Source organism: Paenibacillus elgii NBRC 100335 (assembly GCF_004000865.1).
GTDB classification, from domain to species: Bacteria; Bacillota; Bacilli; order Paenibacillales; family NBRC-103111; genus Paenibacillus_G; species Paenibacillus_G elgii.
In genome coordinates, this window is the sequence record NZ_BIMB01000001.1 from 226,489 (window position 1) to 326,608 (window position 100,120).

The window sequence follows — 100,120 nt, forward strand, 5'->3', positions numbered from 1 at the left end:
GATTCAGCCACTTCGCTGCTGCAATTAGTGTCTGCTGGCGTAGGCGCTGCGATACAGCCTAAAGGATTGCTTAGACAAAATCCGGAACGACCGGATCTCGTAGCTATACCTATTACAGGACCAACACCTGTACGTCACCTGGAGCTAATGTACTGTGCCGATCGATTTATTAGCAGCTCTCAACAGCAATTAACGAATTGGCTGATCGACTTCTTTAAGAAAGGATTAGCGACAAAAAAATAAAGCAGGACAACGCTCTTGTAAGACATAAGAACGTTATACTGCTCTTGCTTTTTCGCCGCCTTACAGGGACCTGGCAAGACGAAAGCCGAGATCATCGATTCGAAATGTAGGATGACTGCGGCGGCGGCACGTTGCCCCGCAGCCTCTCGCCTCTTCGGCCCAGCTGCCGCCGCGGAAAATTCGATAGGAACCGTATACTTTCTCGTCGTATATATCCCAGCACCATTCCCAAACGTTTCCTAACATATCATAGAGCCCCCACGCATTCGGCCGCTTTTGACCTACCCGATGTACCATGCCCCCAGAGTTTTCATCATACCAGGCTATTTCATCAAGCTTGCCGTACCGGTAACCGCCCGTCCCTGCTTTACACGCATACTGCCATTCCGCTTCCGTAGGCAGACGGTAACCATTCGCTTCCCGATTCCAGACGACATTTTCACCGTCATCGCTTATCAAGTAACATTCCTGTAGACCCGAGTACCGGGAAAGCAAATTACAAAATAAGATCGCATCGTTCCACGAGACATCCGCAACCGGAGCCTGAGGCTCTTCATGAGGTCCGACTGTCTTATGCACGATCGAGGAATATAACGCCTTCGTAACAGGAACCGGTGCAAGCAAGAAAGAATTCACCTGAGCCGTCCATGCCGTTTTTATTCGATCATCCCTTAATTCAACTTCACCTGCGGGAATTGTCATCATGGGATACTCCGTATTACTATGCCGTTCGTTTGACACCTGTCTTCCTCCGTTCCTGTTCATTATCTGCCGGTAAACTTTTTCACGTAATCTTCGCAAATGTACCGATTATCTTCGCCATGGGCTGGCGGAATGTTCGCTACTCTAAAAAAGCTTAGCCCTACGACCATCGCTAACAGCCCATAGGCGGCGTTTTGGGAATCTTCTACAGACATTTGCCCCATCTTGTTGCCGTAATCAAAAATCTTAGCTATGCCCTGAAGATCAGCCATATAGCTCTTGGATACGACTTCCTGCAAATTGCGATCCAGCACAGCCTTTGAGAAAAACTGCAGAAAGAGCCTTGCTTGATCTTCGTACGGGATGAACATCTTTTCAATGCCATCCAGCTGCGAAACGTTAATCTTCTTTTCCGCATCTTCACCGTATGGAGGCAAAATATGCTTCAACGTGACGTCAATCATTTCACCGGCTGTCATCGTGCGTTCAATCTCGGATTGTATCTTTAGACTGTAGTAGGCCAAAAACGACTTGAAGGCTTCGATCGTCAAATGATCCTTATTTTTATAATAATAAGCGACAACTCCCTTGGAGCAGCCGGCATATTCGGCGACCTTATCCAGCGTCATGCCATCCATCCCGTGAAGGCTAATGCAGGTTAATGTGGCGTTTATGACATCGGCTCGGCGCTTTGGTTCCATTCCTAGTTTGGGCATGAATTCACCTTATCCCTTTTTATACTGACCAGACAGAATAAATAAAGTGTACCTAAGGATGGATCATATTGTCAATCACAATTCCAAAGCTTTTGACATCTTGCTGTTTTACTCCATATTCATATCTCCGGTAAAAAACTTGTGATCTATTCATGAAAAATCGACCACTAAGGAGATGTGGATAAGCTAATGCATACGGTAATCGAACCCAAAATTCTTTATTTTGGCACCTCTGTCGTGCTTATAAGTACGATCAACGAAGACGGCACGCCCAATTTGGCTCCTATGTCCTCTGCCTGGTGGCTCAATCAATCGTGTATGCTCGGTTTAAGCAGCAAGGCTCAGACCGTTCAGAATTTGATCCGTGAACGCGAGTGTGTACTGAATCTCCCGTCCATCGACTTGATTCCAGCGATTGATCGGCTGACCTTATTAACAGGTCGAAATCCGGTGCCCGAGTCCAAAGCCCTGAGGGGCTATCAGCATGAAGCGGATAAATTCGGTGTTGCAGGGCTGACCCCGCTTCCGGCACAGCTTGTTCAAGCGCCGCGCGTCAAAGAATGCCCCGTCCATCTGGAAGCCAAGCTGGTGAAGCTGCATCCGTTCGAAGAACCAAGTTCCCTTGTCGCAATCGAAGTACGCATCGAAAAAGTGCATATCGAAGAAGATCTTCTAATGGATGCAAACTCAAACTATATCGACCCTTCGAAATGGAATCCGATGATTATGAATTTCTGCGAATATTTCGGCCTTAGCGAGCAACTGTCTGCATCAAAACTAGCGCCGGTCTTCGGGCCGGGTTCTGCAAAATAAATACGGAAAAAGGAGCCCTGAGGCTCCCATGCAGCTCTGTACGTCATTCACCATGCAGATGGATGGATATCGAAGCGGAAAACACTTTCTAATAAGGCCTGGGATGAGGAGTCATTGCCATTGCTTTTGTTTGTTGAACTGTCCCGAATGGATGATTAGGCGGCGCATAAATGACGTAAATTTTGAGTGGTTTATTCCCGGTATTGATCACATTATGCCACTTTCCGGCAGGTATCATAATTGCGTAGCCATCATAGGCTTTTTCTTGAAAAGTCAATCTATCCTTGGTATCACCCATTTGAACAAGTCCTTGGCCTTCTTCAATTCGTATGAATTGATCAATATGCGGATGAACTTCTAAGCCGATGTCATCTCGAACATTGATACTCATTACGGTCACTTGAAAGTGTTTCCCTGTCCATATTGCGGTTCGGTAAGTATTATTTTGTTTTGTAACCTTATCAATATTGACTACATATGGTTTGGCTCCATGATCCTTTACTACTCGCTCATCTAAAGACTCAAATCGTCCAGCATTATCAACTGCAACAGGATAGGAGTGTAAAACTGCATTTTGATTTAAAGGATAATGATTTTGTTGATTTCTGGACCCATAGCTTGGGTAATAAACGGGAGTATTCATACCAGCGTAGTAAGGATATGAATACATTGGATTAAAATACGATTTAGGAATATGATGCACCTCTGTCATTCCCTCCATATTTTTATAATGACATCATATGCCTATATTTATAAAACGTACTTCGATTTATTTTGCTTTCCATGCTTTGTTGCTCGCCTGAGCAAAACAAACATTCTTTGCTCGATATTTGTAAACAATAATCATTACAATTAGAATCATCTTTACAAACTAAGGCACCAAAAAAAGACACCAATTCTGTTTTTGGCACCACTTTTTAATTATGAAAAAATGACAAAAACCCTTGATTCCTCAAGGGTTTTCGAGTATGGAGCCTAGGGGTTTTGTACGTTAAGGAAAGAAGGGAGAAAAGCCTTGTGGGACAAGGCTTTTTAAAATTTTATGTCTCTACGTTCGAGCGCGCCGCGGCGCTCGGAAAGAAAAAGTGTGACCAAAAATGTGACCAGTGAATTATTCTTTACTGCCAGAATTAATTGATTGTTGGGTCCTTAACTGTGTTTTAGGCAAGTATAACCCATTTATTCATTTAGCAGCATACTTACGCTTACAAATGGCTCTGATTCAATGTTAAATTTAGCAATTTTCTTTTGTAGTAAGTCAATTAGAGGGATATCCTGAGTTAATACCCTTCTTAAATCTAAACCATCCATAAGAAAAATTGATTTGTCCGGTTGTTGTTTCATTAAAGGGACTACATGCGGAGACCATCCACCGATTGAAAGAAGCAGCCCCATGGTTTGTTTGCCTGAGCGAGCAACTTTCCCGTATAATGAATCTAATTGTTTCATATCTGTTAGTTGACTTGTCCATTTCATTTCTACGAGATAATGCCATCCATCCAGTTTGAATGCTCCATCGATTTGCTCACCACCTTCATTACGTCGAAAACTTTGCATGAGCGCAATATCATATACATTAAAGAGCATATTCATTAATTGTTCTAACATTAAACCTCGCTTTTGAGGATTATCTTTCATCATAACAAGTTCGTCATACATCATTAATAGAAGTTTTGATTGATTCTGGATTTCATGTTCCATTTTCACAATTGCTACTCGTCTTTCTTCTTCCAATCTCTTACGTTCCTTTTCCTTTTCTTCTCTTAGAAGTTGCTTCTCTTTTTCTTCCATTATCTCAATTACATTTAGAACTTCTCTAGCTTTCTGAACAGTAGCTCTTGCAAGCATTTCATTATCCGTTAAGTGAAATTGATTCCAGTTAGCCGCGATTTTTATAATCGAGTTGATATTGTTTTTGTATTCAGATTTCTTTTCCAGCTCTTGAACAATTATTGCCCCCATATCTCGTTTAGTGAGTGGTTTTCCATCAACATTTCGTTTTTTCAGTAGACTCGCAAAGAACTTCTCGCTAATTCCAGCTGGTCTAAGTATTAGTTCATACATTTGGGTTTTTTTGTAGACTAAACATGCGATTATATCTATAATAAGCCTTTTAATATCAGGATTTGCGTGCATAAGCATTACTCCTATTCGGAACTAATTCAATAATTTTATCTCTACTAAACCATGTTAATTCTACTGCAAAAAATCGTACCTTAATCATAGAGTCGTTAAGTATCAAGCGTTAGTCAGAAATCCAGGGTAACTTCTTGAGCTTTTTTGATATCATCAGTCCATCTGCTGCTCACATTTTTGGCGTTACAACGTTTATAAGCATCCTTCCCCAATAATAACCTTGTCTTTTCAAGATTTTTGGGAGTGACCTTCTTATCGTTGGTTGTGTTATCTAGCCACCCCATAAAATATATTTTATCAGCTTCTTCCACATCTTTTCGATAACCCGCTATTTCATGGGGTTTGGGAGTATTCTTCCTATCAGCTTTTTGTGGAATGTTCTTATTAAACTCGGAGAAGAAATAAATGGGCTTAAATTTATTTATCGGATCATATTGCAAACCAAGAATTCGGCATAATTCAGAATACTTTTCGTGCGACAGGGTTGAATCAATAACAAATCCTTTTTTAACATCCACTTCAAAATAGAAGTTTTCAGCTTTCACACCAAACATTAATTTGTAAGGACTTTCATCAATAAAGAAAAATACATCGAAGGCAACGTTATTGTATCTAAAACCAAATCTATACCTCTTAAGGCTTAGTTGCCGCATATCATTGTATAAAGAAATGATTCCGTCTAGTTTCATATTCTATCCACCTTATTAGACTGAGAATTATAGCTTATTCACCTTCATTTTCACTACATAACGACACGATCTATATTTTTTCTATCAATCCCTTCCAATCCTCTACTTGCATAGAAAAAGAACTTTGCTCGTCTCCAAAAGTAAAGCTAGCGGAGAAAAACAATTGGATAGACAAGGGATTATCGACATATTGGTGAAGCAAGGAGGATCAAACCCTGGCTTCATCTCAGTTACTTAGAAGACAGAGTTCTTTGCGTTAATAAAGTTGGAAGGAAAGCCTTGATCGACAAGGCTTTTAGGAGTTTGATCCGGCTAAGTACGAATGCACCACTCGAACCATAATGTTGCGTATCAAAGATCTATTTAAAACAATTATAATTATTGCAACGAATGATTAAATTCATATTGAAACTTTCCTCAATCTATATAAGTAACCCATTTTAATAAGGCTACTACTTATCACAATTTAAAATAAAAACAAAAATAATAGTTATGTAACACTGGTTGACATAGCCCAATTGAGATCTTTACGCAAATTGGGTAGATTATTTGTATATAAGAATGGAGATTCTTCAGCTGACCAAAAGTCTTTTTGTCTACTTCTATATCTTTTAGACCCCTGCATAATAAAACATGCTTCGATTGCCCTAGTGATACCAACATAATGAAGATTTAATGCCTGGGTATAATCTTCTTCAGTTACCCTATCTCCTTCAGGTGGTAAGATAAACCTATACAAATCTAATAGGAACACGCAACTAAACTCTAATCCTTTCGATTTATGCAATGTCATAATGCTTATTTCATTTTCAGTTGCAGGCTTGAAACTTTTTAGTTTATCATTGTTCCTTAAAATAAGCTTCAGTTCATTACATACATCACTATCTTCATACTCAGGATAGGCAAGCTTAGCAATTTCAAAAAACAAGTGTAATTGATTCACTAACTCACCTTCGCTACAGGAAAAAATTCCCTCTAAGATGCTTAATGCACTTTCAAACCTCTTTTTATCATATTCCTCATTAAAATAAGTTTCTACAAAGTCCAATCTAGTTGTTTGCCCAACTTTATACGCGAAATAAGCAGATAATAAATCGTTAAATAAAACCCCCCAATAGGAATTACTTTTATCCAGTTCAGTATCAATGAACAATTTATTACTGGTTTTTAAGAATTGTGATGCTCTCTTTGCAGATTCATTCCCTCTACACAAAATCGCAAAGTCATTGTTATTTTTTAAGCCATACTTTGATTTTAAATGCGGCAAATTATTTTCGATTGAATTAATAACGGCCTCATCAGTTCCAGTAACATTTACTTTAAATACTCTAGGATTATCTATTAGCTCGATATTTGAGACACCCATAAGTGCTAGTGAGTAGTCAGAAATACTTTTATGGCACCTATGATTTTTGGTTATTTCTAAATGAGTAAAATTATCGTTTGACATTAACGAAAACAAATATTTTGAATACCTATTACTGAATGCATAAATTGCTTGATTTAGGTCTCCTACAGCTATTCCAATAATACCCTTATCAACTAACTTCAAAAAAATGTTATGCTGTATTTCACCACAATCTTGGTATTCATCAATGAAGATATGAGTATACTTTGCTGATAAATATAATAGACATTCTGGGACAGTATTTAAAATATAGAATGCTGTTTCGCCGCATATTTCTAAAAAAATATGACCATCTAGTAAAGATTTTTGAAGTAGAACTTCCAATTCTAGATCATTTAACCCCTTCTTTAAGTCCTTTAACTTTTCGTATTCCGGGTAATCATCTAAAGAATCCTTTACTTCTAGAGATACAAGCTTACCTAAAAGGAGCTTTGCAAATGGTGTTATGATTTCAGAAATGTAGAACTTGTCTATTGTTCCAAAGAAATGTTGACTTTTTTCGATACCTTTTTTTCTACACCGAATTTCTAATTCTTTACTTGATTTTCTAGTAAAGGAAATCGCTATAATTCCTTGATAATCCAATGATGTTTCAGTTAGTGAGCCAATCTTCTCAACAATAGTAAATGTTTTCCCGCTTCCAGGTTTAGCAGTTACGACTAAGTTCCCCTGTTTTCTTATAATCTCTTTTTGTTCTTCACTAGGTTGTATGGGTTTACCCATTTTCTTTCACAACCTTTTCAGCCAATTCTTTAATCCGCTTTAAGGGCTCTACAATTTTGTCATCCTTCAAGCAATCTAGCTTATCAAACTTATAATTCAAGAAGTTAAGCATGTTCTCTGCTTTTGCTTGCTGCATTTTCTTAACTGTATTCTGTGTAGTTCTTGTACCATAGAAATTTTTCAATTCTTTGAATAGTTTACTTTTAACTAAATCATTCTCTAAATCTTTCTCAGACAAAAATATATTATCTTTATCAACTTTTTGAATTATGTATCTTAATATTTCACTAGCTTCTTTAGGAGCTTTTGAACTTTTAGCCCATTCATTATGTTCTTTATTTTTCTTCCAATAGTCTATAAGACCTTCATTCTCTTCTACATTTAATAGTTCTTCATAAATACCCATTATTCGTGAAACACCAGCTTGATATGATAGTTCTACTTTAGGAGCATCTTTGGTTTTATTAAAAATATCATTATCAGTTCTTAAAACAAAAGGAATACCTAAAGCTAGACATATTTTTATATAAGGTTTAAAACCTACTCCATTAACTGAAATGATAGAGACATTGAGGCGATCAAGATCAATATTCATTACTTTAGACACAGCTGTATAAAAAAGCTTTTCTGAAGGCCCTTCTACAAGAAAAACAGCATTTACAAAAAATACATCTGCGGTAATTGCATCTAATCTATAACCAAAATCATTAAATTCTAAACTTAAGTTCTCACTGCACCCCCCCATTGCTACCTTCGTAAGTTTCTTTTCAAGATGTAGTTTTACAATTTTATCGGGTCGAAATTCAGCTGCTATGTGAGGCGAATGAGTAGTAATAAACACTTGTTCATCAAATTTCTCGAGTAAATAGCTTGATAGTTTCCTTTGTTGATGAGGATGTAAATGCGCTTCGGGTTCTTCTACAGCAAAAAATGTCACTTTTTCAAGAGTTTTTTTATTTTTTTGTTTAGCAACCCAAGTAGCTAAAAATATCTGATTATTTCTTCCATCCCCACCTAATGTAAGTGTTTCTCCATCTGTTGTATAAGTTAATTCGAGATTATCCAGCATACGATTAACATCTGAATTAGCATTTTTAAAGCTCAACTTCTGACTCTCATTGTGTATTGCTAATTCTCCTAGTTCAGTATCTACACTTGCCAATGATTTTTTTATATAATTTAGTTCATCCACTTTTGCATTTAATACCCTTAGATCTTCTTTAATTTCATCAATAGATTTTTCATCTGCTTTTCTTTGGTCTTCTTTCAATAAAGATTTTGCATCTTCAAGAATTTGATTTTTTTCTCGCTTCATAAAAGATCTTAAATCTCGATTGGTATTAACACATTCCATATTGAGTCGTCTTATATAAAATCGTGATTGTTTAAATTCTAACATATCTTCAGAATGTCCAGCATAAATCCCATATTCTCCACCTTTTGTGTTCTTATATTGAATAAAAACCGTACCATCCTTTAAGTCTCCTTTAAAAGTGCTAATTAAACAATCTTCAGTTACCTGAGTAATTTTCACAGTAATCTCAATCGAATTTGACCTTGTAAAAACATTATAATCGCTATCGTATAGCTCTAACTCTTTATCACTTAAACCTCGATCAAATAAAATCCTCAAAGCATATATTAAATTAGTTTTTCCAACATCATTGGCACCAATAATTAATGTCTGATTAGAAAAAGCTATTTTCTCATCATCAAAATTTCGGAATCCTTTAATTTTTATCCAATCAATTAACACGTTTATCTACCTCCTTAGTAATTAATTTTCCAAGTCTTAGACCTGCATAAAAATTATATTTACTGTTATCTCCTAGATGATTCTTTTAATTTCAACCAACTACTTTCGAAACAAGATAGTACTAATTTCATAATCTTTCGACAAATTTCCTGTAAATCCTCGTTAAAAGATATAAATATTATCAAACTGCCTCAATTGAACAAACATGATGCCAACTAAATATCACTGATTACAAAATAATAAAAAACTCGTAGGAGTTTTGAACAAGATCCAACTTTGTAGACATTTAAAAAAGCCCAAATCTGTAAATCAATGTCCCCCTAAGACGGTTCACAAACACCACCAAGATTGATGTAATATTTCCCCTTTCATGAAGCCCAGGGGGAATCTTCCTTGTACAAAAGTACCCTTGACTATGTCCTCACACCAGACGCTTCCGAGTACTTTGCAGGCCCCGGTATTACGCTCCTCTCCCTATGTGCGGTCTGAACCCTAGGCTATCGAAATTCTCTATTTTAATCCCCAGTGCACTCAATGACGCAAAGCTCAGCGGTAAATTTCAATGCCGTAACGCTTCGTATGTACGATCTGCCCCTTACAATGGCCCATAAAAGAAAAAACGTCACACATATATAGTGACGGAGCCTAGGGGATATGGATATCCTGATTTAACTTACGCCATAGAAAAAAGGCCTTTAAACACTCGGAAATCCTTGTGTTTAAAGGCTTTTTACTTTATGGAGCCTAGGGGGATCGAACCCCTGACCTCATCGCTGCCAGCGATGCGCTCTCCCAGCTGAGCTAAGGCCCCTCGCTATTCGTTTCTTTTGTCGCTCTTGTTTATTTCAGCGGCGACAAAATTGATAATAGCACAGCCCTTAGGGGCTTGTCAATCAAATGAATTAAAGTTGCATTTTTCTGAAAATAGCAAGCCACTACAGCTTAGTCGTATCCCCGCCGCCCTGATGCTTGGACAGCAGCTCGGTCAATTCTTTCATAAACATATCAATGTCTTTAAATTGACGGTACACCGAGGCAAATCGGATATAAGCGACCTCGTCTACGGGATACAGCTCGCTCATGACAATCTCCCCGATCTCGCGGCTGTCTACCTCGGCGTGGGCTGTCGTACGGATTTGCTTCTCCACCTCGGACACGATCATCTCCAGCCGTTCGACGGATACCGGACGTTTCTCACAGGCTCGGATCAAGCCACGCAGCATTTTTTCGCGGTTAAATTCCTCCCGGCTTCCGTCCTTCTTGATAACAATAAGCGGCGTCTCCTCGACCATCTCAAAGGTCGTGAACCGCTTCTGACACTTCTCGCATTCGCGGCGGCGCCGGATCGATTTATTCTCGTTGGCGGCACGCGAATCCAATACCTTCGTGCCGGAATAATCGCAATATGGACATTTCATCGATCGTTTCTTCCTCCCCCTATTTCCCAATAGCTCCCTGTCATGAAGTCCGGGCAATCGCACATAATAGGACTACCAACGACAAGGAGGTGAACAGACATGGGTGCAGGTCAATCCCGCAGCAGCAATCAATTGGTAGTGCCTCAAGCGAATGCAGCGTTGGATCAACTGAAATACGAAGTAGCGCAGGAACTGGGTATCGCCATCCCTCAGGACGGTTACTTCGGTCACATGGCTACTCGTGATACTGGTGCGATCGGTGGTCACATCACTCGTCGCCTGGTGCAAATCGCCGAACAGTCTCTTGCCGGTCAATTCAAATAATAACAGGTTTTGAAGAATACGCAAGAAGTATCGGGCTTAAGCTTCCTTCCAAGGAAGCTTGTCCGATACTTCTTTGACATATAAGGTTAAGCAGCGCGCTGCCCCCACTCTTCCCCGTACAATTTCTCGTATTTGTTATAGTAATACATTACACGCTGTATGTAATGTCTCGTTTCCCCGTAAGGAATACGGTCCGCATTCTGGAGCGTTCCGTCCCATTCGTTCTCCTGGAGCCAGCGGCTGACTTTGCCGTGCCCTGCATTATATCCCGCAAGAACCGCTATGCGATTTCCGTTAAACTGCTTAGACAACCAATTAAGATACCATGAGCCCAGCTCGATGCTGACCGCCGGGTCGTTAAGCCTGTTTCTGAATTCTTCATTAAAACGCGCCTTGTCGATAATCCAATTCGCCGTATCCGGCATCAGCTGCATCATTCCGTATGCACCCTTCTTGGACTCCGTTTCCGTCAAATAGTTGGACTCCACCCGAATGACGGCGGCCACAAGAAAAGGATCAAGATCGTATTTTGCGGCGTTTTGGCGTATTTCCTGTTCGTAACGGATCGGATACAGCATGCGCCCCACATAGGTGCTGCTTAAGAACAAAAAGATAACAAACGTCAGCAGCAGCAAGGCGAACACCCGCTTTTTCCGCCAAAAGCTCATGATAGCCCCCTTTCGTTCCAGAAAGCTTCAACCTGCTTTTCCGTTGCCTCTAGGGTGCCCGAATTATCGATGACCCAATCGGCGAGCCCTTTCTTCTCCTCGATCGGCATCTGGGACAACAGTCGTTTCTCCGCCTGCTCCGCCGTGATTCCGTCCCGTGCCATCAGTCGCTGAAGCTGCACTTCGCGCGGTACATAGACGACCATCACCTGCTCGTACATGGCTTGCTGCCCCGATTCATACAGAAGCGGTACGTCAACGACGACCAGCTTGTCCGGCTGCTCCGCCGCATAGGTCTGCATTCTCTCGCGTATTAATCCGCGAATGGGCGGGTGCAGCAGATTTTCCAGATCGCGAAGCGCCTCGCGATTGCCGAAGACCCGCTCTCCTAGCTTTTTGCGATGAAGAGAGCCGTCCGGCAGCAGCAGATCGTCTCCGAACCGCCGGATCACTTGAGCCAGAACGGGGGTTCCCGGCTCCACGACCTCTCTCGCAATCCGGTCCGCATCGATCAGCAGCGCGCCGCGCCGGACGTGCATCTCGGCCACCGTGCTTTTGCCGCACGCAATTCCCCCGGTTAATCCGATGTTCATGGTCATTCCCCTATTATATCCAAGATGATGTTGTTGTATGGTCAGAACAGTTTCATGATGCCCATCAGGATCAAGACAAATCCGGGCAAAGCGGACAGCTTGCGAATCCATTTCAGCTCCGCATAGCGCAATCCGATTTGCAGACCGATTCCCAGAAACGTGCCGCAACCCAGCGCAATGACCGCCGCCGTCAGCCACGGCGTGAAGCCGAGCAATGCGGCGCCGATCCCTGCCCCGAAGGCGTCCAGCGAGAGCGCCAGACCCAGCAGCGTCGCTTCGTAAGCCGATATGTTGCCGGAACGGTCTACATCCGCCATGGACGGCGTGCGCAGAATTTGAATGACCAGACCGAACCGTTTCAATTCAAGATAAAACACTTCTTTGGCCGTCGCCGGCTCCGGCGCGGGGATTGGCGGCTGCGGCTCGTTCGCCTGCCCCGCCTGCGATTCCTGCCGTCTTTGCTGGACCAACTGAGCCAGCGCCCACAAACCGATCCCCATCAGAATCACGGCGCCGATATCTTTCGCCACGGCCGGGTCGACAAACCGGCTCATCCAGACGCCGATCTGCATCGAAACGTAAATGATAATGCCCGACCAAGCCGCGATGATCGCGATCGAAGTGAGCGGAATTCGGATTTTGCGGAAACCGTACGTGACGCCTACCCCGAATCCGTCCAGGCTGACGGCAAACGCAAGCAGAAGCAACGAGACGACAGACAACATGACGTTCCCTCCTCACCTGTAACTGCACACCATACTATATGGCTGTTCTGGGCGGAGGGTGCGTATTTGCTGTTCCGAAGGACCCGTTAGCTTTTGAGCGTTTCCCGTTTCCCGCGTTTACTCTTCAGCGGCTGGCAGACCGGACAAAAATGGGTGCCGCGCCCCGCGAGCACCGTCTTGACGATCGCCGTACCGCAAGTCAGGCAAGCCTCGTCCTTGCGTCCGTACATTTTCAGCTGATGCTGGAACATCCCAATCTCGCCTTGACCGTTAACGTAAGACTTAATGGACGACCCGCCTGCGGCCACAGCATCTTTCAGCGTCTCCACAATCGCTTCGTGAAGCTTGGCCGTTTCCGCTGCGCTCAGCGTGTGGGCTTCCCGCTCCGGATGGATACCGGCCAGGAATAAAGCTTCATCCACATAAATATTCCCGATGCCGACGATGTATTCCTGATTAAGCAGCAACGGCTTGATCTTCGTCTTGCGCTTTCCGATCTTTACGCGGAAAGCTTCCGGCGTAAACGCCTCGTCCAGCGGCTCCAGGCCCAGCTTCTTGAGCGGCGCCTCCAGCAAATCCCGATCCTTCGGATAAACGTGCATCGTTCCGAACTGCCGCACGTCCTTGTACCTCAACTCCGTGCCGTCCGTAAAATGAAACACGACATGCGTATGCTTCTCCATCGGTTCGTCCGAGCGGTATACCCCATAGCGTCCCTCCATCCGCAGATGCGAGACGAGCGTATAACGGTCGAGCATGAACCGCAAAAATTTTCCCCGCCGCTCAACCGAGCGAATCGTTTCTCCCTCAAGCATCACGGCAAACGCCTGTATGTCGTCCGGATGCTGAATAATGCGGGGCAGCAGGACGGACACGCGCTCGATCTTCTTGTCGATCACCAGTTGATTGAGTGTACGGCGCACCGTTTCGACTTCCGGCAATTCCGGCATGATGTCTTCCCCCTCCTCCATTCCGCCCGGATGAGCCCGGCGGATTACTTCGCCTCGTACCAGTTGTCCCCGGCATCGACGTCGACCTTCAGCGGCACGTCGAGCTTCAGGGCCGACTCCATCACTTCGGCGACCATTCGTTTCATCAAGTCAATCTCTTCCCCCGGCACCTCGAACACCAGTTCGTCGTGTACCTGCAGCAGCATGCGGCTGCGCACGCCTTCTTCCTTCATCCGGTTGTCCAATTGGACCATTGCCAGCTTGATAATATCCGCGGCCGTTCCTTGAATCGGCGTATTCATCGCGGTACGCTCGGCGAACGAACGCAGATTGAAGTTCGAAGCGGTAATTTCCGGCAGATAGCGGCGGCGCTGCAGCAGCGTCGTAACGTAGCCGTCCTGACGGGCTTTTTTGACGATATCGTCCATATATTGGCGAACCCCTTGGAACACGGCAAAATATTGCTCGATAAACTTCGCCGCGTCCTTACGGGTAATGTGCAAGTTCTGCGACAACCCGTAATCGCTGATGCCGTATACGATGCCGAAGTTGACCGCTTTGGCCTGGCGCCGCATATTCGAATCGACTTCCGCTTCGGATACGCCGAACACGTCCATGGCCGTTTTCGTATGAACGTCCATGTTTTCGCGGAACGCTTCGATCAGCTTCTCGTCCTGTGAAATATGCGCCAGCACGCGCAGCTCAATCTGCGAGTAGTCGGCGGTCAGGATTTTCCACCCGGGCTCGGAAGGGAAAAACACCTTGCGGATTTTGCGGCCTTCCTCCAGCCGGATCGGAATGTTCTGCAGGTTCGGATACTGGCTGCTGAGCCGTCCGGTTGCCGCAATCGTCTGCTTGTAGTACGTATGCACCTTCCCGGTAGAAGGACGCACTTCCTTAAGCAGGCCTTCCACGTAAGTCGACTGCAGCTTCGCCAGCGTCCGGTAATGAAGAATATGACCGACCATCGGATGGTACGGCTCCAGCTTCTCCAGCACTTCGGCGTCGGTCGAATAGCCGGTTTTCGTTTTCTTGATCACCGGCAGACCGAGCTTCTCGAACAAAATTTCCCCAAGCTGCTTCGGCGAATTGATGTTAAATTCGATTCCGGCCGCATCGTAGATCGATTGCATGATGCCTTCAAGCTGGTTCCCAAGCTCCGCGCCGTAGGCTTTGAGCTCCTCCGCATCGACCTTGATCCCTTTGCGCTCCATCGAAGCCAGCACGAGCGCCAGCGGAAGCTCCAGCTCGTAAAACAACGGATGCATTTCGCTCGTTTCGAGCGCTTCCTTCAGCTTCGGCGTCAGCCGATGGACCGCAGCGGCTTTGCGGCACAAATAGGCGGTCAGCACGCCTTCCTCGGGCACCTTGAACTTCGCGCCCTTGCCGAATACTTCCTCGTCGGCCGGAAGCGGACGCAGCCCGTTGCGGGACGTCAGGCCGTCCAGCGTCAGCGACGATTCCGTCGGATCGAGCAAATAGCCGGCGAGCAGCGCATCGAAGCCGATGCCGCCCAGCTCGATCCCTCGCCAGGACAGCACGATGACGGCGCGGTGCAGATCGTAGACGGAAACCTCCCGCTTGTCTTCCGAAGCGAGCCACTCTCGTACTGCGGCGGCGTTACCTTGCTCAAGCCGTTCCACCGGCACATAGTAGCACACGGGCTCCGCACCCTCTTCTTCGCTGTAGAAGGACAAGCCGATCACCTCGGCGTTATGCGGGTTGTCGCCGGCGGCCTCCACGTGCAGCGCGCGGACATGCGGCAGCGCCGCGGTCAGCTCGGCCAGCTTGTCGTCCGTGACCAACACCGCCTGAGGCTCGGTTCCGGCATCCTCCGTCTCCGCTGCCCCGGCAGCTCCAGCTCCGGAAGCGGGCAGCCCCAGCCGCTCCATTAACGACTTAAACTCCAGCTTGCGGAACATCTCGGCAAGCTCCGATTCCTCATATCCGCGGTAAGCCAGCTCGTCCCACGAAAAATCGACCGGCACCTCCCGGAAAATCGTCGCAAGCTCCTTGCTCATCCGGGCGCTGTCGGCGTTCTCAGCGACCTTCTCTCCCAGCTTGCCTTTAATCTGCGAGGCGTGCTCCAGCACGTTCTCGACCGAGCCGTATTCGTGCAGCAGCTTAAGCGCCGTCTTCTCCCCAACGCCCGGGATGCCCGGAATGTTGTCGGACGTATCGCCCATCAGCCCTTTCAGGTCGATAATCTGATGCGGCTTCAAGCCGTACGTTTCTTCGATGTGGGCCGGATCGAACAGCTCGACCTCGCTGATTCCCTTGCGCGTCAGCGCGATGGTCACCTGCCCGCTCGCAAGCTGCAGCATGTCCTTATCCCCGGTGACGACGACGACCTCGATGCCGTCTTTCTCGTCCGCAATGCGCGTCAGCGTGCCGATGATGTCGTCGGCCTCGTAGCCGTCCAGCTCAAACTGGCGGATGCCGAACGATCCGAGCAGATCCCGGAGCAGCGGAAACTGCTCGGACAGCTCCGGCGGCGTTTTTTCGCGGCCTCCTTTGTACTCTGCGTAATCTTTATGTCGAAAAGTCGCTTTCCCTGCATCGAATGCGACCAGAAAGTGCGTCGGCTTCTGCTCCTCCAGCAGCTTGAGCAGCATGGTGGTGAACCCGTAGACGGCGTTCGTGTGCAGCCCCTTGGAATTGCTCAGCAGCGGCAGCGCAAAAAAAGCGCGGTAAGCAATGCTGTTCCCGTCGATCAAAATAAGCTTGGACATGGATACACCCCATTCAGGCAGTTTCCTACTCTATACATGATAGCATAGGACAGCATAAGAAAAAAACCTTTGGAAAGCTTTCTCGAAAAAGGGGTGTACGCCGTTTTTGCCGCATAAAATGAACTAACTTTTGATCCTTGACGGTGCCTTTCGAGCGGAAAGGAGATCGGAGGCTGGGTTCATGAAAGAGACGGTTCGTTTGAACGGAAAACGCGCGATTTTTTTCGATGTCAATCAGACGCTGGTGCAGCAGGGACTCAGCTTCGAACAATGCTTCGCAGAGGTGTGGAACGATTATTCGGCCAGATGGGCGGCGGAGGACCGCCCGAAGGCGGATGCGCTCTGGGAGCAGTATATCACCCGTTGGCAGCAGCGCAAAAAAGGCCGGACGACGTTCAAGCAGCTCGACGAGCTGCAGCAGCAATGCCTGCGGGAAGCCTTCGAGGCGCTGAGGATTCCCGCTTCCTCCGGCATCCTGCGAAGCTTCATGCAGGATATCCGCCGCTTGCAGGTATCGGCAAAGACTATGGCGCCGCAGACGGCCAATACGCTGGAGACGTTGTCCCGGACGTACCGCCTCGCCATCATCAGCAACAGCCCCCGCAGCGAAGTGCTAATGATGCTGCAGCGGTTCGGGCTGGAATCGCATTTTCCCGAAGAACGCGTCTTTACGGCGCAGAAGCCGGCGGACAAGAAGCCTGCCCCTTACCTTTTCAAGACGGCGCTCCAAACGATGCAGCTTGCGCCCAGACAGGCGCTCATGGTAGGGAATTCGTGGAAGCATGACGTATGCGGCGCCGTCAAGGCGGGTCTGGATGCCGTATGGCTTCATCCCGGAGCAGCCGGCCCGCCCGCCGAATCGGGAGACAAAAAAATTTCCCAGCAGCGGCTGGGAAAGCGTAAGGTGTATCTGATCAAGCAGTTGGAACAGCTTCACCAGCTCTTCGGTTAAATTTCAAGCGGCCCGTCGTCCTCCGGCACGCCGACCGCATCGCTGCTGAAGACGCTCCCGCGGTGCGCTTTCGACTGCTTCTTCAATTTGGCCGCCGCTTCGGAAATTTGCTCCGGCGTTACGGCGGCGGCCGCCTTGCAGACCACAAGCGACAGCGACAGTGTGACACCGTCGCTATCGATCCGGTTGCCCTGCCGGTCCTCGACATACGTCCAGTCGTCCTCGTTGTAAAACATTTTGACCCCCGCATCGAACCGCCGCAAAATTTCGCCGCACAGCTTCTCCGGTTCCTCGCTCGCCGTAATCGCAATAAAATCGTCCCCGCCGATATGGCCGACGAAATCGAACGGCAGCCCCAGCACACCCATCGCCTGCTGAATGCAGTCGGCGGTAAATTGAATAAGCTGATCGCCTTTTTGAAACCCGTACCGGTCGTTAAACCATTTGAAATAATCCAGATCGGCATAGATGACCGAGAACGGCTTCTTGTCCGTCAGCCGCTTGCTCAGCTCCCGGTAGATTTGCAGATTGCCCGGCAGTCCCGTGAGCGGATTGGCGACCTTGGCGTTTTCCATCCGGGCATTCGTGATGCACTCAAGAATGGATCTTATGGAAGACATTCCCAGCATCCGTCCTTTGGAGGTGATGATCACGAGATCGTACAAATTTTGAATGTCCCGCGAAGTCGCGAGCTGGGACACCTCCTCGACCGACATCTGCTCGTCCACGATGAGGGGCGACGTATCCATCACCTGATCGATTGGACGATTCCAGAACAGCGAATATCCGTACTGTCCGGCAAGCTGCTGGAACAAGCGGTCCCGCATAATGAGGCCGATGGGCACTCCGTCAGAAACAACTGCCACGCCGAGCGCGTTCGCATTTTTCTTAAAATACCCGGCGACCGTCGAGATGGGCGTCGAGTTCTCAAAGGACTGATACGGGATCGACAGGTCGCCGATGGCCCAAAAGCTGCCCGCCGTTTCGACAAATTTGCGGTGCAGCAAAATATAATTTTTCAGCTCCGGCTGTAATTGGGCTTGCTCCGTTCCGGGACGGCCAAGCAGAAACCCCTGTCCGAAATGCACACCCATGCGCGTAAGCTTCATCAGCTCCTCGGCCGACTCGATGCCCTCTGCAATCAGGTGAATGCCCAGCTTCTCGGCGAACGACAGCATCGTCTCGAGAATGTACTCCTTCGTTTTGTGGCGGTGAATGTCCTTGATGAGCGAGCGGTCGATTTTGATAAAATCGGGCTGCAGCTCGGCAATGGCTTGCAGCGAGGAATACCCCGCTCCGGCATCGTCGATGGCGATTCGGTACCCTTGCTGGCGGTAGTGGTCCAAAATCGATTTGGCCGCGTCAAAATCTTCGATCGAGCTCCGCTCCGTAATCTCGAACACGACATTCCCTGGCGTCAGTCCCCGCTGCTCCAGCAGCTCCAGCGTCCGGCCCGGTTCGAACTGCGGATCGTTCAAAATTTCGGCGGACAGGTTCAGAAAAAGCATTTCCTCCTTCGTCCGGGTCAATGCGCCCTGAATCGCCTTGGCCCTCGCAAGCCGGTCCAGCGGATACAATAAGCCTTCGGACTCCGCCGCCGCGAACAGCTTGAGCGGAGATTGCAGCGGGCTGCCCTCCGGTCCGCGGGTTAACGCCTCGTAGCCGAAAACGGTGCCGTCCTTCAGCGAAATAATCGGCTGATAAACGGAAGTTACGGCTTGTTGATGTAAGATGTGCTGCAGCTCGCTATGAAGCGCCAAACCGTCGATCGGTTGCTCCGTCATTTGTTCTATTGTCATGACCATCCCTGACTTTCCGTGTCTTTGGATCTACTATACCATGGGAATTTTATCCCAGTGTTAACACGGAACGTCCCGGTTTGTTAAACGATTGTAAATATTTTCGGAGAGGACCTCTCTTATTTCATGCCGATCGATTGGCGATACTCGGAAGGGGAACAGCCGACCGCCTTTTTGAACAGGATGGAGAAGTGCGGATAGCTCTGGTAGCCGACGGCCAAGGAGACGTCGATGACCTTGTAATGAGGCATTTCCAGCAGCCGCTTGGCCATTTCCATCCGTTTGCGGATGCGGTACTGCACGAACGTCTCGTTCGTCGATTTTTTGAACAAGTGACTGAAGTAAGTCGGCGCGAGGCCCATTTTCCCGGCGACCTCCTCCAGGCTGATATCCGTCGCCAGATGTTCGTCGATATACGCTTTGGCTTCTTCCCAGACGTTCTTCAGGTTGCCGCCGCGGTAGGTTTGCAGCAGCCCGGACAGCTTGAAAATCTCTTCCTCCAGAAAGGCCAGCGCCTCCTGACGGGCAGGAAAGCTTCGCCGCTCGGGAGGCGCTGGAAAGAGGAAAATGTCTCTGGCATTCAGCCGCTTCACCAACAAGCGGAGCACGTCGTTGACGGCTGCGCTCATCCGCTCGGGCGAAGCATGCGCTTCAAAATACCGGTCCTTTCCCTCGGTCCAGCAGGCGACAGCCGCGCCCGGGTCGGCGCTCCAGATCGCTTCCTCCAACGAATCGAGCCACTGCTCGTATTCCGAAATGGACGGCGCGTCGGCTAGAGCCGGTTTCAGAACGCGGTCCAGCACCGAATACAGCTCGCCGGGCGTGACCGGCTTGAGCAAGTATTCCTTGACCCCGTACGTCAGGCATTTTTGTGCATACGCAAATTCCCCGTAACCGGAGATGACGACGGCCTTGACGGAGGGCCGGGTTTCCGAGATAATTCTGCACAACTCTAACCCATCCATACGAGGCATCCGAATATCCGTGAGCACCAGATCGGGCGGCGTCTCCCGAACGAAAGCGGCGGCCTCCTCGCCGTTGGCCAAGGCGGTAACGCGAATCCTTCCCGCTCCATACCGTTCGACCATCCGGGCAAGCCCGAGCCGGATCATCGACTCGTCTTCGACGACGACAACATGCATCCTTATCCCCCCTTCGCTCCGCATCAGCACAAACCGCAATCCTTCAACCTAATGACCTGCCCGTGGAAGGCATAACCATCGTGACTTTCGTTCCCTCGTCAAGCCGGCTCTCGATGTGCAGGCCATACTGCTCGCCGAACACCATCTGAATGCGTCTGTGCACGTTAACAATACCAATTCCTCCCTTCTTGCCGGGCGCATCGTCCCCTCCGTCGACAAGACGGTTCGCCTCCAGCTTCTCTCGCACTTCCGCCAGACGGTCCTCCGGCATGCCATTCCCGTTATCCTCGACACTAACCCAGAACGTTCCGTCCCCTTCGCCCGCATCGATCCGGATGCAGTGGTAATCCTCCACGCCGCCTTCGAACGCGTGCTGAAATACGTTTTCGACGAGCGGCTGCAGCGTCAGCCGGACCATCTTGTGAAGCAGCAGCTCCGGCTTCACGGCGACGTCGATCTCAAACTCCCGCCCGACCCGGTGCTTCAGAACGATCATAAAGTTAAGCACATGCTTCAGCTCGTTGGCTACCGTGATTTCCTCCAGATTCGTTTGCACGGAATATCGCAGCATGTAGGCCAGCGCGCGCACGATCTCCGAAATTTCGTCCGAATCCTCGACGAAGGCATAGCACACAATCGTCTCCAGCGTGTTATATAAAAAGTGTGGATTGATCTGAAGCTGCAGTGATTGGAACTCCGCCTTTTGCCGCTCCATCTGGATTTCATGGTTTTTCAGCTCCGCCTGATACACCTTGTCCACGAGCTCCGACAATCGGTTGACCATCAAATTGTAGCGGATCATCAGCTCTACGATTTCGTCTCGCTGCCGCTGCTCGGGAAGCGGAATAGTCGCCCAGTTGCCCTTCTCCGTCTCCCGCATGCCTTCCTTGAGCATCCGGATCGGCCCGGTAATCGACTTGCCGAAACGGAAGGCCAGCCATAACGCGAACACGAGCGTAAACAGACCGACGACGATCGAAGTGACGCGAATTGTATCCACCGGCTTCCGCAGCTCGGCCATCGGCATGGACACGACGAGATGCCAGCCCGAGTAGGCAGACTTCTGGCTCCGATACAAGCGCCGCTCTCCGTTTTCCTCCGCCACGAAGGACTGCAGGCCCGATTCGACGATGCTGCGCTTCAGCTCAGGCTGTACGGTTTCCCCGATCCGCTCTCTTTGAGGGTGATACACGATCCGCCCTCGCTCGTCGACGATGAAGAAGAAGCCGGTGCTCGTGAGCTCGATGCCTTTCCACAGCTCCGAAAGCTCGGCCGAACGTAGCTCGATGGCTAGGATGCCCTGAGGCTCCGAAGACGTTAAGCCGCGAATTTGGCGCACGAGCGTGATCGTCCGGTTGTTCTGGCTTTCGATAATGCTGCGGTTCAGTACGCTAAGACTGCCGTATGCCGACGTATTCGTCTTGAAGAAGGCCAGTTGCTCCTTAATTTGTTCCGGCGTAAACGACGAGCCCGTGACTTCGTTATAGTAATACACGGCGTTCCCGTTGAAGCTGATCGAATACACGGCCGTAATCTCGGGATTCCGTATAAAGATCGGATCGATCACATATTCCTTGATCTGCTTTTGGATCTCATAAAACTCGTATCCCTCCAGCCCTGCCGGCAGGTCGATAAAACGTTTGACCTCCTTGTTGGTCAGCAGTGAAACCATGGATCGCTCATACGATTTCAGATACAGATCCGTATGGTAAGCCGCATTGCCGACCATCTGGGACAGCTGGCCCTCCACCATCCTGTCCAGCTCCTGAGACGAGGCGTAATACGTAACGATGCCGACCGTCGTCAGCGAGACGATAATCACGGTCAAGAAGTAAAGGAACAGCTTCTGGTACAGGCTCGCCCTCTTCATTTGATCCCCAGCTGGCTGCGGTATTCCGAAGGCGAAATGCCGACGATCTTTTTAAACGTTTTCGTAAAATGCGGATAGTCGTCATACCCGACCTCCAGAGCCACGTCTACAATGCGAATATGGGATTGGGCCATCAATTGAAGCGCTTTCTCCATCCGGCGCTTGATCCGGTATTGGACGAACGTCTCGGAGGTCATTTTTTTGAACAGCGCGCTAAAATAAGTCGGGGTCAGCCCGACAAGCTCGGCCACTTCCTCCAGGGTGACTTCCTCGGACAAGCGCTGATCGATGTAAGCCTTCGCTTCTTCCATCGGGTCCTTGAATTGCCCGCGGCGCGCCGAGATCAGCTTCCGGTAGATCGCCCGCAGCGTCTGCTCGAAATCGTCCAGCTGCTCGGCCTTCGTATGACCGGCAATCGCCTCCTTCGTCTCCGGAGATACCGAAAAAGCGTTCCGCTCCTGCAGCCGCTGAACGAGCAGGCGGATACAATCGCCGAGCAGTTCCCGAAGCTTCGCAGCCGACAAGCCGGAGTCGAGACAGTAGCCCCGCCACTGCTCCAAGTACCGGGCCAGCTCGTCCGATTGATTGGCCCAAATGCACTGCTCCAGCTTCCCTACCCATTCGACGTACTTGGATACCGGCACGTAGCCTTTCATTTTCTGCTTAAGCACCGTATCCAGCGCTTCATGCAGCTCGGGCTTCGTCACGGGCTTCAGCAAATATTGCTTCACGCCGTAAGCCAGGCATTTTTGCGCGTACTCGAAATCGTTGAACCCGGAGATGACGACCGTTTGAATATCGGGGAATTCTTCGTGAATGCTGCGGCATAGCTCCAGCCCGTCCATCTTGGGCATCCGGATATCGGTCAGCACGATGTCGGGCTCGTGCGAGCGGATCAACTCCAGCGCTTTCGCTCCGTTCTCTGCGGTAGTGATGACGGCGAACGCGGGACTGTACTGCTCCGCCATTTTGACCAAGCCTCTGCGGATGACCGGCTCGTCGTCCACGATGAGCAAATGCATCGAACACCCCTCCTGTTAGGTCCGCCTAAGGGAAAAGTATCCGCTCCGGACAATGCCGGAAACGGATACTTTACCGCGATCTGTATGATGATTTTACTATGCTTTCGGGACACACGGCAATGAGAGAAGTTGGTTTGGACGCACGGCGGCGTACGGTCGCAGGCCGTTACTTCACATTGCTACGGACAATGACGCCTTCCTTCTTGTTGTAACGGTCTGTCGCTTCCTTAATGACCTCGTTGCCGCCTTTGGCTTTGTATTCTTCGATGACCTTCGGCCAATCGGAGATCGGCTCCTTGCCGTAGATCATTTTGACCATATGGTCGATGATCAGCTTCGGCGCCGTATCGGTCGTCGGCATCAGATCGGGGTATTTGGCGAACGCATTCAGCGTCGGCGTAAATTCGATCGTCCCAAGCCCCTCTTTGGCCAGCACCGTATCGAACGCTTTCGCCAAGTCTTTGCCGTCCTGGGACAAGGAGGCACGCAGCTTGTTGATGGTAATGTCATGCGCCCACCACAGATTGTTACGGAAACCCTCTTCGTCTACTTCTTCTTTCGTTTGCGGGGATTTGTACTTGATCTGCCCATTCTCGACGGTGTAATTCTCGCCTTCCACCCCGATGCTGAAAAACTTCTCCGCTTCGTCGGTCTGCATCCAATCCAAAAATTTGATGATGCCGATCGCCGTTTCCTTTTTTACGTTATTGTTGATATACAAAGCGGTGGATAAGGAGCCGTATAGAAGATGACCGCCGTATCCTTCCGGTCCTTTCGGCGACGGAATAATATCGATTTTGGCCTCGGGCACGACCTTCTTCACCTTGGTCCGGTAGTTGGCCATCCCTTCCGCATTGGCGGACCACATGCCGACTTTGCCGGCCTCGATATTTTTACCGTAGTCGGTCGACGTCACCGTCGCAAAATCTTTCGGAATCAAGCCCTCGTCGAACATCGTTTTGTAGGCTTGAAGCGCTTTGGTCATATTTTCTACGTCAAAAAATTTCGGGACAACCTGTCCATCCTGCAGCTCGAATTGGGAACCGATGACGTCGTAGGAGCCGAAAATCGTATCGGCATACTTGAATTTTTCCCGGATCTGGTACGGATTCTCGACGCCGAGCTTTTTCATCGCGCGCATCACGTTCAGCATGTCCTCGACCGTCTTCGGCGCGGGCAAGCCCGTTTTCTCCAGCAGGTCCGTGCGGATGAACAATGCGCGCCGCGACGGATTGGACAGCCACGCCGGTACGGCGTAAATTTTGCCCTGGTAGCTGACCTCGTCCCAAGCCTGCTTCGGCACCTGCTTCATCAGATTCGGCGCATACTCTTTCAGCAGATCGTCCAGCGGCATGAACAGCCCGGCCTCCACCGAGCCGGACATCGCCTTGCTGTTGACGCTGCTGCCTTGAACCACGTCGGGGATGTCGTTGCCGGCGAACATGACGGCCATTTTCTGGTCGAATTCCTTGAGCGGGAGGAAGCGGATATCCATGTCTACGTTCCCCAGCTTCTCCAGCTTTTTCACCCATTTGTCTTCGTTAATATTCGGCGAGCTTTCCGCATACGCATTGCCGCTCGTGTTCAGCGAAATCGTAAATTTTGTCGGCCCCTGCTTCCCGTCGGCGCCCGGCGCTTCGCCTTCATTTTTGCCGCCGCCGCATCCGGCTGCCGTGACCGCCAGCGAACCGACCAGCACCGTGCTGATGAGCTTTTTCAAGTCGAACCCCTTCTTTCGCTTAAAAAGTATGTGGATGTGCCTGTTGCCCAATTCAAATGATAGCGATTTCAAATCGAACGTGAAATTGGTTAATTTATTATGACGATGTGTTTTTTTACGATGAGGCCGGTTCTGTCGTCAGATGAATGATTACGATTTGATCGAGCCGATCAGCATGCCTTTGACAAAATAGCGCTGAAGAAACGGATAGATCATCATGATCGGAATCGTCGCTACCGTAATAATCGCCATTTTGATGCCTTCCGGCGACGTGTTCGTAAACTGCGACAGCTGGTCGGACGAGCCGAAGAAGTCGGTAATGACGATTTCGCGCAAGCGGACTTGCAGCGGGTAAAGCGCTCGGTTATTAATATAATACAAGGCATTGGAGTACGTATTCCAGTGCGATACCGCATAGAACAGGCCCATGGTCGCCATCGCCGGCTTGGACAACGGAAGCACGATGCTCCACACGATCCGCATTTCGCCGCAGCCGTCCATCCGGCCGCAATCGATCAGCTCGTTCGGCAGGTTGACGAAGAAGGAGCGCATGACGAACAGATTGTACGCACTGATGGCGCTCGGGATAATTAATGCCCACACCGTATCGAGCAGGTGCAAATTTTTGACCAGCAAATAGTTCGGGATCAGCGGCGCCTGGAAAATCAACGTGACGAGCACCATAAGCAGCACGTACGTACGGCCCGCATATTCCGGCCGCGACAGCGGGTAAGCGAGCGCTGCGGTGGCGATCAGATTGATGACCGTTCCAACGACGGTGATGAACAGGCTGACCGAGAAGGAGCGCCAGACGGAGGCGTCTTTTAAGATCAGCTGGTAATTTTCCAGCGTAAATTGTACCGGCCACAGCGTCACCTTCCCGCTGTTGATCGCCGCATCGGCGCTAAGCGACTGGGCGACCACGTGAAGCAGCGGCAGGATCATCGTCGCCGCGAGAATCGTAAGCACAACATAGTTCAATACCGAGAATACCCGGCCTGCCGGAGTTATATGATTCATCTGCGTTCACCCGCCCTAATATAGTCCTTGTCCGGTCGCTTTGCGGCTTAGCGCGTTGCCAAGCATGATCAGCGCCAGCCCGACGACCGATTTGAACAGCCCAACGGCGGTCGTGAAGCTGTATTGGCGCCCCACCAAGCCGACCCGGTAAATATAAGTGTCCATAATATCCCCCGATCCTTCGTTGAGCGAATTGAGGAACACATAGACCCGCTCGAATCCGAAGTCGAGGAAATGGCCGATATGCAGCAGGAACAAGATGACGATGGTCGGCATAATCGTCGGAATCGTAATCGATATCGTCTGCCGCCAGCGGCTCGCGCCGTCCATGACCGCCGCCTCGTACATCTCCGGATTGACTCCGGCCAGCGCCGCTAAATAGACGATCGTCCCCCAGCCGCTGTCCTTCCAAATGCCCGAGCTGACCAAGATGGTGCGGATGTATGAATCTTCGCCCAAGAAATAAATCGGCTCGATCCCGAACAAGCCGAGCAAATGATTGACGACCCCCGTCGTCGGAGACAAAATGCCGATCGCAATCCCACCGACGATGACCCACGACAAGAAGTGCGGCATGTACACCACCGTCTGAATAATCCGCTTGTACATCAGTCGCCGCATTTCGTTCAGGAGCAGCGCCAGCACGATTGGAAACGGAAAAGCGAAGATTAAATCGTAAAATCCGATCAGAATCGTGTTTTTTAAAATACGCAAAAACTCGTCATAGGCGAACATCCGCTGAAAATTTTCAAGCCCGATCCACGGACTCCCCGCAATTCCTTTAAAAATGTTGTAGTTTTGAAACGCCATGACCGAGCCCATCAAGGGAACGTATTTGAATACGACGAAATATAAAATGCTAGGCAGCGAAAGGATATAAATGGCCTTGTACTTCTTCATCAGCCTCCATGTTTCCCGGGCCTTCGACGGTCTAACCTCGGAACGGACTGCCCGCTCAAGCTTGGCTTCCATGCTGCATTCCTCCTTTATGATTCGATCTTACTATGAGGGGGAATCGTTTCAAATGGAGAAAGTTGCACGGAAGCTGTGTTTTTTTACGATGGCGTAAAAGCAACAAAGTCCCGCCCGCGCCTGGTGTAAGCGCGCGGCGGGACTTTCGGCCGGAGCCGTTCGGTATCCGCTAGACGTTCAAATCTTTGCGTTTGCCTGTGACCATAAAGATCACGCCTTCTCCGATATTCGTCGAATGGTCGGCGACGCGTTCAAGGAAATGAGCAGCCAGCATGAGCTGGGACAATTGTCTGTTTTTGGCAAAATCCGTACCCATCAGCATGATGATATCGTTTACGATGACGCTGTACAGCTTGTCGACTTCGTCGTCCTTCTCGGCCAGCGCCGCAGCACGGTGAACGTCGCGTTCGGTATATGCCAGCAGACTCTCCTGCAGCATATTCTGGGTCAGCTCCGCCATGCGCGGAATGTCTTCGAGCGGCTTCACCAGCTCTTGCCCGTTCAACCGGATGCAAATTTTGGCGATATCGACGGCATGATCCGCAATGCGCTCCAGATCAGTGGCGATCTTCAGCGCCATGCTGATAATCCGCAGATCGCTGGCCATCGGCTGCTGCAGCGCGATCAGCCGCAGCGAATCTTCTTCGATTCTGGCGGTCATCTCGTCGATCTGATCGTCCTCTTCGATCGTTTGCCGGGCCAAGCCCTCATCCAGCCGCGCAAGCGATTCGACGGCTTGGCGGATGAGCCTTGCCACATTGTTGCCCATGTCAAGCAGGTCTTTTTGAAGCAGATCCAGCGATTGATGGAAATTGAACCGGTTATCCACGAATAAAGCGCTCCTTTGTCCGAACGGCCGAGAACTTATCCGAACCGTCCGGTAATGTAATCCTCCGTCCGTTGGTCGGAAGGCGTGGTAAAGATTTTGTCCGTTTTGTCCGACTCGACAAGCACGCCGTTCAAGAAGAACGAGGTGTAGTCGGAAATCCGCGCAGCTTGCTGCATGTTATGTGTAACGATGATGATCGTATATTTCTCCTTCAATACCTGTGTCAGCTCTTCGACCTTCAGCGTCGAGATCGGGTCAAGCGCGGACGTCGGCTCATCCATCAACAGTACATCCGGCTCGACGGCAAGCAGACGTGCAATGCACAAGCGCTGCTGCTGACCGCCGGAGAGACCGAGCGCCGACTTGTTCAAGCGGTCCTTGACCTCGTCCCACAGCGCGGCCTGCACCAGGCTGCGCTCGACGATTTCATCGAGCACGGCTTTTTTCTTCGTGCCGTGAATCCGCGGGCCGTAAGCGATGTTGTCGTAAATGCTCATCGGAAACGGGTTCGGACGCTGGAACACCATCCCGACCTTCTTGCGCAGGGAGACGACGTCCGTTTCCGGGCCGTAAATATTTTGGCCGTCCACATAGATGTCGCCGGTGATGCGCACGTTGTCGATCAGATCGTTCATCCGGTTCAAGGTGCGCAGAAAAGTCGATTTCCCGCAGCCGGAAGGACCGATCAACGCGACGATGGAATTTTGCTCGATCGTCAGCCCGATGTTATGCAGCGCATGATTTTCGCCGTAATATAAATTTAATTGCTCTACTTTGATTTTATTCGCAACCATTGGGTTCGCGATTGCACTCGCTGTCGCCATAGTCATTTCCCTCCGGACAATTTTTTCTGCAGCATTCGGCTTGGAATGCCAATTAGCAGGTTAAAGACAAGCACGACGATCAACAGCAGCGCGGCGGAGCCTTTGGCAATGTTCTTGGCGTCCGGCACGATCGCTTCGGATTGGACGTACCACAGATGAACGGACAGCGTCTCGCCCATGCTGAGCGGATTGAAGTCCGGGAAGAAGCGCGATACCGACAGTCCTGCGGTATAGATCAGAATGGCCGATTCCCCGAGGGCGCGACCCGCGACGAGCGTAATCCCCGTAATTAAGCTTGGAAGCGAAGCCGGGAGCAGCACCTTGCGGATCGCCTGCCAGCGGGTCGAGCCGAGCGCAAGCGACGCTTCCCAGTACGATTCCGGTACGGATTTGATCGCTTCTTCCGTTACCCGCACAAGCACGGGCAGATTGAGCAGCGACAAGGTGATCGCCCCGCCGATGATCGAAAATTTCAGACCCATCCAGTTGACGAACAACAGGAAGCCGAACAAACCGAAGACGATCGACGGCACGGAAGACAAAGCTTCAACCGAGACGCGCACGATGTCTGTAAACCGGTTCTTCTTCGCATAAATCGCCAGATACACGCCGGCGCCGATACCGATCGGCAGCGAGAACAGCAGCGAGAGGAACAAGATATAGAAGGAGTTGAACAGCTGCGGACCTACGCCGCCGCCGGCCATAATCTCCGAAGGCTTGCCGGTGATGAAATTCCAGTTCAACATTGGCAGTCCGTCGCCCAAGATCCGGAGTAAAAACCAGGCCAGAATCAGAATAATAACAGCACCCGTTGCCCAAAAATAGAACGTAGCGATCCGGTCGGTCATTTTGCTTGTCATTTCACTTCACTCCTCTTTGCAACAATACGGATGATCAGGATCATAGCCAGCGAGATTAGAAGCAGTACAAGCGCCATCAGGAACAAGGCGTTGTTCCACGTGCTGCCGTAATGGGTGTTCCCCATGTCCTTAACGATCGCCGTCGTCAGCACCGTCGCCGAGCTGAGCAGCGAATCCGGCATTTGCGGCGAGTTGCCGATGACCATGAACACGGCCATCGTTTCTCCGATCGCTCGTCCCATCCCGAGAATGATCCCGGTCAGAATGCCGGGCCGGGCCGCAGGAATAAGCACGCGCCAAATCGTCTGCCAGCGCGTTGCACCCAGTGCGAGCGAAGCCTCTTCCAGGCGGCCGGGCAGCGCGCGTATCGCGTCCTCGGAGATGGAAAGAATCGTCGGCAGAATCATGATCGCCAGGATGATGGCGGCCGGCAATATCCCGTACCCGAAGCCCTCATTGAACTTGCCGAGAAACGGAACGATCACCGTAAGACCGATCAAGCCGTAGACGACCGACGGAATCCCGACGAACAAGTCGGTTGCCGGACGAAGAATTTCGCGCACCCACTTTGGCGCGATTTTGGCCATAAAGACCGCACCCGACAGCGCGAGAGGCACCGACAGCAGCACCGATAAGAAGGTCAGCAGCAGCGTGCTGTACAGAAACGAGAACGCGCCGAATTTATTTTCCGACGGGGTCCAGTCGGTCGAGAAAAAGAACTCTACCGGCGTTACGCCCGAAAAAGTTTTGACTCCTTGCCAACCGACGAAGACGATCACGGAAAAGATGATGAACGTGACGAGCGATGCGCTTCCTATAAATAACCATCTCATCACTTGGTCGTTTCTGTTCTGCGCTCTCGTCCAGCGGTTCATCCCAAGCTCCTTCCGCTCTTCCTTCACACTTTCCGTCAGCTGATCGGCAAATGAATTCATCAGCTATTACCCCCTGGTTCGAATAATTCCACACGTGTTCCTATGCTCTAGACCATCATAGAGTACGAATGTAATAACAGAACATGAGAATTGTTAAGGTAATGTAAAAATTGCGCTGGTTTCGACAAATCGGCGTACGTAGACATAAAAAGAGCAGCGACATGATGCCGCTGCTCTCGTAGTTGATCGAAGCTATTATTTTTTCAACAGGTTGGCCGGAAGGAATTTAAGCTCCTCGACTTTTTTGTCTTGGAATTCCGGGCTCATGATGTAGTCGATGAATGCTTTGGCTGCGCCTTTGGCTTCGCCTTTCGTGTACATATGCTCGATGCCGTAGAGCGGGTATTTGCCGTCTTTGATCGCATCTTTGCTGAAGGCTACGCCTTCGAATTTCAGAGCTTTCAACGTATCGTTAACATAAGGCGTGTCTACATAACCGATTGCGCCGGTCGTTTGACCAACGGTTGTAGCCATAGCGCCGCTGGATTCTTGCGTTACGCCGTCTTTCGTGAAGTCTTTGCCGTCCAGAACGATTTTCTTCACGAGCGCACGGGAACCGGAGCTATCCGGACGGTGAACGATCGTAATTTTTTGATCTTTGCCGCCAACTTCTTTCCAGTTTGTGATTTTACCGGAGAAAATGTCTGCTGCTTGAGCTTTGGTCAAATTGTCGATCGTAACGTCTTTGTTAACGATGATGGCAAAAGGCGCAACTGCTACGATATGGTCGACAAGACCTTTGTCTTTATATTCCGGGCCGGCTTCGATGTCGGAGTTGCCGATATCGGACGTGCCGTCCGCTACGTTTTTAAGACCTGTACCAGAACCGCCAGCGGTCGGGTTGATCGTTACTTTCGGGTTTTTCTTCATGAACTCGTCCGCAGCCGCTTTAACGAGCGGAAGCAGGGCGCTGGAGCCGGAAGCCGTTACCGTACCGGTGATCTCTTCTGTTTTAGCCGGTTGGTCCGCCGGTTTTTTGTCTCCCGTTGTTGCCGTTTTGTCTCCACCTGCTGCCGAATTATTCGGTGCCGGTTCTGTCTTTGTTCCGCAAGCGGAAAGAACCCCCAACATTAAGATCGAAACCATGGCCACGCTTAAACCTTTTTTTGACAGCTGCTTCAACATTTCAGCATGTCCTCCCTTTGTTTTTTGTTTACTAGGACATCGTACCAGCCAATTGTTAAGTGAAAACCATCGGAACGTAAACGGAATGTAAAAGTTTAAAGCTGCTAAAAGTTAACAATCGTTTTACAAACTTCCGTTTTTCTATTAATACTTTAGTCCTACACTGGCATCAGAATCGGGATTAATTTAGAAAGAAAGAGTGGAGGGTTTCTATGAAACTAGCAGGCGCTATGACGCTTAGACAGAAGCTGATCGCCGGTTTGTCGGCTATGGTGGTCTTGTTTATGGGCGTTGCGTTATTTAACGTAAACCAGATGCACCGGATCAAAAGCCAATTGGGCGTTCAAAACGAGAAGGTGGAGCTCAAGCTGATGGCACTTGAATTGAAGGAAATGGTCCAGGAGCTCAATATTATCGCCTCCGGCTTGGAAATCTCGAAGAACCCGGACTATATCCCCAAATATAATGAAAAAAGAAAGCTCTACGATCAAATGGTCCAGCGCATCGGTGAAACAGCCGATACGGACGAGAAATCTGTGTGGCGGAGCAAGCTGATTCTGCTCACCGGCGAATATACGAATACGTTCGACGTGGCGGCCAAGGTCGTTCAGGATAAGTCCTTGACCAAAACGGACGTCGATAAAAATATGGAGTACCTGTATAACGAGTCGCAGCGGATTATGGGCGAAATTTTCACGTATGTCGATCATTTCTACGTCTCGTATGCCAACGATGCCGCCGCTGCCGTAACGGCGACGCAGGACGGGTTGGACCGAACCGTTGCCGTCATGATCACCGCGTTCGCCCTTGTGGCGGTATGCGTAACCGCGATCGGCGTCCTTGTCATCCGCTCGTTCACCGGACAGATCCGCCGGCTGCAGCATGCCGTAGGGCGAATCGCAGACGGAGACCTGCGGCACAAAATCGGAAGCCGCTCCCGCGACGAGCTCGGGCTGCTCAGCCAAAGCTTCGATCATATGGTCGATCAAGTGCGGGGCATGCTCCACAGCACGAAGCAGATCGCTTCCTCTTTAGCCGGGCATTCGCTTTCGTTCCGCGAATTCTCGGGGTCGACGGCGGCCGCCAATCAAGACATTTTACGTGCGATCCAAGACATCTCTACCGGAGCGGAGCAGCAAGCCCATTACTCGGAGCACAGCGCCTACCTCATCAACAGCTTGGCCGAGGAAATTCGTAAAATCAACGAATATACGGATACGATGCAGCGAAAAAGCCGCGAAGCCGCCTTCAATACCCACACCGGTTCCCGGTCGATGGAAGCGCTCAGGCAGTCGACTGACCGGTCGGGAGACGTGCTCCGGCAAGTGACCGCCGCAATGGAAACCTTGTCGCAAAGCTCGGCGCAAATCGGCAAAATCGTCGGCACGATTGCGGAAATCGCCACGCAGACCAACGTGCTGGCGCTCAATGCGTCCATCGAAGCGGCGCGGGCCGGAGAACACGGCAAAGGCTTCTCCGTCATCGCGGAGGAAGTCCGCCAGCTCTCGTCGCAAACGGCCGAATCGTCCAAAAGGATCGGACTGATCGTCAAGTCGCTGCTGATCCAAATGAGCGAGATGGAAGCCTCGTTCGAGGAAGCCCGCCGCTCGTTTGACGAGCAGAACGGGAAGATGGACGAGAGCATGGAAGCGTTCAGCTCGATTCGGTCTTCGATGGACGAGCTGTCCGGCCACATCGGCCAAATTCACGAGCTGATCACCGATGCGCAGGAGAAAAACGGCCAGCTCGTCGATGCCGTGCAGCACGTTGCCGCCATCGCCCAGGAATCCGCGGCGGGTGTGGAGGAGGTCAATTCTTCGTCGCACCAGCAGGATACGGCCATTCGGCACATTGCTTCGCAGGCGGACGACATGCTTTCGCTATCGCGGCGGCTGTTCGAGGAAATCGACAAGTTCAAGATGGATGATAGCGAAGCGGAGGAAGCTGGGAAAGCCGAGATCCCCGTATCGCCGGAGATGGACGAAAGCCGAGTGCAGAAGAAAGAGGAGCGCGAGGTAATCCTCGAGGCTAAGAGTGCGGGACAAGCCGTGGCTGAGACCGCAGCGGCACCTGCCGTGTCGGCTTACGCTGGGACGCAAGCCGCGCCTCAAGAGCAGGCAGATCATAAGGATAACGAAGCCGTCAGCCGGGAAGAAGAGGAAAAGAAGCTCCAGCCGGTTTGATGCCAAGAAGTCAGCAGGCATACGAAAAGCCCCGGTTTTCGCATCCAATGCGAAGCCGGGGCTTTTCGTTTAATCGAAATAGATGGCTTTGCCGGTGCGGGAAGACTCGTAGATCGCTTCGAGAATTTCCGACACGACGCAGGCCTGCTCCGGCGTAACGACAGGATCGATATCCTTGTCGATCGCTTCCAGCCACAAGCGGGCTTCGAGATCGGCCGGGCTTTCGCCGTTGCCTTCGTAAAAATCGACGCCTTTGGCATCCAACTGGATTTCGTTCATGAACAGGCGGCTGTGCTTCTCGCCGTTGATGCGCAAGCCGTCCCACATGTCGGCACCGCCCTCGGTGCCGCACAGCGTCGTTTTGGCTTCGCCGGTTTGCAGCAGGTTGATCGCCCAGCTCGATTCGAGTACGATCGTCGCCCCGTTCTGCATCGTAATCATACCGAATGCGGAATCCTCGACCGTGAATTTCTCCGGGTCCCAAGAGCCCCAAGCGTTGGCAGCGTTTGCTTTCTTCGACAGCTTATGAAAGGCGGTCCCGAGTACAGCCTTCGGCTTATAATTGTCCATCATCCACAGCGTCAAATCGAGTGCATGCGTCCCGATATCGATCAACGGGCCTCCGCCTTGCTTCTCTTCATCCAGAAAGACGCCCCAGGTCGGAACGGCACGGCGGCGGATCGCGTGCGCTTTAGCGTAATAAATGTCGCCGAGCTCGCCTTCCTCGCAAACCTTTTTCAAATATTGGCTGTCCGCGCGGAAACGGTTTTGATAGCCGATCGTCAGCTTTTTGCCGGTCCGCTTCGCCGCTTCCACCATACGTCTGGCGTCCGCTGCGGTTTTCGCCATCGGCTTCTCGCACATCACGTGCTTGCCGGATTCCAGAGCGTCGATCGTAATGTCGGCGTGGGAATCGTTCGGCGTACAAATATGAACGAGATCGAGCGTCGTATCGCCCAGCAGCTGCTTATAATCCGAATACACTTTCGCTCCCGGCGCGCCGAACTTGCTTGCGGCCTCGTGCGCCCGCTCTTCGACAATATCGCAAAATGCGACCATTTCAGCGTTGGGTTGATTTTTCAGCGCAGGCATATGCTTGCCGTTGGCAATTCCCCCGCAGCCGATAATTCCAATTCGATATACTTTAGACATGAAGACGGCGCCTCCTTCGTCAATCACAGTTTGGTTCGTAATCCCAAGCCTTAGTATAGACAAGTCGCGGCCAAAAAGATATTTCGGAATTGGCGTTCATTATATGCAATTGTGTCATCGCTGCGTTCGTTATGTATCGGACTTCTCATTCGGCCGAAACCAATATGCGCACTCTGCGCTCGGTACGTGCTGCTTCCAGCAGCGCATCCATAACCCGCGCTTGTCGGAGCGCTTCTTCGGCTCCGTCGTTGTCTTCCGAATGCCCCTGCTTCCGAAGCAGCACCGCATCCGCGAAGCTCTCCGCCTGCAAGCGAAACGGCGTGAGCCGGTCGGTGCCCCATTCCTCCCACCGGTTGTCGAGCCGACAGCGAATCCGCAGCTCCTCCGCGGTCACGTCGAGCTCAACCTGCAGCTTCCCCTTTGTCCCCCATAGCTCGAAGCTGGCTCCATGAGGCAGATCCAGCGCCGCATCCAGTTGGGCCGTACGCCCCTCGGCAAAATAAAGCGTACCCGCGAACCGCCGGTCCACGCCATGAAGAGGATGCAGGTCCAGAGCCGCATCTGAGGCTATCGGCTCCTCCTGTGTGAAGTACCGCGCCCAAGCGACCGGATAACAGCCGATGTCGTACAGCGCGCCTCCGCCCCAGTCTTTGCGCCAACGGCTGCTGGACTCGTAGGCCACGAACGAAAAGCGCCCGTAAAAACGGGCCCATTGCCCGATCGCGCCTTCTCCGATCCAATCGCGCATCTGCTCGAATCCGGGGTAGTATTTCCAGACAAAAGCTTCCCGGACCAGCACGTTATGCTTTTGGGCCGCATCGGCAATCGCTTTGGCCTCGCTCCCGTTCAAAGCAAACGGCTTTTCCAGCAACACGTGCTTTCCGGCTTCGCACGCTTTCACCGCCCATGCTTTATGCAGATGATTGAGTAAAGCGATATACACCGCATCAATTTCGGGATCGCGCAATAGGGCCTCGTAGCTCTCGTAATGCCGGGGCACACCGAAGCGCCCGGCAGCGGAACGCCCGTTCTCTTCCGTTCTTCCGGCTACTCCGTACCACATTCCGTTTGTCGCTTTGTTTAACGCCATACCGGCTTTGCCTATAATACGTCCCGTCCCCAGGACTCCCCATTTGATTCGATCTGACATCGATTGCCCCGTCCTTTCGACCTATTTCCCGGGAAATGGATATTGGTCGCCACTATTCGACCCAAGGAATTCCGCTTAGGCAAAAGAAAAGGAGGCCGCGATATCTGCTGCCTCCTCCCTGCTGTATAAGCTATGCTTTTTTACCTGCCGAAGTGACCAGCTTGTAGCCGACGCCGCGAATCGATTCGATCTGCACCGACTGCTGGTTCATTTCCAGCTTTTTGCGAAGGGAACTGACGTGCACGTCCACCGTCCGCTGACCGCCGATATAGTCGAAGCCCCAGACGATGTTCATCAGGTCGTCTCGCGTCACGACGACGCCCGGCCGCTGCACGAGATACAGCAGCACTTCGAACTCCTTCGGACGAAGCGGAATCGACTCGCCGCCGAGCAGCACCTCGTATTTTTCCGGATAAATATACAGGTCGCCCGCAGTGATGACCTTCTCCCCGCTTCCGGGCTTATCCAGCAGGCCGTCATCGGCCGTCGTCCGACGCAGCACGGCGGATACCCGAGCCAACAGCTCCGCTACGCCGAACGGCTTCGTAATATAGTCGTCGGCTCCGTATTTGAGCCCCTGTACCACTTCTTCCTCGGCATTGCGGGCGGTCAGGATGATGACCGGCGTTTTGTTTCCTTTTTGCCGGAGCTTGGACAAAATCTCAAAGCCGTTCATCCCGGGAAGCATAATGTCCAGAACGATGAGATCGAACTGATGCTGCAGCGCTGCCTGCAATCCGTCGCTTCCGTGATCGACCACTTTGGTTTCGTAGCCTTCTTGCGTAAGATTATAAGACAACAGCCTCGCTAGCGTAGGCTCGTCCTCAATAACCAAAATTTTTTGCGGCATGTTACTCCCCCGGGCATTTATTCTATATCTAAAGCTTAACATAGCCTATATTTATTGACAAACGGTAAATGGGTTTTTGGCTCAAATTGCCTGCGCTCAGTGAATCATCGGCATATCGATCTCGAACTTCGTGCCGACGCCGACCTCGCTTTCCACCCGGATCGTGCCCTTGTGCAGCTCCACCAGATGCTTGACGATGGACAACCCGAGTCCCGTGCCCCCGGAGCTGCGGGAACGCGCCTTGTCCACCCGGTAAAACCGCTCGAAGATGCGCGGCAGATCCTTCTTCGGAATGCCGATCCCCGTATCCGCAATCGTGAACCGGACCTTGTCGTCCGCCGCCTCTGACGTTCCGCCGAGCAGCTGCTCGACCTTCACTTTCACTTTGCCGCCCTCCGGCGTATAGTTGATCCCGTTGGAGAGCAGGTTGATCAAAATTTGCCGCAGCCGGTCCTCGTCCGCTTCCATATAAATGTCTTCGGGCACCTGCATATCCAGCTCGATCGATTTCTTCGCCGCCTCCGTCCGCATTACGTTGACGCAATGACCGACGAACGTTTCCAGATGCACCGGCGAGAACTGGAGCGGAATGCGCTTCGATTCGATTTTGGACAGCTCCAGAATGTCCCCGATTAACCGATTGAGCCGCTCGCTCTCGTCGAAGATAATCTGGAGAAACGATCGCGCCGTTTCCTTGTCGTTCAGCGCTCCGGCCAGCAGCGTTTCGGCGAAGCCTTTGACCGCGGCAATCGGCGTCTTCAGCTCGTGGGACACGTTGGCGACGAATTCGCTACGCATCCGCTCCAACCGCCGAACGGCGGTGATATCGTGCAGCACGATGAGAAGCCCGGTCCATTCCTGGCTCGAATCCGAGATCGGACTCAGGTTAATCTCCAGAATTCGCTCGCTGGGGTAGTAGAAAATCATTTCGTCCCGGATATGCTCACGCACGTCGATACATTCCTGGATCATCTGGGTGAACTCGAACTGCTGTTTAGCCTGATCGAATTTTTTCCCTAAGAGCTCTTGCGCGGAAAAGCCGAGAATGTCTTCGGCCGAACGGTTCAGAAGCACGATCTTGCCTTCCCGGTCGATCATCATGACGCCGCTGATCATGTTCTCCAGCACGCTCTTGAGCCGGTTCTCGTCCTCCAGAATGCGGTTCATCTGCAGCTGCAAACTGTCCGCCATCCGGTTGATAGCATGGCCGAGCTGCCCGATCTCGTCTTTTTTGTTGAGCCGGACGCGGTACTTGTAATTCATGTCCGTAATCTGCTGCGCGACGCTCGTGATCAGCTCGATCGGCCGCGTAATGCCGTAGGCGACGCGGTAGCTGATCAGACCGGCCAGCAGGAACACCGCCAACAGCCCGCCGAGCAGAACGTACCATACTTTGCGGATCGACTGCTCAACCTCCGCCAGACTCATCGCAAGCCGCAGATAGCCATCGGTCTTGTCGCCCATCTGCACCGGAATCGCGACGTAGAGCATGTTTTGACCGATCGTGCTGCTGTAGCGCTTCGCGTAGCCGACTTTCCCCGAGCTTGCCGCAGCTTCGATCTCTTCGCGGTGCAGGTGATTCTCCATCTCCGCCGGATTGGAGTCCGAATCGGCCAATACCTTGCCGTCTCCGCGGATATACGTGACCCGGGCATCGGCAAACTGCTTCAGCCGGGCGGCGCGCTCCGAGAACTCCTTCATCAGCTCCGGCTCCGATCCCCGGTGGCTCCAATCCATCGTCGAGAGGATGATTCGCAGCTCCCGCTCCATATTCGTTTTGAGCGAGTCGATATACGATTGCTGCAGCATTTGGGCCATAAACAAACCGGCCATCAGCACGGAAGCGCCGATCAAAGCGATAAAAATCAAGGTCAACCGGGCGCGGAACATCTTCATAAGGTGCGTTTTCCCTCCAAGCAAGCTGCGCGGGCGCCAAAGTCCCGACAAACGTTTTTACTCAATATCGTACTTGTTCGGCCGGCGGAGCGCCAGTTAATTTTGTGTAAAGGGAGGAGCGCCAATATTTTTTCATCAACCAATGATTGAGCGTAGCCATCGGCTGTTGGATCAAAATCGACAGAACGACGGGCACCGCGGTCAACGGCTCGAAATAAGCGAGCGCCAGCACCAGCCCGAGCGAAATGTTGCGCATACCGGACGAATACGTAATGGCAATGACAAGTTCGGGCTTGCGCAGCCACACCGAGCCTGCGAAGCCGATCAGATACGACAGGATCACCAGCAGCACGACCAGCGGAATCACAACGATCATATCGCTCTTCATCTGCACCACATACGGCTCGATCGCCGCCGCATTGATCATGACCACGACGGCCAGCGCCAGCTTGGAGGTTGGGCCGCAGACGGGAGCCGACCAGCTCTTGAAGCGCTGCCTGGACAGTTCGTTCACGAGCACGCCGAGGATCGTCGGTACCACGATGATTTTGACCAGATCCAGCATCACCTTCGTATGGTCGAACGCGATCGCCTCGCCGAAGAACAGCTCCACCGCGGCCGGAATGACGAACGGGCTGAGGGCCGAATCGATCACGATCATGGCCAGAGCGAGCGGCACATGGCCCTTGGATAGTCCAACCCAGATGACGGACGATACCCCGAGCGGGATGATCGCGAACAGGACGAACCCGACCACATAAGGCGATTCCGCGCCGAAGGCGGTCCGGCCGATCGCATAACCGAGCGCCGGCGCCACGACATGCGACAGCACGAACGTCAGCGCCATCGGCAGCGGCATCTGGAACGCTTCACGGATTTGGCCAAAACTGCAGCCGGTTGCCATGACGAAGGTCAAATAGGCGAACAACAGCGGCACCGCCGCCGTCCAGCTATTCATATAATGAGACAAAAGAAACCCCAGTATCAACGATACCGGGACAATGACGGACAAATATTTTTCTATCCAGGCGTTCAGCCTGATACCGAATGATCCCATGACCGGGCCTTACACGAAGACCGGTTCTTTGAACTGGGCCAGCTTCTCGCGCGACTCCTGCTCGACGTCGGCGTGCAGGCTGTTTCCGTGAGAATCCATAGTAACGATGGCTGCAAAGCCTTCGGTTTGGAGATGCCACATCGCTTCCGGAATGCCGAATTCCATGAAGTCGACGCCTTCCACTTTCTTAAAGCATTCCGCATAGTATTGGGCCGCGCCGCCGATGGCGTTCAGGTACACCGCGCCGTGCTCCTGCAGCGCTTTGAGCGTTTTGGCGCCCATGCCGCCTTTGCCGATGACCGCGCGAATGCCGAACTTCTTAATAATATCACCTTGGTAAGGCTCCTCGCGGATGCTGGTCGTTGGGCCTGCCGCTTTCACGATCCAGTTTCCTTCTGCATCCTTGGCCATAACCGGTCCGCAGTGATAAATTACCGCGCCGCTCAGATCCACCGGAGAATCGTGATCCATCAAATATTTGTGCAGCGCATCGCGGCCCGTATGCATCGGTCCGTTGATGATTACGACGTCGCCCACGCGAAGCTGGCGGATCTGCTCCTCGGAGATCGGCGTTTGCAGCACGACTTCACGGCGCTCGCCCGACTCGGACGCGGCGGCCGGCTCGTCCTTCTGCATCGGCAGCTCTTCGCCCTTGCGGTATGCCCACTTCGTGATCGCGCCCGTTGCCGGATCAAGCAGCACGCCTTGCCGGCGGAACGCCCAGCAGTTGTACGCAACGGAGACAAAGAAGCTGGCCGGCAGCCGGTTCATGACGCCGACCTTGCAGCCGAGCAGCGTCACTTGACCGCCGAAGCCCATCGTTCCGATGCCCAGCTTGTTGGCGTTGTCCATAATGTAGTCTTCCAGCTTGCGGAGCTCATCGTTCGGATTGACGTCGTCCGCCGCCCGGAACAGCTGGTGCTTCGCCAGCTCGTAGCCGGTCGTCCGGTCGCCGCCGATGCCTACGCCGATGAACCCGGCGCTACAGCCTTGGCCTTGCGCTTGATAGACCGCATGCATGATGCATTTGCGGATGCCGTCGAGGTCGCGGCCCGCTTTGCCGAGGCCTTCGAGCTCGGTCGGCAGGCTGTATTGAATGTTCTTATTTTCACAGCCGCCGCCCTTGAGGATCAGCTTCGCTTCGATTTCATTCCGTTCCCACTGTTCAAAGTGGATGACCGGGGTGCCCGGACCGATGTTGTCCCCACTGTTCGCGCCGGTCAGCGAATCGACGGAGTTCGTCCGCAGCTTGCTGTCCTTCGTCGCTTGGGCGACGGCGGCAATGATCTGCTTCTTCATCTCGATCTGGTTCGCGCCGACCGGACAATGTACGATAAACGTCGGCATTCCCGTATCCTGACAAATCGGCGACACGTTGCACTCCGCCATCCGAATGTTGTCTGCAATCGTAGACAGCGAAAGCGCCGAACGCGTTCCTGCATCTTCGCGGGCACGGGCGGCTTGAATCGCTTCCCGGACGTCGGCCGGAAGGTTCGTGGACGTTTCGACGATCAATTGGTAGATGCTCTCTTGAAAATGCTGCATGATGGCAAAAGACTCCTTTCGTTTTCGCAAAAACGTTACTTGATAACATGGAAACGCATAAATCTATAATAGCATATTCGGACGGGGACCAACACCGCGTTTTTGCGCGATTCCGAAGGGAGGAAAAGCCCGGTTCAAGGGGATGGCTTTACAAAACATTATTTTTTCATAAAAGCGCTTTCTTGAAGGAAATGAAGGCAGGTTTGTCGAATGATGTAGAAAAATCGAATAGGTCCATTTAACCACGTCCGAAGGAGTTAAGAACTATCATGAGAAAGCTGCTCCTCCAAGCGGTCCTTCTGGCCTTCCTTGGCCTCGGCCTCATCTTCCAGCCGCTGAGTGCGGCCAAAAGCACCGTCCTTTATAAAGATCAGGTCGCCGTGATCATCTACCACCACATCGACGACGACGCCAAGAGCGGCGGGACGATCACCGCACAGCTTCTCAAGGATCAGCTGACCTATCTCAAAAGCAAAGGGTACCAGTTCATCACGCTGAAGCAATTCAAGGCGTACATGGAAGGAGCGCCGGTTCCGAACAACGCGGTGCTGGTAACGTTCGACGACGGGTACGAAAGCTTCTATGTCAACGCCTATCCCCTCTTGAAGCAGATGCGCGTCCCCGCGGTCAATTTCGTCATCACGGGCGATTTGGAAAATCCGCTCGCCAGCTATATTCCGTCCATGTCGCGGGACGATATTATGGAAATGACGAGCGATACCAACTTCACCGATTTTCAATGCCACAGCCATCATTTTCATTACAAGCTGCCGGGCGGCGGAGCTGCATTGGTCAGCCGGCTGGTGAAAGACGGCGTCAAGGAAACGGAGGAGCAGTACAAGCAGCGGGTCGTCAGCGATACGAAAGCTTGCGTCGGCGCGTTAAGCGAGCTGTATACGGAGCCGGTCGATTCATACGCTTACCCCTTCGGCATATATGACAAGCCGGCAATGGAGCATATCCGGCAGGGCGGCATCAAATACGCGTTCACCGTCGTCCCGGAGATGGCTACCCGCGAGGTGGACCGGATGCAAATTCCGCGGATCGACGCCGGCAACAGTGGAGTATCGCCGGAGCGGCTGCATCAAGCGATCCTGCGGCGCGTCGTCACCCCGATGCCGCCGACGAGCGAAGTGCCGCTGGCCGAGACGGTCGGCGCAATCGGAGGCAAGGTTGCGCAATCCCATGACGGCACCGTGCAGATCGGCTTCGGAGCGCATAACTGGAGCGGCGCGGCAGGCAGCACAAAGCTAACCGCGCCGGACGGCCGGACGCTGGCGCTTCACAAGCCACTGACATGGAAAAACAATAAAATCTTCATCAGTCTGAAAGATTTAGAACAGGCGGTCGGGGGACAAATCGTGTATAATCCAAATGTACAAAGCTTCGCCTTGCGCCAAACGATCGATACGAAGCCTTGACCGGATCGCGCATGAAGCCGAAGCTGAATTCATAATTTAGGATGATGATGGATGGAAAGTCATTTTTTAGCTTACTTGTACCGGCTGCGGTATATCGAACGCTGGAGCCTCATGCGGAACGTGCTGAAGGAAAATGTCGCCGAGCACTCGTTTCACGTCTCGATTCTGACTCATGTACTGTGCACGATCGCCAACGAGGTGTACGGCAAGCAGGTGCCGACGGAACGCGCCGTCAGCATGGCGTTGTTCCACGACGCGACGGAGGTTTTTACGGGAGACATTCCGACGCCGGTGAAGCACCACAATCCGAAGATTCTTTCCAACTTCCGCGAGATCGAGCAGCTTGCCGCCGAGCGTCTGGTGGACATGGTTCCGGAGCCGCTGCGAAAAGTGTATGATCCGCTGATCGTTGCGAAAAAGGATGCCGACCCCGAGCTGAAAAAATACGTCAAGGGCGCCGATCTTCTGGACGCCTATCTCAAATGCGTGTCCGAGCTGTCTGCGGGCAACCGTGAATTCGCCATGGCGAAGAAGCAGATCGAGCAATCGATTGAGGAGATGAACATGCCCGAGCTGGACTATTTCCTGCAGCACCTGGCCCCGAGCCTGGAGAAGACGCTCGACGAACTATAGTCCGAACGAAAAGAGCAGTCCGACGCGATGAATGAACCCGCGCCGGACTGCTTTTCTATTATCTTTCGTTCCTTTCCTGTCATAACAAGCGGCCGCAGCCCGTAGTATAGTAAAGACAAGTAGCCGGGGGCCGTTTCCTTAGTCAAACAGGGAGTTGCATGCAATCATCAGAAGGATAACGCCGCTGATCAGCGTGCCGAATTGTCCTAAGGTGAAGGACCCGATGCGGACTCCCGCCACTTTCCGGCCGATCACGACGCCGATCCAGATCGTAATGAAGCTTCCTTGCGCAGCCGTGAGCGAGATGGCAAGCGGCGACAAGCCCATCAGCCCTGCGCTAAGACCGTTCGTGACGGCATTCGCCGAAAGCGCGATGCCTAGAACAACCGATTCGCCGACCCCGATGGAGCCGGATTTATCCTTGTCGGCTTTTTCGGGATGCTGCAGGAGATCTTTTAACGAAGAGGCGTCGGACTGGTCCTCTTTTTCCTCGGGAGGCGTTGATTGTTTTCGCGGGATGGCCAACAAAACGATGCGCAGCCCGATGACCATCATGATGAAGGCACTGATCAATACAGGAAGAATTCCCGGAAGCACCTCCGAAAGCCACTGTCCGAATAAAATCCCCGATTCGCTGAACGTAAAACAAATCATGGCGATGATCAAATTCGATAATACGCCGACGCGGATTCGCCGGATCCCATAGGATATACCTGCACCCAAATTATCCAGACTCGACGAGACGGCAAAGCCTACGATAAGCAACCAAGTCATGTTGTTTCACTCCTTTTTACTTTATATTGGCATCATATTGAGGATTCGGTAAAAATGTGCCTATCCGTCTCAACACTGTTGAGATTTTTTCAACATGCTGGCTCAACACAAGCAATCGGGAGGAATGGCGATGACCGACATGAAAAAAGAACCGGAGCTGGGTTCGACCTTAAAATCATTGTTAAAAGGCCGCTCTTTATCCATGCGCAAGCTGAGCCTGCTTACCGGAATCGATACGGCAACGATCTCGCGTATCGTCAACGGCAAGCAGCAGGCAAAGCCCGACCACCTGCAGCAGTTCGCCGTCCATCTCGGCGTTCCGACGGAGCAGCTGTTTCAAGCGGCCGGGTTCGACGTCGGGTCCCGCCAGTCAGAGCAAAGCTCGGATATTTACGCCTCCGTCGAAAGCATCAAGGATGTTCTTCTGTCGTCCAACTTATTCGATCGGCAGTTCACAACCGAGCTCGTCAGCAAGGAATTGAGCAAATACGAGCAATATGCGATGACCGAAGAAGGACAGCGGATCATCGTCGATGATTTCCGCACGAAGGTGGAAAGCGTCAATGGCGCCGGGCCTTTTATCGACGAGCTGAGGCAATTGTATGAGCTGTACTGCCGGGAGGACACGACGCCGGAGAGGCGCGCGATCGCCGGCAGCGCTCTGCTTTACTTTATTTTGTCGGCGGATATCATCCCCGATTACGTCTTTCCCTTGGGGTATCTGGACGATGCCATCGCCGTTCAGATTGTGACCGGCCGGCTATCCCAATCGGCGGCGGATAAAATCGAACCGTAAACCGTCGGTCCTGTTTCGAAATGTATCCTACAGCCACTCGTTGAATTTGCGGATATACCATGTTTTTACCAGCTGCGTCAGCACGCAGTAGCTTAGCAAGATTCCGACCAGCCAAGGGAAATAGCTCAGCGACAGCGGCTGCAGACCGATGCTGGCCCCGAAGGCCGAGAACGGAATATAGATGCCCGCCATAATGATGAGGCTGGTCAGCAAAATGACGGGGAAGCTCGCCCGGCTTTGGAAAAACGGAATTTTCTCCGTACGAATCATATGCACGATCAAGGTTTGCGACAAGAGCCCTTCGATAAACCAGCCGGATTGAAACAGCGATTGCGCCTCACTCGTATTGGCCGCAAACACGTAATACATCAGGAAATAGGTGGCGTAATCGAAAATGGAGCTGATCGGACCGATAAATAGCATAAATCGGCCGACCGATTTGGCATCCCATTTTCTCGGCTTGCGCAAAAACTCCTTATCCATCCGGTCCCACGGAATCGAAAGCTGCGAAATGTCGTAAAACAAATTTTGAATCAGCAGATGGATCGGCAGCATGGGCAGAAAAGGCAGGAAGGCGCTGGCGCCCAGTACGCTGAACACATTGCCGAAGTTGGAGCTGGCCGTCATTTTGATATATTTGACAATGTTGCCGAATGTCTGGCGCCCTTCGATGACGCCGGCTTCCAGAACCATTAAGCTTTTTTCCAGCAGGATGATATCCGCGGACTCCTTAGCGATATCGACTGCCGTATCCACGGAAATGCCGACGTCCGCATCCCGCAGCGACGCCGCGTCGTTGATACCGTCGCCCATGAAGCCTACGGTATGCCCTCTCGATTGCAGCGCTCTGACAATTCTCGCCTTCTGGAGCGGGTTCAGCTTGGCAAATACCGTCGTACGCTCCGCCAAATCGGCCAGCTGCACCTCGTTCAACCGTTCGATGTCGCTCCCCAGCACAACCCGGTCGACTTGCAAGCCTACATCCTGGCACACCTTCCTCGCCACAGCCCCGTTGTCTCCGGTCAATACTTTAACCTCCACGCCGCTTTGCTGCAGCGCCCGGATCGCCGACGCCGCCGTTTCTTTCGGCGGGTCCAGGAAGCCGATATACCCGACAAGCACGAGGTCCTTCTCATCTTTCAAGCCGTACGGCTCGTCATTCCGCTCCGTCGTCTTCACAGCCACGGCAATGACGCGCAGACCGTCGTTATTCCATTTGCGCACAAGCTGCTGCGCTTTCACCGTGAACAGCGGCGTCAGCGGCACGACTTCACCTTGATCGGACACATACGTGCACACGCTGAGAATTTCCTCAATCGCTCCCTTGCAAATCAGCAGATGGCCGTTCCCGCCTTTTTCCAGCACAACCGACATCCGGCGGCGGTTAAAATCGAACGGAATCTCATCGATTTTTGTATAATTCCCCCTTTTTACCAAAACGTCCGTCAATTCCGCGTGCTCCAGAACGGCAACGTCCAGCAAATTTTTCAGGCCCGTTTGATGATAGCTGTTTAAATAGGCGTATTCCAGAACCGTCTGATCTTGGTTGCCGTGTATGTCCGAATACGTCTCGAGAATGATTTTATCCTGCGTGAGCGTCCCTGTTTTATCGGTGCATAAAATGTTCATCGCGCCAAAATTTTGAATCGCGTTCAACTTTTTGACGACAACTTTGTTGCGGGCCATGACGGAAGCGCCTTTCGCCAGATTGGCGGTGACGATCACCGGCAGCATCTCCGGCGTAAGCCCGACGGCGACGGACAGACCGAAGAAGAACGCTTCCCACCAGTCTCCTTTCGTGAAGCCGTTGATGAAGAAAATAACCGGCACCATGATGAGTATAAACCGGATCAGGACGAAGGTAACGTTATTGACTCCCTTATCGAAGCTGGTCGGCGGCCGTTTGCCCGTCAACGTTTTGGCCATGGAGCCGAAGTAGGTGGACACTCCCGCGGAGGCCACAATCCCCGTGGCCGTTCCGCTAATGATGTTCGTGCCCATGTAGCACATATTGGAAAGCTCCAGCGCGTTGCGGGATTTAACATTTTGCACTCGCGAACGGGCCGCTCCCCGCGGTGAGGTATCCTGCTTCTCCACGGGCAGCGCTTCCCCCGTAAGCGCCGATTCACTGACGAACAAGTCCTTCGATTGAAGCAGCCGGACGTCCGCCGGTACCAAGTCCCCTGCCGACAGGTGAATGATATCCCCGGGAACGAGATCTTCCATATCGATCTCCTGCTTGAGCGCTTGCCGGGTCACGGTTGCGGTCGTTTTGACCATCGCCTTCAGCTTTTCCGCCGTCCGGATCGAGCGGTATTCCTGCGTGAACGTAATCAGCACGCTGATCGATACCATGGTGCCGATAATAATGACGGCCTCCGTGTCGTCGGTAAAATACGAAAATAGCGCAAGCCCCAGCAAAATCAGAATGAACGGATTTTTAAAGCAAAGCAGCAGCTGCACGAACCAGACCGGCGGTTTTTCGTAAGCGATCCGGTTGCTTCCGTACTGCTCCAGCCGCTCTTGGGCTACCCTGTGGGGAAGTCCTTCCGGGGACGTGGACAATTCTTCCATCATTTCTTCAATCGTGCATTCGGATGCTTTCAACAGGCGCTCGGAGATTTCGTGTTTCCAAGCTTCGCCATTCGCTTTGTTCGTTTTCATTTTCATGTTCGGTTCCTCCACTACGTAAAAAATGGAATGCAAAAAAAGCTCTTTCCTTGGAGGAAAGAGCCCGTAGCTTACGAACGCGAAACTTATGGCGCCTGAACCCATGTCAAATAAGCATACCTAACTATACCCGTCCGCCAGATCAAGAGCAGGGGCAAAGAGGCATGGGAAACATGGGAGGGCCACAGCTGCGCGGCTCTTCCTCGTTACGACATATGGACTTGTAGAAAATAACCGTCGAAATCGACTACTACTGCTACTGTCCATGTGCATGTTTCCCCCCTCTCAAAATGAAAAACCCCTCAGTTGACCTGAGGGGTTCGATAAGCGCACAAAAATACACCATCGCTAACCCCCTGGTCGAGTTTTGGCACTATACAACGTAAAGAACGCGGTACGCTCTTAGCCACGTTAAGAAAAGCCTTAATCCGGCAGTTCCTGTTCTACCCATTGGCATCTTTCGATATTTCCGGGCAGTGGCCTGTGTTTGTATAGGAGCCTCACCTAACGAGGTCATCTGATTTACATAGCTCATCATATGCTCGCGCTGTTCAATTGTCAACCCTTTTTTATAAAAAGGCGAAGGCCTGGGAATCTTTAAAAGAATACAAGCCGAAACGAAGGAGTCCGGGATGGAAACTTTTTTGGCGGAAATCCACAATTTTCCCGTTATTGCGTTGCGGCTGATCGCCGCTTTCATCGCAGGCGGATTTATAGGATGGGAAAGAGAAACCTATATCGATTTGCCTGTCTCGCACCGGGGCTCCATTTTCCGATTGTACGCTCTCGTTTGCTTCGGGTCCTGCCTGTTTACCATTGCGGGTTTATTTGGCTTTTCCCTGCCCAATAACATTTCCGATAGAATCTCCGCCCAAGTGGTCAGCGGCGTCGGATTTCTGGGGGCCGGAACCATATTAAGAGACCGCAAAGGAATTATTCGCGGCTTGCCAACGGCGGCGGGAATTTGGGTAAGCGCTTCGATCGGACTGACGATCGGTTCCGGTCATCTGCTTTCCGGATTTTTTGGAACCTTGCTGGCCTATATCATTATGATTTTGCCGCACCGCTTTCCTCATTTTTTTGTCGGCCGGAAAAAGAAAATGGATCATGGCGAGGAATAAATTCCAACGCCGGCCAGCGGGCAGGAGTTGTTCTGTTGTCCGTGTACGCTTTTTGATCAATTCATCGTTCGCGTCAGCAAGGTCACAAATTCAGCCCGCGTCGCCTGGTTGTCCGGACGGAACGTTCCGTCCGGGAAGCCGGTAATCCAGCCTTCCGCTTTCAGCTGCTTCAAAATGCCTACTCCCCAATCCGTCTCTTTTACATCTGCAAAAGGCGACGCTCCTCTTTGTTTCCCGCTCATCTTCATGCTTCTTGCCAGCATGGCAGCCATTTCCATCCGGGTAAGGTACCGGTCCGGGGCCAGCGATCCGTCGGGATAACCGTCGATGATCTCCGCCTGCGCTGCTTTGGCGATAAACGGGTAAGCCCAATGATCGGGTCCAACATCCGTATAGCGGACTTCCTTTTGTTTCGTCAGCCCTAAACCTCGGACAAGCACCGCCGCAGCCTCCGCCCGCGTAATCGGCCGATCCGGCATGAACCGGTATTGATCATACCCGTCGATGATTTTCCGCCCGGACGCCTGCTTGATCACCGCCTCGGCCCAATGCCCTTTAATGTCGGCATATCCGCCAACCAGCGGCTTAACCTCGGCTTTCAGCTCGTAGAATCGGTCATCGAATGCCGCGTCCGCCGTTAAGCGGATGTAATAAACGCCCGGCTGCCAAAGCTGACTGAGCCGTGCCTCCAACGTGCCGTCCGGATTCGTGACGGAGTCGATCGGCTTGAGCGTGCCGTTATAGGTGGACATCGTCATCCGTATGTTCTGCGGAATGCCGGATAAACGAAGCTCGACCAGGCTCTCCTCGTCGATGTTCACCGAAAACCAGTTTGCGCCGCCGCTCTTGCCCAATAGCCCCTGATATTTCGTTCCGGGCTGCATGACCGTTGCCGAGTACGCCTTATCGTGCGGACCGTTCGGGTCGAGCAGCTTAGGCTTGTATTGGATTGCAAGCGTGTATTCCCCCGTGATGGGAGGGATGTAGCCTTCGGCATTGCTGACGCGGATGTAATAGTCGCCCGGATAAACGTCCGTCTCCGGAAAATATTCGGACTCCCCTTCGCCGCCTTCGTCGATCGTCTTGCCTTTTTCCCCTCTCTTTTGAACGAACAGCACCGGGTCCATCCGGTTCGTATCGACGGATAACCGGACGCTCAGCTTGCCGGTTTGCGTAATCGGGAGCATGTACCAATCCTGATCGTTGTTCCGGTGAAACGTTCCTTTCAAGGTCTGGCTTTGCGCCGGAAGCACGTAGGCCTTGTACTGCTTGCCGTTATCCGCATAGGCATCCTTATAAATTTCAAAGGAGGTCGTGAGCTTGAATTCAAGCTTGCGCTTGGCGGCGGCATTTTTGAGCTGCAGCTTCAAGTAGCTTTTACCTTTCTTCACCGGCATTGTGACCGGCACCGCTGCGCTTAAAGAATAATCTTTAACGCCTCCTCCGGCATCCGTATGCGTAACGGCTATCTCCTCCTTCGGGTCCAACTCCAGCTCCAGCTTAACGCTGCCGTCGTAAGGCGCCTCGAAGGTAAACCAGTTCGGATCGTTCCCGTTCTCAAACAAGCCGCTGACCGTTTTGCTGACCGAGATGGGAGTGGCCTGCTCCTTCCGGTCGTTCCGCTTGTACATATGCTCCGAATAAGGGTCCTTTAGAACGCGGTCGGCGCGCAGCAGGCCGTAGCCGGTCCCGGGACTCCAGCCGTTCCCGCTGAGGTCCTCGGCCGTTTGCCGGAGCAGGCTGCGAATTTGATACGGCTTCATCCAGGGATACTTGGCCCAGGCCAGTGCACAAACAGCTGCAACCTGAGGCGCCGCCATGGAGGTGCCGTCCTTTTGCTCGTATCTCCCGCCGATCGCCGTCGTAAAAACGTCCCACGGCGCCACCAGATCTACCTCGGGGCCGCTGTTGGACAGCTTATGCGCCTTCCTGTCCGCCGCCATTCCGCCGACGGCCAGAACGGTAGAATACGCCGCCGGGTATTTGACGCTGTTTCCCTCGTTACCGGTAGCGGCGACGAGCAGAACTCCCTTCGCCTCGGCATAGCGCACGATTTCGCTCATGTAGTCCGAATACTTGTTCAAGCCGAGCGACAGTACAACGATTTTGGCCCCATGGTCGACGGCGTAGCGGATGCCCTCGCCCAATTTGGCTTCGCTGCCCGTGCCATCGTTCTCTACGGCCTTCACGGGCATCAGCTTGGCCTTCCATAAAATGCCGGCGATTCCTTTATCGTTGTTCGCCGCAGCGCCGATGATTCCGGCGACATTTGTGCCGTGTCCGTTGTCGTCGCTCGGCGGCTGGCCGGGCTCGATCAAATTGATTCCTTTCACCAAATTCGGCATAAGATCCGGATGGTTCAAATCGACGCCCGTATCCACGATCGCAATCACGATCGAGTCGTTTCCGGTCGCGACATCCCAAGCCTCGCTCATATGAATTTGCTGCAAATAGGCTTGCTTCTCCACCAACGGGTCCGTAGGGTAAGCCGAGATCTGCACATCCCTCGCTTCCTCGGCCACCGCTATGGAAGGAAGTGGAATGCAAAATGACCATAGGAGTAAAATACAGAGAGTGACGGTGATGTTAAATTTTTTATCAGGCATCCTTATTAAAACAGCTGCTCCAGTTCGTCAATCAAAGAACCGACATAGGCGACCGCGCTGCGAATCGGCTGCGGCTCGGACATATCGACGCCGGCGAGCTTCATCAGCTCAAGCGGCCGCATCGTGCCCCCGGCCTTAAGCACGTCAAGCCAGCGGTCCACGGCCGGCTGCCCTTCCTCGCGGATGAGCTCGGCCACGGCCGTCGAGGCCGTTAAGCCTGCGGCGTATGTATACGGATATAGCCCCATATAATAATGCGGCTGGCGCATCCAGGTTAATTCCGCTCCCGCGTCGATGTCGACTGCATCTCCCCAGAATTCCGACAGCACGCTTCCCTTCAGCTCGCGGAGCTTTTTCGCCGTTAGCGCCTTGCCCGCTTCCGCCGCCTCGTACACCCTTCTCTGCATGTCGCCTTCCAGCAGGTGCGTGACGAAATTGTGATAGTAGGTGTTCAGAAGCTGAAGAATCACCCAGCGTTTCAGACGCGGATCGTCAGACTGCTCCATCAGATGCCGGGCGAGAAGCAGCTCGTTCATCGTCGATGGCGCTTCGATAAAATAGGTGGACGGTCTGTAGTTCGTATACCGCTGATTGCGCGCGGCCAGCATCAGATGGCCCGCATGCCCCAGCTCGTGCGCCAGCGTAAAGGCGCTGCGCATGTTGCCCGCCCACGTGATCAGGATGTAGGAATGCGTGCTGTACGGACTCGAGCAGAAGGCACCGGTCGACTTGCCGATATTGTCGGCGTAATCGATCCAGCGCCCGGTCAGCGCCAGCTCCATAAGCTCCGTATATTCGGGCCCCATTATCCGCAGAGCGTCCAGAATCGTCCGCCCCGCCTCTTCGAACGTGACCGAAGGACTGAATTCAGGATCGAGCGGAGCTTTTAAGTCGCAGAACCGGATGCGGTCCAATCCGAGCACCCGCTGCTTCAGCCGGGCCAACCGCCGCATGTGCGGTGCCAGCTCCGTACGGATAATATCAAGGATGTTATGATACATCGGAATCGTGACCTGCTGCGGCTGGAGCAGCATATGCGTCACGGATTCGTAGCCGCGCAGCCGGGAAATAACCGTCTGCTTCTTCACTTCGGCGGCGTATACAGAGGCAAACGTATTCTGGTAAGACTCCAACGTCCCGGTAAACGACTGGTAAGCATTCCGGCGCAGCACGGTATCCGGTGACAGCTCGTAATCGGTTTCGTACAGCGCGAACGAAACCGGCCGCGTTACGCCCTCGCCGTCCTCTACGGAAGCGAAGGACATGTCCGACAGCTTGCTACGCTGGTAGATCGTATAGGGAGCGCCTAGCACTTCCCCGAGCGACGCCAGGACCGCTTCCGTTTCCGCCTGAAGCCGATGGGGCTTCGTTTCCAGCAGATCCGTCAAGCTTTTGCGGAACGATTCCAATTTCGGTTCCTCTCCTATGTAACGCTCCAGCCACCCGTCCGGCAGCTCCAGCAGCTCCGAGCGGATGAACGAAAGCGCAGCCCCCGCTTGCGCAGCGACATCTCCGACCCGGGCAGAATTCGCTTGATACGCCGGATTCGTTCCGTCGCCGGACAGCTGCAAGCGGGCATATGTAGCGGCGCGCAAAAGCCGCACGTGCAGCGCCTCCTGGGCTTCCAGACATTCCAGAAGCAGGCCGGCCCCTTCGCGTAGCTTCCCTTGAAAGCGCTCTATAGACGGGAGAGCTTCGGCGATGCCGGTCATCTCGGCTTCCCAGGCTGCGTCTCCCGCATATAAATCGGCCAAATTCCAAGTGGATTGCGGCTCGACCTGATCTCTTCTTTTTCTCTCTTTCATTTTCGCTTTCTCCTTTACATTTGAAGTAGACCGTTGCATCCGTCATAATAAAATAAAATGAAATCTTCGATAAGGATGACCGGCTTATGGCATTCGGTATTAAAAGAAAAGAGCTCGTTCAGTGGAAAGAAGCGGTCACTCGCGGAGAGATCGCTTTTTTAACCCATTTTTGGTTCGACCCGCGGTTCCCGCAGTTTCATTCGGTCACCAAGGTCGGATGCTCGGATATGAACCGGCTCGTCGCATGGTGCGAAGCCAACGGACTGAATCCCCGGTATATCCACGACCGCGAAAGCTTCCCGCACTACGACCTGATCGGACCGAGGCAGATCGAAATTTTGCAGAAAGAAGGGCTCGGGGAGCACATCGAACGGTTCAAGCTGTGCTGATACCTCCCGCGGCTCCCCATACGGCGTCCGCCAAAAGCTCATACGAACATAAGCGGCTTTCGTAATCGGGCCCCAGCGTCACGATCATAAATTCGTCGACACCGCAATCCCTCTGCAGCTGCTCCAATGCCGCCTTCACTTGTCCCGGCGTTCCGATCATCGGCTTGGGCCGGTCCGTTCCGCTGCCGCCCTCCGGCTGCAGCAGCCGCTTCGCTTCAGACGCGAGCTTGTGCGCCTCCTCTTCCGTATCCGCGCAGAGGACGTTCACGGCCATGATTGCACGCGGGGCGGCTCCCAAGGACGTTGGCCGGAACTCCCGGACATAGGCGGAAAGCACTTCCGCCCCGTCCCGATCGCTCATGAATTGGCCGAAGACGTATCCGGTCCCGAACTCTGCAGCATACGAGGCGCTCTTCTGATTCGTCCCGAGCAGCCACACCTCCGGGGCGGCAGGAGGAACGGGCATGGCCCTGACCGGCACATCCTCCACGCGAAATTCGTCGGCAAGGAAGGCGGACAAAGAACGAAGCGATTCGGGCAGCTGCCGGACATTTTCCAAAAAATTGCCGCTCAGCTCCATGCTCGTATGCGCCGACCCTCCCGGGGCCCGGCCGATTCCGAGATCAATCCGCCCGGGATACAAAGCCGCGAGCAGCCGAAACGTTTCAGCCACCTTGATCGGCTTGTAATGCGGCAGCAGCAGCGCCCCGGAGCCGAGCCGTATCCGCTCTGTGTGCGCCCCGATATGCGACAGCAGCACTTCCGGCGCAGGGCAGGCCAGCCCCGGCATATCGTGATGCTCCGCGGCCCAGTAGCGTGAATACCCCAGCTTCTCCGCCGTCTGCGCAAGTCGGCGCGCTTGCGCCAAAGCGGTCGCGGCATCCGCCCCCTCAAGCAAAGGAACAAGATCCAGCAGGCTTAGCTTCATGTGCGTCCATTGCTCCTCTCTCAGGGCTTGCTTCATTACTCCCTAAGTTTATCCAACATCTGCCGCAGCATCAACTTTGCCGCATGACGGATTGGCTTCGGACCTTCAGGATCATCGTCAGGGGAAAAAGCCTCAGTCCCAAAATCCGCCGTCCGAGTGAATAATCTGTCCCGTCACCCACCGGGCGTCGTCGCCGGCCAGGAACCGGATCAACCGTGCGGCATCATCCGGCTGTCCGATGCGTCCCATCGGAAATTTGGGAAGCAGCGTCCGCTTCAGCGCTTCGTCCATCCAGCCCGAATCGGTCGGTCCGGGATCGACCGCATTGACCGTGATCCGGTGCGGGGCCAGTTCCGCCGCGAGCGAGACGGTAAACGCCGAGATGGCCCCTTTGGTCGCAACATAGGCCAGATTCCCCGGCATCGGGCCTTTGTCTTGTCCCGATACCAGATTGATGATCCGTCCGCCCCTCCCCCCTCTTAACCTGCGGGCAAATTCCACCGAAAGCATACAAGTGCCGCGAACATTGACGGCGTGATGCGCATCGAGAATATCTGCGTTCAGCGCCTCGAAACCGACTTCTTCACAATGCGTTGCGTTATTGATCAATATAAACGGGGTGCCCAGCCGGTGCTGCACTTCATCCAGCAGCCGAATCGCCGAAGCTTGGTCAGATAAATCCAATTCCATTGACCCTGCCCTTACGCCGAGTGCGACAAGCTCCTCGGTCATCTGCTTCGGCCACTCCCACTCGCTTCCATAAGGCTGAACTTCGTCATATTTGCGCCAATGGGTAAAAAACAGATCGGCGCCTTCTTCCGCCAGCGCGCGGGCAATGGCGCTCCCGATGCCCCTACGGCGGCTCACTCCCGTCACAATGGCGATTTTGCCTTGCAGTCTTTTCTTGTTCATACGATCTCCTCCTGTAGATGGAGACGCGGCGGTGTGAGCTGCCGGAGATGCAACTATTCCCGGCTGAACTAAAAAAGCGGATACCATAAGGTATCCGCTTGCCGGGTGTCGGGCTCGTTCCCATAGCGTCCCTGTAATGGTGACAGACAGGCACACCTCTCCCGTTAAACCGATCGGGATCGTGCGCTATCCGGTTCGTCAACCATTACAAAGTGCCTGCCATCGGAAAAATTCCCCTTTCCTGCATCTCTATCCTGATTGTACAAGAACGGCAGTGACCGGTCAATCCAAACAGGCCGGAAGCGCCCCCGAGATTCCATCGCCTCGCTGCCCTGCACTTGAATCCTTTGCCCGAATAAGCTATACTACAACAAATTGAATGACCGACCATTTGCCTATGAAGAGCATCCAACTCGGAGGCGTTCTCGTTAAAGGGACCGATACCGTCCCTCAAGTGAACCGGACCCGCCCGTTAACGCGGAACCAAAGCGGATCGGACCGCCATGCTGTCCGGTCAAGTTGGGTGGCACCGCGAGACAAGCGCTCCTCGTCCCAAAAGGATAGAGGGCGCTTTTTGTCATTTTCCAAAAAAAGGAGCGGTACTACAATGCTGGACATTCACTGGATTCGCCAAAATCACGAAAGGGTACAAACGGTCGCCGATCAAAAAGGAATCGCCGTTTCCGTCGCCGAGCTGCTCGCCTGGGACGAGAAAAAGCGAAATCTGCTTCAAGAAATCGAGAAGCTGCGACATGCCCGAAACAAGCTATCGGAGGAGATCGGCACACTCGTTCGTACGGGAGGCCATAAAGAAGCTGAGCCGTTGAAACGTAACGTGAAAGAGTTGGGAAGCCGCTTGGCGGAGACCGAACCTCAGCTGGCCGAGGCGCAGCGGCAATTCGATCAACTGATGCTGTGCATCCCCAATGTCGTATCTCCCGACACGCCTGTCGGACGTTCGGATGCGGACAATATTGAAATTCGGCGTAACGGGACGCCGCCCGCGTTTGCTTTTGAGCCCAAAGACCACGTAGCCCTTGGCGAGCTTCACCGGATGATCGACATCCCTCGTGGAGTCAAGACGGCCGGAACCCGGAACTACTTCCTGCGAGGCCCCGGAGCGCTGCTGCACCGCGCCGTACAACAGCTTGCGGTGGATATGCTGCTAAGCCGGGGCTTTACGCTCATGGAGGTTCCGCTGCTCGTACGCTCGGATGCCTTGACCCATACGGGCTACTTCCCTTTGGGCCAAGACCAGGTGTTCCGGATCGCGGATGAGGACAAGTGGCTGGTCGGCACTTCGGAGGTGCCACTTGTTTCGTATTACAGCCATGAAGTGGTCGACGTCCGCGAACCGCTCATGCTTGCTGCTGTCTCGTCGTGTTTTCGAAGCGAGGTCGGCTCGGCTGGTAAGGACGTGCACGGCTTATACCGCGTGCATCAATTTTCCAAAGTAGAGCAGGTTATCGTGTGCGAAGCCGAGCTTGAACGTTCCGAGCCGCTGCTGGATGCTATTACGAGCAACGCGGAAGAGCTTTTGCAGCTTCTGGAGCTGCCCTACCGGGTGATGGCCGTCTGTACCGGCGATATGTCGCAAAAAACATATAAACAGTACGACATCGAGACTTGGATGCCGAGCCGCCAAGCCTACGGCGAAACCCATTCGTCGTCCCATCTGCTCGACTTCCAGGCGCGCCGTTCGAACATCCGGTATCGCGATTCGGGCGGCAAGCTGCGCTACTGCCATACGCTCAACAATACGGCCGTCGCTTCGCCGAGAATCCTAATCCCGCTGCTGGAAAACCACCAGGCCGAGGACGGCTCGATCCGCATTCCGGCGGCGCTGCGCCCGTACATGAACGGCTTGGAGCGGCTGCTCCCTCCGTCTGAAGAATAACAAAAAAGGCCGGAGTTGTTGGCGTTACTCCGGCCTTTTTCACTCTAACCTGAACTAAAATGGGAACTTCATCAGCGTCACGACAAGAAAGAAGATGATGCCGTTGATCACGCTAAGCGACTTGATGGAGCCGATGTGAGCCTTGATGTTACCGCCCGCCGAATCTTGCAGCGCCTTGCGCATTTTGCTGCCGAGAATGCCTGTCAACGCCCCGATGGCAAGGAACAGCACGACCGCCAGCACCATCCAAAGCACCGAATAGTGCGCCTTACTGACCATATACCCGCCCGACAAAAATGTGATCACAAGCGCCAGCTGCCCCGCACGGTTGGCGGCAAACAACACATTCAAGAAACCGAACTGCGCCGTTCCCGATTGCAGTGCCTCCACCCGCATCGCCAAAAACGGCAGCATGAGATAAAAACCCATCAATATGGCGCCGAGCACATGTAAATACAAAAACACTTGCTGCATAATCCCGGGACCCTCCCTATTCAACCTCGTTTTCTCTCTCCCCTAGTATACAAGACTATGAGCTTCCTAAGCAAATGCAACCCAGGCTTACGGATGGACCGCTTTACCCGCTTTCGCCGAGCGTTTGTCGCGCCACTTCTGTAAAATGACAAACAGCGACGGAACGACGATCAGCGTCAGCATGGTCGAATACAGCAGGCCGGAAATAATCGTAATTCCCATCGGGCGCCATAGATTCCCGCCCATAATCGTCATCGGCAGCAAGCCGCCGATCGCCGTGGCCGTCGTCAGCAGAATCGGCCGGAGCCGCGCTTTCCCCGCTTCTGCTACCGCTTCGTACAAAGGCAGTCCGCGTTCGCGCGCCTGCTCGATAAATTCGATCAGAATGATCCCGTTCCGCACCACGATGCCCGCCAAGCTGACGAGTCCCATGAGCGCCATGAAGCCGATCGGCGAACCCGAAAGGAACAGCCCGATGATCGCGCCGCCTGCCGCCAAATAGACGGTCGAGAGAATGAGCAGCGGAATCGACAGCGAGTAAAACTGCATGACCATAATAATGTAAATCAGCAAAATAACGATGACCGACAGCTTTCCGATCGAGGCGAACGCTTCGTTACGCTCCTCGTTTTCGCCGCCGAACTGAATCGAGTAGCCTGCAGGAACATTGTAGCTTCCCAGCTTGGCCTGCAGATCCTTCACAATATCGTCCGCCAGCCGGTCCTGCGTATAGCTGCGCACGGTAATCGTCCGGGTCTGGTCGCGGTGATGAATCGACTTGATCATTTGGCTCGTGCGGATATCTCCCAGCTCGCGCATCGCGACCGTGCCGCCTTTTTGCGTCGAGACGTACATTTTCTTCATCGTCTCCACCGGGTCGGCGGAACGCAGCTTGGCGTACAAAGTCACGTCGATCAGATCTTCGCCTTTCTGCATCTCTGACACTTCCAGCCCTTCGGTTGCAATTCTGAGCGTCGTGGAAAGATCCTTCTCATTCACGCCGAATAGACTCAGCTTCGCCGGGTTCGGTTCCACCTCATAGGTGTTCATAACCTCTCCGACATCGTCGCTTACGCTGATCGTACCCGGGATTTCTTTCAGCATCCCTTGAATGTCCGCCGAAATCTGGCGAAGCTCCGACAGTTCGCTGCCGCTGATGCGCAGGGCGATCGGCGCGCCGACAGGCGGTCCTTGCTCCAGCTCGCGCGGTGTAATCTCCACATCGGAGGGGAACATCGCCTTCAGCTGCTCCCGCCACTGTACGACGGCGGCTTTCGTATTGAGCTGCTTCACATCGACCTTAACGAACAGCTGCCCGATCGAGATGCCCGTCTGATCCGCTTCCGAGTAGTAAAAATGCGGAGCCGTCCGCCCGGCATAAGCCGAGACAAAACGCACGCCCGGCTGCTCTTCCATCCATGCCGCAGCTTTGCGGATCGTAAACTCCGTTTCGGCAAACTGACGTCCGGACGGAAGCTTGAAGTCGATGAGCATCTCTTCCTTCTCCGCCGGCGGGAAATACTGCACCCCAAGCAGCGGCATCAACCCGAAAGCGGAGGTGCCCAGCAGCAGCGCAGCGAGCCCGGTCAGCAGCGGACGCCGCAAGAAGCGGTGAATCTGCTTACCGTAAAAGGCGCTCAGCCTTGCGATCGGCCTGCCGAGCAGACCCGGAGTTTCCGTCCGTTCGCTTCCGGCACCTTTGGTAGGTTCGGCGGTGTTGCCTTTGCGGCGAAGCCTCCGCTCGCCCACCCATTGGCGGAAAATCGGAACAATGGTCAACGACATCGCCATGGAAGCCGCAAGCGATAACGAAATGACGACAGGAAGCGGGCGAATGAAGCTCCCGATGTTGCCCTGCAGGAAAAAGAGCGGTAAAAACGCGGCAGCCGTCGCAATCGTTGCCGTCAGGATCGAAATGGCAACATCGCGGCTTCCCTCCAGCGAGGCTGTGGCGGGATCGTCACCTAGCTGCAGGCGGCGCTGGATATTATCGTTGACGACGATGGCGTCATCAACCAGTATTCCGAGCACGATGACGAGCGCAACGATCGTAATCTGATTCAAATCGATCCCCATCGTTTCGACGGGAATAAAACCGATCGTAATGGACACCGGAATGGCCAAGGCCACGATCAGCGAGGTGCCGAACGTCAGTCCGAGAGAGCAGACGACGATAACCGAAATAATCCCCATCAGCAGCTCTCTGCCCAGCTCGTTGAACAGATGGTCGAGACTTTCCTTTTGCGTAAACAGCGACTCGATCCTCACATTAGCCGGCAGCTTCGGCTCCAGCTCCGCGACCTTCTTGTCGATGCGCTTTTGCAGCGACGGGACATCCGTGCCTTTCTCCGCATTGATGACCAGGTCGAGGACAGGCTTTCCGTTATGTAAGATGGATACTTCTTTTTTCTTCGGCCGCAGCTTGACATCGGCGACGTCCTTGATCTTCAGTGCACTGCCCGGGGGCAGACCCAGAAGCTCCGTGTTCGCGATATCTTCAGCGGATTTCCATTCCCCGCCCATATTGACGTAATACTGCTTGGCGCCCTTATCCACCGTACCGAGCGGCACCCGGTCATGCTTGCTTTTCAGCGATTGCGCCACGATTCCCCATGGCAGCCTGAGCGTATCGAGCTTGTCGGTATCAAGCGTAATCGCCACTTCCTGCTCGGGCAGTCCGACGACCTCGACGTTGCTTACGCCGGGGACGGTTGCAAGCTGCTTTTTCCAGAAGTCCATCGTCGTCCGCAGCGACTCCAGCTCCTCCGGCGTATCCACGACAAAATGCAAAATTTGCGCCGCAATTTTGCTTAAGTCATCGTTCACTTCCGGCTGGTGTGCGTCTGCTGGCAAGTCTCCTTGTGCAGACTGCACCTTCTGGCGCAGCGAATCCCATGCCCTGCGGATATCCGTATCCGACTTCAGCTCGACTTGAATGACCGACACGTTGGCAGCCGAAGTGGAGCTGAGAACCTTGATTCCGCTAATTTCCTTAATTTTATCCTCTAGCGGACGGGTGACGAACTGCTCTACTTTCTCCGGCGATGCCCCCGGATAGACGGTTTTCACCAACGCGTACGTGATCTCAATCTCGGGATTCTCCCTCTGCTTCAAGGTGAAAATATTGAACACCCCGAGCACGACCGCCATCACGAAAAACAATAGCGTCACCTTGCGGTATTTCAGCAGCTTCGCAATCATTCTCCGCTCACATCCGTTTCCGGTACGCAGTTGACATTGATCCCGACGAGCACCTCGGCAAGCGGATCAAGCTTTTCCAGACCGTTTCCTTTTTCAATGAACCACTGGTAAGCGACCATCTCCAGCATCCCGATTTCCGCATAAGCGGTCATTTCCAACTGCTCCTCCGTATACCCGGGATAAACGTTGAAGTGCTTGAACATACCCTTGACTACCTCGCAAACATTGCCGTAAAACTGCTTCGAGATATCCGCTATTTCCGGAGAGGCGGCGCCATGCCGCTTCAAAATGTTAAGTATGGTTCGGTTCTGGTAATAAATGGTCAGCGTTTGCCGGATCAAACGGTCATGCATCTTGTCGTTGTGCAATTCGCGAGGGTCCAGCGATTCCGGTTCGAGCGCGACAACGATTTCCTTCAAGCACTCCTCCGCCACGCTGCGGAACAAGTCTTCCTTGCTTTTAAAATAAAGATAAAACGTGCCCTGCGCCATGCCGGCATCCTTCACAATGTCCGACACTTTAGTGCTGTGATACCCTTTTTGCTCAAAAAGCTTCAGCGCCGACTCGACGATTTTGTCTCTCTTCTCTACGGCCAACGGCGAATTCTCCTCCCCTAGGACCCTCCTCATGGAGGCCCCAACATTATGACTGATTCGTCAGTCATTTGGTATCGTACCATGGATTGCCACGGCTTTCAATCCCTTGATCGGCAGTTTTTCACCGGTCTTCAAAAGAAAAGGGACCGCTGTGATTCAGCAGTCCCTGCGATCTTACGAAAAAGCCCCCGCGATGCTACGGTAGCTCGCGTTCATCCGGTCGATGACATCGTCCGGACGAATCGTTTCGCCTCCGAGGCTTGCCCGGAGCGCTTCGTGCAGCAATATTCCCCCTTGCTCCTGAAAGGCCGGAAAGGCCCGGTTTCTCGGGCGCATATAGCTGAGCTCCAGCGTCCGCATCGTGTCCGCGAAGAACCCGTTGCACTTGCGGTTCACGTCGTCATCGCGCCACGTCGATGCGTGCCCCGGCTGTCCTCCGCACCCTGCATATAGCGTCCGCTGCACCTCGCCGCTCGCTGCAAACATCGCAAATTCCACGGCAAGGGAAATATGGGCGGAGAAAGCAGACACCGCGATCCCGACGCCGCCAAGCAGACTGCCTCGCGGTTCCCCATCCACGCCCGGGATATCCGCAAACCGAAGCAGCCAGTCCGCGAAGCCTGCCCTGGCATAATTGGAATAGCCGAAGGCTAAAGGCACGTAGACAATGTCGTCTTGCGACGCCATCCGATCGTACATTTGGATCGGGTTGGACTCCAGCGAAGCTTCGTGCAGCAGCGGCAGCAGCTTAAGCAGTTGGCGAACGGCAGCTTCACCGACATGCGGCCGCACCCCTTCCGCTTCGTCGAAAAACGATGGACCGCCGATGCCGGCACACAGCGTCAGAAAGCTGCACATCGCATCCGTCGGACAAAGCGGCCAGCCGACCTTCCGGCCGGGCGGCAGCGATTGGGCTAGCTCCGATACCTCGTTCCAAGAACGGGGCACGTCCCGTTCGTGAAGCAGATCGGCCCGGTAGGCCGCCACCTGCGCGGCAGCGTCCGCCGCCAACGCCCATTGATGGCCGGCCCAATGGTAGCTTTGATGACTCGGACCAACCGAATTTGCTTTCTGGTCCCGTAAATAGGCTTCGGGGATGTGCCGGTCCAGCGGTACCAGAACATGCTGCTCCGAGCAAATACCGACATGCGGATGATCGATCATGATGATGTCGTATTCACGCACCAATAGATGGACAGGGTAATCGCCGAAATCTTTCAGCGAACGGCGATCCCACCGGATATCGATCCCGGGATGCCGCTCCCGGAATTCGGCAGCGGCCGCCTCCAGCGGGGCGAAGCCCCTGACATGGTTCCACGTCATGCCTTTTAACGTTGTCATGCTTCTTCCTCCGGTTTCTATATAACCCCGATGCCCTTCATGACTTCGATCTCCGATCCCGAGTAGCCGAGCTCGCGCAATATTTCTTCGTTATGCTCGCCGATCATCGGAGGATGACGGACGATATCTCCGGGCGTCTCGCTGAACTTCACCGGCACGTTCACCGTCCGCACCGTACCGGCCGTCGGATGCTCGTAAGAGGTGAATGCGCCCAAATGCGCCGCTTGCAGATCGTTCTCCGCCTCCAAATGATTTTTCACTTCCGACACCCACATGTCCCGCTCAAGCATGCGCTCAAGCCAGTAAGCCGTCGCCTGCTTCACCGTGCTCTCCTGAATGCGGAAGAACACCTCGTCCCGTTTGTCATACAGCGTCTTCGGATCGTCATACGAACGAAGCCCGTCGTCCCCGAGCACCTCGGCCAGCACCGGAATCGGATTCACCGAGATGCAAATATAGCCGTCCGCCGTCTTGTAGATGCCGAACGGCGCGGATTGACCGGGATGCGCAATACCCGACTGGGGCCGCTCGAATAGCTTGCCCGAGTTGAGCGTGACGGCGTATTCCTGAAGCTGATGCGTCAACAGGCATTGCAGCAGGTTGATCTCCAGCTTCTGCCCTTTGCCGGTCTTCTCCCGGTAGTAGAGCGACGAGAGCAGGCCGTATACGATGTTATACGCCCCGAGCTGATCGGCAATGCCCGTTCCGAGCGGCGTCGGCGGCGCATCCTTGGTGCCGGTTAGCGTCGTCAGTCCGCTGAGCGATTGAATCATCAGATCCTGACCCGGGCGCTTCGCATACGGTCCGTCCTGTCCATAACCCGTGCTGGAGCAGTAAATGATCCGAGGATTGATCTTCTTGAAATCCTCGTAGCCGAAGCCCAGCTTCTCCATGACGCCGGGACGGAAGTTTTCTACGACAATATCGCACGTTTCTGCCAACTGGTAGATGATCTTCTTCGCCTCGGACGTCTTCAGATCGAGCGCCAAGGAGCGTTTGTTCCGGTTGAAGGCCAAATAGCAGGGCGACTCCGTCCCGCCGATCCAGTAGTTCAGAAACGTCCAGGCTCTGTAGCTGTCCCCCAAGCCTTTCCGTTCAATTTTGACGACATCGGCTCCAAGGTCGCCGAGCATTTGCGTGGCGAACGGCCCTTGCAGCAAATGGGTGAAATCCAATACTTTTATTCCGGCTAGCGCCTTGTCCATGTTTCCTCTCCCCCTGTCTATTCATTGCCCGAGTCGCTCCACACGCCACTGCCATTCGAATCGGACGGCCCGACCGCCTTCCAAGCCGGATCGTCCGCTCCACTCGGCGGGCAGCGGTGAATTGAAAGCGTCGGTAATACTGCTCCACGGCTCCAACGAAACCGCATGCGCCCATTCCGGCACGAAGACGACCGCGTGAGCCAAGTTTTCACTGAAGCCGAACATGATGCGAATGCCCGAACGTTTCCGCGTCAGACGGCACTCCCGTTTGCCGGAAGCCAAGCGCAGCAGCACGTGATCCAGCTCCGCCGGAAGCGCGGATACCGCCAATCCTCCGTCCAATTGACGGCAAAGCTCCGTCCGCTCAGGAACCCGCTCGATACCGACAAGCTCGCTCGTATCATATTGGAACTCGGCCGGCACGGTAACCTCGGTTTCCTCCAGCGCATCGCCGGCTAGAGTAAAATACGGGTGAATGCCGAAGCCGTAAGGCGCTTCGTCCCTTCCTTCGTTAACCGCATCCAGCACGGCCGAGATGCGTCCTTCCTTCAGCCGGTAGGTAAGGCGCAGAGCCACCTCATGCGGATAATAAGCATACCATTCGGGATGATCGGTGACGCGAAGCACAGCCGTCATCCAAGCGCCTTCCGTCTCCGCCGCGGACTGCGATACGACCTCCCAAGACAAACGGCGGATGTCTCCGTGAAGGTGATGCCCTCCCTCGTGCTGCGGGAACGTATAGCGGCGGCCCCGAAAAGTAAAGGTTCCCCCGGCAATGCGGCTCGGCGGCCACAAGAGCGGTACGCCGTATTCGGCCGAGTACTCGGCCAGCATGGACAAATGGGGCGGCCCCTCGATCGTCTCATATTCTTCCAGACGGCAGCGAATCAGATTGCAGCCGATCCCGGGAATAATAACGGCTTCGCTGCCGGTCCAATCATCGTACAAAATAACGTGCTCCCAGCCACCGCGCCATTCGCTGCTGACTCTATACCGCACGGGCGCCCTCCCCCCTTTTCCTTGCTCTTGCTTCAAATCCCGGCATCCGTATGCGGAAGACGCCTTGCGGATTCACCGCTACCGTCCCCGGAATTGCGGCGGCCGCTTCGCTACGAACGCAGCGATGCCCTCTTTCGCATCCTCGCTGTGAAACAGGCTCGCGAGGTAGGCGCGGTCATACGCCTGCGCCGTCTCCAGACTGGCGTCGCGGCCTTCGTTGATCAGCTTCTTTAGCGCCTGTACGGCAAGCGGCGCTTGAGCGGCAATATCCTGAGCAAGCTTAAGCGCCGTCTCCAGCAGAGCTTCCGGCTCCGTCACCTGATGGACAAACTGCATGATCCGGCCCTCGGCCGCGGTGACGAACCGGCCCGTCATCGTCAGCTCCTTGGCGGCATAGGGCCCAACCGCCCGGGCGATCTTCTGAATGCCGCCGCCTCCGGGCACAAGCCCCAGCTTGACTTCCGGCAAGCCGAACTTCGCTTTCTCCGAAGCGACGATAAGATCGCAAGCCAGCGCCAGTTCGAAGCCGCCGCCGAGCGCATATCCGTTCACCGCAGCAATCACGGGCTTGCCACAGGTTTCAATGGACCGGTACATCTCCCGCCCCTGATCCTGAAAAGCGAAAAACTGCGCCATATCAAAGCCGTGATACCCTTCGATGTCCGCTCCCGCCATGAACGCTTTGCCCGTGCCGGTCAGAACGACCGCACGCGCCTGATCCTGCCTGTGAAGCCAGCCGAAGCAATCCGTCAGCTCCGCCATCATTTCGCGGTTCATCGCATTCAGCTTCTCTTCCCGCCGGATCGTGACGGTGAAGACGCGCTCCTGCTCCGCTACTTGCAAATACGTATATGAATGCATCCTGACTCCCCCTCCGCTCTACTCGCCACGGCTCGTTTGCCCGCCGTCCGCCACGAACGTTTGCCCGGTAATGAACGAGGCTCCGTCGCTGCACAGGAACAGCACAAGATCGGCGACTTCCTCCGGGCGGCCGAACCGGCCGATCGGGTGAGCCCGGTTCCACGTGTCGATGAGCGCCTGCGGATCGTCCATTTCTTCGAAAATCTTCTCGTTCATCGGCGTCATGATTGTGCCCGGCGCGACCGCATTGATCCGAATGCCCCGGGGCGCATATTCGACAGCCATTTGCCTCGTCATGGCCACGATGCCGCCTTTCGAAGCCGCATAGCCGGCCCAGCCGAGGAAGCCGTTGATCGCCTGCGTCGAAGCGCAGTTGACAATTGTCCCTCTGCCCTGCTCCAGCATATACGGCAACGCATGCTTGCAGCCGCGAAAGACTCCGCCAAGATTAACATTGATAACCCGCTGCCAGTCCTCCTCGCTCAGCTCGGCGACTGCCCCGGGAACCGCCACCCCGGCATTGTTGTATACCGCATCAAGGCGGCCTTTCCATGTATAAGCCGCCTTCATCAGGTCGCGCATATCGGCGTCCACCCCGACATCCGCCTGTACGAACCTCGCTTCCAGCCCTTCCGCCACAAGCCGGTTTTCCAGAGCTTTTCCTTTCTCTTCCGCCAGATCGGCGATGACGACCGCCGCTCCCGCTTCCGCGAACCTGCGTACCGCAGCCTCGCCGATCCCCATCGACCCCCCGGTGACGACCACCGTCTGGCCGCTATAATCGAAACGTACCGCTTGCGCCAATTGCAACCGCTTCCTTTCCGTCAATGGATACGTGGCAGCCGCCCGCGGCTGACAGGTTAAGCATAACGAATTTCCGCGGACGGCATAACGGGGCTGCTTTTACTTTTCTTCCACTCTTCTGACCACCTTGCGGACTTCTACAGGTTCCGGTACTCGGCCGGCGTCAATCCGGTTAAATCCTTGAATATTTTGTTGAAATATTTGACGTCCCCGTAGCCAACCGCTTCGCTGATCTCGTACACCTTCAGATGCGTGCTTTTTAACAGTTGCTTTGCTTTATCGATCCGCAGCTGCATCAAGTATTTCGTAAAAATTTGCCCGACCTCATCCTTGAACAGCCTGCTCAAATACGAAGGATTGACATAAAAACGCTCCGCCAGCGTCTGCAGCGAGATGTCCTCCCGGTAATGCTCCTCCAGGTACGCCAACATATCGCGAATCAGCTTGCTTTTCTTCGTCTTGCGGCTTCCCGCCGCTTGAGCCGCCAGCCGCAGCACGCTCGTAACGCACGATTGAACCTCGTCGATCGTATCGTACGCGGACACCTTGGCGAGCCACTCCTCCTTCGTACTCCCGAGCAGCGTGTCCTCGGAGTTTCCGTCGTCTATGGACTCGAAAGCCATCTGAATCAATAGGAGAAGAACATGCTCCACCTGGCGCACCGGTATTTTCTTGCGGCGGATTTCCCCGAACAAGCCGTCGAGCAGCGCATACAGCTCCTCCTCGTTTCCTGCCACCACGCAGTGCAGCAGCCGCTGTTGAAGCTCGCGCTGAAACAACTGCCGGTCTTCTTCGTCATGCACCTGCCGGAAAAAATAAGCCTGGTCGACGCCGTGATACATTTTCATCTTGAGCGATTTCAACGCTTCCATACTGGCCGCGAACACGTCGTTCTCTGTTTGATGGCGCTCGCTGATGCCAACCGTCACGGTCACCTTGAGGAAGCTGCGGATGCTGCTGCGGATCGAATGAAGCAGCTCGTCCAGCTCATCCCCGCTCGCTTCCGCCCTGCACCAGACGACGGTTCGGTCGGCCGCGGCGAACAGCAGGAACGGGCGTCCGCTATTCTTCAAATATTCCTCCGCGATGTTCCGGATACCAAACTGCAGCAGCTCGACCTCCCGCTGCTTGTAGCGTTCCTGCAGCAAATACAGCTGGTCGACCTCCATCAGGATGACGACGTAGCTGTCCGCAATGCCGGAAATATCCAACTCAAGCTCCTTGCACTTCTGGCGGATGATTCCCGGGTCCGTCGTCCGGCCCATAAGCCAGTTCGCCAAAAACTGCTCGCGAAGCGCGCGCAGGCCCTGCTTCAGCATGGACTGCTCCATCGCCGCGCGGTACCGGGCCGCCTGCCGCTCGCTGCGCGCGCGGGACAGCTTCAGGAACAGCTGCATCAGCTCGTCGTCATGCACAGGCTTAAGCAGATAGTCGTATGCTCCGAGCCGCATAGCGGTCCGCACATAGTCGAAATCGTCGAATCCGGTCAGCATCACGGTTTCGATATCGGGCGCGCATTCCTTCACCTTGGCGAGCAGCGTCAAGCCGTCCATGACCGGCATGCGGATGTCTGTCAGCAAAAAGTCGATCTTCTCCTTGCGGATCAGCTCCAGCGCTTCCGCCCCGTTCGCGGCTTCGAAAATGCGCGTAATGCCGCATTCTTCCCAATGCGTCGATTTCGTAAGCACTTCGCGCATCCAGCCTTCGTCTTCGGCGATAAGCAAGCTATACATCCGCGTCCCCTCCTGACGTCCAAGGCAGCACGACCTCGACGGTCGTCCCTTTCCCTTTCTGGCTGTACAAGGCCAAACCGTAGGCTTCGCCGTAATAATGTCTGATCCGCTGATTCACATTGCTGAGCGCAAAATATTCCGTCGACGCTCCTCCGGCAGACAGCTGCCGGCGAATCTGTTTCAGCCGCTCCTCGTTCATGCCGAGGCCGTCGTCGCTGATCGCAAACACCATTTTGTCTTCGAGGCGATACCCGGTGATACCGATATGGCCCTTCGCGTCTTTCATTTCCAGCCCATGAATGATCGCATTTTCGACGAGCGGCTGAAGCAGCAGCTTGAGCACCTTCTGCTCCATAAGCTCGTCCTCCACGTCGATCGTCACGTCGAACTTGTCGCGGTAACGAATTTTTTGAATCTGCAAATAATAGTCGAGATGCTCGATCATTTCCTGGACGGTAATCCAATCGTCGCCCTTCAAGCTGTGCCGGAAAAAATGGGACAGCGCATAAGCCATCTCCGTCACTTCCCGGACGCCGTACAGCTTCGCGATGGAGTAGATCGAATTGAGCGTATTGTACAAAAAATGCGGATTCATCCGGGACTGCATCAGCTTCAGCTCGAACTCCTGCTTGAGCAGCTTTTCCTGGTATAAATTTTTGACCAGCTGCTGAATGTTGCGAATCATGATGTTGAAGCCTTCGAACAAAATGCCGAACTCGTCCTTGCGCTTCTCGTTAATCTGATACGTGAAATCGGCATGGCCGGAGGACAGCCGCATCGCCTTGAGCAGCCGGAACATCGGATTATAGATGCTCCTCATAAAGCCATAGGCAATCAGCAGACCGGCCGCTACCGCGATCCCTCCTACCAGTAAAATCTCGTTGCGCAGCAGCACGATTTCCTTCATCCAATCTTCCCGCGGCACGAAGGTGACATACTTGAACCCCGTCGAATCCGACGTATGAAACACGACCAAATGCGGCTTGCCCGCCAGCGTCGCGGCGAAACGCCCTTCGCGCTCGTTGACGATGCGGTCCAAATGCTCCAACGCCGCCGGCCGCTCGCCGAAATCGACCGGAAACAGCCCCTGTCCTTCCTCCGACGCTTGAATAAGGCTGCGACCGTCCCCTGTCAGCACCAGCGTTTGAAGGCCTTTATCGTTCCTGTTGACCTGTTTTAAATATTCGGCAATCGTGTTTTCGTTCACATGAATAAAGAGGGTCGAGCCGCCCGTTGCGGACGGCTCCAGCGGAATCGGATACGTCAAATAGCGGACCGGTGAAGTAACATAGGTCGATGCCGGCCATTTGTCCACATACCAGCCTTGCGGTCTGTCGCCGATCACCTGTTCCATATGTCCAACCTCTTCGCTCGGGTACATAAAAATATTTTTCTCCGAGGTCAGCAGCAGCCGGTTCACCGGATTGTACAGACTGATGGAGTACACCGAATGTCCGGCCGTTCGGATGGAGCTGAGATCCTTCAGCATTTGCATGACGTTGGAGAGATCGTCGTAATCGTCAATCCGAATCGTTCGCTGCAGCCAGTCCCGGCGGGCGCTGTCCACCAGAAAAGGAGTCGCGGCATAGCGGGACTGCTCCAGTACGCTCTCAATGCTTTTTTCGACCAGCGACAAGCTCGTCGAAACCGTTTCGCCGACCTTGTCTTCAATCAGAGCGGTTGCGCTGCGGAAGGTGAAGTAAGAAACGATCATCAACGGCAAAACGATAAGGATCAGGAAGTATACGATGAGCCTGAAACGCAAACTGTGAAAGATCATGAAGCCGCCCCCTCGCTAGTAGTCCCTCACACTTCCCTTTCCTTCGTTTTACCCTTTCGTCGCTCCTTCCGTCAATCCGGCCACCAACTGCCGTTGAATAAACAGGAACAGCACGAACACCGGAATGGAAATCAGCAAGGAGGCCGCCATCATCGTCCCCCAATTCGTCTCGTACTGCCCTTTGAAATCCATGATGCCGACCGGCAGCGTACGGAACTCCTGCTTCGTCATGAAGACGAGAGCGAACAGAAATTCCTGCCACGTCATCAGAAATACGTATGCCGCCGTAGCGCCTATGCCCGGCCTGAGCAGCGGCACGATGACATGGAAAAAGGCTTTGATCCGCGAAGCCCCTTCCATCATCGCGGCCTCTTCCATATCGAGCGGAATGCCGAGCAGGAAGCTGCGCAGCAGCCAGATCGCGACCGGCACCGTGAACGCCAGATAAGCCAGCACAAGCCCGGCGTACGAGTTGAGCAGGTGCAGACTGCCGACAAGCTTGTAGAGCGGAACGACAATCGCGCTGATGCAGAACATCTGGCTGACCAGAATCACATTCAGCAGCAGCTTTCGGCCCGGGAATTCCAGCCTGGTGAAGCCGTAGGCCGCTAGCACGGAGATCACAATGACCAGTACGCACGTGATGACCGAGACGGCCAAACTGTTCAAGAAATACGTAATAAAATTCCCGTAATTTAGCGCCGCCTTGAAGTTGTCGAAGGTAAAGTGCTCGGGAATCCAAGTGGCCGGCACGGTAAACATTTCGTCAGTCGGCTTGAGCGACGTCGACAGCATCTGCATAAACGGAAACAACACGAAAAATAACAGCAGCGCTATCGCAATCGCGTATCCTGCCCCGTAAGCGATCCGTTTGGTCATTCTGCATTCCTCCTATGATCTCGATTCGTTCTTGTTCATTTGCCTGATAAGGGCGAGGCTGATCAGCAGAACGAACAGGAAGCCGATGACGGCGATGCGGGAAGCTTCGCCGAAGTTGAAATTGCGAAAGCTCAGTTCATAAATATACGTAGGCGCGATATGCGTCGAACGGATCGGCCCGCCGCCGGTCAATACATAGATCATCTCGAAATAATTGAACGTCCAGATAAAAACGAGCAGCACGACGGTCTTAAGCACGCCGGAGATCGATGGAATCGTCACGTACAGAAATTGCTGAAATCTTCCCGCGCCGTCGATCCGGGCCGCCTCATACTGATCCTGGGGAACGCTTTGCAGCGCGGCCAGCAGCATCAGCATCGGGAAAGGGAACCCTTTCCATATGGCTGCGAAAATCACCGCCCACATCGCCAGCTCCGGCGTTCCGAGCCAGTCGATAGCCGTCGGCCCGAAGCCCAGCTTGGCGATCAGCGAATTCATGAAGCCGAATTGGGCATCGTAGATCAGCCTCCACGTAAGCGCGGCCACGACGCCTGGAAGCACCCAGGGCAGCAGCACAAGCGAGCGGACAAGCCCGCGAAGCGGAAAAGCTTTGTTCAGCAGCACCGCCGCCACGAGGCCGATCAGGACTTGAAATGCGGCGACACAGACCGTCCATACGACGGAATGCTTCGTTACATTCCACAGCTCTCCATCCGTCCACGACGCGATGTAGCCTGACAGCCCGATAAATTGGGGCTGGCCGTGCGAAAGATCGGTATCCATCAGCGATAATTGGAACGTATAGGCGAGCGGAATAAACAACAGGACCAGCAGTAATAGGATGGCTGGACCGGTTAAGGCGTATCCCCATAAAGTGGATTGCGTTCTCATGATTCTCCTCCCGAGTAAGAAAAGGGAAGCACCGTGAATGCCCGAATCCCCGCTTCCACAGTGCTTTCCTTGGATTTGCTCTTTTCAGCGATGTTTATTTGTTCAGCAGCTTGTTGATTTTCGTCGCCGCTTCGTCAAGGGCATCTTTGGCGGTCATTTTGCCGCTCATGACTTTCTGTGTCGCTTGCAGCTGCACATCGGCGATTTCCGGATAATTGGCGACATTCGGGCGGTAGGTTGCCGTTGTCAATTGGTTGAAGATGACGTCGGGATACTTGCGCTTCTGGTCCAAATAAGCTTTGGCCGCTTGCTTGTTGGCCGGGGTCAGCATCGTGATCTGCTTCTGGTTCTCGACATTGGTCGAATATTTAATGAATTCCCAAGCCAGTTCTTTGCTTTTGGATTTCGCATTGATCGCCAGATTGAAGCCGCCGAACGTGCCCACCGATTCCCCGCCTTCCGGCTTCGGCAGATTGGCTACGCCGTAATTCATTTTCGGCGCCCGGGTTGCGATCGTGTCCTGTCCCCATTCCCCGTACATCGCCATGGCGGTTTGTCCGCTCGTAAACAGCGTCATCGCATCCTCTTCGTTCTTGCCTACGCTCCCCGGCGGGCTGATCGCATTCATATTCGCCCAGAACTCCAGCGCCTTGACCCCTGCATCGCTATTGATCAAAATGCTTTTTCCAGTTTCGTCCAGAAGCTTTCCGCCCGCTGCAACCGTGAAACCGTCCACCATACATTGAACGGATTCGCTGCTTCCCGCCCAGTTGGAGGTCCCGTACTTGCCGTCTCGGGTCAGCTTCTTCCCGTACGTCAAAAACTCTTCCCAGGTGACCGGTGGCTTTTCCGGGTCCAGCCCGGCAGCTTTAAACATATCTTTATTGTAATAGAGCACGCCCCAGACACCCACATCGAATGGTACCGCATACATTTTGTTTTTGAACGAACCGGCTTCCCATGCTCCCTTAAAATAGTCGTCCGCTTTGATGTCGGACTTCTGCAAATAATCGTCGATCGAAATGACATAGTTGGCCGCGGCGTACTGCGCCACCCAAATTTGATCAAGGAGCAGAATGTCCGGGCCTTCACCGCCGGCGACCGCCGCAAGCATCCGGTCCTTCAACTGCAGATACGGAAACGTCGTAATTTCCACTTCCGCATTGAACTTCTCCTCGAACGATTTGGCCGCTTTCTTCTGGGCCTCTTGAATATTGACGTCAGCCTGCTGCAGCGTCCAAATCGACAGCTTCTGCTTCTTGCCCGCCTCAGGCGTCGAACTGCCGGCAGCCGGAGCGCCGTTCTGATCTTTTCCCCCGCAGCCGGAAACGATCATTGCCGTCGTCGCTATGACCAGTGCCGCTTTACTCAGATGTCTCAAGGAATCGTCCTCCCCTTTTTGTCATTTATCGGCTCATCTCTCCGACTTGCTTATAGTATAGTCTGCCGCTCCGGCCGAGCGTATCCGTCCCGTTTTACATTTCTTCTGCGATTTTGACTTTATGTAAGCGCTAACTTCATCTCATCCTCTTGTAACTTCCTAAAAATGCAAAAAAGACCAGCTTCGGCCTTTTCGGCGAAAACTGGTCTTTCTTTGAACAGATACTATGCGATTAGCCCGTAACGACTTTGATGACGTTGCGTACGGATTCTGCGGATCTGTCGAGTGCCGCTTTCTCTTCCGGAAGCAGCTCCAGCTCGAATATTTTCTCGATGCCGTCGCCGCCAAGCAACGTCGGTACGCCCATGAACAGGTTGTCATAGCCGTACTCGCCTTGGAGCAAAGCGATGGAAGGCAGAACGCGTTTCTTGTCTTTCAGGATCGCTTCCGTCATTTGCACAAGGGAAGCGGCCGGTGCGTAGTAAGCGGAACCGTTACCCAGCAGGTTCACGATCTCACCGCCGCCGGTACGCGTACGCTTCACGATCGCTTCGATGCGGTCAGCCGGAATAAGCTTCTCGATCGGAATGCCGCCAACGTTGGAGTAACGAACGAGCGGAACCATGTCGTCCCCATGACCCCCGAGCACAAAGCCGCGCACGTCTTCTACGGAAACGTTCAGCTCTTGCGCGATGAACGTGCAGTAACGAGCCGTATCCAGCACGCCGGATTGGCCGATGACGCGGTTTTTCGGGAAGCCGAGCGTTTGGTAAGCGACATACGTCATGGCGTCTACCGGGTTGCTCAGGATGATGACGATTGATTGCGGGCTCGTTCTCTTGATGTTTTCGCAAACGGATTTCACGATGCCTGCGTTCGTGTTCACGAGGTCGTCGCGGCTCATGCCCGGTTTGCGGGCAATCCCTGCCGTGATAATCACGATGTCGGAACCGCTGCTCTCGTCATAGTTGGACGTGCCGATAATGTTCGCGTCAAACCCTTGCACCGGGGAAGCTTCGAGCATATCGAGCGCTTTCCCTTTGGTCGGGTTCTCCAGCTGAGGGATGTCCAGCAATATGACGTCGCCGAGTTCTTTTTGCGCCAGCATCAGCGCTGTTGTCGCACCTGTGAAGCCTGCGCCGACAACCGTAATTTTTTTACGTTGGATTGCCATAATCAATTCCTCCCATAGTTTGTGCTTCATCGCACATTAATTTTATGTTTCAATTTCGGGAATTAGCATATGACTTCGGCTTAATCTTTATCAGTGACGCATGGAAGCGTGTTCTTGTGCAGCACGGCTTTAGCCCGTGCGCACAAGAACAAACGCGTTCCTACACCAACCTTCCGTTCGAACACCCCGGCACGCATGAAAGCGTGTCTGCGGGCGCCTGGCTTCAGCCGGGCCGCCCGCAGACAAACGCGTTCCATTCACAAACGCCCCATGGGTGCGCTTATACCCTGCATGCCGACAGCTTTCGTCGTCCAGGGGCCGAAACCCCTGGGGCCTCCCTTGTAAGGGAGGTTTGGAGGGTTAGAAGTTTTTGATGATCTCGTCGGCAAACGCGGAGCACTTCACTTCGGTTGCGCCTTCCATCAGACGAGCGAAGTCGTAAGTTACCGTTTTGTTGTTGATTGCCGTTTCCATGCCTTTGTAGATCAGCTCAGCCGCTTCCAGCCAGCCCAGGTGCTCCAGCATCATAACGCCGGACAAAATAACGGAGCCCGGGTTAACAACGTCGAGACCTGCGTATTTCGGAGCCGTACCATGCGTTGCTTCGAAGATCGCATGACCGGTTACGTAGTTAATATTTGCACCTGGAGCAATACCGATACCGCCGACTTGAGCAGCCAGAGCGTCGGACAGGTAGTCGCCGTTCAGGTTGAGCGTAGCGATGACGTCGAAGTCGGTCGGACGAGTAAGCACTTGCTGCAGAGCGATGTCGGCAATCGCGTCTTTCACGATGATTTTGCCAGCAGCTTCTGCGTCTTTTTGAGCTTTGTTCGCCGCGTCAACGCCTTGCTCTTCTTTAATTTTGTCGTACTGAGCCCAAGTAAACGTTTTGTCGCCAAACTCTTGCTCGGCGAGCTCATAGCCCCAGTTTTTGAACGCGCCCTCGGTGAACTTCATGATATTCCCTTTATGTACCAGGGTCACGCTCTTGCGGTTATGCTGGATAGCATACTCGATAGCGGCGCGGATCAGACGCTTCGAGCCTTCGGACGATACCGGCTTGATTCCGATACCGGATGTTTCCGGGAAGCGGATCTTTTTCACGCCCATTTCGTTTTGCAGGAAAGCAAGCACTTTTTTCACTTCGTCGGAACCTGCGGCCCATTCGATACCGGCATAGATGTCCTCGGTATTTTCACGGAAAATAACCATGTCGACCAGCTCAGGACGTTTAACCGGGGAAGGCACGCCTTTGAAGTAGCGAACCGGACGGGAGCACACGTACAGATCCAGCTCTTGGCGAAGCGCAACGTTCAGGGAACGGATACCGCCGCCGATTGGCGTCGTCAGAGGTCCTTTGATCGCTACGATGTATTCGCGGATTGCCGTCAACGTATCGCTCGGCAGCCAGTTATTGTATTTGTTGAAGGCTTTCTCGCCTGCAAACACTTCGTACCATGCGATTTTTTTCTCGCCATTGTATGCTTTCTCTACCGCTGCATCCAATACGCGCTTGGAAGCCGCCCAAATGTCCGGACCTGTGCCGTCGCCTTCGATGAAAGGAATGATCGGATTGTTCGGAACGTTCAGTTTGCCGTTCGTGATGGTGATGCGTTCGCCTTCAGTCGGAAGTGCGTATTGTTCGAATTTTGCCATGAATAGGTAAGCCTCCTTGGAATGGTTTGGAGCCGCTGCAACAAGCTCCGTGGAATAGGGATGATGATGCCAAAAAGATACGGGAGCAGCGGCGCACGTCCTCTTCTCAGAAGACCGGTAACGCCGCAGCCGCCCGTAGGATAGCTGCTTTTTTATTGCTTCCCGCAGGTGCGGGCATCCCAAGCCGGATTAGCGCTGCTCGATCGGAACGAACGCTTGGTGCGACGGTCCCGTATATTCGGCGCGCGGACGAATAAGGCGGTTGTTGTCGAATTGCTCGAGAATGTGCGCCGTCCATCCGGACGTACGGCTGATCGCGAAGATCGGCGTGAACAAGTCGCGCGGAATTTCGAGCGACGTGTAGACGGAAGCGGAGTAGAAGTCTACGTTCGGCTTCAGCCCTTTTTGTCCGGTAACGATTTCTTCGATTTGGATGGACATGTCGTACCAGTTCATGTTGCCGGTAATTTTACCGAGCTCATGGGACATTTTTTGAAGATGCTTCGCACGTGGGTCGCCGTTTTTGTAAACGCGATGGCCGAAGCCCATAATTTTTTCCTTGTTGGCCAACTTATCGTTGATATAGCTGGTCACGTTGTCTGCCGTGCCGATTTCTTCGAGCATCGCCATAACCGCTTCGTTGGCGCCGCCGTGCAGCGGGCCTTTGAGCGCGCCGATCGCGGACGTCACGCCCGAATAAATATCGGACAGCGTCGCAACGGTTACGCGCGCAGCAAACGTCGATGCGTTCAGCTCGTGGTCGGCATGAAGCACCAAAGCTTTGTCCAAAGCTTGGATGGCGATGGCTTCCGGTTGTTTGCCCGTGAGCATATACAAGAAGTTCTCGGCAACGGAAGCACAGGATTTCGGCGCGATCGGCTCTTTACCTTCACGGATGCGAGCGAATGCCGCTATGATCGTCGGCAGCTGCGCCTGCAGCTTGATCGCTTTGCGGAGGTTGGATTCCGGAGTCATATCGTTTGCCTCGGCATCGTACAGCGCCAAGCTGGAAACGGCGGTACGAAGCGCGGCCATGGAATTGACGTCTTTAGGGTACAGCTTAATTTGCTCGATCACTTCAGCGGAAACCGAAGCGTTGTCGCTCAGATCTTTGGTTAATTGATCCAGTTCGGAGCGATTAGGAAGCTTGCCGTACCATAACAAGTATACGACCTCTTCGAACGTGGCGTTCTCTGCAAGGTCGTCGATATTGATGCCGCGATAGGTGAGCACACCGTCTATAATGGAGCTGATGGAGGACGTTGTGGCTACAATTCCTTCCAAACCTTTGGTAGCAGTCAAGATAATCTCTCCTTTTGCGTTCAAATTCACATAATTCTAATATAAAGTATTTAGAAACTAAAGTGAACAAATTCAGACATAAAAGTTCATTATCAGCACCATAAACAGATGCTATCTGCGGCTGAATCCTATGTACTCATACGGCTCAAATGCCTATAGCTCAAGGAATTGTCCATTTTCAGTATACTCATAACGTTGAATAAAAAAACATGCCGAGGCGTATTGTTCGATCCCTATAGAATGTCACGCTCTTCCGCAAAAGCTTCAAATGATTCCATAAAAACCAGTATTTAAACGATATTGAAGACATCGAAATATTTCCTGTCAGATCCTTTTCTTTTAAGGCAAAACCGAAACCGATGCTACATAGAATATAGAGCAGCAATTTTTGGGGAGAGCAGGGATGCCAGATGCAAGGGAAAGAAAATCATCTTCCCAACCAGGGTTGGGGCAAGCTCCATAGTCAAGTTGGCGATGTGTTGGGAGAAGATTTTTGGCAAGAGATCGCAGGGCTCATTCCGAATACCGGGCCCCGCATCGATATTTATTATACCCAAACAACGGTAGTGGTTCTTACGGAACTCCCGGGGCTTCAATCTGCGGATCAAATCCGCATCTATGTCGAGGGCCAGACGCTGATTATAGAAGGGGACATTCCGCGCAGTTACCCAGTTTCGGAGAATCGGATTGCGCAAAGCGAGCGTTTTTTCGGAAGCTTCCGGCGACCTCTGCCATTGCCGAAACCGGTATCTCTGAACGGAATCAAAGCGACGTATACCGCAGGCCTTCTCGTGGCCGAGCTCCCGATCGAAGAGGGCGATTCCCAAGCCTTCATTCCAGTCGAATTTACTTGATCTCCGTTCCCGCGGCTGCCTGTCCCCCGCAGGCTCGCCTTTCATGAATATGGCCCTATTCGCGGTAAGGCAGGAGGTGAGAAACATGGTACGGATCCTTTATCAAAATCTGCAGGTCGGAACGGTACGCGGCGTGTCGGGTATTTTTTATGGGGGTAATCAACAATGGCGCTATAAACATACCGCAAAACAAAACCAAGCCTTCGGCACGGTAACCGGGATGCAGTGCAAAGTCTCGGATCTTCGAAGCCTGCTGGACGATCGCGACCGCTGCGACACTTTTTCGACCGGAAAGCGGTGCGGCCCGTGAGCTTCTTTTTTTGGAGAAGACCGACCGATTCGGAGCGATTGCTGCGGGATATCGATTCCCGTTTTCGCCGAATCGAGGATTCTCTGGCGCGTCTTTCGGACCGAATCGCAGAAAAAGCCCCTTCGACTCACGTCACCGTCGAGCAGGTCCATATACACCAGCCTGTGCTGGAGCGGCTTGAATTTCGTTTGGATAAGCTGGATATCGAACACCTGAGCGGTTCTTTGAATCTTGGAAACAATTTCGGCGTCAAAACAAATCCGAAACCACCGGTGAAATCCGGTGGTTCGCCATCGTCGAACCAAGGCTCTTCGGCCGGCTGCGCAGAAAGCCGTACCCGTACATCGGAACAGAGCTCCGGCGGCGGCGATCCGGATTTGGAGCGTACCGCTTCCGGGTTTCGCATGAGAAGATCTTAAATTTATTCCCGGAGGTGACATCCTGTGTCGTCTTTTTTATCCCCTCAATTCGTCATCGGTTCGATTCGGATCGGTTCCGTCGAGAACGCCTCGTGCATCAATATGGGCAATAACTGGCCTTCCGGCTTCGAAAGCCATCAAAAGCTGACGCAAGGCTTCGGTTCGGTCAGCGGCGACCGCAACATCGTCTCCGGCATTCGCTCGCTGTTGAACGACTCCGATTTTCTGGATATGCTCAACATCTCCGATGCCGAAGTGCCGGAATGGCTGCGGCAGATGATCCAATCCGCGGGAGAGAACGCCGGAAAGGGGCCGGCAAACGGCCCTCCTGTCATCGATAACATTCCCGAATAGGTTTTAACCGGCCAGCGTTTCCGCAACGCTGGTTTCTATATGGGATAGTGTATTCCGCCCAGATGCGGAGGTTCCAACAAAATCCTAATCCCTCCATGGACATTCCCTCCGTCGTAACGGTAAAATAAAACTAACTTTATACCGTTAGCAGGAGGACCAACCATGAACAACAGCCGGCGAATCGGCATCATTGACATCGGCTCCAACTCAATCCGGTTGGCCGTAAACGAACAAACGACGGGCGGAGCATACCGCGTGATCGGCGAATTCAAGGAATCCGCTCGCTTGAGCCAGCGGATCGGCGCCGACGGGACGTTGGCTCAAGCGGATATTCAGGTGATCGTGCAGATCCTGTCGCATTTTAAAAGGATATGTCAAGCTCACGAGGTGACCGAATACCGGGTTGCCGCCACGGCGGCCATTCGCAATGCGGCAAATTCTCAGGAGATTCTGGACACGCTGCGGCGCGAAAGCGGATTTCACGTCGAGGTGCTATCCGGGGAGGACGAAGCCCGACTCGGCTTCTTGGGCATGATCCAAACGATGGATATTTCGGACGGTTTTCTTGTCGACATCGGCGGGGGAAGCACCGAAATTTCGCTCTTCCGCGACCGCACCTTGATTCGCAGCGTATCATTTCCTTTCGGGGCGGTCAATACGACGCGCAAATTTGCGCCAAGCGGCGAATTTCACGAAGAACAGCTGCGGGGCATCCGCCAGATGGTCGAGGACGCGATTGCCCGCGAGCCCTGGATTCGACAGGCTCCCGGCCTGCCGCTCGTCGGGCTCGGTGGCGGCGTACGGACGCTATGCAAAATCAATCAGCGCAAGCTCAAATATTCCTTACCACTGACGCATAATTATACGATCCCAGCCGCCGAAGTGGACGAGCTCGCCGCCTGGCTCCCGCTTCTGCCCGGAGAAAAACGCAAAAAAATCGACGGCCTGTCCAAAGACCGCTACGATATTATCGTCCCGGGGCTGCTGATTCTTCAGACGATCTTTCAGGCAGCCGGCGCTTCGCATTATGTCGTCAGCGGTGCAGGCCTGCGGGACGGCCTGTTTTTTGAAAGCTTTTACCCTGTCGACACGGAGCTAAAGCATATGGCCGAGCGAAGCGCGGATAACCTGCTCGCCCTTCATTCGACGGCCCCCCGGGCGCATCTCTCGCAGGTGAGCCGGACGGCCTTGAAGCTGTTCGATGCCTTGACGGAGGCGGAAAAGCACCGCTTCGAGCCGCGCATTCGTCTATGCCTGATCATCGCGGCCAAGCTGTACCGGATCGGCGCTTCGCTTAGCTATTACCAGTATCCGAAGCATTCCTTCCATATGATTGCGCACACGCGCATCGACGGTCTGACCCACCGCGAAATTCTGATTTGCGCCTTGACCGCTTCGTACAAAACAAAAGCACGGACCCAGCAGGCCGTGCAGCATCACAAGGATATTTTGAAAAAAACCGATACCGACCTAATCGCCCAGCTCGGAACGCTGCTTAAACTAGCCGTCGCGCTCGATATTAGCGAGACGCAAGCGCTGGAAGTAACGACCGCGTTCTCGGAGAGCAAAGCGCTGCATCTGCGGCTGAAAGCAAAGCACGACCCCTCTGCGGAATACAGAGAGGTCCTCGGACTACAAAAAGAATTTAAAAATACGTGGGGACAGCAGCTCAAAGTTCACGAGTCGTCGTTTTCCACGAGCTGATGCGCATGGCCGTAAATTGACTGCGCAGCTGCGGCTCGTTTCCTTCCGAGCGGACATGCTCGTACATGCCGTTCGGTTGGAGCTGTCGCGCCTTCACGTTATCCTTCAGGTTAAGCCGCAATATATTGATCAGCGACTGCTGGATGCTTTTGTCAAATACGGGACACATCAGTTCGACGCGCCGCGTCAAGTTCCGTGTCATCCAGTCCGCGCTGGCGATATACACTTCCGGCTCCCCGCCGTTCTCGAAATAAAAAATGCGCGAGTGCTCCAAAAACCGGTCCACGATGCTGCGCACCGTGATTCGTTCGCTCAGTCCCGGTACACCCGGTCGCAAGCAGCATACGCCGCGCACGATCAGATCGATCTCAACCCCCGCCTGCGAGGCCGCATACAGCTCATCGACCATCTGCTGGTTCGAGAGCGAGTTGAACTTGGCGATGATCCGCGCCGGCTTGCCTTCGGACGCGTGCTTTGCTTCGCGGCGGATTTTCTCGAACAGCTTATCCATCATGTCCGTAGGCGCCACGCCGAACGCTTTCCAATTGTGCGGCGCCGAATACCCGGTCACCTCGTTGAACAACGCGGATGCGTCCTCCCCGATCTCCTTATGCGACGTAAACAAGCCGATATCGGTGTACAATCTTGCCGTACTGTCGTTGTAATTCCCCGTGCCCACGTGCACGTACCGCCTCAGTCCATCCGCTTCCTGCCGGACGACCAGCGTAATTTTGGCATGCGTCTTCAGCCCTACGAGCCCGTAAACGACATGGCAGCCCGCCTGCTCCAGCTTGCGCGCCCAAGCGATGTTGCGCTCTTCGTCAAAACGCGCCTTCAGCTCCACCACGACCGTCACCTGCTTGCCGGACTCCGCCGCACGGGCAAGCCCTTGAATAAGCGGGGAGATGCCGCTGACCCGGTACAGCGTCATTTTGATGGCGAGCACTTGCGGATCGTAAGCCGCTTGGAGAACAAAATCGGTAACGGCATCGAACGACTCGTAAGGGTGATACACCAGCACATCTTGCTGCCTCAGTTTGGCGAACAGATCCTCGATATCGTCGAGCTCGGAAGGATACACCGGTTGGATCGGGGTGTAGCGCAAATGATCGAAGCCTTGGAGCGCCGACGCCATTTTCATAAAATACGTCAGGTCGAGCGGCCCGTCAATTTCAAAAATATTCTCGACAATCTCGAACTCCTCCGTCAGCTGCTCCAGCGCATACGGATGGATGCCTTTCTGCACCTCGAGGCGGACCGGCGTCCCCCAACGCCGTTTGCGGAGCTGGATTTCGATCTCCTCCAGCAAATCCTCCGCGCCTTCCTCATCAAGCGTCAAATCCGCGTTGCGCGTCAGTCGGAACGCATGGACCGAGATCGGAATATAGCCGCTGAACAGCGTATAAATATGCTTTTCAATGAGATCTTCCATAAGGATGAACTCGCGTTTCTTGCTGTTCGTTCTTCCCGGTACCTCAAGATAACGGCTTAAATTCGACGGCACCTGGAGGATGGCAAAATAAGGTTCGTCCTCCGGATCGTCGCCTTCCTTCATCAGCACGACCGCCAAATATAAAGCCTGTGTCCGCACCAACGGAAAAGGCCGCGACTGGTCGACCGCCATCGGCGTCAGCACGGGGAACACGATATCGTGGTAATATTCGTCCATCGCTTTGCGCTGGGTTACGTTCAAATCGTCGTATTCGGTAAAAGTAATGCCTTCTTTGCCCAACTGCCGGATCATGTCCCGGTACGTCCTGTATTGCTCTGTCACCATTTTGGAGGAGCGCTTCATGACGCGTTTGAACAGTCCGGCGGGCGTGTAGCCGGTGAAATCCTTTTTCGTATGGCCCGCTTTGATCTGATCCTTGATGCCGGCTACACGGACGCTCATAAACTCGTCTAAATTGGAAGAAACGATCGATAAAAATTTGACGCGTTCGAGCAGCGGCGTCTCGGGGTCCTGCGCCTCCTCCAGCACGCGCCAGTTGAATTCGACCCAGCTTAAATCGCGGTTTAGATAATGGTTGGCCGTCTCACGTGCGGCAGTGTCCTTCATAAGGTAGTAAACCCTCCATGGTCATTCACCGTTTAACTTCATTTTTCTGCTTCTTTCATCGTAATTCGACAATGTTAAGCGAGCGCGCTCTTTTTGTTAATTTTATGTAAACGCAAGGGAAAATACACCTAAATTTTCTTCAAGGCGGATTCAAAAAGAGCTTTATCATTATACAACGAAAAGAGCTCCCGAAGGAACTAGCCTCTTCAGGAACTCTTTACATGACAATTATTGAAAAAAAGGGACCTACTCGGTTGGCGGCAGGACGGTTCTGGCGATTTTTCCGTCCAAGGCTTCGTAATCGTAATATCGGATCGTATCGTACAGCTCCTTGCGGGTTTGCATGTCTTGAAGCGACCCCGCTTGCGTTCCGGTGCGGCTGATTTCCGAAAAAACGCGCTCGTAGGCTTTCGCCGCTACCCGCAGCGAGGTTACCGGATAAATGACTATATCGAAGCCCCAAGCCTCGAACTGCTCCGCGGTATAATACGGCGTTTTTCCGAACTCTGTCATGTTCGCCAGCAGCGGCGCGTCGATGGCGGCGCGGAATCGCTTGAACTCCTCCTCGCTCTCCAGCGCCTCGGGAAAAATCCCGTCCGCTCCCGCCGCCAAATAATGCTTGGCCCGGTCAACCGCCGCTTCGAAGCCTTCTACGCTTTTGGCGTCCGTGCGGGCAATGACGACGAGCGTTGGGCTGATTTCTTTGATCGTTTTGATTTTTTGCATCATTTCTTCGGTTGAAACAAGCTTTTTGCCGTTCAAGTGGCCGCATTTCTTCGGCAGTTCCTGGTCCTCGATCTGGACAGCGGCCGCCTTGGCTTCGACCATTTCCTTGGCCGTCCGGGCCGCGTTCAAGATGCCGCCGTAGCCGGTATCGATATCGACCAGCAGCGGAAGCATGGAGGCGCGAACGAGCTCACGAGCCCGGTCCGCGACCTCATTCGAATAAATGAGCCCGAGATCCGGCAAGCCCCGGCTGGCCGTATAGGCGGCGCCGGACAAATAAAGCGACTCGAAGCCGAACTGCGCGGCTATTCTGGCTGCCATCCCGTCGTGCGTACCTGGGATTTTGAGAATCGGGCCGGTTTCCATCCGTTTCCGAAAAAAGGCAGCCAGCTCCCGTTGCTCCTTCTCTTGCTCCATTAACCAAGCCATCGTTACTCCTCCCGGGAAATCATATTCCGCAGCCTTACCGCTAAACTAGATGACGTACAGATTCATGTACTCATTGACCGGCATCTGCTCAAACCGCTCCAAGTCAAGCGACAGTTCGAGAATTTGTGCCGCTTTTCGCTTGGGAAACCTTGTCAGCAGGTTTGCTTCGAATTTATCGATCACCTTCGGCAGCCCTTCGGCCCGCCGTCTGCGGTGGCCGATCGGATATTCGCATTCCACCTTCGCTGTCTCCGTTCCGTCTTTGAACCGGATTTGGATCGCATTGGCAATCGACCGTTTGTCCGGATCGAGGTAATCCCGACTGTACTGCGGATTCTCCGTGACGACCATTTTCTCACGAAGCGCATCGATTCGTGGGTCGGCGGCCGCCTCATCCTCGTAATGCTCCGCCGTCAATTCGCCGTGCAGCAAGCCTACCCCTACCATATATTGGAGGCAGTGGTCGCGGTCCGCCGGGTTATGCAGCGGGCCTTTCTTATCGATGATGCGGATGGCCGATTCATGCGTCGTAATCGTAATCCGATCGATCTCGTCCAGCCGGTCCTTGATCTGCGGGTGCAGTGCAAAGGCGCATTCGACGGCGGTCTGGGCGTGGAACTCGGCCGGGAAGGAGATTTTAAACAACACGTTCTCCATCACGTAAGAGCCGAGCGGGCGCGCAAGCTTCAACGGCTTGCCCTGGAACAAAACGTCCTGGAAGCCCCAGGTTTTGGCCGAAAGCGCGGTAGCGTACCCCATTTCGCCGTTGACGGCCATGAGGGCCAGACGGACGGCGCGGCTGGTTGCGTCTCCGGCCGCCCACGATTTGCGCGATCCCGTATTCGGTGCGTGCCTGTACGTGCGCAAGATTCCGCCGTCCAGCCACGCGTTGGAAAGCGCGTTGACCACCTCGTCCCGGGTGCCGCCCAACATCGCCGTGACGACAGCCGTTGAAGCGATCTTCACCAGCAGCACGTGATCCAAGCCGACGCGGTTGAAGCTGTTTTCAAGTGCGAGCACCCCCTGAATTTCGTGCGCCTTCACGGCGGCGTCCAGCACGTCCCGCATCCGCAAAGGGGCTTTGCCTTCCGCGATCCGGACGCGGCTGAGATAGTCGGCTACCGCCAAAATGCCGCCCAGATTGTCCGAAGGGTGGCCCCATTCGGCGGCCAGCCACGTATCGTTGTAATCGAGCCAGCGGATCATGCACCCGATGTTGAACGCCCCGTGTACAGGATCGAGCTCATAGCGGGTTCCCGGCACCCGGCAGCCGTGAGCCACGGTGACGCCCGGCACGACCGGTCCGAGATGCTTCGCGCATTCCGGAAAGCGCAGCGCCAAAATGGCGGTACCTAGTGAGTCCAAGACGACGTGCTGTGCTATGCGCCGGGCTTCCGGACTTTGGATTTCGTATTCCAGCGCGTAATCCGCGATGTCCACTAACAATTGATCCGCAGCGGATGCGGTTCGTCCTTGTTTATAGGCCATGGATGGGTTTGCTGCCATATCGATGTCTCCTCCCACTAGTTATGAGCCGACCGGGGCCGAATTGGGGTGCAGGTCACGCGGTCCCTTGTACAGGACACGAGGCCGGAAAAGCCGGTTGTTCGCATGCTGCTCCATCACATGCGCGCAGACGCCGACCGTCCGGGCGGCAAGAAAGACCGGGGTGAACAAGTCGATCGGAATACCCAGCAAATAATAAACCGGCGCAGCGTAGTAATCGAGGTTCGGATATAATCCTTTTTCGCGGTTCATCACCTCTTCGCCGATGACGCACATCCGGTACAGCTTCTCTTCGTTTTTGGCGGCCGCAAGCAGGGCTAGCGCCTCTTTCATCAGCATCGCGCGCGGGTCCGGCTTCTTCATGTACACCCGGTGGCCGAAGCCCATGATGCGCTCCTTGCGGGACAATTTGCCGAGGATCAGCGGCTCCATCCTATCCTCATCTCCCGCTTCCAGCAGCATCTTCATCACCGCTTCGTTCGCTCCGCCATGCAGCGTTCCTTTCAGCGAAGCGACGGCGCCGGTCAGCGCCCCGTACAGATCGGCCTGTGTGGACGCAATGACGCGTGCGGCAAAGGTCGAATTCGGCATTTCATGCTCGCTATATACGATCAGCGATTGGTCGAACGTCTTCTCTTCCATTTCGGAAGGAACCTTCCCGGTAATCATGTACAAAAAGTTGGCGCTGTACGAAAGGTCTTGGCGCGGCTCCACCAGAGGCTGCCGCATGGACGCATGATAGCTGCTTGCCACGATTTGGGGCACCTTGGCCAACAGCCGGATCGATTTGCGATAATTCGCCTCCCGCGACCGGTCCTCGATATCCTGGTCATAGCCGGCAATGGCGGAAATGCCCGTTCTTAGAGCATCCATCAGATGCGTCTGCTGCGGAAGCAGGCGCAGGATCGTCAACGCATCCTCCGGCAGTCCGTACTCCGTCTTGAGACTCAGTTCGAGAGCATTCCGCCATTCGGGCGTAGGCAGACTGCCGTCAAGCATTAGCGAAACGACATCCAAATAAGTAACGGTTTTGGCCAACTCGATAAGATCGTAACCCCGGAGCACAATTTGTTCCTTTTCGACATCCAAATAAGAAATTTCGGTCTCGCTTGCGATAACGTTTTCAAGGCCGGGCTGGAAAGATCCGCTCATCGTTCTTTTCGCTCCTCCCGATGGTTTGGCTTAGCCCCTTCAGTATATCTACCCTCTGGAAATCGCGTCCAATATCCGTTAAGTCCTTCCTGATATGCAGAACGTATCAAGCGGGCAAAAGGACGCTCATTCAACGGCCGAACGCTTGGCCGAGCTTTAAAAATTCATGCAGCGCCGGCGACTTCTCGTCCTTCCGCCAAATAAACGCTGTTTCCAGAACGGCGGCTTCCCGAATGTCCCGGTATACGACCCCTTGATTTTGCTGATGCCGGAAAGACGCGGGAACTAAAGCAACCCCCATCCCTTCGGCTACAAAGGCGACAACGGTTAAGATTTCAGGCGCTTCCAGCGCAATGTTAGGCGAAAATCCGGCCTTATAGCATAAATGGATGACGGCATCGTGATAGGTAGAACCGTTTTGCCTAGGCGACAAAATAAACGGCTCGTGTTCCAAATCGCAGACGCTAAGCGATGGCCGGGCGGCCAACGGATGCGCCTCGGGAAGCACCGCCATAAACGGCTCGCGCATAAACAGCTCCGAATCCAAATGCGGACTGTGAATCGGGTTTCGCACAATTCCGAGCTGGATGCTTTTTTCGTGCAGCGCTTGCAGTTGGCTCCCGCTCTTCATTTGATGGAGCTTCAATTCCACCGAAGGAAAACGCAGCCGATACTGCTGCAGCAGCGGAACGATGTGATAGGTCGCGGAACCGACAAAGCCGATCGTCAGTCTGCCCGTTTGCCCCCGGCTCGCTTTCTCCGCCGCCTCACGCGCTTGCTCCACACGCGCTAACGCCGATCGCGACTCCTCCAGAAACACTTTCCCCGCCTCGGTTAATTCGACATGCTGCTTGCTTCGGGAAAACAACGCAAAGCCAAGCTCTTCCTCCAGCTTGCGGATTTGCTGGCTTAACGGGGGCTGCGCCATGTTGAGGCGCGCAGCCGCCCGGCCGAAATGCAGCTCCTCCGCAACGGTAACGAAGTATCGCAAATGACGCAGTTCCATCGTGCCTCTCCCCTTTTGATCGTTCCATCCTTCACTTGTACTTAAATTATACAATAAGGACGAATCATTTTGGAAAATATAGCATAAATAGGAGTAGGACCTGACCAAAAAGGCCAAGTCCTTCGTTATTTTTAGGTTAGACGGAATTCAAGATGCGCTTTAGCCCATGGTTTTGGCAAGCAGGGCATATAAATCCGGCACATCCCTGTCGATTCGCACCGGCTTCCAATCCTGATTCAGCCAGACGTGCTGCGTTCCCCCAGTGACCAGCAGTTCCTCACCGCGTTTAATTTCATAAGCGAACCGGATTCGAAGACTCGTTAACTCGACAATTTTGGTGTTAATCGTTACCAGATCGTCGTAACGGGCAGGCGAGCGGAATTTCAGGTCCGCTTCGATCACCGGCAGCAGCAGGCCGCGGGTCTCCAGCGCTTGATAAGGTAGACCCAGCTCGCGGATCATCTCGGTCCGGCCGACTTCAAACCAATTCAAATAGTTGGCGTGATACACGACGCCCATCTGGTCCGTCTCCTGATAGCGGACGCGTAAAGTATACTGCATACAAACCTCCTGAATCCCCTTGGAACATATGTTTGTAAAGAAAAGGAGCGAAACCGCTGTTCGATTTCGCTCCGCTTGTTCTGCTATCGTAAGGCTTCGACGACAATTTATTACAGCACGCGGGCGCGGCCGGAATAGATGACGCCGACTTCCGGATAGATGGATACTTCGTCGTTGTCTTTCAAGATGCCAAGCGCGTTGTCTACGCCGACGATGACCGGTTTGCCCAAGCTGATGCCGACAACCGCCGCATGGGACGTAATACCGCCCGTTTCGGTAACTACTGCCGCCGCTTTCTCGAAGGCCGGCATGTAGTCTTTATCGGTAGTCACGGTAACCAGAATGCAGCCCTCGGTCGTCTTCGCATTCGCTTCTTCGGCGGAGCGGGCCGTCACAACGTGGCCTGTGGCGATTTGCGTGCCGATCCCTTGGCCTTTGGCAATCATTTCACCGATTTGATGAACTTTGATCAAGTTAGTCGTCCCGGAGCGGCCAACCGGTACGCCCGCAGTGATGACGACAAGATCGCCCAAGCTGACGAGGCCAGACTTCACGCTAGCGTCTACGGCATGCTCGAACAATTGGTCCGTCGAAGTGCATGTCTCGCCCTTCACCGGAATAACGCCCCATACGAGCGACAGACGGCGCAGCACGCGATCGTTCGGCGTTACCGCGATGATCGGCGCTTTCGGACGGTACTTGGACACCATGCGCGCCGTATAGCCGCTTTCCGTGGAAGTCAGAATCGCTTTGGCGTCCAGATCAAGCGCCGAGTTCGCTACCGCTTGGCTGATCGCCTCGGTTACGGTCGTCTGCTGCGCATTGCTTTGACGAATAAAGATTTCACGGTATTCCAGCGCCGATTCCGCACGCTCAGCGATGCGGGCCATCGTCTGAACGGACTCTACCGGGTATTTTCCTGCCGCCGTTTCACCCGACAGCATCACGGCATCCGTGCCGTCGAAGATTGCGTTCGCCACGTCGCTCGCTTCCGCACGCGTCGGGCGCGGGTTGCGCTGCATGGAGTCCAGCATCATCGTAGCCGTAATAACCGGCTTGCCAACCTGGTTACACTTTTTGATCATCGCTTTTTGCACGATCGGCACGTCTTCGGCCGGAATTTCCACGCCGAGATCGCCGCGCGCTACCATGAGACCGTCGGATACCTCCAAAATTTCGTCGAGGTTTTCCACGCCTTCCTGGTTTTCGATTTTGGAGATGATTTGAATATGCGTTGCGTTATGGCGGTCCAGAATTTCGCGGATCTCAAGGACGTCGCTCGCTTTGCGCACGAAAGAAGCAGCGATAAAATCCACTCCCTGCTGAATGCCGAAAATGATATCGTTCGCGTCTTTTTCCGTGATGCCCGGCAGGTTGATTTTTACCCCCGGCACGTTCACGCCTTTCTTGCCTCCGAGCAGTCCGCCGTTTTTAATCCGGCACACGATATCCGTTCCGCGGATATCCTCGACTGTCAATCCGATCAAGCCGTCATCGATCAGGATAGTGGAGCCGATCTTGACGTCCTTGTACAGGTCGTTGTATGTGATGGAAACGCGCTCGGCGTCGCCGAGTACTTCCTCCGTCGTTAAAGTAATCAGATTGTCTTGGAGCAGTTCGACTTTTTGATCGTCCTTCAGCTTGCCGGTCCGGATTTCCGGTCCTTTAGTATCAAGCAGAATGGCTACGCTTTTGCCGAGCTCCTGACAAGCTTGACGCACGTTCTTGATTCTGTTGCCATGCTCTTCGAAATCGCCGTGGGAGAAGTTCAGACGAGCAACGTTCATCCCTGCATCAATCAGTTTCTTGAACATGTCCAGCGATTCGCTGACCGGTCCGATGGTACACACAATTTTTGTTTTACGCATGATTTCCCTCCTGGATGGTGGTGAACCGACCGATGTGTCTAAATTTATTATAGCGGTCTTCTATTAATTCATTCTCCGTCATCTTGAGCAATTCCTGCAAGTGGGTCCACAACATTTGCTTAATCGATTCCGCCTGCAAGGCAACATCCCGATGGGCACCGCCCTTCGGTTCGGGAATGATCGCATCGATAACGCCGAGCTTCAAAATTTCGTCCGCCGTAATCTTCATCGCTTCGGCTGCTTCCATCGATTTCGAAGCGTCTTTATATAAAATCGAGGCTGCGCCTTCCGGGCTGATGACCGAATAAATCGCATTTTCAAGCATAAATACGCGGTTGCCTACGCCAAGCGCCAGAGCGCCGCCGCTGCCGCCTTCGCCGATGACGACGCACAAGACGGGCACCCGCAAGGACGCCATTTCCATCAGGTTCCGGGCGATGGCTTCCCCTTGTCCTCTCTCTTCCGCTGCATTGCCGGGATAAGCACCTTTCGTATCGATGAACGTGATGATGGGGCGCTTGAACTTGTCCGCCTGCTTCATAAAGCGCAGCGCTTTGCGGAAGCCTTCCGGATGCGGGCTGCCAAAGTGACGCGCAATGTTGTCCTTCGTATCTTTCCCTTTCTGATGGCCGACCACCGTCACCGGGATGCCGTTAAAGCGCGCGATGCCGCCCACAATGGCCAGGTCGTCGCCGAATAAACGGTCCCCGTGCAGCTCGATGAAATCGGTGAACAAATGCTGAATGTAGTCAAGTGTCGTCGGACGCTGCGGATGACGGGCGACCTGCATTTTTTGCCGGGTCGACATGCCGGCGTACAATTCCGTTTCGAGCTGCTCCAGCCGCTGCTCCAAGCGCTTGATCTCCTCCGAGAAATCGATCTGCTTGTCCGCTCCGAACTTGCGCAGCTCGTCGATTTTAGCCCGAAGCTCGACTAGCGGCTGCTCAAAAGGCATTTCACTAGCCATTCACGGTTTCCTCCTTTACCGCGTGCATGCTAAGAAGACGGGTCAGCGTACTGCGCATTTCTTTGCGGTGCGAGACCAGGTCCACTTGTCCATGCTTCAGGTTGAATTCCGCCGTTTGGAAGCCTGGCGGCAGCTTGATTCTCATCGTCTGTTCGATGACGCGTCCGCCGGTAAAGCCGAACGCCGCGCCCGGCTCCGCAATAATGTAGTCTCCAAGCATCGCGAAGCTCGCGCTGACGCCGCCGAAGGTTGGGTCGGTAATGACGGAAATGTACAGGCCGCCCTGCTCGTTCAGCTTGGCGATCGCCGCGCTCGTTTTCGCCATCTGCATCAGGCTGAGAATACTTTCCTGCATCCGCGCGCCGCCCGATGTGGAGAAAATGATAAGCGGCCGGTTCGTCCGGGTTGCATACTCGATCGCGTTCGTCACCTTTTCGCCGACAACCGATCCGAGCGATCCGCCCATAAAGTCGAAGCTCATCACCGCTACGACAACCGGATACCCTCCGATCGTTCCTTCGCCGGTAATAACAGCGTCCTGCATACCGGTAGCTTCGACCGCTTTGTTGTACTTGGCTATGTAAGCAGGGAATTCCAGCGGGTCCTGGGATGCCATCTCGCTGTCAAATTCTACAAAGCGGCCTTCGTCCATCGTCATCTGGATGCGCTCTACGGCATTCAGCTTGTAATGGTACTCGCAAGCGGTACATACCTTCAAATTTTTATCAAGTTCTTTGTTGTACTGGATCGTTCCGCACTTGGGACACTTGTTCATCAGGCCTTCCGGGATTTCACGCTTCGGACGCTCTTCGGGAACGTCGATAGCTCCGTCCATCACCCGGTTCGGAGCCGTCCTGTCCACGGAAGGAACCGTGGCATATTTTCTTTTCTTCTGAAACAAGTCTTTAAATTGCACACTTACACCTCGCTTGCAGTATTTTGGGACTTGTTTAGGATCTATGCAAAATGGAGTTCAGCACTTCCTGAACCTCTTCCAATTCGCCTTCGGGAACGACGATTTCAAACTGATTTTTGGTCATGTTGATCGCGCGGACTTGAACAAGGAAGCCTTCTTCCGTCAGTCTTTGCTTGATTCTTTCAGCGATTTTAGCGGTCGGAGCGATATAAATAACCGTCCACATGAAAAAAGACCTCCCGAACATAATGCAATAATGATATCATAAGTGCACTTTTTCCCGCAACCGAAGCCCGGTATGCCGGAAGGGAGGTCTTATCCTTAAGATGTGCACCGCTTCGACAATTCGGCAAATCTCGACATCAGGTTTGCGGCGGGAGGCCGTCCACCTCGTCTTGATGCTTGTGCGCGATCCGGGCCGAAGCCGCGGCGGCCAACCCCGCCACCAGATCGTCCAAAAAAACGTGAATGCGCTTCGGATGGTCATTCAGCTCGCGGATGATGCCCGGCTTCTTCTTGTCCAAGTAACCGAAGCTGGTCAGCCCGACCATGCCATATACGTGAACGATGCCGAGCGCCAAGGTCTCGTCCACGCCGTACAAGGGCGCGTCCGTCTCCATCAGTCCCTGCAGCGGCTCGGGCAGCTCCTTTCGTTCGGCCAGCTCGTCCAGCGCGATTCCGGTATACAGCACGTATTGGACTTCGCGCTTTTGGAGTACCGTCATCACGCTCTCGATGCATGCCTCCGCGGAAAGCGCGGGATTATAGGGGAGCTGCAGCTCGCGCACAATGTCCGCTATGCGTTCGACGGTTACGCCGCGCTTCTTCAAATATTCGACAATAGGCTGGCAGGACATAAAAACAACGCCTCCTCCGGTTCCATTCGTAACTCGTGCAAAACCGGCGAGTCTCACGTCTCGCCGAACTGGGTGCAGGTTACTAAATGTATGCGGAGGAGGCGCGATTTATTTCACTTTTACGCTCTCTTTGCCGAGCAGCTCCTCAATGCGAGCGAACAGCTCGGGAGACGGCTTTACTTTGTATTGGTCGCTTAAGCCAAGCGTTTTTTGGGTCCGCTCGTAGTATAGCACAACCGGCAACGGACCGCCATGTCCGGCGATCAGCCGCTTGAGCGATTCCAGCACCGCCGGCTGCTCGCGCTGCGGCGAGATGCGCATGTAGACGCGCTGCCCCATCGTTGCGGCGCGGGGACCGCTAGCGGCAGCTTCAGCGGCCCGTGCGGGCGGGTCCGCAGCCTTGCGCTCCGCCCCCTTGGGCGCTTGATCCGCCGCCGGGGAAGCCGCCGCCGCGTACCGGCTTCGCGACTCGCGGGCAGCCTCCGCCGAAGCTGAGCCGCGGGGCGTAGAGCCCGAAGCGCGCCGCTGACCGCTTCGCGGGGAGCCCGCAGGGAGCGGGGCCGGCTTGACCGCCTTCTGCTCCAGGTGCGGATCGTCCAGCGCGATAAGCTGATCGGCCAGCAGCTTGTAGTCTTCGTCCCCGAGCTGAAGCTTGGCGACGACCAGCACGGGCTTGCCCTTCTGCACCAGCGGGGCGTACTTTTTCCACGTTTCCGGGAACAGCACGACCTCCGCCTTGCCGACACGATCCTCCAGCTCCATAAACGCCATCGGCTGGCCTTTTTTCGTGACGATTGTCTTGTTCGAGATGACCAGACCGGCGACCATGACGTCGCTGCCGTCCGGGTACTCCTGAAGCCGGGAAAGCAGGTCCATTTCCAGCTTCTGCAGCACCGCATCGAAATCGTCTAGCGGGCTGCCGGAAATGTACAGGCCGAGCAGCTCCCGCTCCAGCTCCAGCTTTTGCGTCAGCGTGAACGGAGGAATCTCGGGATATTCGACCTCCCAGCTGACCTCCTCCGTGAAGCCGTCGAGCACAAGCTGCAGATCTTCGCGGTCCTTGCGCCACTTGACCGCCGCATCGACGGCGTCTTCCAGCATTGCGAGCTGCTGGGACCGGTGACCCGGCAGCGAATCGAGCGCGCCGCCTTGAATCAGCGACTCCATCACGCGCTTGTTGCATAAGCGCAGATCGACGCGCCGGCAAAAGTCGATCAAGCTGGCATAGGCGCCCGTACGGCGTTCTGCGATGATCGATTCGATCGCGTGCGTCCCGACGTTCTTGATCGCCGCGAGGCCGAAGCGAATCGCGCCGCCGTTCTCCGTTGCAACCGGCGTAAACAGAAAGCCGCTTTCGTTCACGTCGGGCGGGAGCACGGCGATGCCCATGCGGCGGCAATCGTCGGCATATTCCGCGATTTTATGATGGCTGCCCGTCACCGCGGTCAGCATCGACGCCATGAACGGCACGGGGTAATGCGCCTTCAGATACGCCGTCTGGAACGCGAGCACGCCGTAAGCCGTCGCATGCGCCCGCGGGTAGCCATAGTCAGCGAAGCGGACGATCATGTCGTATACCCGGTTCGCCTCGGCTTCGCTATAGCCTTGGCTGAGGCTTCCTTTCACGAAGTGGCCGCGCTCCTTGTCCAGCACTTCCCGCTTCTTCTTGCTAACCGCCCGACGCAGCAAATCCGCTTCGCCGAGGCTGAACCCGGCCATCTTCGAAGCGATCTGCATGATCTGCTCCTGATAAATGATGATCCCGCACGTGTCCCGAAGAATCGGCTCCAGCGCTTCATGCGGGTATTCTACCGGCTGTAGCCCGTGCTTGCAGGCGATATATTTCGGGATGAATTCCATCGGGCCCGGCCGGTAAAGCGCGAGCACCGAGATGATATCCTCAAAGTTCGACGGCCGCAGCTCCTTCAGCACGCGGCGCATGCCGGCCGACTCCAGCTGGAAAATGCCCGTCGTATCACCCCGGCTGAGCAGCTCGTACGTCGCCGGATCATCCGCCGGAACCTTCGTCCAATCGAAGGGCGCCCCCGTCTGCTCGCTGATCCATTCCAGCGTGCGCTCGATGATGGACAGCGTCCGCAGGCCGAGAAAGTCCATCTTCAGCAGGCCGATCGATTCCAGATGCTCCATCGTATACTGCGTCAGCGCCGTCTGCTCGGTTCCTTCCTGCAGCGGCACGTACTGCGTCAGCGGCTCGCGCGAAATGACCACGCCCGCGGCATGGGTGGAGGCGTGGCGCGGCATGCCTTCCACCTTCATCGCCAGCTCCAGCAACTCCGCCGTCTTCGGCTGCTTGGCGGCAAGCGCCTTCAGGTCGGGGCTCGTGCGCAGCGCCTCCTCCAGCGTCATGCCGAGCTGATGCGGGATCAGCTTGGCGGCGCGGTCCACCTCGCCGTAAGGCATGTTCAGCACCCGGCCGACGTCGCGCACCGCTCCTTTGGCAGCCATCGTTCCGAAGGTAATAATTTGCGCCACCCGGTCCCGGCCGTACTTGCGCACGACATAGTCGATCACCTCGTCGCGCCGGAGGTCGCTGAAGTCGATATCGATATCGGGCATCGATACCCGCTCGGGGTTCAGGAACCGCTCGAACAGCAGGTTATAGCGGATCGGGTCCACATCGGTGATGCGCAGCACGTAGGCGACGATGCTCCCCGCCGACGACCCCCGTCCGGGTCCGGTCGCGATCCCCTGCTCGTGGGCGAAGCGGATGAAGTCCCATACGATCAGAAAATAATCGGAATACCCCATCCGCTCGATGACGGACAGCTCGTAATGCAGCCGTTCTTCCAACTTGCTCCGCCACGCCGCGTCGTTCCATTCCTCAGCCGCGCCGTAACGCTGCTCCAGGCCCTGCCGACAAAGCCCGGCGAGATACGTCCCGGCCGTCATGCCGTCCGGAATCGGGGCAAATTCCGGTAAAATCGACTGCCCGAATTCGAGCTCGAGGTCGCATCGCCGAGCTACTTCCAGCGTATTGTCAAGCGCCTCCGGCGCATGGGCGAACAGCTCCGCCATCTCGTCCGGGCTTTTCAAATAAAGCTGCGACGTATGAAACTTAAGCCGCGCTTCGTCGTCGATCGTTTTGCCCGTACCTATGCAAATGAGGATGTCCTGAACGGCATGGTCCGGTTCGTGAACGTAGTGCACGTCGTTGGTCGCGACCAGCGGAATGCCGGTGTCGCGGGCAAGCCGGAGCATGTCCTGCAGCACTTTCTTTTGCTCCGTCAGGCCGTGGTCCTGCAGCTCCAAGAAGAAGTCGTCTCCGAAGATCGCGCGGTAACGAAGCGCCGCCTCCTTCGCCTCGTCGTAACGCCCGTGCAGCAGATGCTGCGACACCTCGCTGCCAAGGCACGAGCTGGTGCAGATCAGCCCTTCCGCATAGCGCTCCAGATGCTCCAGATCGATCCGCGGCTTATAGTGATAGCCTTCCAAATGTCCGATGGAGCACAGCTTCATTAGATTTTGGTAGCCGGTTTTATTTTTGGCGAGCAGAATCAGGTGGTAGATCGGCTGCTCTTGACGGCTGCCCTTTTGCCGGATGGAGGCAGAAGTGAAATAAACCTCACACCCGATAATCGGCTTGATCCCCCGCTGCTTGCACGCTTTATAAAAAGGAATGGCGCCGTACATCACCCCGTGATCCGTAAGCGCCAGCGCCTTCATGCCGAGCTCGGCCGCACGGCCGACCAAATCGTCGATGCGCGCGGCACCGTCGAGCAGACTGTATTCGCTGTGCACATGCAAATGTACGAAATCGCCCATCCGGGCCGCCTCCCCGCGTTTGAAATATTTATCCATAGTTTAGCATAATGCGAACAAGTGTGCCATATATTTAGTAAGGCGAAGTCGGCCAAGCCCCGAACGGCTGGGAACGGCTCGACAGGAAAGGATGAGGAACGATGTCTCCGTTTGTATCCAGATGCTTTCTTGATTTTTTCGTGGCGTTCGGAGTCGTGCTCGGGGGGACGATGCTGGCCGGCATCGGCGCCGTATTGACGCTCGAACCGCCGGTGTACCGGATGACGAGCGTCGCGGAGCAAATCAAAATTTGGGCGATCGTCGCCGCCATCGGCGGAACGATCGATCCGATCCGCGCGATTGAGACGCATTTTATCGAGGGACACATCTCCCCGGCGATCAAGCAAATCTTGTACATCGTCTGCGCCTTCGTCGGCGCGCATATGGGCTCGACCCTGATCCAGTGGATCTGCAAAGGAGGTAGCGAAGGGTGAAGGAGCCCGCTTCCGGTTCGTCCGGCGGTTTTTTGCGTGCGGCGGGCCTTCTTATGGCCGGGATGGTCATCGGCGCCGCCCTGTTTCTGAGCGTGTACAATCAACGCTTGAATATGATGATCGAGCAGAACCGGGAGCTGCTCTCCGCCAAGGTGGATCTGGAGGTCAAGATCGCCGATTTGACCAAAACGAAAAATCAGCAGACGACGATCAATCTCCTGAACATTTATATCGAACCCGCTGAGCACACGACGCTCGACAAGGTGACGGAAAGCGAGCTGAAGCGCCGCATTCACGGCGATTTGAAAAAAATCGTCGTCGGCCGCAAAATATCGGATTTCGCCGCCATGCCCGACGTGTACGAGCAGATTTTGACGGAGAAGCCTTACGTCGGCGTGCTGGATAAGGATTATATCGTACAGTCCGTCAAATGGATCGTGCTGACGCAAACGGAGCTGAAGGTATGGGTCACGGTCAAAGAGTGGAAACGCATCCCGCTCTCGTATTCTCCCGCTCCCGGTTGATTTCCCGGGCGGAAATCGCTAAAGTGGAAGCAGAACCCGTACATAAGGATGTGCCGCTCAAGATGCAAACCATTCAATGGACGCTCAGCGTGCTGATCGTCATCTTCCTCGTATTATCTTTATATTTCAGCGTGCGTTACCGCCGGGAAGCGGAACCGAAGCAGCGCGGCCTGTACTCGGCCCGGATGAACATCTGCATGGGACTTATGCTTGTCGTCATCGCCATATCCCAACTGTTCTTCTTCGAAGATTCCGCAACCCGCCGCATCTTCGGAACCGTCTGCCTGCTGCTCGGCTTGTTCAATCTGTTTGCGGGCATCCGCAATCACAATCTGTTCAGCCGGAAATAAACCTTCCGCCCGCTGGGCCCGTGAAACCCGTGAAGCCGTTTCAACTCAGCCGTGTTTTCGCGGGCTAAGCGGCTTCGCAGCCGCCCTCTCCCCCTTTAAGGCTCGAATACTTGTGCCGTCAGCATCGCCTTGGCCACCAAGACCCCGTCGAGATGCATCTCGACATCGATTTTGCCGAATTTGCGGCTCACCTCGATGATGCGGGGACGAATTTCTACCGCGCTGTCAATCTGCACCGGCTTGATAAAATACGAAGCCATGTTGTCCAGCACCAAGTCGCCCTTCTTGACATCCTGCACCGCGTGATAAGCGGCCTGCGTCATCAGCACCGTCAGCACGCCTTCGGAGACGGTGCCAAGCCGATTCGTCATCTGCGGGGTGATCGTTCCGCGAAAAACGGCATGCCCGTCCCCGTCCTTCTCCTCGCAGAAGCCCGACCAGATTAAATCCTCGAACGTCTCCCCGTGCTGCGGCTGGCGCTGAATATGCTGCATCGCCTTCAGCACGTCCTTGCGGCTGATAACGCCGGTCAGCTTGCGGCTCATGTCGATGATCGGCAGCAGCTCGATGCCCTCCCATACCATCAGATGGGCCGCCGCCGCCACCGACGTATTTGCGCTTGCCGTCACCGGTCCCCGGGTCATCCGCTTGTCGATCGTCTGGTCCGGCTCGGCGCCGATCAAATCCTTCGACGTAATCATGCCGATGACGCGGTTCCACTCGTCCACCACCGGAAAACGGCTGTGTCCGGTTTCCTCGTGCAGCCGCTGCCAGTCTTTCAGCGTATGGTGCGCCTTTAGTGCGTATACCTGCATCGATTGGGGGACGATGTCCTCGATCAGCAAAATTTTCTTCTTGATCAGCCGGTCGTAAATCGCCCGGTTGATCAAGGATGCGACCGTGAACGTATCGTAGCTGCTGGAAATGATAGGAAGCTCGAGCCGGTCGGCAAGCGCCTTGACCTCCTCACTTGTCCCGAAGCCGCCCGTAATCAGCACGCCCGCCCCTTGCTCCAGCGCGCCCAGATGCGCCGTGCTCCGGTTTCCGACGATCAGCAGGCTGCCCGGATCGATATAGCGCATCATTGCATCCTGCTCCATCGCGCCGATGACGAACTTGTTCAAGGTTTTGTCCAAACCCGCCATGCCGCCGAGCACTTCGCCGTCGACCATATTCACGACTTCCGCGAACGTCAGCTTATCCATCTGGTCGCGCAGCTTTTTCTCGACGCGGACCGTACCTACCCGCTCCTTCGTCGCCACCAGCCCGATTGCATCTGCCTCCTTAATCGCGCGGTAAGCCGTTCCTTCGCTGACCCCCAGCATCTCGGCGATTTTACGGACGGAGATTTTGCTGCCGATTTTCAAGCTCTCGATATATTTCAAGATTTGTTCGTGCTTCGTTGCGGTTTCCTGCACGTTGGTCGATTCGGTTTCACTCATCTGTCTCACCAATCCATTCTATTCCTGTATCACTCTGTACTATATCTTATCATTTTTTTGGCGCGAAAAAAACTGTGCTCGGGACTCGACGTAGCCGGGGCAGAAAAAAAGTCCGTTTCCCACCGCGCAAGGTGT

General features: G+C 54.0%; 86 protein-coding genes, 1 tRNA gene and 1 riboswitch (1 of these 88 cut by a window edge). Of the genes, 19 read left to right on the top strand and 68 right to left on the bottom strand.

Annotated features, from left to right (window positions below):
- Window positions 1–243: the end of a LysR family transcriptional regulator gene (locus tag PEL01S_RS01135; protein WP_127458946.1), read on the top strand. 657 nt of this gene lie to the left of the window's left edge; only the last 243 of its 900 coding nucleotides appear in the window; the start codon falls outside the window, past its left edge; it ends in the stop codon at window positions 241–243.
- 60 nt (window positions 244–303) lie between these two features.
- Here the strand turns inward: PEL01S_RS01135 and PEL01S_RS01140 are convergent, their stop codons facing one another.
- The gene (locus PEL01S_RS01140; RefSeq protein WP_503826316.1) at window positions 304–1,008 is read right to left on the bottom strand and encodes a formylglycine-generating enzyme family protein; all 705 of its coding nucleotides are present in this window, start codon (window positions 1,006–1,008) and stop codon (window positions 304–306) included.
- Window positions 1,008–1,661, bottom strand: coding sequence for a TetR/AcrR family transcriptional regulator (locus PEL01S_RS01145; protein ID WP_127458947.1), 654 nt, complete (start codon window positions 1,659–1,661; stop codon window positions 1,008–1,010). Before PEL01S_RS01145 ends, PEL01S_RS01140 begins: the two co-directional genes overlap by 1 nt.
- 189 nt (window positions 1,662–1,850) lie before the next feature.
- On the opposite strand from PEL01S_RS01145, the gene PEL01S_RS01150 reads away from it, so the two are divergent.
- Complete coding sequence (locus PEL01S_RS01150; protein WP_127458948.1) at window positions 1,851–2,474, top strand: flavin reductase family protein; 624 nt, start codon at window positions 1,851–1,853, stop codon at window positions 2,472–2,474.
- An 88-nt stretch (window positions 2,475–2,562) separates the two neighbouring features.
- Here the strand turns inward: PEL01S_RS01150 and PEL01S_RS01155 are convergent, their stop codons facing one another.
- From PEL01S_RS01155 to nrdR, 7 genes are all read right to left on the bottom strand, one after another.
- Window positions 2,563–3,186: a cupin domain-containing protein gene (locus PEL01S_RS01155; protein WP_239551300.1), complete on the bottom strand. Its 624-nt coding sequence runs from the start codon at window positions 3,184–3,186 to the stop codon at window positions 2,563–2,565.
- Window positions 3,187–3,653: 467 nt separating this feature from the next.
- Window positions 3,654–4,610: a restriction endonuclease gene (locus tag PEL01S_RS01160; RefSeq protein WP_127458949.1), complete on the bottom strand. Its 957-nt coding sequence runs from the start codon at window positions 4,608–4,610 to the stop codon at window positions 3,654–3,656.
- Window positions 4,611–4,723: 113 nt separating this feature from the next.
- Window positions 4,724–5,299, bottom strand: coding sequence for a DUF6037 family protein (locus tag PEL01S_RS01165; protein WP_127458950.1), 576 nt, complete (start codon window positions 5,297–5,299; stop codon window positions 4,724–4,726).
- Between the two features lie 490 nt (window positions 5,300–5,789).
- Complete coding sequence (locus PEL01S_RS01170; RefSeq protein WP_127458951.1) at window positions 5,790–7,430, bottom strand: UvrD-helicase domain-containing protein; 1,641 nt, start codon at window positions 7,428–7,430, stop codon at window positions 5,790–5,792.
- Window positions 7,423–9,186, bottom strand: coding sequence for an ATP-dependent nuclease (locus PEL01S_RS01175; RefSeq protein WP_163767897.1), 1,764 nt, complete (start codon window positions 9,184–9,186; stop codon window positions 7,423–7,425). The genes PEL01S_RS01170 and PEL01S_RS01175 overlap by 8 nt, the downstream gene beginning before the upstream one ends.
- A 738-nt stretch (window positions 9,187–9,924) precedes the next feature.
- A tRNA-Ala gene (locus PEL01S_RS01180) sits at window positions 9,925–9,997 on the bottom strand.
- A gap of 124 nt (window positions 9,998–10,121) precedes the next feature.
- Window positions 10,122–10,604 carry a transcriptional regulator NrdR gene (gene nrdR / locus PEL01S_RS01185; protein WP_063182171.1) on the bottom strand — a complete coding sequence of 161 codons (483 nt, stop codon included), beginning with the start codon at window positions 10,602–10,604 and terminating at the stop codon, window positions 10,122–10,124.
- A gap of 99 nt (window positions 10,605–10,703) precedes the next feature.
- Between nrdR and PEL01S_RS01190 the strand changes: the two genes are divergently transcribed.
- Window positions 10,704–10,928, top strand: coding sequence for an alpha/beta-type small acid-soluble spore protein (locus PEL01S_RS01190; RefSeq protein WP_010496076.1), 225 nt, complete (start codon window positions 10,704–10,706; stop codon window positions 10,926–10,928).
- A gap of 86 nt (window positions 10,929–11,014) precedes the next feature.
- On the opposite strand, the gene PEL01S_RS01195 is transcribed toward PEL01S_RS01190, so the two are convergent.
- The 5 genes from PEL01S_RS01195 to polA all read right to left on the bottom strand — a co-directional run bounded on the left by PEL01S_RS01195 (window position 11,015) and on the right by polA (window position 16,596).
- Window positions 11,015–11,596, bottom strand: a complete 582-nt coding sequence (locus tag PEL01S_RS01195) for a lytic transglycosylase domain-containing protein (protein WP_127458953.1) — start codon at window positions 11,594–11,596, stop codon at window positions 11,015–11,017.
- Window positions 11,593–12,189, bottom strand: a complete 597-nt coding sequence (gene coaE, locus PEL01S_RS01200) for a dephospho-CoA kinase (protein WP_127458954.1) — start codon at window positions 12,187–12,189, stop codon at window positions 11,593–11,595. The genes PEL01S_RS01195 and coaE overlap by 4 nt, the downstream gene beginning before the upstream one ends.
- Before the next feature lie 41 nt (window positions 12,190–12,230).
- Window positions 12,231–12,914: a sporulation membrane protein YtaF gene (gene ytaF, locus PEL01S_RS01205; RefSeq protein ID WP_063182163.1), complete on the bottom strand. Its 684-nt coding sequence runs from the start codon at window positions 12,912–12,914 to the stop codon at window positions 12,231–12,233.
- Between the two features lie 86 nt (window positions 12,915–13,000).
- Window positions 13,001–13,864, bottom strand: a complete 864-nt coding sequence (gene mutM / locus PEL01S_RS01210; protein ID WP_127458955.1) for a DNA-formamidopyrimidine glycosylase — start codon at window positions 13,862–13,864, stop codon at window positions 13,001–13,003.
- Window positions 13,865–13,908: 44 nt separating this feature from the next.
- The gene (polA, locus tag PEL01S_RS01215) at window positions 13,909–16,596 is read right to left on the bottom strand and encodes a DNA polymerase I (protein ID WP_127458956.1); all 2,688 of its coding nucleotides are present in this window, start codon (window positions 16,594–16,596) and stop codon (window positions 13,909–13,911) included.
- 181 nt (window positions 16,597–16,777) lie between these two features.
- On the opposite strand from polA, the gene PEL01S_RS01220 reads away from it, so the two are divergent.
- Window positions 16,778–17,548, top strand: a complete 771-nt coding sequence (locus tag PEL01S_RS01220; protein ID WP_127458957.1) for an HAD family hydrolase — start codon at window positions 16,778–16,780, stop codon at window positions 17,546–17,548.
- Here PEL01S_RS01220 and PEL01S_RS01225 read toward each other — a convergent pair.
- The 12 genes from PEL01S_RS01225 to PEL01S_RS01280 form a co-directional block, all read right to left on the bottom strand.
- Window positions 17,545–19,347, bottom strand: a complete 1,803-nt coding sequence (locus tag PEL01S_RS01225; protein ID WP_163767900.1) for a GGDEF domain-containing protein — start codon at window positions 19,345–19,347, stop codon at window positions 17,545–17,547. The two genes, PEL01S_RS01220 and PEL01S_RS01225, sit on opposite strands and share 4 nt — an antisense overlap.
- Before the next feature lie 119 nt (window positions 19,348–19,466).
- Window positions 19,467–20,489, bottom strand: a complete 1,023-nt coding sequence (locus PEL01S_RS01230) for a response regulator (RefSeq protein ID WP_163767903.1) — start codon at window positions 20,487–20,489, stop codon at window positions 19,467–19,469.
- Window positions 20,490–20,532: 43 nt separating this feature from the next.
- Window positions 20,533–22,359, bottom strand: coding sequence for a cache domain-containing sensor histidine kinase (locus tag PEL01S_RS01235; protein WP_063182152.1), 1,827 nt, complete (start codon window positions 22,357–22,359; stop codon window positions 20,533–20,535).
- Window positions 22,356–23,381 carry a response regulator transcription factor gene (locus PEL01S_RS01240; protein ID WP_063182150.1) on the bottom strand — a complete coding sequence of 342 codons (1,026 nt, stop codon included), beginning with the start codon at window positions 23,379–23,381 and terminating at the stop codon, window positions 22,356–22,358. Before PEL01S_RS01240 ends, PEL01S_RS01235 begins: the two co-directional genes overlap by 4 nt.
- Before the next feature lie 166 nt (window positions 23,382–23,547).
- Window positions 23,548–25,101 (bottom strand): type 2 periplasmic-binding domain-containing protein, encoded by a 1,554-nt coding sequence (locus tag PEL01S_RS01245; protein ID WP_127458960.1) that lies wholly within the window; start codon window positions 25,099–25,101, stop codon window positions 23,548–23,550.
- Between the two features lie 150 nt (window positions 25,102–25,251).
- Window positions 25,252–26,121 (bottom strand): carbohydrate ABC transporter permease, encoded by an 870-nt coding sequence (locus PEL01S_RS01250; protein ID WP_127458961.1) that lies wholly within the window; start codon window positions 26,119–26,121, stop codon window positions 25,252–25,254.
- A 15-nt stretch (window positions 26,122–26,136) separates the two neighbouring features.
- On the bottom strand, window positions 26,137–27,093 hold the full coding sequence (locus tag PEL01S_RS01255; RefSeq protein ID WP_127458962.1) for an ABC transporter permease: 957 nt from the start codon (window positions 27,091–27,093) through the stop codon (window positions 26,137–26,139).
- A gap of 169 nt (window positions 27,094–27,262) precedes the next feature.
- On the bottom strand, window positions 27,263–27,922 hold the full coding sequence (gene phoU, locus PEL01S_RS01260; RefSeq protein ID WP_010496092.1) for a phosphate signaling complex protein PhoU: 660 nt from the start codon (window positions 27,920–27,922) through the stop codon (window positions 27,263–27,265).
- Window positions 27,923–27,957: 35 nt separating this feature from the next.
- Window positions 27,958–28,716 (bottom strand): phosphate ABC transporter ATP-binding protein PstB, encoded by a 759-nt coding sequence (pstB, locus tag PEL01S_RS01265; protein ID WP_010496093.1) that lies wholly within the window; start codon window positions 28,714–28,716, stop codon window positions 27,958–27,960.
- Window positions 28,717–28,748: 32 nt separating this feature from the next.
- Entirely contained in the window at window positions 28,749–29,606 is an 858-nt protein-coding gene (gene pstA, locus PEL01S_RS01270) for a phosphate ABC transporter permease PstA (RefSeq protein ID WP_127458963.1), read from the bottom strand.
- A complete protein-coding gene (gene pstC, locus PEL01S_RS01275) occupies window positions 29,603–30,541 on the bottom strand; it encodes a phosphate ABC transporter permease subunit PstC (RefSeq protein ID WP_063182139.1) in 939 nt (312 codons plus the stop codon). The genes pstA and pstC overlap by 4 nt, the downstream gene beginning before the upstream one ends.
- A gap of 195 nt (window positions 30,542–30,736) precedes the next feature.
- Window positions 30,737–31,666: a phosphate ABC transporter substrate-binding protein gene (locus tag PEL01S_RS01280; protein ID WP_127458964.1), complete on the bottom strand. Its 930-nt coding sequence runs from the start codon at window positions 31,664–31,666 to the stop codon at window positions 30,737–30,739.
- Window positions 31,667–31,878: 212 nt separating this feature from the next.
- Between PEL01S_RS01280 and PEL01S_RS01285 the strand changes: the two genes are divergently transcribed.
- Window positions 31,879–33,849: a methyl-accepting chemotaxis protein gene (locus PEL01S_RS01285; RefSeq protein WP_127458965.1), complete on the top strand. Its 1,971-nt coding sequence runs from the start codon at window positions 31,879–31,881 to the stop codon at window positions 33,847–33,849.
- Window positions 33,850–33,918: 69 nt separating this feature from the next.
- Here the strand turns inward: PEL01S_RS01285 and PEL01S_RS01290 are convergent, their stop codons facing one another.
- From PEL01S_RS01290 to PEL01S_RS01315, 6 genes are all read right to left on the bottom strand, one after another.
- Window positions 33,919–35,001: a Gfo/Idh/MocA family protein gene (locus PEL01S_RS01290; protein WP_127458966.1), complete on the bottom strand. Its 1,083-nt coding sequence runs from the start codon at window positions 34,999–35,001 to the stop codon at window positions 33,919–33,921.
- Window positions 35,002–35,146: 145 nt separating this feature from the next.
- Window positions 35,147–36,151: a Gfo/Idh/MocA family protein gene (locus PEL01S_RS01295; RefSeq protein ID WP_127458967.1), complete on the bottom strand. Its 1,005-nt coding sequence runs from the start codon at window positions 36,149–36,151 to the stop codon at window positions 35,147–35,149.
- A 130-nt stretch (window positions 36,152–36,281) separates the two neighbouring features.
- Window positions 36,282–37,001 (bottom strand): response regulator transcription factor, encoded by a 720-nt coding sequence (locus PEL01S_RS01300; protein WP_108533243.1) that lies wholly within the window; start codon window positions 36,999–37,001, stop codon window positions 36,282–36,284.
- Between the two features lie 96 nt (window positions 37,002–37,097).
- Window positions 37,098–38,897 carry a two-component system histidine kinase PnpS gene (gene pnpS / locus PEL01S_RS01305; protein ID WP_127458968.1) on the bottom strand — a complete coding sequence of 600 codons (1,800 nt, stop codon included), beginning with the start codon at window positions 38,895–38,897 and terminating at the stop codon, window positions 37,098–37,100.
- 61 nt (window positions 38,898–38,958) lie between these two features.
- Complete coding sequence (locus PEL01S_RS01310) at window positions 38,959–39,954, bottom strand: bile acid:sodium symporter family protein (protein ID WP_174806882.1); 996 nt, start codon at window positions 39,952–39,954, stop codon at window positions 38,959–38,961.
- A 9-nt stretch (window positions 39,955–39,963) separates the two neighbouring features.
- On the bottom strand, window positions 39,964–41,499 hold the full coding sequence (locus tag PEL01S_RS01315; RefSeq protein WP_127458969.1) for a fumarate hydratase: 1,536 nt from the start codon (window positions 41,497–41,499) through the stop codon (window positions 39,964–39,966).
- Window positions 41,500–41,768: 269 nt separating this feature from the next.
- Between PEL01S_RS01315 and PEL01S_RS01320 the strand changes: the two genes are divergently transcribed.
- Entirely contained in the window at window positions 41,769–42,920 is a 1,152-nt protein-coding gene (locus PEL01S_RS01320) for a polysaccharide deacetylase family protein (RefSeq protein ID WP_127458970.1), read from the top strand.
- A 51-nt stretch (window positions 42,921–42,971) separates the two neighbouring features.
- Window positions 42,972–43,553 (top strand): 5'-deoxynucleotidase, encoded by a 582-nt coding sequence (gene yfbR, locus PEL01S_RS01325; protein WP_063182123.1) that lies wholly within the window; start codon window positions 42,972–42,974, stop codon window positions 43,551–43,553.
- Between the two features lie 138 nt (window positions 43,554–43,691).
- Here yfbR and ytaF (PEL01S_RS01330) read toward each other — a convergent pair whose 3' ends face one another.
- Window positions 43,692–44,327 (bottom strand): sporulation membrane protein YtaF, encoded by a 636-nt coding sequence (ytaF, locus tag PEL01S_RS01330; RefSeq protein WP_108533248.1) that lies wholly within the window; start codon window positions 44,325–44,327, stop codon window positions 43,692–43,694.
- A gap of 130 nt (window positions 44,328–44,457) precedes the next feature.
- Between ytaF (PEL01S_RS01330) and PEL01S_RS01335 the strand changes: the two genes are divergently transcribed.
- On the top strand, window positions 44,458–45,123 hold the full coding sequence (locus PEL01S_RS01335) for a DUF1232 domain-containing protein (protein ID WP_063182119.1): 666 nt from the start codon (window positions 44,458–44,460) through the stop codon (window positions 45,121–45,123).
- 27 nt (window positions 45,124–45,150) lie between these two features.
- Here the strand turns inward: PEL01S_RS01335 and mgtA are convergent, their stop codons facing one another.
- Window positions 45,151–47,787 carry a magnesium-translocating P-type ATPase gene (mgtA, locus tag PEL01S_RS01340; protein ID WP_239551308.1) on the bottom strand — a complete coding sequence of 879 codons (2,637 nt, stop codon included), beginning with the start codon at window positions 47,785–47,787 and terminating at the stop codon, window positions 45,151–45,153.
- A 352-nt stretch (window positions 47,788–48,139) separates the two neighbouring features.
- Window positions 48,140–48,312: riboswitch (M-box (ykoK) riboswitch) on the bottom strand.
- A 113-nt stretch (window positions 48,313–48,425) separates the two neighbouring features.
- On the opposite strand from mgtA, the gene PEL01S_RS01345 reads away from it, so the two are divergent.
- Window positions 48,426–48,914 carry an MgtC/SapB family protein gene (locus tag PEL01S_RS01345; protein ID WP_127458972.1) on the top strand — a complete coding sequence of 163 codons (489 nt, stop codon included), beginning with the start codon at window positions 48,426–48,428 and terminating at the stop codon, window positions 48,912–48,914.
- Window positions 48,915–48,970: 56 nt separating this feature from the next.
- On the opposite strand, the gene PEL01S_RS01350 is transcribed toward PEL01S_RS01345, so the two are convergent.
- Complete coding sequence (locus tag PEL01S_RS01350) at window positions 48,971–51,415, bottom strand: S8 family serine peptidase (RefSeq protein ID WP_127458973.1); 2,445 nt, start codon at window positions 51,413–51,415, stop codon at window positions 48,971–48,973.
- 110 nt (window positions 51,416–51,525) lie between these two features.
- Window positions 51,526–53,325: an oligoendopeptidase F gene (gene pepF, locus PEL01S_RS01355; protein WP_063182113.1), complete on the bottom strand. Its 1,800-nt coding sequence runs from the start codon at window positions 53,323–53,325 to the stop codon at window positions 51,526–51,528.
- A gap of 86 nt (window positions 53,326–53,411) precedes the next feature.
- Here pepF and PEL01S_RS01360 point away from each other — a divergent pair, with 86 nt between their 5' ends.
- Window positions 53,412–53,714, top strand: coding sequence for a hypothetical protein (locus tag PEL01S_RS01360; RefSeq protein ID WP_127458974.1), 303 nt, complete (start codon window positions 53,412–53,414; stop codon window positions 53,712–53,714).
- Here the strand turns inward: PEL01S_RS01360 and PEL01S_RS01365 are convergent.
- On the bottom strand, window positions 53,701–54,642 hold the full coding sequence (locus PEL01S_RS01365; protein ID WP_127458975.1) for an MsnO8 family LLM class oxidoreductase: 942 nt from the start codon (window positions 54,640–54,642) through the stop codon (window positions 53,701–53,703). The two genes, PEL01S_RS01360 and PEL01S_RS01365, sit on opposite strands and share 14 nt — an antisense overlap.
- 132 nt (window positions 54,643–54,774) lie before the next feature.
- Window positions 54,775–55,554, bottom strand: a complete 780-nt coding sequence (locus tag PEL01S_RS01370) for an SDR family oxidoreductase (protein WP_127458976.1) — start codon at window positions 55,552–55,554, stop codon at window positions 54,775–54,777.
- A 607-nt stretch (window positions 55,555–56,161) separates the two neighbouring features.
- On the opposite strand from PEL01S_RS01370, the gene serS reads away from it, so the two are divergent.
- On the top strand, window positions 56,162–57,451 hold the full coding sequence (serS, locus tag PEL01S_RS01375; protein ID WP_127458977.1) for a serine--tRNA ligase: 1,290 nt from the start codon (window positions 56,162–56,164) through the stop codon (window positions 57,449–57,451).
- Between the two features lie 54 nt (window positions 57,452–57,505).
- Here serS and PEL01S_RS01380 read toward each other — a convergent pair whose 3' ends face one another.
- The 17 genes from PEL01S_RS01380 to citZ all read right to left on the bottom strand — a co-directional run bounded on the left by PEL01S_RS01380 (window position 57,506) and on the right by citZ (window position 77,728).
- Window positions 57,506–57,925, bottom strand: a complete 420-nt coding sequence (locus PEL01S_RS01380) for a hypothetical protein (RefSeq protein ID WP_010496127.1) — start codon at window positions 57,923–57,925, stop codon at window positions 57,506–57,508.
- 87 nt (window positions 57,926–58,012) lie between these two features.
- On the bottom strand, window positions 58,013–61,126 hold the full coding sequence (locus PEL01S_RS01385; protein WP_063182098.1) for an efflux RND transporter permease subunit: 3,114 nt from the start codon (window positions 61,124–61,126) through the stop codon (window positions 58,013–58,015).
- The gene (locus PEL01S_RS01390; protein WP_063182095.1) at window positions 61,123–61,722 is read right to left on the bottom strand and encodes a TetR/AcrR family transcriptional regulator; all 600 of its coding nucleotides are present in this window, start codon (window positions 61,720–61,722) and stop codon (window positions 61,123–61,125) included. Before PEL01S_RS01390 ends, PEL01S_RS01385 begins: the two co-directional genes overlap by 4 nt.
- A 174-nt stretch (window positions 61,723–61,896) precedes the next feature.
- Window positions 61,897–63,063 (bottom strand): extracellular solute-binding protein, encoded by a 1,167-nt coding sequence (locus PEL01S_RS01395; protein ID WP_127458978.1) that lies wholly within the window; start codon window positions 63,061–63,063, stop codon window positions 61,897–61,899.
- 17 nt (window positions 63,064–63,080) lie between these two features.
- On the bottom strand, window positions 63,081–64,268 hold the full coding sequence (locus PEL01S_RS01400; protein ID WP_127458979.1) for a CaiB/BaiF CoA transferase family protein: 1,188 nt from the start codon (window positions 64,266–64,268) through the stop codon (window positions 63,081–63,083).
- Window positions 64,269–64,289: 21 nt separating this feature from the next.
- The gene (locus PEL01S_RS01405; RefSeq protein WP_163767906.1) at window positions 64,290–65,267 is read right to left on the bottom strand and encodes an aldose 1-epimerase; all 978 of its coding nucleotides are present in this window, start codon (window positions 65,265–65,267) and stop codon (window positions 64,290–64,292) included.
- A gap of 78 nt (window positions 65,268–65,345) precedes the next feature.
- Window positions 65,346–66,128 (bottom strand): enoyl-CoA hydratase/isomerase family protein, encoded by a 783-nt coding sequence (locus tag PEL01S_RS01410; protein ID WP_063182089.1) that lies wholly within the window; start codon window positions 66,126–66,128, stop codon window positions 65,346–65,348.
- Between the two features lie 18 nt (window positions 66,129–66,146).
- A complete protein-coding gene (locus tag PEL01S_RS01415) occupies window positions 66,147–66,932 on the bottom strand; it encodes an SDR family NAD(P)-dependent oxidoreductase (RefSeq protein ID WP_204343517.1) in 786 nt (261 codons plus the stop codon).
- A gap of 137 nt (window positions 66,933–67,069) precedes the next feature.
- A complete protein-coding gene (locus PEL01S_RS01420) occupies window positions 67,070–68,665 on the bottom strand; it encodes a response regulator (protein WP_127458981.1) in 1,596 nt (531 codons plus the stop codon).
- Window positions 68,658–70,445, bottom strand: coding sequence for a sensor histidine kinase (locus PEL01S_RS01425; protein WP_127458982.1), 1,788 nt, complete (start codon window positions 70,443–70,445; stop codon window positions 68,658–68,660). Before PEL01S_RS01425 ends, PEL01S_RS01420 begins: the two co-directional genes overlap by 8 nt.
- Before the next feature lie 48 nt (window positions 70,446–70,493).
- Window positions 70,494–71,324 carry a carbohydrate ABC transporter permease gene (locus PEL01S_RS01430; RefSeq protein ID WP_127458983.1) on the bottom strand — a complete coding sequence of 277 codons (831 nt, stop codon included), beginning with the start codon at window positions 71,322–71,324 and terminating at the stop codon, window positions 70,494–70,496.
- Window positions 71,325–71,336: 12 nt separating this feature from the next.
- Window positions 71,337–72,215: a carbohydrate ABC transporter permease gene (locus PEL01S_RS01435; RefSeq protein ID WP_127458984.1), complete on the bottom strand. Its 879-nt coding sequence runs from the start codon at window positions 72,213–72,215 to the stop codon at window positions 71,337–71,339.
- Window positions 72,216–72,309: 94 nt separating this feature from the next.
- Entirely contained in the window at window positions 72,310–73,596 is a 1,287-nt protein-coding gene (locus PEL01S_RS01440; RefSeq protein ID WP_127458985.1) for an ABC transporter substrate-binding protein, read from the bottom strand.
- A 232-nt stretch (window positions 73,597–73,828) separates the two neighbouring features.
- Window positions 73,829–74,770, bottom strand: a complete 942-nt coding sequence (mdh, locus tag PEL01S_RS01445; RefSeq protein WP_108534640.1) for a malate dehydrogenase — start codon at window positions 74,768–74,770, stop codon at window positions 73,829–73,831.
- Between the two features lie 80 nt (window positions 74,771–74,850).
- The gene (locus tag PEL01S_RS34320; RefSeq protein WP_163767909.1) at window positions 74,851–75,027 is read right to left on the bottom strand and encodes a hypothetical protein; all 177 of its coding nucleotides are present in this window, start codon (window positions 75,025–75,027) and stop codon (window positions 74,851–74,853) included.
- Window positions 75,028–75,130: 103 nt separating this feature from the next.
- Window positions 75,131–76,426: an NADP-dependent isocitrate dehydrogenase gene (gene icd, locus PEL01S_RS01450; RefSeq protein WP_127458986.1), complete on the bottom strand. Its 1,296-nt coding sequence runs from the start codon at window positions 76,424–76,426 to the stop codon at window positions 75,131–75,133.
- A gap of 189 nt (window positions 76,427–76,615) precedes the next feature.
- The gene (gene citZ, locus PEL01S_RS01455; RefSeq protein WP_063182072.1) at window positions 76,616–77,728 is read right to left on the bottom strand and encodes a citrate synthase; all 1,113 of its coding nucleotides are present in this window, start codon (window positions 77,726–77,728) and stop codon (window positions 76,616–76,618) included.
- 410 nt (window positions 77,729–78,138) lie between these two features.
- Here citZ and PEL01S_RS01460 point away from each other — a divergent pair, with 410 nt between their 5' ends.
- The 5 genes from PEL01S_RS01460 to PEL01S_RS01480 all read left to right on the top strand — a co-directional run bounded on the left by PEL01S_RS01460 (window position 78,139) and on the right by PEL01S_RS01480 (window position 81,369).
- Window positions 78,139–78,582: an Hsp20/alpha crystallin family protein gene (locus PEL01S_RS01460; RefSeq protein WP_063181918.1), complete on the top strand. Its 444-nt coding sequence runs from the start codon at window positions 78,139–78,141 to the stop codon at window positions 78,580–78,582.
- An 85-nt stretch (window positions 78,583–78,667) separates the two neighbouring features.
- Entirely contained in the window at window positions 78,668–78,892 is a 225-nt protein-coding gene (locus tag PEL01S_RS01465) for a hypothetical protein (RefSeq protein ID WP_127458987.1), read from the top strand.
- A complete protein-coding gene (locus PEL01S_RS01470; RefSeq protein WP_063181914.1) occupies window positions 78,889–79,311 on the top strand; it encodes a hypothetical protein in 423 nt (140 codons plus the stop codon). Before PEL01S_RS01465 ends, PEL01S_RS01470 begins: the two co-directional genes overlap by 4 nt.
- A 24-nt stretch (window positions 79,312–79,335) precedes the next feature.
- Entirely contained in the window at window positions 79,336–79,665 is a 330-nt protein-coding gene (locus PEL01S_RS01475) for a hypothetical protein (RefSeq protein ID WP_127458988.1), read from the top strand.
- A 162-nt stretch (window positions 79,666–79,827) separates the two neighbouring features.
- Complete coding sequence (locus tag PEL01S_RS01480; protein WP_063181910.1) at window positions 79,828–81,369, top strand: Ppx/GppA phosphatase family protein; 1,542 nt, start codon at window positions 79,828–79,830, stop codon at window positions 81,367–81,369.
- Here PEL01S_RS01480 and ppk1 read toward each other — a convergent pair.
- From ppk1 to PEL01S_RS01540, 12 genes are all read right to left on the bottom strand, one after another.
- Window positions 81,335–83,428 (bottom strand): polyphosphate kinase 1, encoded by a 2,094-nt coding sequence (ppk1, locus tag PEL01S_RS01485; protein WP_127458989.1) that lies wholly within the window; start codon window positions 83,426–83,428, stop codon window positions 81,335–81,337. The two genes, PEL01S_RS01480 and ppk1, sit on opposite strands and share 35 nt — an antisense overlap.
- A gap of 246 nt (window positions 83,429–83,674) precedes the next feature.
- On the bottom strand, window positions 83,675–84,583 hold the full coding sequence (gene prpB / locus PEL01S_RS01490; RefSeq protein WP_127458990.1) for a methylisocitrate lyase: 909 nt from the start codon (window positions 84,581–84,583) through the stop codon (window positions 83,675–83,677).
- A gap of 45 nt (window positions 84,584–84,628) precedes the next feature.
- Window positions 84,629–86,089 (bottom strand): bifunctional 2-methylcitrate dehydratase/aconitate hydratase, encoded by a 1,461-nt coding sequence (locus PEL01S_RS01495; protein ID WP_275587090.1) that lies wholly within the window; start codon window positions 86,087–86,089, stop codon window positions 84,629–84,631.
- A 21-nt stretch (window positions 86,090–86,110) separates the two neighbouring features.
- The gene (mmgD, locus tag PEL01S_RS01500; RefSeq protein WP_127458991.1) at window positions 86,111–87,241 is read right to left on the bottom strand and encodes a citrate synthase; all 1,131 of its coding nucleotides are present in this window, start codon (window positions 87,239–87,241) and stop codon (window positions 86,111–86,113) included.
- A 130-nt stretch (window positions 87,242–87,371) separates the two neighbouring features.
- Entirely contained in the window at window positions 87,372–88,247 is an 876-nt protein-coding gene (locus PEL01S_RS01505; protein ID WP_127458992.1) for a LysR substrate-binding domain-containing protein, read from the bottom strand.
- Window positions 88,248–88,406: 159 nt separating this feature from the next.
- A complete protein-coding gene (locus PEL01S_RS01510) occupies window positions 88,407–88,808 on the bottom strand; it encodes an acyl-CoA thioesterase (protein WP_127458993.1) in 402 nt (133 codons plus the stop codon).
- Between the two features lie 110 nt (window positions 88,809–88,918).
- Window positions 88,919–90,676, bottom strand: coding sequence for a pyruvate kinase (gene pyk / locus PEL01S_RS01515; protein ID WP_063181897.1), 1,758 nt, complete (start codon window positions 90,674–90,676; stop codon window positions 88,919–88,921).
- Complete coding sequence (gene accA, locus PEL01S_RS01520; RefSeq protein ID WP_063181895.1) at window positions 90,669–91,643, bottom strand: acetyl-CoA carboxylase carboxyl transferase subunit alpha; 975 nt, start codon at window positions 91,641–91,643, stop codon at window positions 90,669–90,671. The genes pyk and accA overlap by 8 nt, the downstream gene beginning before the upstream one ends.
- Window positions 91,636–92,559 (bottom strand): acetyl-CoA carboxylase, carboxyltransferase subunit beta, encoded by a 924-nt coding sequence (gene accD / locus PEL01S_RS01525; RefSeq protein WP_127458994.1) that lies wholly within the window; start codon window positions 92,557–92,559, stop codon window positions 91,636–91,638. Before accD ends, accA begins: the two co-directional genes overlap by 8 nt.
- 34 nt (window positions 92,560–92,593) lie before the next feature.
- Window positions 92,594–92,785, bottom strand: a complete 192-nt coding sequence (locus PEL01S_RS01530; protein ID WP_010496159.1) for a hypothetical protein — start codon at window positions 92,783–92,785, stop codon at window positions 92,594–92,596.
- Window positions 92,786–92,921: 136 nt separating this feature from the next.
- Window positions 92,922–93,416 carry a phosphatidylglycerophosphatase A family protein gene (locus PEL01S_RS01535; protein WP_108534652.1) on the bottom strand — a complete coding sequence of 165 codons (495 nt, stop codon included), beginning with the start codon at window positions 93,414–93,416 and terminating at the stop codon, window positions 92,922–92,924.
- 108 nt (window positions 93,417–93,524) lie between these two features.
- Window positions 93,525–97,199, bottom strand: a complete 3,675-nt coding sequence (locus PEL01S_RS01540) for a DNA polymerase III subunit alpha (protein ID WP_127458995.1) — start codon at window positions 97,197–97,199, stop codon at window positions 93,525–93,527.
- Window positions 97,200–97,336: 137 nt separating this feature from the next.
- On the opposite strand from PEL01S_RS01540, the gene PEL01S_RS01545 reads away from it, so the two are divergent.
- The 3 genes from PEL01S_RS01545 to PEL01S_RS01555 all read left to right on the top strand — a co-directional run bounded on the left by PEL01S_RS01545 (window position 97,337) and on the right by PEL01S_RS01555 (window position 98,543).
- Window positions 97,337–97,669: a YtrH family sporulation protein gene (locus PEL01S_RS01545; RefSeq protein ID WP_010496167.1), complete on the top strand. Its 333-nt coding sequence runs from the start codon at window positions 97,337–97,339 to the stop codon at window positions 97,667–97,669.
- Window positions 97,666–98,193 (top strand): sporulation membrane protein YtrI, encoded by a 528-nt coding sequence (locus PEL01S_RS01550; RefSeq protein WP_174806883.1) that lies wholly within the window; start codon window positions 97,666–97,668, stop codon window positions 98,191–98,193. Before PEL01S_RS01545 ends, PEL01S_RS01550 begins: the two co-directional genes overlap by 4 nt.
- Window positions 98,194–98,255: 62 nt before the next feature.
- Window positions 98,256–98,543, top strand: a complete 288-nt coding sequence (locus tag PEL01S_RS01555) for a YtpI family protein (RefSeq protein ID WP_063182291.1) — start codon at window positions 98,256–98,258, stop codon at window positions 98,541–98,543.
- Between the two features lie 95 nt (window positions 98,544–98,638).
- Here PEL01S_RS01555 and PEL01S_RS01560 read toward each other — a convergent pair whose 3' ends face one another.
- Window positions 98,639–99,985 carry a DRTGG domain-containing protein gene (locus PEL01S_RS01560; RefSeq protein WP_063181887.1) on the bottom strand — a complete coding sequence of 449 codons (1,347 nt, stop codon included), beginning with the start codon at window positions 99,983–99,985 and terminating at the stop codon, window positions 98,639–98,641.
- Between the last annotated feature and the right edge of the window lie 135 nt (window positions 99,986–100,120).

Bases quoted from the DNA above. Each gene is read 5' to 3' on its own strand.
- mgtA (WP_239551308.1), bottom strand. From the start codon at position 47,787: ATGAAAACGAACAAAGCGAATGGCGAAGCTTGGAAACACGAAATCTCC.
- PEL01S_RS01410 (WP_063182089.1), bottom strand. From the start codon at position 66,128: ATGCATTCATATACGTATTTGCAAGTAGCGGAGCAGGAGCGCGTCTTC.
- PEL01S_RS01155 (WP_239551300.1), bottom strand. From the start codon at position 3,186: ATGACAGAGGTGCATCATATTCCTAAATCGTATTTTAATCCAATGTAT.
- PEL01S_RS01435 (WP_127458984.1), bottom strand. From the start codon at position 72,215: ATGAGAACGCAATCCACTTTATGGGGATACGCCTTAACCGGTCCAGCC.
- pepF (WP_063182113.1), bottom strand. From the start codon at position 53,325: ATGAAAGAGAGAAAAAGAAGAGATCAGGTCGAGCCGCAATCCACTTGG.
- PEL01S_RS34320 (WP_163767909.1), bottom strand. From the start codon at position 75,027: ATGGAACGCGTTTGTCTGCGGGCGGCCCGGCTGAAGCCAGGCGCCCGC.
- PEL01S_RS01295 (WP_127458967.1), bottom strand. From the start codon at position 36,151: ATGTCAGATCGAATCAAATGGGGAGTCCTGGGGACGGGACGTATTATA.
- mutM (WP_127458955.1), bottom strand. From the start codon at position 13,864: ATGCCGGAATTGCCGGAAGTCGAAACGGTGCGCCGTACACTCAATCAA.
- PEL01S_RS01195 (WP_127458953.1), bottom strand. From the start codon at position 11,596: ATGAGCTTTTGGCGGAAAAAGCGGGTGTTCGCCTTGCTGCTGCTGACG.
- mdh (WP_108534640.1), bottom strand. From the start codon at position 74,770: ATGGCAATCCAACGTAAAAAAATTACGGTTGTCGGCGCAGGCTTCACA.
- coaE (WP_127458954.1), bottom strand. From the start codon at position 12,189: ATGAACATCGGATTAACCGGGGGAATTGCGTGCGGCAAAAGCACGGTG.
- PEL01S_RS01460 (WP_063181918.1), top strand. From the start codon at position 78,139: ATGCAAGGGAAAGAAAATCATCTTCCCAACCAGGGTTGGGGCAAGCTC.
- PEL01S_RS01560 (WP_063181887.1), bottom strand. From the start codon at position 99,985: ATGAGTGAAACCGAATCGACCAACGTGCAGGAAACCGCAACGAAGCAC.
- pyk (WP_063181897.1), bottom strand. From the start codon at position 90,676: ATGCGTAAAACAAAAATTGTGTGTACCATCGGACCGGTCAGCGAATCG.
- PEL01S_RS01480 (WP_063181910.1), top strand. From the start codon at position 79,828: ATGAACAACAGCCGGCGAATCGGCATCATTGACATCGGCTCCAACTCA.
- PEL01S_RS01535 (WP_108534652.1), bottom strand. From the start codon at position 93,416: ATGTCCTGCCAGCCTATTGTCGAATATTTGAAGAAGCGCGGCGTAACC.
- PEL01S_RS01240 (WP_063182150.1), bottom strand. From the start codon at position 23,381: ATGCATTTGCTCATCGTGGACGACGAGCCGGTCATCCGCAGAGGCTTG.
- PEL01S_RS01145 (WP_127458947.1), bottom strand. From the start codon at position 1,661: ATGCCCAAACTAGGAATGGAACCAAAGCGCCGAGCCGATGTCATAAAC.
- PEL01S_RS01160 (WP_127458949.1), bottom strand. From the start codon at position 4,610: ATGCACGCAAATCCTGATATTAAAAGGCTTATTATAGATATAATCGCA.
- PEL01S_RS01250 (WP_127458961.1), bottom strand. From the start codon at position 26,121: ATGAATCATATAACTCCGGCAGGCCGGGTATTCTCGGTATTGAACTAT.
- PEL01S_RS01385 (WP_063182098.1), bottom strand. From the start codon at position 61,126: ATGATTGCGAAGCTGCTGAAATACCGCAAGGTGACGCTATTGTTTTTC.
- prpB (WP_127458990.1), bottom strand. From the start codon at position 84,583: ATGGCTTGGTTAATGGAGCAAGAGAAGGAGCAACGGGAGCTGGCTGCC.
- ytaF (WP_063182163.1), bottom strand. From the start codon at position 12,914: ATGTTGTCTGTCGTCTCGTTGCTTCTGCTTGCGTTTGCCGTCAGCCTG.
- PEL01S_RS01140 (WP_503826316.1), bottom strand. From the start codon at position 1,008: ATGAACAGGAACGGAGGAAGACAGGTGTCAAACGAACGGCATAGTAAT.
- PEL01S_RS01400 (WP_127458979.1), bottom strand. From the start codon at position 64,268: ATGGACAAGGCGCTAGCCGGAATAAAAGTATTGGATTTCACCCATTTG.
- PEL01S_RS01315 (WP_127458969.1), bottom strand. From the start codon at position 41,499: ATGCAGCATTTTCAAGAGAGCATCTACCAATTGATCGTCGAAACGTCC.
- PEL01S_RS01420 (WP_127458981.1), bottom strand. From the start codon at position 68,665: ATGTATAGCTTGCTTATCGCCGAAGACGAAGGCTGGATGCGCGAAGTG.
- PEL01S_RS01335 (WP_063182119.1), top strand. From the start codon at position 44,458: ATGACCGACATGAAAAAAGAACCGGAGCTGGGTTCGACCTTAAAATCA.
- pstC (WP_063182139.1), bottom strand. From the start codon at position 30,541: ATGAATTCATTTGCCGATCAGCTGACGGAAAGTGTGAAGGAAGAGCGG.
- PEL01S_RS01220 (WP_127458957.1), top strand. From the start codon at position 16,778: ATGAAAGAGACGGTTCGTTTGAACGGAAAACGCGCGATTTTTTTCGAT.
- pnpS (WP_127458968.1), bottom strand. From the start codon at position 38,897: ATGAAGATGTTCCGCGCCCGGTTGACCTTGATTTTTATCGCTTTGATC.
- PEL01S_RS01555 (WP_063182291.1), top strand. From the start codon at position 98,256: ATGCAAACCATTCAATGGACGCTCAGCGTGCTGATCGTCATCTTCCTC.
- PEL01S_RS01425 (WP_127458982.1), bottom strand. From the start codon at position 70,445: ATGATCTTTCACAGTTTGCGTTTCAGGCTCATCGTATACTTCCTGATC.
- ppk1 (WP_127458989.1), bottom strand. From the start codon at position 83,428: ATGAAGGACACTGCCGCACGTGAGACGGCCAACCATTATCTAAACCGC.
- PEL01S_RS01495 (WP_275587090.1), bottom strand. From the start codon at position 86,089: ATGGCAGCAAACCCATCCATGGCCTATAAACAAGGACGAACCGCATCC.
- PEL01S_RS01360 (WP_127458974.1), top strand. From the start codon at position 53,412: ATGGCATTCGGTATTAAAAGAAAAGAGCTCGTTCAGTGGAAAGAAGCG.
- PEL01S_RS01285 (WP_127458965.1), top strand. From the start codon at position 31,879: ATGAAACTAGCAGGCGCTATGACGCTTAGACAGAAGCTGATCGCCGGT.
- icd (WP_127458986.1), bottom strand. From the start codon at position 76,426: ATGGCAAAATTCGAACAATACGCACTTCCGACTGAAGGCGAACGCATC.
- PEL01S_RS01280 (WP_127458964.1), bottom strand. From the start codon at position 31,666: ATGTTGAAGCAGCTGTCAAAAAAAGGTTTAAGCGTGGCCATGGTTTCG.
- ytaF (WP_108533248.1), bottom strand. From the start codon at position 44,327: ATGACTTGGTTGCTTATCGTAGGCTTTGCCGTCTCGTCGAGTCTGGAT.
- PEL01S_RS01365 (WP_127458975.1), bottom strand. From the start codon at position 54,642: ATGAAGCTAAGCCTGCTGGATCTTGTTCCTTTGCTTGAGGGGGCGGAT.
- PEL01S_RS01150 (WP_127458948.1), top strand. From the start codon at position 1,851: ATGCATACGGTAATCGAACCCAAAATTCTTTATTTTGGCACCTCTGTC.
- PEL01S_RS01380 (WP_010496127.1), bottom strand. From the start codon at position 57,925: ATGCAGCAAGTGTTTTTGTATTTACATGTGCTCGGCGCCATATTGATG.
- PEL01S_RS01165 (WP_127458950.1), bottom strand. From the start codon at position 5,299: ATGAAACTAGACGGAATCATTTCTTTATACAATGATATGCGGCAACTA.
- PEL01S_RS01395 (WP_127458978.1), bottom strand. From the start codon at position 63,063: ATGACAACGTTAAAAGGCATGACGTGGAACCATGTCAGGGGCTTCGCC.
- PEL01S_RS01300 (WP_108533243.1), bottom strand. From the start codon at position 37,001: ATGCCGCAAAAAATTTTGGTTATTGAGGACGAGCCTACGCTAGCGAGG.
- accA (WP_063181895.1), bottom strand. From the start codon at position 91,643: ATGGCTAGTGAAATGCCTTTTGAGCAGCCGCTAGTCGAGCTTCGGGCT.
- PEL01S_RS01255 (WP_127458962.1), bottom strand. From the start codon at position 27,093: ATGGAAGCCAAGCTTGAGCGGGCAGTCCGTTCCGAGGTTAGACCGTCG.
- polA (WP_127458956.1), bottom strand. From the start codon at position 16,596: ATGTCCAAGCTTATTTTGATCGACGGGAACAGCATTGCTTACCGCGCT.
- serS (WP_127458977.1), top strand. From the start codon at position 56,162: ATGCTGGACATTCACTGGATTCGCCAAAATCACGAAAGGGTACAAACG.
- PEL01S_RS01235 (WP_063182152.1), bottom strand. From the start codon at position 22,359: ATGAAGAGGGCGAGCCTGTACCAGAAGCTGTTCCTTTACTTCTTGACC.
- PEL01S_RS01230 (WP_163767903.1), bottom strand. From the start codon at position 20,489: ATGCATGTTGTCGTCGTCGAAGACGAGTCGATGATCCGGCTCGGGCTT.
- nrdR (WP_063182171.1), bottom strand. From the start codon at position 10,604: ATGAAATGTCCATATTGCGATTATTCCGGCACGAAGGTATTGGATTCG.
- PEL01S_RS01545 (WP_010496167.1), top strand. From the start codon at position 97,337: ATGTCTCCGTTTGTATCCAGATGCTTTCTTGATTTTTTCGTGGCGTTC.
- yfbR (WP_063182123.1), top strand. From the start codon at position 42,972: ATGGAAAGTCATTTTTTAGCTTACTTGTACCGGCTGCGGTATATCGAA.
- PEL01S_RS01345 (WP_127458972.1), top strand. From the start codon at position 48,426: ATGGAAACTTTTTTGGCGGAAATCCACAATTTTCCCGTTATTGCGTTG.
- PEL01S_RS01430 (WP_127458983.1), bottom strand. From the start codon at position 71,324: ATGACCAAACGGATCGCTTACGGGGCAGGATACGCGATTGCGATAGCG.
- mmgD (WP_127458991.1), bottom strand. From the start codon at position 87,241: ATGAGCGGATCTTTCCAGCCCGGCCTTGAAAACGTTATCGCAAGCGAG.
- PEL01S_RS01190 (WP_010496076.1), top strand. From the start codon at position 10,704: ATGGGTGCAGGTCAATCCCGCAGCAGCAATCAATTGGTAGTGCCTCAA.
- PEL01S_RS01320 (WP_127458970.1), top strand. From the start codon at position 41,769: ATGAGAAAGCTGCTCCTCCAAGCGGTCCTTCTGGCCTTCCTTGGCCTC.
- PEL01S_RS01370 (WP_127458976.1), bottom strand. From the start codon at position 55,554: ATGAACAAGAAAAGACTGCAAGGCAAAATCGCCATTGTGACGGGAGTG.
- PEL01S_RS01505 (WP_127458992.1), bottom strand. From the start codon at position 88,247: ATGGAACTGCGTCATTTGCGATACTTCGTTACCGTTGCGGAGGAGCTG.
- PEL01S_RS01170 (WP_127458951.1), bottom strand. From the start codon at position 7,430: ATGGGTAAACCCATACAACCTAGTGAAGAACAAAAAGAGATTATAAGA.
- PEL01S_RS01225 (WP_163767900.1), bottom strand. From the start codon at position 19,347: ATGACAATAGAACAAATGACGGAGCAACCGATCGACGGTTTGGCGCTT.
- PEL01S_RS01510 (WP_127458993.1), bottom strand. From the start codon at position 88,808: ATGCAGTATACTTTACGCGTCCGCTATCAGGAGACGGACCAGATGGGC.
- PEL01S_RS01465 (WP_127458987.1), top strand. From the start codon at position 78,668: ATGGTACGGATCCTTTATCAAAATCTGCAGGTCGGAACGGTACGCGGC.
- pstA (WP_127458963.1), bottom strand. From the start codon at position 29,606: ATGACAAGCAAAATGACCGACCGGATCGCTACGTTCTATTTTTGGGCA.
- PEL01S_RS01540 (WP_127458995.1), bottom strand. From the start codon at position 97,199: ATGGGCGATTTCGTACATTTGCATGTGCACAGCGAATACAGTCTGCTC.
- pstB (WP_010496093.1), bottom strand. From the start codon at position 28,716: ATGGTTGCGAATAAAATCAAAGTAGAGCAATTAAATTTATATTACGGC.
- PEL01S_RS01310 (WP_174806882.1), bottom strand. From the start codon at position 39,954: ATGGGATCATTCGGTATCAGGCTGAACGCCTGGATAGAAAAATATTTG.
- PEL01S_RS01290 (WP_127458966.1), bottom strand. From the start codon at position 35,001: ATGTCTAAAGTATATCGAATTGGAATTATCGGCTGCGGGGGAATTGCC.
- PEL01S_RS01530 (WP_010496159.1), bottom strand. From the start codon at position 92,785: ATGTGGACGGTTATTTATATCGCTCCGACCGCTAAAATCGCTGAAAGA.